The organism is Spirosoma jeollabukense (assembly GCF_054777855.1).
The window spans coordinates 57672-146574 of sequence record NZ_BAAHAD010000016.1 but is presented as its reverse complement, the minus strand read 5'-3'; the positions used below and the strand labels follow the sequence as shown (position 1 = coordinate 146574).

Annotated in this window: 81 protein-coding genes and 1 tRNA gene (1 of these 82 running past the window's edge); 43 read left to right on the top strand and 39 right to left on the bottom strand. The window is 49.7% G+C overall.

All coding sequences use genetic code 11. The annotated features are described in order from the left end of the window. Positions 1-261, top strand: a 261-nt coding sequence (locus tag ACYVEA_RS32400) for a hypothetical protein (RefSeq protein ID WP_461117523.1), incomplete at its 5' end; no start/stop codon positions are given. 122 nt (positions 262-383) lie between these two features. Here ACYVEA_RS32400 and ACYVEA_RS32395 read toward each other — a convergent pair. Then, positions 384-758, bottom strand: coding sequence for an alpha/beta hydrolase fold domain-containing protein (locus ACYVEA_RS32395; protein ID WP_461117524.1), 375 nt, complete (start codon positions 756-758; stop codon positions 384-386). A gap of 76 nt (positions 759-834) precedes the next feature. Further along, entirely contained in the window at positions 835-1554 is a 720-nt protein-coding gene (locus tag ACYVEA_RS32390; protein ID WP_461117522.1) for a hypothetical protein, read from the bottom strand. 95 nt (positions 1555-1649) lie between these two features. On the opposite strand from ACYVEA_RS32390, the gene ACYVEA_RS32385 reads away from it, so the two are divergent. From ACYVEA_RS32385 to ACYVEA_RS32330, 12 genes are all read left to right on the top strand, one after another. Beyond that, on the top strand, positions 1650-1799 hold the full coding sequence (locus tag ACYVEA_RS32385) for a hypothetical protein (protein WP_461117521.1): 150 nt from the start codon (positions 1650-1652) through the stop codon (positions 1797-1799). Positions 1800-1835: 36 nt separating this feature from the next. Continuing rightward, a complete protein-coding gene (locus ACYVEA_RS32380; protein WP_461117520.1) occupies positions 1836-2159 on the top strand; it encodes a hypothetical protein in 324 nt (107 codons plus the stop codon). 35 nt (positions 2160-2194) lie between these two features. Next, complete coding sequence (locus tag ACYVEA_RS32375) at positions 2195-2584, top strand: hypothetical protein (protein ID WP_461117519.1); 390 nt, start codon at positions 2195-2197, stop codon at positions 2582-2584. A 23-nt stretch (positions 2585-2607) separates the two neighbouring features. Beyond that, positions 2608-2973: a hypothetical protein gene (locus ACYVEA_RS32370; protein WP_461117518.1), complete on the top strand. Its 366-nt coding sequence runs from the start codon at positions 2608-2610 to the stop codon at positions 2971-2973. Continuing rightward, entirely contained in the window at positions 2970-3935 is a 966-nt protein-coding gene (locus tag ACYVEA_RS32365) for a cytochrome-c peroxidase (RefSeq protein WP_461117517.1), read from the top strand. The genes ACYVEA_RS32370 and ACYVEA_RS32365 overlap by 4 nt, the downstream gene beginning before the upstream one ends. Before the next feature lie 1289 nt (positions 3936-5224). Beyond that, a complete protein-coding gene (locus ACYVEA_RS32360) occupies positions 5225-6283 on the top strand; it encodes an SMP-30/gluconolactonase/LRE family protein (RefSeq protein WP_461117516.1) in 1059 nt (352 codons plus the stop codon). A 39-nt stretch (positions 6284-6322) separates the two neighbouring features. Then, a complete protein-coding gene (locus ACYVEA_RS32355) occupies positions 6323-7414 on the top strand; it encodes an SMP-30/gluconolactonase/LRE family protein (RefSeq protein WP_461117515.1) in 1092 nt (363 codons plus the stop codon). A gap of 23 nt (positions 7415-7437) precedes the next feature. Next, entirely contained in the window at positions 7438-8235 is a 798-nt protein-coding gene (locus tag ACYVEA_RS32350; RefSeq protein WP_461117514.1) for an SDR family NAD(P)-dependent oxidoreductase, read from the top strand. 371 nt (positions 8236-8606) lie between these two features. Next, the gene (locus ACYVEA_RS32345) at positions 8607-9275 is read left to right on the top strand and encodes a TetR/AcrR family transcriptional regulator (RefSeq protein WP_461117513.1); all 669 of its coding nucleotides are present in this window, start codon (positions 8607-8609) and stop codon (positions 9273-9275) included. 319 nt (positions 9276-9594) lie between these two features. Continuing rightward, positions 9595-10119: a hypothetical protein gene (locus ACYVEA_RS32340; protein WP_461117512.1), complete on the top strand. Its 525-nt coding sequence runs from the start codon at positions 9595-9597 to the stop codon at positions 10117-10119. Positions 10120-10263: 144 nt separating this feature from the next. After that, positions 10264-11160, top strand: coding sequence for an SDR family oxidoreductase (locus ACYVEA_RS32335; protein WP_461117511.1), 897 nt, complete (start codon positions 10264-10266; stop codon positions 11158-11160). Between the two features lie 100 nt (positions 11161-11260). Then, positions 11261-11494, top strand: coding sequence for a hypothetical protein (locus tag ACYVEA_RS32330; protein WP_461117510.1), 234 nt, complete (start codon positions 11261-11263; stop codon positions 11492-11494). A gap of 149 nt (positions 11495-11643) precedes the next feature. Here ACYVEA_RS32330 and ACYVEA_RS32325 read toward each other — a convergent pair whose 3' ends face one another. Then, the gene (locus ACYVEA_RS32325) at positions 11644-12417 is read right to left on the bottom strand and encodes an OBAP family protein (protein WP_461117509.1); all 774 of its coding nucleotides are present in this window, start codon (positions 12415-12417) and stop codon (positions 11644-11646) included. A gap of 246 nt (positions 12418-12663) precedes the next feature. Here ACYVEA_RS32325 and ACYVEA_RS32320 point away from each other — a divergent pair, with 246 nt between their 5' ends. Together ACYVEA_RS32320 and ACYVEA_RS32315 are read left to right on the top strand one after the other, a co-directional pair. Next, complete coding sequence (locus ACYVEA_RS32320) at positions 12664-12996, top strand: hypothetical protein (RefSeq protein WP_461117508.1); 333 nt, start codon at positions 12664-12666, stop codon at positions 12994-12996. Positions 12997-13181: 185 nt separating this feature from the next. After that, on the top strand, positions 13182-13637 hold the full coding sequence (locus ACYVEA_RS32315) for a response regulator (RefSeq protein WP_461117507.1): 456 nt from the start codon (positions 13182-13184) through the stop codon (positions 13635-13637). A 28-nt stretch (positions 13638-13665) separates the two neighbouring features. On the opposite strand, the gene ACYVEA_RS32310 is transcribed toward ACYVEA_RS32315, so the two are convergent. From ACYVEA_RS32310 to ACYVEA_RS32280, 7 genes are all read right to left on the bottom strand, one after another. After that, positions 13666-14478: a response regulator transcription factor gene (locus ACYVEA_RS32310; protein WP_461117506.1), complete on the bottom strand. Its 813-nt coding sequence runs from the start codon at positions 14476-14478 to the stop codon at positions 13666-13668. 80 nt (positions 14479-14558) lie between these two features. Further along, the gene (locus ACYVEA_RS32305) at positions 14559-15590 is read right to left on the bottom strand and encodes a glycosyltransferase family 9 protein (protein WP_461117505.1); all 1032 of its coding nucleotides are present in this window, start codon (positions 15588-15590) and stop codon (positions 14559-14561) included. A gap of 41 nt (positions 15591-15631) precedes the next feature. Further along, positions 15632-16609: a glycosyltransferase family 2 protein gene (locus ACYVEA_RS32300; RefSeq protein ID WP_461117504.1), complete on the bottom strand. Its 978-nt coding sequence runs from the start codon at positions 16607-16609 to the stop codon at positions 15632-15634. A 13-nt stretch (positions 16610-16622) separates the two neighbouring features. Further along, the gene (locus tag ACYVEA_RS32295) at positions 16623-18461 is read right to left on the bottom strand and encodes a carbamoyltransferase family protein (protein WP_461117503.1); all 1839 of its coding nucleotides are present in this window, start codon (positions 18459-18461) and stop codon (positions 16623-16625) included. After that, positions 18449-19567 (bottom strand): lipopolysaccharide heptosyltransferase II, encoded by a 1119-nt coding sequence (gene waaF / locus ACYVEA_RS32290; RefSeq protein ID WP_461117502.1) that lies wholly within the window; start codon positions 19565-19567, stop codon positions 18449-18451. The genes ACYVEA_RS32295 and waaF overlap by 13 nt, the downstream gene beginning before the upstream one ends. Next, a complete protein-coding gene (locus ACYVEA_RS32285) occupies positions 19564-20157 on the bottom strand; it encodes a D-glycero-alpha-D-manno-heptose-1,7-bisphosphate 7-phosphatase (protein ID WP_461117501.1) in 594 nt (197 codons plus the stop codon). Before ACYVEA_RS32285 ends, waaF begins: the two co-directional genes overlap by 4 nt. Further along, positions 20150-21463 carry a glycosyltransferase family 4 protein gene (locus tag ACYVEA_RS32280; RefSeq protein ID WP_461117500.1) on the bottom strand — a complete coding sequence of 438 codons (1314 nt, stop codon included), beginning with the start codon at positions 21461-21463 and terminating at the stop codon, positions 20150-20152. The genes ACYVEA_RS32285 and ACYVEA_RS32280 overlap by 8 nt, the downstream gene beginning before the upstream one ends. A gap of 244 nt (positions 21464-21707) precedes the next feature. Between ACYVEA_RS32280 and ACYVEA_RS32275 the strand changes: the two genes are divergently transcribed. Beyond that, the gene (locus ACYVEA_RS32275; protein ID WP_461117499.1) at positions 21708-22685 is read left to right on the top strand and encodes a glycosyltransferase family 4 protein; all 978 of its coding nucleotides are present in this window, start codon (positions 21708-21710) and stop codon (positions 22683-22685) included. 60 nt (positions 22686-22745) lie between these two features. Here the strand turns inward: ACYVEA_RS32275 and ACYVEA_RS32270 are convergent, their stop codons facing one another. Beyond that, entirely contained in the window at positions 22746-23132 is a 387-nt protein-coding gene (locus tag ACYVEA_RS32270) for a hypothetical protein (protein ID WP_461117498.1), read from the bottom strand. Positions 23133-23381: 249 nt separating this feature from the next. Between ACYVEA_RS32270 and ACYVEA_RS32265 the strand changes: the two genes are divergently transcribed. The 3 genes from ACYVEA_RS32265 to ACYVEA_RS32255 all read left to right on the top strand — a co-directional run bounded on the left by ACYVEA_RS32265 (position 23382) and on the right by ACYVEA_RS32255 (position 25216). Continuing rightward, the gene (locus tag ACYVEA_RS32265) at positions 23382-23630 is read left to right on the top strand and encodes a hypothetical protein (RefSeq protein WP_461117497.1); all 249 of its coding nucleotides are present in this window, start codon (positions 23382-23384) and stop codon (positions 23628-23630) included. A gap of 142 nt (positions 23631-23772) precedes the next feature. Continuing rightward, on the top strand, positions 23773-24354 hold the full coding sequence (locus ACYVEA_RS32260) for a Crp/Fnr family transcriptional regulator (protein ID WP_461117496.1): 582 nt from the start codon (positions 23773-23775) through the stop codon (positions 24352-24354). A gap of 175 nt (positions 24355-24529) precedes the next feature. After that, a complete protein-coding gene (locus ACYVEA_RS32255) occupies positions 24530-25216 on the top strand; it encodes a hypothetical protein (protein WP_461117495.1) in 687 nt (228 codons plus the stop codon). A gap of 45 nt (positions 25217-25261) precedes the next feature. Here the strand turns inward: ACYVEA_RS32255 and ACYVEA_RS32250 are convergent, their stop codons facing one another. Further along, positions 25262-25480 (bottom strand): hypothetical protein, encoded by a 219-nt coding sequence (locus ACYVEA_RS32250; protein ID WP_461117494.1) that lies wholly within the window; start codon positions 25478-25480, stop codon positions 25262-25264. A gap of 454 nt (positions 25481-25934) precedes the next feature. Here ACYVEA_RS32250 and ACYVEA_RS32245 point away from each other — a divergent pair, with 454 nt between their 5' ends. The 4 genes from ACYVEA_RS32245 to ACYVEA_RS32230 all read left to right on the top strand — a co-directional run bounded on the left by ACYVEA_RS32245 (position 25935) and on the right by ACYVEA_RS32230 (position 31468). Beyond that, positions 25935-26846, top strand: a complete 912-nt coding sequence (locus tag ACYVEA_RS32245) for a sugar phosphate isomerase/epimerase family protein (protein WP_461117493.1) — start codon at positions 25935-25937, stop codon at positions 26844-26846. A gap of 174 nt (positions 26847-27020) precedes the next feature. Beyond that, positions 27021-28610, top strand: a complete 1590-nt coding sequence (locus ACYVEA_RS32240; RefSeq protein WP_461117492.1) for a glycoside hydrolase — start codon at positions 27021-27023, stop codon at positions 28608-28610. A gap of 31 nt (positions 28611-28641) precedes the next feature. Beyond that, positions 28642-30288 carry a 2,6-beta-D-fructofuranosidase gene (locus ACYVEA_RS32235; RefSeq protein WP_461117491.1) on the top strand — a complete coding sequence of 549 codons (1647 nt, stop codon included), beginning with the start codon at positions 28642-28644 and terminating at the stop codon, positions 30286-30288. Between the two features lie 229 nt (positions 30289-30517). After that, the gene (locus ACYVEA_RS32230) at positions 30518-31468 is read left to right on the top strand and encodes an AraC family transcriptional regulator (RefSeq protein WP_461117490.1); all 951 of its coding nucleotides are present in this window, start codon (positions 30518-30520) and stop codon (positions 31466-31468) included. Positions 31469-31652: 184 nt separating this feature from the next. Here the strand turns inward: ACYVEA_RS32230 and ACYVEA_RS32225 are convergent, their stop codons facing one another. The 3 genes from ACYVEA_RS32225 to ACYVEA_RS32215 all read right to left on the bottom strand — a co-directional run bounded on the left by ACYVEA_RS32225 (position 31653) and on the right by ACYVEA_RS32215 (position 35365). Continuing rightward, positions 31653-32039, bottom strand: coding sequence for a hypothetical protein (locus ACYVEA_RS32225; RefSeq protein ID WP_461117489.1), 387 nt, complete (start codon positions 32037-32039; stop codon positions 31653-31655). 527 nt (positions 32040-32566) lie between these two features. After that, complete coding sequence (locus tag ACYVEA_RS32220) at positions 32567-32920, bottom strand: T9SS type A sorting domain-containing protein (RefSeq protein ID WP_461117488.1); 354 nt, start codon at positions 32918-32920, stop codon at positions 32567-32569. Positions 32921-33073: 153 nt separating this feature from the next. Next, the gene (locus ACYVEA_RS32215; protein WP_461117487.1) at positions 33074-35365 is read right to left on the bottom strand and encodes a tetratricopeptide repeat protein; all 2292 of its coding nucleotides are present in this window, start codon (positions 35363-35365) and stop codon (positions 33074-33076) included. Positions 35366-36073: 708 nt separating this feature from the next. On the opposite strand from ACYVEA_RS32215, the gene ACYVEA_RS32210 reads away from it, so the two are divergent. Continuing rightward, complete coding sequence (locus tag ACYVEA_RS32210) at positions 36074-36940, top strand: hypothetical protein (protein WP_461117486.1); 867 nt, start codon at positions 36074-36076, stop codon at positions 36938-36940. A 23-nt stretch (positions 36941-36963) separates the two neighbouring features. Here the strand turns inward: ACYVEA_RS32210 and ACYVEA_RS32205 are convergent, their stop codons facing one another. Next, positions 36964-37134, bottom strand: a complete 171-nt coding sequence (locus tag ACYVEA_RS32205; RefSeq protein ID WP_461117485.1) for a hypothetical protein — start codon at positions 37132-37134, stop codon at positions 36964-36966. 312 nt (positions 37135-37446) lie between these two features. Here ACYVEA_RS32205 and ACYVEA_RS32200 point away from each other — a divergent pair, with 312 nt between their 5' ends. Beyond that, entirely contained in the window at positions 37447-37848 is a 402-nt protein-coding gene (locus ACYVEA_RS32200) for a hypothetical protein (RefSeq protein WP_461117484.1), read from the top strand. 177 nt (positions 37849-38025) lie between these two features. Here ACYVEA_RS32200 and ACYVEA_RS32195 read toward each other — a convergent pair whose 3' ends face one another. Next, entirely contained in the window at positions 38026-39033 is a 1008-nt protein-coding gene (locus tag ACYVEA_RS32195; protein ID WP_461117483.1) for a chemotaxis protein CheB, read from the bottom strand. Between the two features lie 165 nt (positions 39034-39198). On the opposite strand from ACYVEA_RS32195, the gene ACYVEA_RS32190 reads away from it, so the two are divergent. Further along, positions 39199-44157, top strand: a complete 4959-nt coding sequence (locus ACYVEA_RS32190; RefSeq protein ID WP_461117482.1) for a chemotaxis protein CheB — start codon at positions 39199-39201, stop codon at positions 44155-44157. 104 nt (positions 44158-44261) lie between these two features. After that, a complete protein-coding gene (locus ACYVEA_RS32185; RefSeq protein WP_461117481.1) occupies positions 44262-44714 on the top strand; it encodes a response regulator in 453 nt (150 codons plus the stop codon). A 42-nt stretch (positions 44715-44756) separates the two neighbouring features. On the opposite strand, the gene ACYVEA_RS32180 is transcribed toward ACYVEA_RS32185, so the two are convergent. From ACYVEA_RS32180 to ACYVEA_RS32170, 3 genes are all read right to left on the bottom strand, one after another. Beyond that, positions 44757-45224 carry a response regulator gene (locus ACYVEA_RS32180; protein WP_461117480.1) on the bottom strand — a complete coding sequence of 156 codons (468 nt, stop codon included), beginning with the start codon at positions 45222-45224 and terminating at the stop codon, positions 44757-44759. Positions 45225-45353: 129 nt separating this feature from the next. Continuing rightward, positions 45354-46223 carry an N-acetylmuramoyl-L-alanine amidase-like domain-containing protein gene (locus tag ACYVEA_RS32175; RefSeq protein ID WP_461117479.1) on the bottom strand — a complete coding sequence of 290 codons (870 nt, stop codon included), beginning with the start codon at positions 46221-46223 and terminating at the stop codon, positions 45354-45356. A 63-nt stretch (positions 46224-46286) separates the two neighbouring features. After that, complete coding sequence (locus tag ACYVEA_RS32170; protein ID WP_461117478.1) at positions 46287-48044, bottom strand: alpha-amylase family glycosyl hydrolase; 1758 nt, start codon at positions 48042-48044, stop codon at positions 46287-46289. Between the two features lie 150 nt (positions 48045-48194). Between ACYVEA_RS32170 and ACYVEA_RS32165 the strand changes: the two genes are divergently transcribed. Both ACYVEA_RS32165 and pgmB read left to right on the top strand, forming a co-directional pair. After that, entirely contained in the window at positions 48195-50069 is a 1875-nt protein-coding gene (locus tag ACYVEA_RS32165; RefSeq protein ID WP_461117477.1) for a glycoside hydrolase family 13 protein, read from the top strand. Positions 50070-50283: 214 nt separating this feature from the next. Continuing rightward, positions 50284-50937, top strand: a complete 654-nt coding sequence (gene pgmB, locus ACYVEA_RS32160; RefSeq protein ID WP_461117476.1) for a beta-phosphoglucomutase — start codon at positions 50284-50286, stop codon at positions 50935-50937. A gap of 53 nt (positions 50938-50990) precedes the next feature. Here pgmB and ACYVEA_RS32155 read toward each other — a convergent pair whose 3' ends face one another. The 5 genes from ACYVEA_RS32155 to ACYVEA_RS32135 form a co-directional block, all read right to left on the bottom strand. Next, complete coding sequence (locus ACYVEA_RS32155; protein WP_461117475.1) at positions 50991-51359, bottom strand: hypothetical protein; 369 nt, start codon at positions 51357-51359, stop codon at positions 50991-50993. Between the two features lie 318 nt (positions 51360-51677). Continuing rightward, a complete protein-coding gene (locus tag ACYVEA_RS32150; protein WP_461117474.1) occupies positions 51678-52052 on the bottom strand; it encodes a DUF3244 domain-containing protein in 375 nt (124 codons plus the stop codon). A gap of 314 nt (positions 52053-52366) precedes the next feature. Then, the gene (locus tag ACYVEA_RS32145) at positions 52367-53311 is read right to left on the bottom strand and encodes a YihY/virulence factor BrkB family protein (protein WP_461117473.1); all 945 of its coding nucleotides are present in this window, start codon (positions 53309-53311) and stop codon (positions 52367-52369) included. Between the two features lie 324 nt (positions 53312-53635). Beyond that, complete coding sequence (locus ACYVEA_RS32140; protein ID WP_461117472.1) at positions 53636-53788, bottom strand: hypothetical protein; 153 nt, start codon at positions 53786-53788, stop codon at positions 53636-53638. Between the two features lie 33 nt (positions 53789-53821). Beyond that, entirely contained in the window at positions 53822-53980 is a 159-nt protein-coding gene (locus ACYVEA_RS32135) for an LPXTG cell wall anchor domain-containing protein (protein WP_461117471.1), read from the bottom strand. A gap of 310 nt (positions 53981-54290) precedes the next feature. On the opposite strand from ACYVEA_RS32135, the gene ACYVEA_RS32130 reads away from it, so the two are divergent. The 4 genes from ACYVEA_RS32130 (at position 54291) to ACYVEA_RS32115 (ending at position 57715) form a co-directional block, all read left to right on the top strand. Further along, positions 54291-54362 (top strand) — tRNA-Gln (locus ACYVEA_RS32130). Between the two features lie 253 nt (positions 54363-54615). Beyond that, positions 54616-55590: a gluconolaconase gene (locus tag ACYVEA_RS32125; RefSeq protein WP_461117470.1), complete on the top strand. Its 975-nt coding sequence runs from the start codon at positions 54616-54618 to the stop codon at positions 55588-55590. Positions 55591-55926: 336 nt separating this feature from the next. Further along, a complete protein-coding gene (locus tag ACYVEA_RS32120) occupies positions 55927-56505 on the top strand; it encodes an RNA polymerase sigma-70 factor (RefSeq protein ID WP_461117469.1) in 579 nt (192 codons plus the stop codon). Between the two features lie 175 nt (positions 56506-56680). Beyond that, positions 56681-57715 carry a FecR family protein gene (locus ACYVEA_RS32115; RefSeq protein WP_461117468.1) on the top strand — a complete coding sequence of 345 codons (1035 nt, stop codon included), beginning with the start codon at positions 56681-56683 and terminating at the stop codon, positions 57713-57715. Positions 57716-57764: 49 nt separating this feature from the next. Here the strand turns inward: ACYVEA_RS32115 and ACYVEA_RS32110 are convergent, their stop codons facing one another. Continuing rightward, positions 57765-57911, bottom strand: a complete 147-nt coding sequence (locus ACYVEA_RS32110) for a hypothetical protein (protein ID WP_461117467.1) — start codon at positions 57909-57911, stop codon at positions 57765-57767. 20 nt (positions 57912-57931) lie between these two features. Here ACYVEA_RS32110 and ACYVEA_RS32105 point away from each other — a divergent pair, with 20 nt between their 5' ends. From ACYVEA_RS32105 to ACYVEA_RS32070, 8 genes are all read left to right on the top strand, one after another. Further along, positions 57932-61249, top strand: a complete 3318-nt coding sequence (locus tag ACYVEA_RS32105; RefSeq protein ID WP_461117466.1) for a SusC/RagA family TonB-linked outer membrane protein — start codon at positions 57932-57934, stop codon at positions 61247-61249. 21 nt (positions 61250-61270) lie between these two features. After that, a complete protein-coding gene (locus ACYVEA_RS32100; protein ID WP_461117465.1) occupies positions 61271-62914 on the top strand; it encodes a RagB/SusD family nutrient uptake outer membrane protein in 1644 nt (547 codons plus the stop codon). A 106-nt stretch (positions 62915-63020) separates the two neighbouring features. Then, a complete protein-coding gene (locus ACYVEA_RS32095) occupies positions 63021-64676 on the top strand; it encodes a glycoside hydrolase family 28 protein (protein ID WP_461117464.1) in 1656 nt (551 codons plus the stop codon). A gap of 57 nt (positions 64677-64733) precedes the next feature. Continuing rightward, entirely contained in the window at positions 64734-65741 is a 1008-nt protein-coding gene (locus tag ACYVEA_RS32090) for a pectinesterase family protein (RefSeq protein WP_461117463.1), read from the top strand. Positions 65742-65745: 4 nt separating this feature from the next. Next, positions 65746-67419 carry a glycoside hydrolase family 43 protein gene (locus tag ACYVEA_RS32085; protein WP_461117462.1) on the top strand — a complete coding sequence of 558 codons (1674 nt, stop codon included), beginning with the start codon at positions 65746-65748 and terminating at the stop codon, positions 67417-67419. Between the two features lie 17 nt (positions 67420-67436). Then, positions 67437-68729, top strand: coding sequence for a nucleoside hydrolase-like domain-containing protein (locus ACYVEA_RS32080; protein WP_461117461.1), 1293 nt, complete (start codon positions 67437-67439; stop codon positions 68727-68729). 64 nt (positions 68730-68793) lie between these two features. Further along, positions 68794-69999: a glycoside hydrolase family 88/105 protein gene (locus ACYVEA_RS32075; RefSeq protein WP_461117460.1), complete on the top strand. Its 1206-nt coding sequence runs from the start codon at positions 68794-68796 to the stop codon at positions 69997-69999. 74 nt (positions 70000-70073) lie between these two features. Further along, a complete protein-coding gene (locus ACYVEA_RS32070; RefSeq protein WP_461117459.1) occupies positions 70074-71027 on the top strand; it encodes a hypothetical protein in 954 nt (317 codons plus the stop codon). Between the two features lie 43 nt (positions 71028-71070). Here the strand turns inward: ACYVEA_RS32070 and ACYVEA_RS32065 are convergent, their stop codons facing one another. Continuing rightward, on the bottom strand, positions 71071-72645 hold the full coding sequence (locus ACYVEA_RS32065; protein ID WP_461117458.1) for an FG-GAP repeat domain-containing protein: 1575 nt from the start codon (positions 72643-72645) through the stop codon (positions 71071-71073). Between the two features lie 356 nt (positions 72646-73001). Between ACYVEA_RS32065 and ACYVEA_RS32060 the strand changes: the two genes are divergently transcribed. Continuing rightward, entirely contained in the window at positions 73002-74816 is a 1815-nt protein-coding gene (locus ACYVEA_RS32060) for a tetratricopeptide repeat-containing sensor histidine kinase (RefSeq protein ID WP_461117457.1), read from the top strand. A 487-nt stretch (positions 74817-75303) separates the two neighbouring features. On the opposite strand, the gene ACYVEA_RS32055 is transcribed toward ACYVEA_RS32060, so the two are convergent. The 11 genes from ACYVEA_RS32055 to ACYVEA_RS32005 form a co-directional block, all read right to left on the bottom strand. Then, complete coding sequence (locus ACYVEA_RS32055; protein ID WP_461117456.1) at positions 75304-75699, bottom strand: hypothetical protein; 396 nt, start codon at positions 75697-75699, stop codon at positions 75304-75306. Between the two features lie 704 nt (positions 75700-76403). Further along, positions 76404-77606, bottom strand: a complete 1203-nt coding sequence (locus tag ACYVEA_RS32050) for an alpha/beta fold hydrolase (RefSeq protein WP_461117455.1) — start codon at positions 77604-77606, stop codon at positions 76404-76406. Between the two features lie 84 nt (positions 77607-77690). Then, positions 77691-79217, bottom strand: coding sequence for a RagB/SusD family nutrient uptake outer membrane protein (locus ACYVEA_RS32045; RefSeq protein WP_461117454.1), 1527 nt, complete (start codon positions 79215-79217; stop codon positions 77691-77693). Positions 79218-79237: 20 nt separating this feature from the next. Then, positions 79238-82693, bottom strand: a complete 3456-nt coding sequence (locus ACYVEA_RS32040) for a SusC/RagA family TonB-linked outer membrane protein (RefSeq protein ID WP_461117453.1) — start codon at positions 82691-82693, stop codon at positions 79238-79240. Between the two features lie 23 nt (positions 82694-82716). Then, positions 82717-83736, bottom strand: coding sequence for a FecR family protein (locus tag ACYVEA_RS32035; RefSeq protein ID WP_461117452.1), 1020 nt, complete (start codon positions 83734-83736; stop codon positions 82717-82719). 52 nt (positions 83737-83788) lie between these two features. Further along, positions 83789-84448 (bottom strand): RNA polymerase sigma-70 factor, encoded by a 660-nt coding sequence (locus ACYVEA_RS32030; protein ID WP_461117451.1) that lies wholly within the window; start codon positions 84446-84448, stop codon positions 83789-83791. Positions 84449-84583: 135 nt separating this feature from the next. Next, positions 84584-85141: a DinB family protein gene (locus ACYVEA_RS32025; RefSeq protein WP_461117450.1), complete on the bottom strand. Its 558-nt coding sequence runs from the start codon at positions 85139-85141 to the stop codon at positions 84584-84586. Continuing rightward, complete coding sequence (locus tag ACYVEA_RS32020) at positions 85128-85562, bottom strand: DUF4345 domain-containing protein (protein ID WP_461117449.1); 435 nt, start codon at positions 85560-85562, stop codon at positions 85128-85130. Before ACYVEA_RS32020 ends, ACYVEA_RS32025 begins: the two co-directional genes overlap by 14 nt. Before the next feature lie 71 nt (positions 85563-85633). Continuing rightward, a complete protein-coding gene (locus tag ACYVEA_RS32015) occupies positions 85634-86218 on the bottom strand; it encodes a Crp/Fnr family transcriptional regulator (RefSeq protein WP_461117448.1) in 585 nt (194 codons plus the stop codon). Positions 86219-86378: 160 nt separating this feature from the next. After that, positions 86379-87362, bottom strand: a complete 984-nt coding sequence (locus tag ACYVEA_RS32010) for an alpha/beta fold hydrolase (protein WP_461117447.1) — start codon at positions 87360-87362, stop codon at positions 86379-86381. Positions 87363-87432: 70 nt separating this feature from the next. Beyond that, entirely contained in the window at positions 87433-87696 is a 264-nt protein-coding gene (locus tag ACYVEA_RS32005; protein WP_461117446.1) for a hypothetical protein, read from the bottom strand. A 36-nt stretch (positions 87697-87732) separates the two neighbouring features. Here ACYVEA_RS32005 and ACYVEA_RS32000 point away from each other — a divergent pair, with 36 nt between their 5' ends. Continuing rightward, positions 87733-87972, top strand: coding sequence for a hypothetical protein (locus ACYVEA_RS32000; protein ID WP_461117445.1), 240 nt, complete (start codon positions 87733-87735; stop codon positions 87970-87972). A 31-nt stretch (positions 87973-88003) separates the two neighbouring features. Here the strand turns inward: ACYVEA_RS32000 and hemN are convergent, their stop codons facing one another. Further along, a protein-coding gene (gene hemN, locus ACYVEA_RS31995) for an oxygen-independent coproporphyrinogen III oxidase (RefSeq protein WP_461117444.1) crosses the window boundary here: on the bottom strand, positions 88004-88903 show its 3' portion. It continues 465 nt past the right edge of the window; 900 of the gene's 1365 nt are visible here — the last part of the coding sequence; the start codon falls outside the window, past its right edge; the stop codon is at positions 88004-88006.

Sequence of the window (88903 nt, the reverse complement as noted above, 5' to 3'; positions counted from 1 at the left end):
GGGTTATGTGGCCCAGGAGGGGTGGCAGCGGCTGGTGCTCAAGCAAAGCCACAAGCTACGGAAGCGGTGTTCTCGGCTGGTTCACCGGCTGATGGGGTCGGGCGGGTTGTGGGCCGGGGCAGGCCTGGGCCGATCCTGATCCCGCCGGTCGATCGGGTGATGGGTGTACAAGGGAATGGGGCAGGAATAGGGGAGGGGTGGCTCTTGCTCGACCCGCTCACCTGTACGCGTCTTCTTGTCAGTGATCCCAACCAGGCTTAGCATCGATACCGGCTGCGGCCGTTGCACTGACTGGAATATCCATCCCAGGAACGCCTGCTTTATTTAAGCAAGCGGTTAATTTTTTTTGGAAGATTAGCTGACTGACACATCAAGAACTTCATTTATAAAACAGGTATTATTTGTTCGTTCAGGTGCCAATTTGTCACCAGTCCGTAATAGTCAGCCCCAGCCGCTGATGGGCTCATGTCGATGCCTGGATTAACAAAAACCAGCGAAAGTGGTCGCCCGGGATGACCTTTTTGTTGCTGCTTAAGCTGTAGAGAACCAATGAATAGTCCGTCAGCACTGTCGCCAACTAGGCTGATTTTTTTGTTGTCTCCCTGAATACGTTCGGCGTTTTGATCGATCCAGTCCCAGACCGCATAACAATCGTTGGTAGAAGCCGGAAAGGAATGCTCAGGCGCTACGCGATAATCGACTGAAACGACCACCGATCCCGTGCGATTGCAAAAAACCGGGCTATATTCCCGTCTAATGCCCGCATAATGAAGGCAGCCCCAGGAACATTATAAATAATAGGCAGACCACGCTTATATCCCCTAGACATAAACCTCAATTTTTAAAATCGCCCACCAGCTGCATCGTTCGCCATGCTTCGGCCCGGTCCCGATAATGATTTATTTCCTTCGGCATTTTGGCGAACGTAACCGGATTCTCCACCTGAATCAGTTGAACGGGAGCGAAAAACGATGCCTCGTTGCCCGAACCGCCATAGATCAGTTGCAATGTGAACCCAATGCGTTTCGGGCGGATGAATGGGGCGGGCAGGTTGGGGCTTACTTCGATTGCTTTATTGATCGCCGTGGTTTCGCCGGGCGAGATGGGGTCCTTGCCTGTGGCCTTGCTTAGCGTATAGGTTTTAGTTTCGAATGAAGCTTTGTTGATACGGCTAAAATCGACTGATACGTAATACGTCAGCGATCCACCCTGGCTCGAAGCCGTGCTGGCGATGGCCTTACTCTTGGGTAGTTTGATAAGTTGGTCATTGGCGGTGCTTTTAGCCAATACTTCGTTGTTCTTCCCCATGAACCAGACCGTATGGATCTTGAATTCACAGGGAAATGGACGATCCTTCCCGTTCAACATCTTGCAGGAAACTGCATTCGGGCTTACCGTCAAGGGTACGTCTATCGGCCGCATGCCAACTAGCATAGTTAGCAGTAGAAAAAAGAGACTGGTTTTCATGATTATTGGATTATTGATTGTAGTAAACGAGTAGTGAATGGTAAATTGACTCAACAGATACAGCGTAATAATCAGGTTTGGTACCATCGTCTGAGTCGTTATTTGGTCTTAATCAGGTAACGTGCCTTGAGGAAACGGTCGTAGTACCTATATAAAATGACTGACGGTAAGTGCACGAAACAGTGAACTTACCGCTTGCTAATCTGATTGCCACTTACGGCCCTGCTAATCAGCAATTATACCTAGGGGCAGGCATGATGAATGAATTTGTTGAATACCGGAGCTATGCCGATCTGGGTCGCTACGTTTCTCCGGCCGACTTTGCCCGCTAGCACCAGGCCACCAGCCAAAACGTACTGCCGTTTCTGGTGTTGCCCATCCTGCTGGGTAACATTACCCTGCTCGCTTTATTTTTCAACCGACCACCGAGCGTACCAAAATGGACCCTTTGGGCTGTACTGGTCTGCGCCTTAACCGCCTGGGTATCGACTATCGTCATTCAGGTGCCGATCGAGCAGCAGTTTGATCAGGGTCGATACAGCCCGGCGCTAATGGCGCGCCTATGGCAAACCGACTGGATTCGTAAGATCGCCTTCTTCATAGAAATCGGGATTGTCATTTATATGGCTGTGTGTTTCTTTCCGACGAGAACAATACGACTAACAACACCAGAAGCAATGCTCAATCCATAAGTTCCTCCTATCGCCAACGAATCTCAATACCTACCATGAAAAGAATCTCCCTTGTCTCGCTGGTCCTCATCGCCCTGACCGCCGTATCATTCGTCAATCCACCCAACGCCCTGGTGGGGCGCTGGCAACAACTCTATAAAGGAGCTACCACGCTACTGGTGTTTCGTCCCAACAACACATTCGATGTTTTCATCAATGGAAAAGTGTTTACCAGCGGTAAATACACGGTGCGACAGGACACCTTTGCGCTGGTTGACCCTGGTTGCCATGTGGACTACTACGGTACCTACAAGTTTGCCTTTTTTGTGCCCGATTCCGTCCGGTTTACGGCTATTGCCGATACCTGCCAGGGGCGTCGTAATGACCTGCACCAGTTTACGGCCGGTCGGCAGGCCACCGATGCAGTTAAGACCATCAAACCCTGACGGAAATAGTAGCCACATCGATCATGAAAAAAGGATTTACTCTCCTGATAAGCTTCATTGGACTAGTAGCGCTGTCATCCTTGTCCAGTAATCCCCAAAACCCAATGGTTGGTCGCTGGCAGCAGCGAATAAACGGGGTAACGCTACTCGACGGCAACTACGACGGGTTTGTCAACAGAAAATCGTACGTAATGGGACGTTATTACGTCCATCAGGATACGATTGGGGTCACCGACGGCACGTGTAACCCGGCTTACTTCGGTACCTATAGAATACAATTTTTAGTCCCTGATTCAGTTCGATTCACCGCGATGCTGGATACCTGTCGGGAACGCCGGGAGACAGTTCCGACCCTAGCGCTTGGCCGGGTTACTACTGTTAAGCCATGAAAACCTACGTATGTTTTCTACTCGCTCTGGTCGGCTTTATTCTGGTAGGGGCCACGGGGGAGACCGAGGAACCCATGGACAGAATGACCTTAGGGAAACGCCTGTTTTTCGACCTTATTCTCTCGCGCAACCGCACCATCAGTTGCGCCAGCTGCCACCGGGAAGAATTTGCCTTTGCCGATACGTCGGCGCTGAGCCTGGGCGTGTTTGGCCGGAAAGGTAAACGCAATACCCCTTCGGCCATGAACGTGCGGCTGCAGGTCAACTTCTTCTGGGACGGGCGGGCCAAAACGCTCGAAGAACAAGCCCTGATTCCCATCGCCAATCCCGACGAAATGGATTTACCCATTGAGGTAGCCCTCAAACGACTGAATGCCAATCGGAAGTACCGCGCCTACTTCAAACAGGCCTTTGGAGAACTGCCTACCAAAATTACGCTGGCGAAGGCGCTGTCCGAGTTTGAGCAGACGCTGGAAACGGCTGAGTCACCTCTGGATGACTGGCGAATGAACGACAACGAAGCGGCCGTGAGTGAGTCGGCCAAGCGGGGCTTTGCTCTCTTTAATGGTAAAGCCAACTGCGTACAATGTCATTTTGGGGCAGATTTCAATAGTTCGGAATTTCGAAACATCGGCTTGTTCGATGGGAAAACCCTGGCCGACAGTGGCCGGGCCGCCATTACCAAGCGTGCCAGTGATCTGGGCAAATTCAAGATTGGCCCTTTACGCAACGTGGCCCTGACGGCTCCTTATATGCACAACGGCCTGTTCAAAACCTTGGCCGAGGTTATTGATCATTACAATGACCCCGACAAGCGGGTGCCGGGTGCCATTAACCGGGATCCGCTACTAGCTAAACCTTTAGGACTCACTCAACAGGAGAAACTGGACCTGGAAGAATTTCTGAGGTCGCTGACCGATAAGCGGTTCCTGGTGAAGGCAAAACCGGTTAGTAAAACCTAGTTGATAAGCATGATCGATCTCGTTCACTCTTAAGACCGATCGGTTGATACTGCATTTTGTGGAAAACGGCCTGGTCGACCTTAACGGCATATTGGCTAAATCGAATGTCCGGTGTTACCTGCCCGATGAGCGTATTGCGGACGATGTGTAGCGCCGGTCATTCCAATCGGTCAACTTGCTTAAGACAATACATCCCGAAAAGGACGTCCTTATGTACGATTATGGGGTAGAGGGCAAGCAGTTGAACGTGTGCCTGTTGTAGCAGATTTTTTATTTGGTCGGCTTCTAATGTAGCAACCCCTAATGGCGGGAAGCTCAAGCAGACCTCCACAGCCGCTGAGCCTCCCTTACTAGTACTAGCGTTCACCTAGACTGCATACATATTGGTTAGGTCACAAATTGCTGACCGAAATGTGGAAAATAAAAGCGCTACCCGGTTAGGGCTTGTCAATACGTACGAATACGCTTGTGATTCGGTAAAGCGGTTAACCCCAATTGTAAGCGTACGGTCAACGCAAGAATGATAAGCCACCTGCGCTACCGGGACATACCTTGGCAGTGGCACAAAAATGCCCGATTCAACATTGATCGGGCATTTTGATTCTATCCACACCATGTAAGCTCTGGGCTTACATGTCTGTATTACTTTCTTTTGATCCATTCAGGCTATTTCTATAAGGATAGTTTCAGCTAACTCATACAGCCCTGATTGGCTAAGCAAAAATTCAGCCAGCGGTATCCAATAAGCTGGAAAGGTATCCTGGGCAGAGTTCAGGTGAGATTGTAGTGTACTGATGAAATTACAAAAGCTCTAGCTATGGGCTAGAGCTTTTGAGGTGTGTGGATAGATTTGGGTAACAGTATAGAACCAGTATTTCTAACATAGACTCATCAGAACGACAAAAGTCACCTTTTTAATAAATAATTCGTCTTGCTATATACGATACTCAGACTATGGAATACTACACTTACCTTGGTGATCGTAGCGCTGATCGAACGCTGAAAGGTCAATCCTGCGCGGCTGTACTACAGGAAAACGACAAATGCACCATATAAAACAAAAGAAGTAGGTTGGTACAAGTCAAAGGAGCATCATCCACGCGTGGATATAGCTGTAAAGGTTGACGATAAGTGACAGGCACCAAGCTAAGGCTACAATCGGGCCATTGCCTTATTTGGTTTGTCCGCTAAAAACCATCCAACTACGTTATCGGTTGAAAAAGCCTGCGTTTATACACCACTGGGTCACCAGCCGGGTTTTATGACCGGTTTAAATGACTAACTCAACAATGAAAAAAATACTTTTATTCAGCCTGATTATCGGCATGCTGGTTGCCTGTGAGGACCACCGTCAGTTTCCCACCCAAAATCAGAACATTCAGCCCCGAATTGCTTATACCTTGCCCGAGGCCTATAATACGCCCGATGGCCTGGCGCTGGCTCCGGATAATACCATGCTCCTGTCGGTCAATAATGCGGGCAATCCGGCTTATCCGGCCGTCATTCTTCGACTCACCGACCAGGGTTATTCGGTATTTGCTACGCCAGCGCCCAGCCCGGCAACCGGTAAGGCGTCGCCTTTTGATATTGCCTATGGACCCGATGGTAATGTGTATTACTGCGACAACCAGTTTACCAACGATCCCTCATTCAAATCCCGGCTCATGCGCATTCGCATCGTCAATGGACAGCCAGCCGCCATTGAAGCTGTTGTGGAAGGGTTTCGACTCTCGAATGGCCTGGTCTGGAAAGGAAATACGCTGTACGTCACGGATAGCCAGTGGGATTTACCCGGTATTGACAATGGGAGCGCCATTTTCAGGTTCACCCTCGACGAACTGAACGTAGTGAACGGCAGTAACCCGATTAAGCTCATCCCCCTGTCGCTGGACCCTCACGTTCTGACTACGTTCGTAACGCAACTGGGTCCTGATGGCGATGATTTAGGGTGTGATGGCATCGATTACGACAGTCAGGGAAATCTCTTTACCGGGCTGTTCGGCAATGGCACGATGTATAAGATGACGCTTAACCCAGACGGCACGCTGGCGACGAAAACCGAGTTTGCCAAACTGCCCTGCGTCGATGGCTTAGTCATCAATCGGGAGACGGATAATGTATACGTTTGCGACGCCAAGAACAATGCCATTCGGATTGTTTCCCCCGCCGGGGTGATGCGGGTATTGGCTCAGAATGGCGATACGGACGGCGCAGATGGGCGGTTGGACGAACCCGCCGAAGTGTTGATCCGTAGCAACAAGCTCTACATTTCCAATTACGACGTCCCTCAAAAGGGAACCATCAATACCAAATCCGACGCACCCCATACCCTGTCTGTGCTGGACTAGTCGAACGGGTGTAGCCTGCTCAATTAAACCGAACATCCTGTGAAACGCTTTTCTCAATTGATGGCTGTCATTGTCCTGGCACTGACGACCAGTTGCAAAGACAAGGACGACACGGCGCTACCCGACGTCCCCGGTATAACCCTGACCTCTGTCGCTACGTCATCCGTGCAATGGACCGGCGTTACGGTGTCCCGGCAGGGGAAATTGTTCGCCTGTTTCCCCCGCATGGAGGTCGACACGATTCCGTATTCGGTGGCGGTGGTCAACGGGGCGCAAGGTACACCGTTTCCCAACCAGGACTGGAATACGTGGAACCGGTCGTTATCGCCCCAGGACCATTTCATCTGTATTCAAAGCGTGTACGTCGATGACCAGAATAACCTATGGGTGCTGGACCCGGCTTCACCCCAGATGCAGGGCGTCATAAAGGGCGGGGCCAAGTTGATGAAGTTCAATCCCGAGACAGGTGAGTTACTCCAACGTATCATTTTCGACGATGAAACGGTAGTGTATCCGACCAGTTACCTGAACGATATTCGGGTCGATACCCAGAGACAGATTGCCTACATTACGGATTCCGGGCAAGGAGCCATTGTGGTCGTGAACCTGGCAACGGGCAAAGCCCGGCGGTTACTGGGTCTGGATGCGTCGACTAAATCGGAGGGAGTGGTTATCGTGGCCGAAGGACGAACGTACCGGACCCAGTCGGGTAAAGTACCGTCTACCGATTCGGATGGCATTGCCCTGAATCCCCAGCGTACCCACCTCTACTGGCACGCGCTGACAGGACGGAGTCTGTACCGGATTCCTACCGATGCCCTGCTCAATGAGTCCCTGACGGTGGCACAAGTGGCTGCCCAGGTCGAAAAAGTAGCGGATACGGAACCAACGGACGGCATGATTTTCGATGCAGCGGGTAATCTATATCTCTCCGCTATTCAGCAGAACGCCGTCATTCGCATGAACCCCGCCAGGTATCAGGAGCGTATGGTACAATCGGAGTCGTTGAAATGGCCCGATACGTTTGCCCTGGGGCCCGATGGACAGTTCTACGTAACAAGTTCGCAGTTGCACATCCCCCGGAAGGAACGTACCAGGCCTTATGAGCTTTTTAAGTTTAATCCACAGTAAATCAGCTAACGAAAAAGAACGTTATGACAACTAACCAACGTCCGTATGCCCTCATTACGGGGGCAACCAGTGGCATAGGCTATGAGCTGGCCAAACTGTTTGCAAACGATCAGTATAATCTGGTAATCGTAGCCCGCGATCAAACCGAACTCGACAACACAGCGGCTGAATTGATGAAATCCAGCATCGACGTGCTGACGATTGCCAAAGATCTAAGTCAGCGGCAGGCGCCTTTCGATGTGTATCAGGACGTAAAAGCTAAAGGCATTTCTATCGACGTGCTTGTCAATGATGCCGGTCAGGGTCAGTATGGCCTGTTTGTCGATACCGACATTAATCGGGAACTGGATATAATTCAGCTTAATGTCGGGGCCTATGTAGTGCTGACCAAGTTATTTTTGCAGGATATGGTCGCCCGCAATGCCGGAAAGATTTTGAACGTAGCATCCATCGCCAGTCAGCTACCCGGCCCCTGGCAAGCTGTCTACCACGCCACGAAAGCCTTTGTGCTGTCCTTTACGGAAGCTGTTCGGGCGGAGGTAAGCGACTACAACATCACTATTACGGCCCTGCAGCCTGGCCCGACAGACACGGATTTCTTTCGCAAGGCGCAGATGGAAAATTCCAAGATGGTGCATGAAAATAGTCTGTCTGATCCGGCTGACGTGGCCAAAGATGGCTATGACGCACTCATGGCTGGTGACGACAAGGTAGTGTCGGGTTTAAAAAACAAACTTCAGGTGGCGATGAGTAACCTGATGCCCGATAGCATGGCAGCCGCCAGCCTGAAGAAACAACAGGAACCTGTCGATAAAAACTGATTCGTTGTCCGATCGGACATACAGAGCTACCTGGCCCGAGCCAGTCCGACCAGTTGGGTAGGGCCAGGTAGCTTTAAGTAGTTACGCGCCCTTTTACGTTTACTGGACAGCGAACCAGGAGCTATTCAGGGAATTATCAAGAAGGCGACGTCTACAGGTAGGGTATAAAACGGGTTAGTATCGTAGTATACTAGCCCGATTTGTATCGTAAAGGCCAGTTCGGGGGCCGTTACATCACTAATTGTTTTTGTTCAAGTTTACTTTTCCTAATTACTGGTTAGCTAGCGATAGGGTTGATCCGTGGGATTGTTACGTAGCCATGTGGTTGCTTAACGGCTTTGAAAAAACTCTGTGCTAACGTAGACATACATATGGAAACAATGCAACGCAACCGAGCCGCTACGACCCAACGTATCGTAGACGCTTTAGAACAAATACTCAGTACACACGGGATTGAAGGCGTTGGTGTCGGAACCATTGCGGAAAAGGCTAATGTAAGTAAAGTACTCATTTATCGCTACTTCGGTGGCATTGAAGGCCTGCTGGAATACTATGTGCGGATGGGACGGCTGGTGCCGCATCTCACGCCTGCCATGCTGGAGCAGATACAGCCCGTTCATCCACAGGATCTGGCCACCATTTGGTCAACTCAGGTGCTGAAACTCTTTCGTCAGTTTCGGGCGTCCCGCCCAGCTCGTCAGCTACTTAAAGCTACGGTGAAAGAGAATGATTCCAGAGCCGAGGCAATTAGTAAGAATCTGGATAGTGAACTTACCAGCCTGGTTAAGCAACTGGCGTTTGTGGAAGGGGGTGATCACCTGGCAGCTTCAGCGGTCATTCTGGGTGCTTTGTCGTACCTGACGATCCAGGCCCAAAACGACCGTCCCATGCTTGGGATCGACCTGCGTAGTGAAGAGGGCTGGCAACGGATTGAAGACGCTGTCAAGCTGATTTACACCGCGTTGAATAAAATGACTATGGAATCTTCCACGACCCGGATGGTCCTTAAACCAGCCAGCGTAGTAACTAACGCCTGGTAAACAGGTGGGCTGAATCGCTGGCCGCTGGATAGGTATTCCTCGTATGCCTGAAGCAGTGTGAACGTTTCCAGAATCCATGAGCCTCTGCTGGTTTTTACTTAAAAATGTGTTTTGTAAAACCGCCCCCGATACGGAGCTAACAGGCCTTCGAATGCGGTAGACGTTGTTTAGGCTTGCTGGCCTGAGTTTGTCATCCTCTCTTTTTTTAAACACTATCATCAGATAGAGCCGAACGCTCACTTTTCTAAAATTAGTATTGATCAACTTAAGGGGCATGGGTTATCCTATGAGCTGAGTTGATCACTTAGATGACGTCGAGATGATACTATTTGTCAATGGAATTAACGACGGGATTTTATGTACTGATGTTGGGTTCTGGATTAGCAATCATGAGTCGGCTTTCGAGCTATTGACCCAATTAGTAGCAGATGACTGGATCCTGCTGGAAGCTACCGTTGTCGATGGCGCAGACCGCCTGAGTGTGCCCGTTGAGGCCTTTGACGGCCAGCCAATTCAGGTGCATATTCAAGCTTTACAACAGCAGTGGCAACTGCTCCTGCCCAGCCAGCCGCTACCACCCAGCAGGCTTAGCGATCAACAACTCAAAAATTGGTATATACAATTGGATGCCTACTATGAGGACATGCTTACTCATCTTGGAAAAATGATCTCACTGCTGGAAATGAGAAAGACGTTACTGACAAGTCACTCCGATGAATTTATAAAAACTCGTTTGGACCGCCAGTACAAGGCCATGCTGGCCACGAACCGTCGAATGTTCAAACAGACAAAAGAAAGCCGTCAAAAAAACAAGCTTCGACTCAACCAGATCGAGGATGAATAAGGTTGCCAGTTACGTGCTGATACGTTCGTGGGGACAACAACCGGGCCATTGCCTAATTGCCATACCGCTTAATTAGCCTACTGTATGACGGACTCGGTTAAGCTGATTAGTTATCTTCCTTAGGACAAAACTAAATCAGTTAACATGGTATCGACAGACCTTAGCCAACTTCAGGACCCGCGCCAGCAATATCCGGCGCCCCCATACGATCAGCAGCAACCGATAGATCCTCCCGGTCAGGATGCGCAGATGAACCCAAAGCCCGATTACGGCGAACAGTCCTACAAGGGCAGTGGCAAGTTAACGGGCCGCAAAGCGCTGATTACGGGAGCTGACAGTGGTATTGGCCGGGCTATAGCCCTGGCGTTTGCCCGTGAAGGAGCCGACGTATTGATTGCCTACCTGAAAGAAGAAAAGGACGCGCAGGAAACGGTACGGCTGGTAGAAGAATCGGGTTGCCGGGCGCTGGCCATAAAAGGAGATATTCAGGAGGAAGCCCATTGTCAGCAACTGGTTCAACGCGCGATTGACGAGTGGGGCCAACTGGATATTCTGGTTAACAATGCTGCGTTCCAGATGACGCATCAGAAAATTACCGAGCTGCCTTCCGAGGAGTTTGAGCAGACGTTCCGTACCAACGTCTTTTCTATGTTTTATTTGTGCAAAGCGGCCATGCCACAGATGAAGCCCGGTAGCTCGATCATTAATACGACATCGATTCAGGCGTATCAACCCAAATCCCAGTTGCTGGCCTATGCCGCGACCAAAGCCGCGATCGCTAACTTCACTAAAGCGCTGGCCGAAGAAGCCATGGAAAGTGGGATTCGGATCAATGCGGTAGCACCCGGCCCGGTGTGGACACCCCTGATTCCGTCGACAATGCCTCCTGAACAGTTCAAGAAATTTGGGGACGAAAGCTACCTCAAACGGGCTGCTCAACCGATTGAGCTGGCCCCCGTTTATGTCTTACTAGCCTCACAGGAAGCGAGTTATATCACTGGAATGATTTATGGCGTAACAGGTGGTAAGCCCATGGTGTAGGGGTTTTCTGACTTTGCCTGCCGAATGACCTTGTAGCTAGTCAAGCCCGAACGTCAACACAGGCGTAGGATCTCGGTGCCGACGCAGATCGCACCCGCTGTTGGAACGTATCGACGATGTTCACTACGTATTGTTGGGTGAGGCTTCGCGTGGAACACCCGAGTATTACACCTGGCGGGCGCGCATCAGCAAACGACACAGCGAGACTATAAAGCCAGCCTCCCTGTGTCGTTTGGCTGTGGGATTCGGTGGCGATACTCCATCAGGTGTTGCCGCAACAGCCAACCATGACCCGGAGGCATCGCTGAATGCAGACGTGAATGCCTGGATGTAGTGCTACTACGAGAGCCTGTTATCGCCGGACGGGCAATCTTAGAACAGCCGTAACCAGCCTTTGGTCAGACCATTGTATCGGCTGATGATGCACGACGGTCCCGACGTCAACGGCAGGATGCCCGAAAGCTAATCATTCGGTAAGTTGGGCTACCGGATCGGGGAAGCATGAGCATGGCCGGTCTGAGCAGTTTTGTCGATTTTCAATTGCCGAATGTCGCCCTGCTGCCACGCATTGGCACCGGGTTGGATGGCCGGCGTTGGAATATCAGCCCGCTTTTTCTTTTTTTCCTGGCTGGAAACAGTGAATCGCTTATCACGGTCAGCTACCAGATTTGGTTTAATCATACCGTCTTTGGTAAAGCCCATCATCACCAGCGGATGGCCTAATGGCAGAACTAAATCCTGGTCGGTATGCCAGGTATGAAACGTTTTGCCGTAGGTAGAAACCAATTTTTCCATCAGTTCATGTTCCGCTACGTCGGGAATACCAGGGGCAATTAATTCCCCCGACTTCACTTCATAGACGTGACTGTGCCAAAGCTTCTTTTCCTCGGCTGGCAGCGTTTTGAATAGCTTTTCGGAGACGATGTACTCAACGCCCATGATTTTAGCTTTGTCGCTGTTGCCATCATAAATAATGCATTGTGTCAAATCCTCATTGATAGCGCTGCAGTAATGATGCGCTTCCATCTGCATGGCCGGATCGCCGTTGTAAAAATGAAACCCATCCAGATACATGTTCAGCTTTGTTAACGGCGTTTTTTGCTGAAGCACATCGGCTCCGGCTTCCAGCACCTCCGTCTTCGTTGTTTTGTCGGCACCCGGCGACTGGACATTCGACGAGGTATTGTTGCCACCACATCCCCAAAACAGCAGGACAGCCAGCAATGGCAGGATATATGGGCACGTAGCGTTTTTCATGAGTTTACCAGTCTTTATGCGCTTAACCTGATGCGCAGGAAGAACAGCGTTAAAATCCACGTTTAGTGAGAAAATGGACTTTTCGACCAACGGCCGAAGCAATAGCCTCCTGCTAATGACCACCAATTAATTCGCTGTGCGGGCCGCTTCCTTACTCTTTTGCTATTCTCTTATTAGAATTTATCAACCAGAAGTTGGGTAAATGCCTACGCAGGAAGATGACACATCTTAACCCAAAAGCGCCCTATGAAACTCACCTTAAAGCCTGTCGATATTCCGTTTATGGTTGGCGATATTGTATGGGTCAATCAACCTTGCGGACAAGTACACGTACAGCCATACTTTCAAGCCAAAATCATTCAGATTATTTTGAATGACGGCCTGCCCAATACTACTGTCATCCGGAAGCGTCAGGCTATTCATGAACTGGTTATTACCAGTGCTACGTATGATCTGAAGCCAATAGGTGATCATGAAGGGCAGGCGAGAATCATTGTGAAAGTCCATTTTCTTCCGATGGAAGCCTGCTTGTTTTCATCCAAGGAAGAATTACTTGATTATAATAACCAGGAAAATTGATGGCTTCTGCCCGCCTGATCAACCAACGAGCGGGTATTTTTATAAAGCGTTGGAGCGTGACGAAATTCAGGGTGTTTTTTAAAGTAAGCTACTTATTCAATAGATTATGTTATTTGACAGATTATGTTTAATTTAGCTTATTGTTACGGAGTAACTACAGGTTAACAGAAACTACATAGTAACAGATGCGGAATAAAATTAAACAAGTTAAAGTACTGTTTATTGAGGATAGCGCTGATCATAGAACACTCATGAAAAGTGCCCTTCAACAATGTATTCCGGAAGTGAATCCGGTTTTTGTCGATAAACCGGAGGAAGCCCTGGATCTGCTCAACGAATGGAACACACAGGAATGGGAACTGCCTAAGTTAATTTTTCAGGATCTGTACATGCCCAATCGGGAAGATGGCTGGCATTTGCTTCAGCAGATCAAAGCGTTGTCTTCGTCCTGCAATCGAATTCCGGTGGTTATGTTAAGCTCATCCAATAGTCACACTGATATTGTTGACGCGTACCAGCGGGGTGTTGCTTCTTATTTAGTAAAACCCACTGTTTTTAGGGAATGGCTGGACTACTTCAACGAGTTACGAACCTATTGGGTCGATACCGTTACACTGCCTCCAGTTCGGTTTACTATTTAGCAATACATTATTTCCACAGCTACTTTCGTTACTGCCCCATACTCGGCAGGGTGACGATGTGCAGCCAGAACTGGCATATGCGCTCAATCATCTGCTTAAAAAGCCTGTATTCTGCCGGCATCGAAATCACGGAATTGGCCTGATGCTGATAGCCTTCAATAATTAGCTGATCGGTTGGTGAAACCAGTAAAATAACCGGAATATGGCTCAGATGGCTATCGTCTTTCAGGTGCCGAAGCGTATATAACCGTTCCATCGTTTTTGTGCGGGCGTCCATCAGAATCAAGGTTGGATACTCGTACTCAGGCAGTGCCTTCAACAGATCAGGGAGATGCGCACTTTGCTGGTTCGTGTACACCTGGCAAGCGGGCCATTTTTCTCTGATGATTTCCTTTGTCATCAAAGCTTTCTCTTTTTCATCCGTAATGAAAAAGATGGAAAACGCCAGCAGATCAGGCGGTTGGATGGCCTGCGAAGAATCAGGTGTGTAAAGAGGATAATCCGTTTCCTCTCCAATCGTATTGGCTGTCAGACGGCTAAAGGATTTCATTACCTGGGGCCAGCGACGACGACTGACCGGAAATACCTCGCCACTATCCAGATGGACTTTACCCGCCATTTTATTACGGGGGGGATGATCCAGGCTCTTTACATAGGCTGGATTGAGTAGCACGGTTTTATGCACCCGAATAAAATCGGGCAGCTGGCTTTCCAGGTAACTGATTGGCTTGGCCAGGAGTTTTTTTTCGCCATCCCGAAAATGAACCCAGCAGTAATTATTGGCTCCCGCGAAGTAAGCAATTCGCTCTGGATGTTGAAGAGCCGGTTTAATAACGCTCATAACGTAGTAGGTTTCGGCGCATTCCTGACGGATGCACCATGCTATTCAATGATGCGTCAGCACTAGCTGACGCTATCGATTTAAGCTATATCGGCCAGCTTGGGCGTCAACAGATCAGTGGCTTCGGCTACTACCTGCTGGTAACAATCGCTGGCCTGTTCAAGCACAACCCGATGGCGACTCCGGTTTAAGGGCCCCCATTCGGCTGGATCGGCCGATGTAAACACCACAACGCTGGGTGTCTCGCAGGCAACCGCCAGATGCGCTACACCCGTGTCATTACTTATCAATAACGTTGTTTCCGACAATACGGCGGCTAACTGGCGAAGGGAGGTTTTCCCGGCAATCGATACCGACGGGTGTGTCATAGCCGCCTGAACAGCCCCGACAATAGGCTGCTCACCGGCCGTTCCCGTCAGTACAACCGTATAGCCCTGCGCTGCCAGCACATCGGCAACAGCGGCAAACTGATGCTCAGGCCAGCGTCGGCCCGAAATACCACCGACATGCAGGCAAATGAAGTGGTTTGGCTCGGCCCCAACCCGGTGAAGCAGCGTACGGGCTTCCTGTCGGTCGGCTTCGGTCAGCCTAAAGTCAAGTTCATACCCCTGCGGAGCAATTCCCAGAAAAGCCATCAGCCGAACATGCCGAAAGACCTCATGGGTATCTATGGGATAAGGCTGAAAAAGCCCGGTATTGGCTACCCATCGTTCGGCACGCTGCTCGGGCGGATAATAACCCGCCATAACCCGGGCGTTAAACAGGCTACACATCGCATTAACGAGGGTGCCGTCGCCCTGAAGCTGAAGTACTACGTCCCACTGGCGGCTTTGCATCTGTTGCAGGAATGCAACAGTCCGATCGGGTCTGAGCGGCTGTTCGGGTAAGCCCGGCCAGCCCGGAAACGAAACGAATTCGTCGAAATAGTGTGGATAGCAGCGGACAAACTCTTCCGCCCAGGCCAGGCTGATCAAGGCAATATGGGCATTCGGAAACGCCTGCCGCAAGGCTCGAAAAGCGGGTACAGCGCAGAGTAAATCCCCTACTTTGATAGCCCGAAAAACAGCTATCTTTTTGGGCGAGTACCCTAAGGTTTCGGTTAATTTATCCATATGCATTGCTGTAGACCAAGGAGGATTGGCCGGTTTATGAGTTACCAAAACCATGTTTTATACGTAAAAGCCCCGTAGAGTCGCCAATAAACTGATAGAAAAGGCGTCGCTAAACTGGTTAACGTGGCTTGTTTAAACGCCTGCCAGCTGCCGAAGTGGCCGCTTAGGCGTTCCCAGATAAGTTTGGCTGTCAGAAAACCCCAAAGGCCAAGGCACACAAGGGCCAGCTTGGTTTGCCCCCCGCCCATAGCCATCAAACCAATCAGCAAAGCAATCACCGACAGGTAGTAACGTAGTACTAACGGTTTATAGGCCGGAATGCGCTGCCGGAACAAAGTGGGATGGCGTTTGTAGAGCAGGGCGTCGTAGCGATTTTTACGTTCGTCGCGCAAACTGGCATACCAGGGGGCGGGGCGGATGGGATGCACAATCACGGCTTCCGGACACGTGCTAATGGGGATACCGGCTTCCAGAAATTTAAACTGCAAATCGCTGTCTTCGCGCCAGGCACTGTCAAACTGTTCATCAAACCCGCCCACCTGCTCCAGGGCCGACCGACGGCAAAACAAATTGGCCGTGACGAATTCGGCCGTTTCCAGCAGTGCGGTTGTCTGGTCATGATGCGTAGGTTGTTCCGGCAACGGCATGCGCACCTGGCCCGTCAGTACCTGTTCCCCACTCAACAACGCAGATAAACCCGCCGATAACCAGGTGGGCTGGGGCAGGCAATCATCATCGGTAAATGCAATAAATGGACTGTTAGCCGAGCGCCATCCCCGATTTCGGGCGGCAGCGGGTCCTCGACGTTCCTTCTGTTGAAGACATTTAATGACCAGGCCTGTCTGCTTGCTCATCCGATAGGTCAGGTCAAACGCCTCAAAATCAGTCCCATCCACCACCACGATAATTTCTACCTGAGCCCACGCCAGCACGTGCTGGCGGGCGAGGGCTTCCAGGCAGTTGCGCAATAAGGTAGGACGTTGATACGTAGGTATGACAACCGTAATTACTGGTTTCATCGCTATGGGTTAGTTAGGTCGTAACGGCTGTTTGCTCGCTTCGGTCAAGGGCCGACAGGTGAGGTTGGCCGGTGTTTTTCTCAAGGAAAAATGAGCCAATGACCAGTGCATCCAGCGGGGATGTCCAGAAGGATTCGATCGCGTCGCGGGGAGTGCAGACAATTGGTTCACCGCGCGTGTTGAACGAGGTGTTGATCAGCACGGGCACCCCTGTTTGTTCAGCAAACGCCCGAATGAGATCATAGTACGGTTTATTCTGACGTTCATTCACCGTCTGAATTCGGGCCGTTCCATCGGTATGCGTCACGGCCGGAATTGTACTGACCATGTCGGGACGTACCTCATTGACAAACAGCATAAACGGCGACTGCCGCGCATTCAGAAAATACGTATCAGCGGCTTCTTCCAGCACAGCAGGCGCCACGGGTCGAAACTCTTCCCGGTCTTTCAGGTCATTGAGTCGTGCCTGCATCTCGGCCGGAAACGGGGGCGCAATGATCGAGCGGGCACCTAGCGCCCGGGGGCCAAACTCCATGCCCTGCTGAAACCAGCCGATAATATTCCCGGCCGCCAGGTACGCAGCTACCTCATTCGCCGGATCGGTCAGTCGCCGGTAGGGCAATTTCGACCAGCGCAGAAACGCTTCTATTTCGTCATCGCTGAAGGAAGGCCCCAGATAAACCTGCTCCATAACGTAGCGCCGTTCACAACGGGCGGGGTAGGCGGCTACCAGTGAGGTCGACGCGGGCGCTTCCTGCGTCGTGCTACGTTGCTGGGCATCTATCCACATCGCGGCTCCCAGGGCTGTACCCGCATCACCCGCGGCAGGCTGCACCCAGATGTTCCGGAACGGTCCCTGATCGCGTAGCCGGGCGTTCATAACGCAGTTGAGTGCTACGCCACCCGCCAGACAAAGACTGTCGGCGTTGGTCTGTTGCCGCAACCAGTTGCAAAGTTTCAGTACGGTTTCTTCCAGAACGAGCTGAACGGAATGCGCCAGATCGAAATGATGCTGATTCAGCGGTCCCCCTTTTTCGCGAGCCGGGCCGAAAGTTTCGACCAGATTGAGCGGTGCAATCGTATACTGTCCCCGGGCGGTCAGTTGAATACATTGCCGGAAATAATCGGCGTAAACGGGTTTGCCATAGGAAGCCAGCGCCATCACCTTATACTCATCGGACGAATGCAGGAAGCCCAGATACGTAGTAAGTTGCTCATACATAAGTCCCAGCGAATGCGGCAGGCAAACCTCACCCAGTGAAACCAGGTGATTGTCCTCGCCCAGCCAGTAACTCGTGGTGGCCACTTCGCCCCGGCCATCGAGCACCAGCACGGCTGCGCGTTCGTACGGGCTGGGCAGAAAGGCGCTGGCCGCGTGCGCTACGTGATGATTGACAAAATGCCACTGATACGGTCCCTCGGCCGTGGCCCCCTTAAATCGACTGGCCAGATGCAGCGGTACACCATCGACCAGATGACCCGGCGCATTGAGAATACTGGATAGAAACAGGCCATCGTAAGGATTCAGCCAGCCCTCAGGCAGATCGGGGCCGGACAGGGCACCCGGCTTCAGTGGTAACTCAACTGTAGTTGCCTCCGGATACGTACCTGGTAATACGGTTGGATCGAACGAGTAGGCGGTATGATGAACGTCGGCAAGCGTGATACCTGCTTTTTTCAGACAGAAATCAATGGCATTGTAGGGTAGCTCATATGTCGAAAACGGAATGGGGCGTTTGCCGTGTTTGATGTGCGTAAACCGCTCTTCTTCGGCAGCGGCCAGAATAATTCCGTCTTTAACCAGCGCGGCAGCCGGGTCATGAAAAGCTGCATTGATACCTAATGTGTACATACTACGTTGTTTTTAGAAAATAAAGCTTGCTCAAGCTCATCAACCGCCTGCACAATGGCTTCGGGCGAAGCCGTCGACGGGATTGATTCGGGAAATTGCTGCAGCAGCACATTCCTGGAGCGCAGCGCTGCCGGTACGTCGAAGTACAGCACCCGGCTGGGTACTTGCCAGGGCGTATGTTGCGGATTGGTTTTGGCATACAGCACCACAACGGGCGTTCCGACGGCTGCGGCAATGTGTACAGGGCCTGTATTATTGGCAATCAGCAACGGCGCTTCGGCCAGTAAGCCGATGAGCTGGCCAATGGTTAATTGTCCAGCCAGATTAATGATTGGCTCCCCATCCGTATGTCGGCGGAGTTGCTGCTCAATCCGGGCGGTTAGGGGTTGCTCGGACTGGCTTCCTGTCAGCACAATCTGATACCCGGTTTTCTGCCGGAGCTGACTTAGCGCCTTCGCAAAATCGTCGGCAGGATACCGGCGTTTGGCCTCACTTACGCCCGGATGGAGTACAAGCCAGGGCCGGTCCAGATCGACCCCCTGAACAGTCAGCAGGTTACGGGCATACTGGCGGTCAGCGAGCGGGACCGTCAATGACAACGACTGCTCAGCAGGCTGGCAACCAACAGTCTGTACTAAATTGAGCTGTCGTTCTACTTCATGCCGTGTCGCCATCAGCACCTCCGGGTCAGGCACCCAATCGGTCATCAGCTGGTAGGGATTTTCCCGGCAGTACCCCAGCACCCGCGGAATATCGGCCAGGTAGCATACCAACGCCGTGGGTAACGGATTCTGACTCTGAACGGTGAAGATGATGGCCGCATCGAACGCGTAGGGTTTCAACCGGGCAACCATTGGCAGAAGTCTGCTACGTCCGTCGGCGTCGCCACTCACCCACGGCACATCAAATTGAATAACGTCGTCGATGTCAGGAATATAGCTGGCAATAGCGGCCCCGGCAGATGACGTTAATAAGGTGAGCTGACAGTGGGGCCAGGTTGTCTTCAGCGCCCGAAAAGCGGGGGTTGTCATCAGTACGTCGCCCAGGTTGTCCAGTCGGACGCACAGGATGCGCAGGCCATCTCGCCAAAAGTCCAGGTCTTTCATGCGTTGATTGGTTGATCTGGTAAGGCTGCTATCACTTCGTGGGCCAGCATGTAGCTGGTCGCTTCCTGTAGGCTTTTGGCCCGGGCAGTCGGGAGTCGGTGCGGGCTAAGTAGCCACTCTGTTTCGTTCCCGCGATCGATCAGGAGGGTACGGCATCCGGCCCGATTTCCGGCTTCTACATCATTCAGAATGTCGCCTACCATCCAGGACGTTCGCAGGTCCAGCTGATGCTCCCGTGCGGCCTGTAGCAGCAATCCAGGTTCCGGCTTTCGGCAGGGGCATGCCTGCGCGTAGGCTTTTACAGACCCTGCGGGATAATGTGGACAGTAGTAAAAGGCGTCGGGTGCAGCCCCAAAGGGACGTAACAACTCAGTCAGTCGATTCCATACACTGGCTAATGCCGTTTCCGGAAATCGCCCCTGGGCAACCCCCGCCTGATTGGATACGACAATCAGTTTAAAACCCGCAGCCCGCAGTCGGCGCAGGCTTTCACCCGCATCCGGATAAAGTGTTATTTGGGTTGGATCGACATTATACGGGATGTCAGGAATCAGCGTACCATCTTTATCCCAGAATACCGCCTTATTCATACGGATTTTTTGATTTATAGAGCGTTGGTGACTGGTACTGAGCGGCACCCAGCCAGATACCCGTCTGAATCCGGCCATTGGTAATCAGATCGTACAAATCGGCCGTTTGGCGCGCTACCTGCTGCCACGTATAGCCTGACCGTACATGCTGAATGGCAGCCCGGCTGTATTGGTCGCGCAGGCTTTTATGCGACAGTAGAACGGCCAGCCGGGCTGCTAAAGCAACCGGGTCATTGGGAGGCACCAAAAAGCCGGTTTTATTAGCCAGGATCGTATGTTTAATACCGCCCACCGCCGACCCAACAACGGGTGTTCCGCACGCCATCGCTTCCAGGGGGGTAATACCAAAAGGTTCGTAGGAAGGCGTTGTGACAAAGGCGTCGGCCGCACTGTAATAGTTGCGCAGTTCATGTCGCTCACGACTGCCCGTGAACGTAACGTGGTCCTCGACCCCCAACTCGGACGCTATGTGCTGTAGGCGGCCAATTTCGGGCGTCAATGTGGGGTCTGCATGCCGAGAGTCCCCACCAACGATCAACAACTGAGCGGGTATCGTATGTTTTTGATGGAGCAACGCCAGCGCCTGAATAACCGTAGCGATCCCTTTTCGGGGCACCAGACGACCAAGCTGCAACAGAAGAGGTATCTGCGGGGCAAGTCCCAATTGTTGCCGGGCGATTGCCTGCCCGACCGGGAAAAAATCATCAGGATTGTAGCCGTTGGGAATAATGCTCGTTTTACTGGGCGATGCGCCGTATAAGGTAATCAGGTCGACACTATCCTGCGGACAAAGGGCTATAATGCCATCGGCTTCCTGCACGATTCGTTTTTCAATGGCGATACGTTCGGCGGGAAATCCGTCATCAGCTCCCTGATGGATTCGCCGAACCAGGCCCAGAGCATGAAAGGTAATGACAAAGGGCAGCTTCAACTGCTGCCTGAGTGTAAGAGCGACCAACCCCGACATGAAAAAGTGAGCGTGCACCAGCCGGTAGACCATAGCGTTCTCCCGAATAAAGCGGCTCATGTTCTGGGCAAACTCGTCCATGTGAGGCAGTAACTTTTCCTTGGAGAGATACTCGCGGGGACCAGCGGCTATGTGAATGACCCGGATTCGGGGTTTCCAATGCACAATTTCAGCCTCTTGGGGTGATGTGCATCGGGTAAACACGTCTACAGTGTATCCTACTTGTGCCAGGCCGCAAGCCAGTTCAGCCACAGCGATATTCTGTCCACCCGCGTCAACGCCCCCGATAGAAGCCAGTGGAGACGCATGTTCGGAAATAAGGACTAGACTTTTCTCCATTACACTTGATTGAGCGGGCTGAGGTCTATCCCGTAAAATCAAGAAGGTAACTTACCCTTACAAACGAGGTTAGTCCAGCGGAGCTTTTTATGAGAAAACGGAACATTGTATAAGAAAACGGACCCGGCCCAGCCTAAATAGGTCAAATACCCGGCGCATTAAAACCGTTTGCTCCCCTTCGCCGTTGGGGTTCTTAATTTACCCAAACCAACAACTAAGCTCAGCGTCAAGTGAGAACAATTTTATGCGACCACTAAACATTTTAATCTGGCATATTCACGGAGCCTACCTAACCGCTATCACGCAAACTATTCACAACTGGTACGTACCAACCAAACCTGGCGGGCCGGAAGGCTACGTCGGTCGCGGAAAAGAGTCAACAATGCCCCCCTACGTGCGGGAGATTCCGGCAGAAGCGGTACGTAATCTTGATCTGGACGTAGTGATTTGCCAGACACCCCGTAATTATGAACGGGACCGCTTCGAGATTCTGTCAGCAGAACAACAACGATTACCAACAATTTACCTGGAGCATAATGCGCCTGAACCACACCCAACCGATTCGCGACACCCGGCCGCCGATGATCCAGCCGTTACATTGGTGCATGTGACGCAGTATAATCGGCTGATGTGGGATAATGGACAGACACCTACGCGGGTCATCGAGCACAGCGTTGCCATTGATCCGGCGCTTCGGTATGATGGTCAGCGTCGGGAGGGGATCATCATCGTCAATGAGCTACAACGCCGGGGCCGAATGGCCGGATTTGATTTGTTCGAGCAAATGCGCCAGCGTGTACCCCTGACGGTAGCGGGCATGAAATCAACCGAAATTGGCGGAATTGGTGAAATCCATTACACCCAGCTACATCGTCGCGTCGCCGAATACCGGTTTCTGTTCAGTCCCATGCGGTACAGTAGCCTTCCGCTGGCGGTGATTGAAGCCATGACCATCGGTATGCCCGTTATTGCACTGGCAACTACCGAATTGCCGACCGTCATCGAAAATGGGGTACATGGGTTTGTGTCAGCCGATCCGGATGAACTCATTGACCGGATGCAGTTTTTACTCGACAATCCGGATGAAGCCAAGCGTTTAGGCGACAACGCTCGCCATCTGGCGTTGAGTCGCTTTGGGTTGAGTCGTTTTGTGCAGGACTGGAACGCTGTTTTTATAGAGGTAACAGCCACCGTAGCTTATCACCAAAAACACGGGTATTAGGCTAATTACCCGAAGCTGGACCAGCTTTAGAGATCGATTAAACAGCCTGTCATCCAGGGCCTACAGGACCGTTATCGATCGGCTAACCGTTGTTGGTTTGGGCGTGGTAATGCTGATGCTACGTACCTCCATCTCAAGCCCGTTAGATATCTTAAGCGAATACTCGCCATCCGCTAAATCGGTTATATCCATACTAATCCGGGCTGTTGTCTCGGGTGGCTCAAGCGTTTTATTAAAATATAGATTACCCCGCTTGTCAACGAGTTGAATAAACACCAACCCGCCGAGTTGTTTGTCTATATTCACCCGCAGTTTGGTGCCATGAGCAGCCAGATATATGCCTGTCTGGTAATGAGCCAGTTCGGTAGGGCGATTTTTTTTGCGGGGTTGGGGGGTCGTAGGCCCCACCGTGATTGACAGGAGAATAAAGAGGACTAATGGGCTCATCAACGTAACTAGTTAAGGGTTTGAGGATGGTCAATCGGAACTCTTTAAAGACAGGTAAAAAAAAGGAGCGGAGGTATTTCTGGATAAAAGGTTGTTATTCTCCATAGCTGGTAGGGACCTGTATCGGTCAGCCTTGGTAGCGTGAAACATGACTAGCGGCTATTTTAGTCGGGTCAATACGTTCTCTGTTCTTGTTAATAGCTGATGAATAGGTTTATTTAGGCTTGATCTTCCAAAAAACGTACGACGATGAAAAACCTTGATCCAGTCAGCAAGCGTATCCTGGTAATTGCCCTGTCTATTTCCCTGCTACTGCTCTCACTCAGCGCCTTTCTGTTAACCATTAGCCGCGTTACCGCCAAACCCACGAATGGGGTATATGAGAACTACGTTGGACTGGGGGTCGATGACGAGTTCGTCTACTACGCCGACCTGGGCAAACTCAGGATTTATAAGGCACCCAAGAGTAAAGCCCAAACGGCCGCTAGCTGGAAGTGAGGTATTTGATAAGGATTATGGCTTGTTTTGATGCGAAAACACAACGGTCCTAAAGTAAATGGCAGCTGATACTGTCAAGCCTTAATCAGGCAACTGTTGCTATACAAAAATTAACGGTACATAGCTCATCAGCGAACCGAAAATGAATAAAGAACCGTTACGAAATTACATTCAGCATAATTCGCCTGCGTCCCCACAAATAGTCGAAACTATTACCGATTTTTTTGAACCCAAGGAATTTGCAAAAAATGATTTCTTTCTTAAAGAAGGTAAAATCAGTACTGATTATTTGTTCCTGACCGAAGGCTTAATGCGCGCCTTTAGTTTTGATACAGAGGGCAACGAAGTTACTACGTACTTCTACACTAAAAATAGAATGGTGTTCGAGGCAGCCTCTTTTTTTACGCATACCAATTCCGCAGAAAATATTCAGGCAGTCACCGGTTGTAAAGGCTTTACGATACCGTTTGAAAAATTAAATGGCCTCTTTCATTCCATTCCCGAATTTCGGGAGTTTGGCCGATTAATGTTAGTAAAGGGATTTGTTGAATTTAAGCAGCGAACACTGGCATTAATTACCAGGCGTGCCGAAGAACGGTATGCAGATTTAATGAATTCAAACCCGGAAATCGTTCAGTACGCGCAACTGAAGCATATTGCTTCTTACCTCGGAATCACGGATACCTCGTTAAGCAGGATACGAAAAGAGTTTTCGAAACGATAAGATCACGCTCATTTCTTGCCATTTGACAAGTGCTTTTAGTTGAGTTATTGGGTCCTTTACATTGAAAATTGAATTAATAAATATCAGGATTCATTTTCCAATCAAGACAAGTAGGAGCAACGCTTCGAGTCTCTTGATTATTGACGCAACCCAATAATGAGTAAACTAAAGTAGAATGGAAAATTTACCTGCATACGTCTATTTGACATTTGGCGCTACTGTTGTAGCTGCCGTTTGGTTATTCTATCGGGCCACCAATAATTCAAGGTTATTTTTAGTCTGGATCAGTATCTGGATATTACTTCAGTCGGTGCTCAGTAGTACGGGCTTTTACAATAATCCGGCATCAATGTCCTCGCGATTTCCGTTACTGATTTTGCCGCCGTTTCTCTTTTTGGTATCGCGCTTTTTTACTGAGCAGGGTAAACTATTTATTGATAGCCTGGACCTTAAAATATTGACTATTTTTCACGTCATCAGAATACCGGTTGAACTCGTGTTATTCTGGCTGTTTGTCCATAAGTCAATACCAGAAGCTATGACGTTTGAGGGTAGAAACGTTGATATACTATCCGGGCTGTCAGCGCCAATGATTTACTACGTTGGCTTTGTGAAAAATAAACGTAGCAATTCCGTACTAGTCACCTGGAATGTAGTCTGTCTTGCCTTGCTATTAAATGTGGTAATTACGGCTATTGTAGCTTTGCCGGTACGATTCCAGTACTTTGGTTTTGAACAGCCTAACGTAGCCATCGGCTACTTCCCGTTTGTGTTGTTACCCGCCTGTCTGGTGCCGTTAGCGATGTTTTCAAATTTAGCGGCCATTCGCCAGTTACTTAGGCCGAAGACCATCACTGTTTAAGGCAAATAGACAGGAAGCTGGCTGGTCATTCTGCCTGACTTTGCGTTAGGCCTCCTGGTATTCTTCTTTCGAAACCGACTCCGCCAGCGCGTCTGCCTCAGCGCGATTCAAGAGCCGATGGGCTGCCCAGACGGCCAGTTTGATGCCAGCCAGCGCAAACCATAGGACGAATGCATCGACTAGCAGGAACAGCAGTACGGTCACGGTAGTTGAAACCTGATAGCGACTAAGCAAATTCTGCTCAGCATAAAGGACTATGAGCAAGAGCGTTGTTATAGGGAGAATTAGTAGCGCCTTCATGTAAACGTTGAATTATACTTACCAATGTAATTAGAAGTGAACAAAAGAACAAACTATCATACGAAAGATTCGTCTACTCTACCTGTTGCTGTGAAGGAATATTAATGACCCTTTGGCGAAATATCGCCTTTATCCAGCATTCGTCTTCACTGCCAAAACCTCTGCAATCATATACGTCGACGGGCGTAGTGTGGATTGGCGTTTTCGCTAAACTCCAGGTAGCCGTTATCGAAGACCAAAATAATCCAGCCCTATCACGGGGTTTGCCACTATAGGAATAGACGCAGATTGGGCCTGCCTTCGGCGATTCAGTTGCTGGATCAGCCCGGCGTGGCCGAAAATGGGTATGCACAGCGGTAAGTTTAGCAGACTTATCCCTTTTGTTCTCATACAACCTCCTGTGCTTGATCGTAGCCCCATGAATTTATTCGAAAATCAATCGTCAAGAAGAGACTTTCTAAAGCATACCACCGGCATACTTGCCGGAGTGACCCTGGCAAATAGGCTTTCCAAAGCGGCTATTGTTGGCGCACCTGCTGCCGGATTAACCCTGCCACTGGGTGTTTGTACTACGTATGACAAAGCCGATTTATTAAAAAAACTGGGGTATTCATTTGTTGAGGAAAGTGTTGGTCGTTTTCTGATCCCGGATGCGGGCGGGGATGGGCAATACGAAAAAAATCAGTCGGCCCTGAAGACCGAAAACTTCCCGGTTCGATCGTATATCTATTTCTTTCCGGGCAAGCTAAAATCTGTAGGTCCTGATCTTCATCACGAGGCTATTTTACAGCGGGCCGACCTGGCGCTCAAGCGGGCGAAGGAGTGTGGCTCGAAGAATATCGTATTTGGCAGCGGTGGGTCGCGGGCCATTCCCGATGGCTTTGATCGGGCTACGGCCAAGGCACAGCATATCGCGCTCTGTCAGAAAATGGCTCCCTTAGCCGAAAAACACGGCGTTACGTTGGCAGTGGAACCGCTGAACCGGAGCGAAACGAATTTCATCAATAGCCTAGCCGAAGGCGTAGAAATCATTCGGGCAGTCAACAATCCCTGGTTTCGGTTGCAGTGCGACATCTACCACATGCTTAAGGATGACGAAAAACCCGAAGAGATCGTAAAGTATGGTGAACACATCGTGCATTGTCACATAGCGGAAAAACAAAGCCGGACCGCGCCGGGCGTAAAAGGGGATGATTTCAGGCCTTATTTCCGCGCACTGAAACAGATAAACTACAAGGGAGGCTTGTCGCTGGAGTGCAACTGGACGGATTTTGACGCTGAAATCACCCGCGGTATAGCGGTCGTCAAGCAACAGTTGTCGGAGGTTTGAGCGACTGTGCTTCGCCAAAAATTCAGTTTCTATAGTTTCCCGGGCCCGCCCGTGCGGCAGATTTTATTAGATTCCATTGTTGCTGAATATCAGAATATCAGTGGTGCGGAATCAGCCGCGCAGGCGGCCCCGAGAATACTTTAGCAAAGCCCTAATTACCTCACTCTTTTTTTGATGAAATCCCTGTCCATAACGGCCCTTCTCCATCTTAGTCTGCTGACGAGCACGAGCCATCACGCTACGTTCCCTGGACCCGTCGGGCCACTTATTCAGCCGGTGACGGTCAATCTACAGGAGGAGTTTCAGACCATCCATAGCTTTGGGGCATCGGACTGCTGGTCGGCGAAGTTTATTGGCAAGTGGCAGGACGAAACCAAAAAGAACCAGATCGCCGATCTGTTGTTTAGCCTGGATACGCTGGCCAATGGGCAACCCAGGGGCATCGGGTTATCGCTATGGCGCGTGAACATCGGCGCGGGTAGTTATGAACAGAAAGATAGCAGTGCCATTCGGGATGAATGGCGACGGGAAGAATGTTTTCTAACGCCCGACGGTCGCTATGACTGGAGTAAGCAGGCTGGAAATCAGTGGTTTTTGCAGGCGGCCCGCCAGCGGGGTGTTCGCTATACGCTGGGGTTCACCAACTCACCCCCTGTACAGATGACCCGCAACGGCAAAGCGTTTTCGCTAGGGGGCAAGACAATCAATCTAAAGCCGGGCGCGTTGGAGCCCTTCGCCGATTTTCTGGCGAACGTAGCGGATCACTTCAAATTCGATTACCTGAGTCCCATCAATGAACCACAGTGGGACTGGACGGCGGATAAAAAGGGGAAAGCCGGTCAGGAAGGTACCCCCGCCGAAAACGCCGATATTAGGGCGGTAACCAACGCCTTGTCGACCAAACTAGCTGCCAGCCAAGCCAAAACGACGGTAGTGACGGGGGAAGCGGGCCAACTGGATTTCCTGTATGGCAGAGCGGAAAGTGGGAGAGGGGAGCAACTGAATTACTTTTTTGCGCCAAAGCAAGCCACTTCTCTAGCCAAATTGCCCAACGTTGAGCCCGTCTGGGCGTACCATAGCTACTTTACAACCTGTCGGGATTCAACGCTGGTGGCAGTGCGCCAACAGGCGGCTCAACGGGCCAGGTCGGTGGGTAGTCCCCAACTCTGGCAAAGTGAGTTTGGCGTGTTGGGCGACATCTGCGGACAATACAACGGCAGCCCCCGCCATACCGACATGGCGTACGGGTTGTACGTGGCCAAAGTCATTCACAACGACCTGACGGTGGCCAACGTTACGTCCTGGCAGTGGTGGCTGGCGATCAATCCGTATAATTACAGTGATGGGCTTGTGTACATCAACGGACCCGATGGCGCCTATAAACAGCACGACAACGCCCGGCAGGATGGGCAGGTCGTTGACTCGAAACAACTCTGGGCGTTTGGCAATTATGCCCGTTTCATCCGGCCAGGAATGAAGCGGGTCGCTGTCCGCATCGGTGCCAGTAGCAACCCCGTAGCGGAAGCGGGTCAGTGCATGGTTTCAGCTTACAAAGATCCGGATCGTAAACAGATCGTGCTGGTTTGCATCAATATGACGCCCAGCGTTACCGACCTTCCCCTTAATGGACTAAAACTCAAGGATAATCGCTTCGCCAGCTACGTAACGGCCGAGGCCAAAACGCTGACAAAATCCATCGTTAGCCCAAACCGGATTCAACTGGAACCGAAATCGGTTACTACGTTGGTTGGGACGTATCAATAGCGTATCTATCAGGGCTAATCACGACAACAGGATGAAATCAGCTTTACAACACATAACCCTGATTGGGTTGATCAGCTGCGGCAGTTGCTCCCTTCAGGCACAAAACCTGTCGGTTACCATCACCAAACGATACCTTAACCTGCCTGTGTCGCAGGCCCAAAAGAGGGGAACGATGCAGTTTATGGTGAAGGATAAACCGGAGCGGGCCTTCAAAATAAGGCTGGCGGCTAAACCCGATTACTGGGTGTTCTGCGACATGGCGGCTCTCCAGGGAAAAACCATTACCATTCGGTATGATGGCAATCAGGAGGGGTTGGCGAAAATCTATCAGGCCGATAAAATTGCCGGTCAGGATTCGCTGTATCGGGAAAAAAACCGGCCGCAATACCATTTTTCAACCCGTCGGGGCTGGATCAACGATCCCAATGGTATGATCTATTATGCCGGTGAATATCATCTTTTTTACCAGCACAATCCTTATGAGCGGGAATGGGAAAACATGTCATGGGGCCATGCCGTAAGCCGCGATATGATCCATTGGGAAGAGCTGTCAACGGCCTTATCGCCCGATAGTCTGGGTACTATGTTTTCGGGGTCTACCGTGATTGACTACGCCAATACGGCCGGTTTTAATCGGGGAAACATACCGGCGATGGTGGCTTTTTACACGGTGGATAATCCGGAAAAACAGATTCAGTGCATGGCCTACAGTCTGGATAAAGGGCGTACCTGGACAAAATATGCTCAAAATCCACTGATCGATTCGAAAGCGAAATGGAACAGCAAGGACACCCGCGATCCACGAGTGTTTTGGTATGCTTCCGGTAATCATTGGGTAATGGTCCTGAACGAACGCGATGGACATTCGATCTACACCTCCAAGAATATGAAGGCATGGACGTTTGAAAGTCACGTTACCGGTTTCTGGGAATGCCCTGACTTATTCGAGTTACCCATCGACGGCGATTCCACTAAAACCAAATGGGTGATGTATGGCGCGTCCGCTACGTATATGATCGGTTCCTTCGATGGGAAAACATTCACGCCCGAATCGGGCAAACACTACTACGTTACCGGCACCCTCTATGCGGCACAAACCTTTGCCAATATGCCCCCAAACGATCCCCGCCGTATTCAGATTGGCTGGGGTCGGGTGCAACAGCCCGGCATGCCGTTTAACAATATGATGTTACTGCCGACTGAATTACGGCTTCGCACGACCAAAAATGGCCTGCGATTGAGTAGCGTGCCGGTCAAGGAAACGGACCAGTTGTTTGAGAAAGTACAGCAGGGGACGTCACTGAGCGCAACCGCTGCCAATGAAAAACTGAAATCATTTAACCAGTTAGACCGATTTCGGGTCAGGACCACGCTGAAATTGTCGCATGCTACCAGCGCGGGCTTATCGCTTTTCGGACAGCGATTGCTGGAGTATGATATGAATGGCAACCGGATCAATGGCGTGTTCTATTCGCCCGAAAATATGACCAGTATGGAGCTTGCCGCCGACATTTACGTTGACCGAACATCCATCGAAGTATTTATTGACGGAGGGGCTTATTCGTATTCGCTGGAAAGAAAGCCCATATTGGGCAACAACGAAGGCCTTCAGGTTTGGGGTACGGCCATTGAGGTGAAGGAGCTTGCCATGTACATGGTCAAATCAATATGGAAATAATGTCTGGTCGTGTACAACCCATACGCTTATTTAGGGTCTATATTACGTGAATCAGAAGCGAATTGGTACCAAGTTCTGGTGAGCCGTTCAACAGGCCTGTGCTGATAAATTACTATAATAACAATAAAAGTTAGGTGATTATGAATGGGTAAACAACCGGATTTGTTTACATTACATACAGTGCCTGATTAGTAATTAGTTGGGAATCAGTTCGATAAATTAACATTTCATGAAAAGTGTACAGATAGCTCCATTTGATATTTCCCGCCACCTGCACACCAGGCGTCTGGAACAGGAAGTCGAAAACCGGACAGCTTACACGATTGATACGGCTGAACTAACGATCTATGAAACGCATCAGGTTGCTGAAAAACTTGAAATCACCTTTGACAACCCCGTGTTAGCCAGCATGATTCGGGGTAAGAAAGTGATGAACTTACCCGGTACCGGTAAACCCTCGTTCGATTTTTTACCGGGCGAATCAATAATTGTTTCCAGTAATGAAACGATGCAAATTGATTTTCCGGAAGCCGAGCACCATAATCCAACCCAATGTCTGGGATTGGTTATTGCCCCGGATAAAATACTTCAGGTAACCGATCTGTTAAATGATCGGGCGCCACTGATCGACACGACACAGGGCTGGCAATTTGGACAGCACAATTTCTTCCTGACCAACGACGTACCAATCCAGCAACTCATTGCCCGCCTGATTTATATCTTCACCGAAAACAATGAAGCTAAAGACGTATTTGCTAATCTTGTTTTGCAGGAGTTGGTTGTCCGACTGATGCAAACGCAGGCGCGTACGCTGCTGCTAAGCCCGGAAACGGCTTTCGCAAATGTGAATCGGCTGGCGCACGTCGCTCAGTACATTAACAAACATATAAGCCGCAACATACAGGTTCGGGAACTGGCTGACGAAGCTTGCATGAGTGAACCAAACTTCTATCGCACGTTCAAACAGACCTTCGGCATGACACCAGTTGATTACATCAATCAGCAACGTATTGCCTTGGCTTCTCGATTATTACGAACCACCAATCGCGGCCTAACCGATATTAGCCTTGAGTGTGGATTCAATAACCTGACCTATTTCATGAAAATGTTTCGACGTGAAATGGGAGCTTCACCCTCCCAATACCGCAAGCAAGCGATGTCGGCAGTAAGTAATGCGTAAACTGATTGGAACATAAGCCGTGACATATACCTTCACCATGAACGTAGTGAATTGCTGATTTTCTGACATTTAGCTGAAAGATACTGTATAAAAATCGTCGGCTGATGATTTGTCCGGGAAGCCTGCTCCTAAACAAATCATCAGCCGACGGTTTTTATATAATTGGTCAGATTGTGCCGACTCGTTATTGTTTAACGCGTACGGCTGTCGACTCAAGCATACTCATCAGCATGCCTTTCAAATTATCATCATCCACTTTCTCCAGGGCAAGATCAATCTCTCCGGCCTGCTCCGTATTAAAGTGAATTGTTAGTTTTTTCCCTGCGTCTTCCTCGATTTTAGTAATTGGAGTGACGGGTCTTGTGCCTGTTGGATCTTTTAGTTCACCAGTTAGTTTTCCGTCTTTCCTAACCAGTTCGGCCGTCATTTTTGCGTCACCATCGGGCGTTCCCTTTATGGTAATATCCCATTTTCCGGCAAAAAAGTCGGTTGATGGCGTAGTGGTTTGGGAAAAGCCCCTGGCGCAAATGCCCAGGAGGAAAACGAACAGGAATAGATTTACTTTTTTCATTAATCGACTGGTTTAAACGTGAAATTGAACAGATAACTATTTTTGGAAAAGCACTCACTTGGCTACTATATACTTCTATGAATCTGTTTAGGGTTTATCTTCTACAGGTTCACTATCTCGTTTTGTCAGTCTGCTTTACCCCTAAATCCCCTAAAGGGGACTTTACTTAGGCACGTACCAAGTCCCCTTAAGGGGATTTAGGGGTAAAGCAGACTAGAAAGAATAATCCTAAACAGGTTCTATGTTTACTTACCGCTCTTAAACGTCATGCCCTGATCCTGAAGGGGCAATCACGTAACGGCTTGGCCGGTCATCAAATTTAATGAGCGAATCACTCGCCCCTTTCCATTCATCGGTTTCCGATCCTGACGCGAGTTCCCTTAATTGCCGCCTGCCTTCATGTACAGCTTGCCTTCTCTGGGTGTGATCGCGGACTATCGGCCCCCCAGGTCTCCTTAGTTAGATCAGTTTGAGAAGAAAACCTGTGCGGATGCGTTGAAGCAGAGAATCGTTCATACGTGGCAAGCTTACTGAACGATAAAGCTCGTATTTGGGTCGGCCTGTACAACAAACGTCCTGGTGAGTGTTTCGTTACCCGTTGTGAGTGTCAGTCGATACGTTCCCGTGCCTAAGTTAGAGAAGTCGAATTGCTGACTCAGTCCTTTTTGAAGGGCTACCTGTTGGGTGTAGACGGCCTGACCGTTGGTATTCCAGATGGCAAGCTGAGCTTTGGCTTGACGGGGTTGAACGTAGAGCCTGATTTTATGCTCGGGTGTCATCACCAGGTGGGGTTGTGCGGCCGCTGTTTGAGGAGTTGATGGATTGGCGAACGATGCGGTGCCAGCGGCTAGTCCCAGTATCAACATAAGTACTTTTTTCATGGCTTTTGTTTGTAAGTGGTTAGTTGTTTCGTTTGATGAAACAAAGTTGCCATCAGATCAGTAAGCCAGAAACTAAAAGGCGACGAGCACCGGAATGAAGCAGATGAGTGTGAATTTTTGAGGGATAAGTGAATGACAGATAGCTGGGATAAACTAGGCAATGGGTAAGGTAATAACAAACTCAGCAAACTCACCAGGCTGGGTAGTAGCTGTCAGGGTACCACCCAGCCCTTTTGTGATAATGTCATAACTTAATGATAAGCCCAGCCCCGTGCCCTGTCCCGTTGGTTTAGTCGTAAAGAAAGGCTGGAAGATCTTGGAAAGTACCGTTTGCGGAATGCCCGTGCCATTGTCGCGAACCCGAATCTCGATTTGCTTGCCTCGTTGCGCTGTGCTCAACGTAACCCTGGGTTGGTAGTCTGCCACACCAGCCTGTTGTTTTTGCCGGACCGCATAAAAGGCGTTGTTAAACAGATTCAGGAGTACCCGCCCTAACTCCTGAGGAATCACTTCATATTTACTCAGGGAAAGGTCAAAATCCGTGACAAGGTCACAGCTAAAGTCCGGGCTCTTGGCTTTCAACCCATGGAAGGCTAACCGAAAATACTCATCCGTAACGGCATTCAGGTCAACCAGTTGTTTCTCGCCTGTGCTGGTGCGGGAGTGTTCCAGCATGCTTTTGACAATACTGGCAGCCCGGCCCCCGTGGTGATTGATCTTGGCTAGATTACCCGATAAATCTCCCAGAATTTCTTCTTCCAGCTCTTCATCCCGTTCCTCTTTCTTTTTGCGTTCTTCCTTTATTTCATTGAGCAGGTCTGTCGATATCGCGGAGAAGTTATTGACGAAATTGAGTGGATTCTGAATCTCATGCGCGATGCCGGCCGTCAGTTCGCCCAGAGAGGCCATCTTCTCCGATTGGATGAGCTGGGTTTGCGTGGTCTGGAGTTTGGTCAGCGTATGCTGTAGCTCTTCTTTTTGCTGTTGAAGTTCTTCTTTTTGCCGCAGCAATTCTTCTTTCTGCAACTGGAGTACTTCTTTCTGCTCCTCAAGTAAGGCATTCGCTTTTTGCTTCGTGCGATACGCATAGAAGCTGACCGCGGCCAGCACCAGCATCAGGCCCATACCAGCCAGCAAAGCCAGTTGACGGGCCTGGGCTAACGCATTCTGCTTGAGCTGTTCGGCCTGAGCAGCCTGCTGTTGCTGATCGAATTTATAGGTCATCGTCAGTTCGGTCGCTTTTTGCACATTCTCCTTACCCCGCACTGAATCGGAAATAGCGGCTGACGTTTTGAACGTAGCTAGTGCCCGGCGATAGTTGCCTACCTGCTCGTAACAAGCCGACAAGTCCCGGTAGGAATCGCCAGTCTGGGCATTATAGAGATCGGCATCTTTCAGGACGGCAAAACTTTTCTCATAGAAGGGAATGGCTTCGGCGCATCGAGCCTGCTGCTTGAGAATGCTTCCCATAGCCGCATAGGCCTGATGAATATTGAGAGGCAGGTGAGATGCATCGGCAATAGTCATGGCTTGTTTGACCAGTGGTTCCGCCTGATCAAACTTTTTCTGTAGGGCGAGATTGGTGGCGGCCTGCGACAAAGCGGTGGCCTGAATGCCCGTATCGCCTATCTCTTTCGCCAGCGTAGCGGCTTTTATCGCCATTTCATACGCTTTTTGGGTGTCGTGCATCTTCGTATAAATACCCACCAGATTCGAATACCCGTATAGCTCGACATTGGTAAGGCTTTCCTGCTTAGCTAACCGAATACCTTTCTGGTAAGCCTGTTCAGCTCCTTTCATATCACCCATTTCGGTATAAATATTGGCGATGTTAACCAAGGCGTAGGCCTGCTGCTTGATGTTACGTACTGATTCTGCGATGGACAGGGATTTCTGCTGGTACTGGAGGGCCTGAGGACGGTTTGACTGCATGTCATAGGAAATCCCCAGATTCGAATAAACGATGATCAGTTGAGCTTTGTCGTTAAGTCGTTCGGCAATGGCTTTGCTTTTCTCCTGAAAAATGATCGAGCTGTCGTATTTGCTCTGTATGGCGTAGGTGGTACCAAAAGCGCCATATACTTTACTAAGTTGAGCCGAGTCCTTTGTCGAGAGACATATAGCTTCGGCTAGCTTTAGGGTCGCTTTAGCCGCAGCAAAGTCCCCTTTAACACTGTAGGTATAGGCCAGACGGATTCTGGTTCTGGCTTCTCCTTTTTTATACTGAATACGTTTGGCCTCTTCAATTGTTTTGAGGCCCAGGCTCATGGCTGAGTCAATATTTATTTGATTGAACAGGACAATTTTTTCGTTATTTATATTAATACGGCCCGTATCGGTAGTAGTCTGCCTGAGAAGCCGATTTAAACTGTCGAGTTTCGGGGTCTGGGCATGAGCCAGGCCAACACTCAGTAGAATAAAAATAAATGTGGACAGGAATTTCATGGTTGATTAAAGAGGAAAGATGTACCATACGGCACGTGTCAAGTAGAAAACGTCAATAGGCTATCCAGCGTATTGCTACCCGTATGGCCAATTGGTAAACCCGCTAAAACATCCACCAAATTTACTTAATTGAATGGGTTAAATATAACAATTCATATAGGAATGAGCTTGTCAGGCATAAAGGAAGCCAGTCAGATACATGCTCAAAAGCATGTATCTATCGATGAAGAGAAGCTTAAAAGGTTGGCTGGCGAAAGGCAGGCTACGCTACTGAAGAAAGTGTAGAAATGGACTTTATCAGGACATCGAATTGGTTTAGCTGTTGTCTTCTACTAATACATATTTGGCTTGTGTACTATTTTTTAAATTCACTAGTCTGTGTAATTGAACTACAAAGAGAAAAATTTGGGTCAATACGATAAGTTTGTTAATCAAATGTTTCTATATGCAGATTATAGCTGGTATATATACAATAATATGCGAAAATTAGCCCCTGGTTCTTCGTGAATTAGCAAAGCCCAGTTACTAATTGCATGAGTTATTTAAGCACTGGTAGCCTCAATTGAATAACAGATTCTGTTTCTAGTTCGACAGGTAATCTGCTCATGACGAGTCAACGATCATTGCTACGTTGGTAGAGGATAACGATCAATTGATCTTTACTGGCTCCAATGAAGAAACAACTACTCAACCAAACTTGCTACATCAATGAGGTACTATTTAATACTCCTTCCTCTGCTACTAACCATTCAGGTTTCAGCCCAATTAACCATTGGTAATGAAGGCATAACTATTATGGCGGGCAATTCCATAACTGTTGATGGACTTACTCTAACGCCATCGGCTAACCTGGTTGTGTCCAATAATAGTATTCAGGTGAGCAGTACGCCCCTGGCGGGAAGTCCTAACGGCAGCATTAATCGAGCGTATCAATTTGGGGCGTCCATTACCTTTTCTGGAACAGCCAGCATCAACTACCTGACTACTGAACTCAACGGGCATGATGAAACATCCCTACAACTAGCTTACTCATCTGCTGCAAACGCTCCCTATGTCGTTACTTCGGGTAATACCAACAATGCCACCAGTCACGTTGTGTCTAACTCATTTACAAATAAGAATCTATTTGCCATAACCGCCGTTGGCCTTCCTGATCTTATCCCCCTCCTCAGCACCTTACCTTCGACCCAATATGGGACGACTAACTTCACGGTCGTGGTAGATGTGTTTGAGTTGAATGCAACTGCTACCAGCGAGTTGCCCACGGTCTATATTACCAAAGATCCGCTTGTCACCTTGAGTTTTAATGCAAGTTCAACCTTTGTTGGAGGCAAGGTAGTGCAAAATGGGAACTGGACGTTTGATGGGACATCGAACGATGACTTCTATCTGGTAAGAACAACGCAAGTTCTTGGCCCTAATGCAAAGCGGTCGTTTGGCTTAACGGGTGTGCTAAAGCCTGGGAATACAAAGGGCGCCTTAACCATCAGTACGACTATTGCTGGACTTAGCGGGGGAGAAGTGAAGCTTACAAACAATACCGATTCAGATAAGATCGACTACTTTAATAAATAAGTGGCAGGCAATCAGCTCGCCAACTAGTCACTACGTTCGGTAAGCTCTGCCCGTACATCTCCGTCGTGGCTAAGAATAGGAGCCGCCTTGTTTGTTTTGACCGGTGTATGGGGGCTGGTTGAATCTTCCGGGAAACGAAGTCTCGCCAGGTAGCATCGTAGTTCGATCGTTGTGGGTTGCCTATCGTTTGGCATTTCCTGACCAGCGCTTGAATTGCACTCAGGTAATACCGCTAGGGTACAGAAGAGTCCGGTTAATATCAGTAGAGTTTTTTTGAGCTTCATTTCTTTAAGGTGGCTGTATCGTGAATAATTTGTCTGCCAATTGATCAGGACAAAATTCCCGGTATACCACGACTTAAATGCCCAGTTTTGGGACAAAAAATATCAATTTAGAGACGCAAAGACCTGGCGCTACGTACTAAATCTGATGTAGTGTTCCTGATTGGCTGTCGGTAGATTTTTACCTTATTTTAATCTCTTTGCGGCTGAGTTAGTTATAAGAGTATGAACGGACTACTTATACTGCTAGCCTTGCTGTTGATGGGAGCGTCAGCCGAGGCACAAACCAAGCCCGCAACGCTGACACCACCCGCTGTCGTTTCTGTAATTGAGGGCGTATCCGGCAAACGCTTCCTGCCCGATACGGCTATTGCTACGTTGTCGGAGGAGGACGAAACGCTGCTGGCAAAAGAGCCGATTGCCAACTGGGGCCTTTTGCAGGAATCAGGCAATATGACCTATTCCAATCTTGTTGTTGGCACCCGGTCCTACCAATTGCTCATTACTAAATTGCCCAAGGATGAGTTCCCAACGGCTATGTTATTGCGTTTTGTTACGCCTAAATCGAAGCCGGAGCCCATTGCGCGGGGAATGCTCAAGCCTAAAGTGGAGCCAGCCTCTAAATAAGTGTTACGTCAGTTGAGTGGGCAAAAAAAGAAACGCTGGTTCGATAAACGTGGATTGCCTTCTTTGGGTAGTAAGAAGTCAGAATCGGTGAGATAAAGCAACAGGACGAAGCTTTATCTCAGATTCCCTTTACAGATAGAGTTGAAACCAGCTGACAATGAGTAACCTAAAGTCGGGCTACTTATCCCCAATTTCCTCCTGTTTATAAATAAAATCGTGCGCTTGTCGAGCCCGTTCTCTGGTTTCCAGAGCCTTCCGGAAAAATTGTTCGGCGGCAATACTGTTGCCACCCTCCGCAAATTGTTTTCCCGACTGTTCGAGCAGAATAACCGTTTCTTCCAGGCTACGGATGCCTTTCCAGAACGACTCTTCAACACTTTTACCCACTTCTGCTAACAATGAACTGGCCGTAAAGGCATGACCGGTATGACACCGGTAACGTATCAGTTTGCCTTCTTTGAGACTGATGAGGGCACCATGACATTCCGGACAGGTTAAGGGAGTCAGTTCGCCCAGTTCCAGAACGCCCATTTCAAATGCATTGTCCTGAGCCGCAATGTTAACCTCAACTTCCATCCGCTTATCTTCCTCCGGGGCGAGTTGTGGTTTGTCGGGTACCGTTTCCTGAATTAATTTTTGTAATAGTTCGGCCATTTCCGAGACGGAAACAATGTAATCCACATCTACGTATTCCAGTACGTTGTCGGGCATGCTTGGGTACATGGCCTCCTTGGGTTCCTGAATAATGCCAAGGCCACCTAACCGCTTCACCGACCACATGCCCGACGTACCATCATTGAGCATGCCGGTTAGAACGATGCCGATAACGCGGGGGCCGTAGGTATAGGCAGCCGAACGAAACAACGCATCGATGGATGGACGAAACCGATTTTCTTTTGGCCCTTTTTTGACAATTACCTGATCATATTCCACCAGCATGTGATGATCGGGTGGCGCTACGTATATACGTCCCGTATGAATAGGCTCGCCGTCTTTGGGATGAGCTGCGAGAATCGGTCCGGAATGGTTTAAAATGTCGGGTAGGAAACTTGGTGAGTGAGGTGATACATGAAGAACAATGAAAATAGACGCCTGAAAGTCTTTGGGTAAGGAAGCTACCAGTTCTTTAAGAGCGTAAACTCCGCCTGCCGACGCGCCAATAACAACAATGTCTCGGTTTGCCATAATTTCGTGCATTACAATTTCATTAATTATACAATTCTCATAATGAGGTAAATAAGATGCTTATGAGTACACCTATTTCTATTTACCAGTAAAATTTGTTAATTTTTCGGGCTTTTTAAGCAATCGTTAGCCATTTAACGCACTGGCTAACGATTGGTTTATCGAGTGAGAATACCTTACGGCAATAAAGTGGCTAAAAAAGAAAGTAATACGAATCGCACTGCCAAAGCTAAGAACAAACCTGTTCCAATTGTAGCCATCGGCGCTTCTGCGGGTGGATTGGAAGCGGTTACTGACTTATTGAAACATCTGTCGGCTACTACGGGGCTGGCCTATGTGTATATTCAACATCTTGACCCAACTCATGAAAGTGCGCTTTCTGAAATACTAGGTCGTGCAACGAAAATGCCGGTTGTTCAGGCGGAGCATCTTCAGCCGGTCAAACCCAATCAGGTCTATGTTATTCCGCCCGACAAAGACATGGAGGTTATTGATGGCGTATTGACGCTTCTCAAGCGCCAACGGGCAGACCGATCGACGATCCATATGCCGATCGACGTTTTTTTTGCCTCACTGGCCGAGCGTCAGCGGGATGGTGCCATAGGCATTCTGCTCTCAGGGACAAATTCCGACGGAACCATTGGCCTGAAAGCCATCAAAGCCGCCGGTGGCATCACATTTGCCCAGGATGAAACCGCCATCTTTCAAAACATGCCCAAAGCCGCTATCAGCGAGGGTGTGGTGGATATGGTGCTTTCGCCAGCCGAAATTGCGGAAGAACTGGATCGGCTAAGTAAACAATCAGATATTTTTCAGCAAACAACCGTAGCCGAGTCGCTGGAAGAATCGCAAATGGTAGCAGACGAAGACCTTCGCACCATTATTGCGTTTCTACGCCGAATGGTTGGGGTCGACTTTAGTCATTATAAAGTAACCACCATCCAGCGCCGGATAATCCGGCGGATGTTGCTCTACAAGCTGGGAACACTTGGCGAATATGCCAAATACCTCAAGCAAAATCCTAATGAGGCCCATGTTTTATATAGCGACTTACTGATAAACGTCACCAACTTTTTTCGGGATGCCGACACCATGGACTACCTGGAAAAAGTTCTGTTTCCGCAAATTGTTAAGAGTAAACCGGCCCGCGAACCCATCCGGATCTGGGTACCTGCCTGCTCAACCGGCGAAGAAGCTTATTCATTAGCTATCCTGCTGCTGGAAGTGCTGGGCGACCGGGCCTCCAGCACGGCTATTCATATTTTTGCGACAGATTTGAGCGAGTCTGCCATTGCCAAGGCGCGAACGGGTACCTACAGTCGCAGCCAGATGCTGGACGTATCGCCCAAACGGCTGCATCGCTTTTTTACCAAGACGGAAGAACACTACCGCATAAATAAGTCCGTTCGGGATTTGTGTGTCTTTGCACCACATAATGTGTTCAAAGACCCTCCTTTCTCCCGACTTGATTTAGTGAGTTGCCGTAATATGTTGATTTATACCGACAACGTATTACAGCGAAAAGCCATTGCTACGTTCCACTACGCGCTGAATCCCAAAGGGTTCCTGGTGTTGGGGAAATCAGAAACCGTGGGGTCGTCGAGTGCTTTATTTTCGCAGGTGGAAAAGAATTACAAAATCTATGCCCGCAAGAATGATGTTATCAGCCGAGTCAATTTTGATATAAACCCCCGTCCTGTCATGGATCGGCTACTGGAGTCAGATCCGCAGGCAGGCAGGATGGTAGACTATGAACCACCTAAGGCTACCATGAAGGCAAGCAATCCACCCGGGAATGATTTAGACAAAATAGTCGACAATCTGTTGTTAAGTCAGTTCACGCCCGCTTCGGTCGTGGTTAATCAGGATTTGGAAATTATCCTGTTTCGGGGCGCAACCAGTTTGTTTCTGGAGCCTACGCCGGGTAAGGCCAGCCTTAACCTCCTCAAAATGGCGCGCCCGTCGCTGGCTTTCGATCTGCGCAGTACGGTCCATAAAGCCCAAAAATCAGGGCAGTCGGTACGTAAAACGGGCCTCGAAATACAAATAAAAGACAAAACGCATTACATTACCATTGAAGCCATTCCGCTCAAAACCGAATTGGAGGAGCGGCTGTTTCTGATTCTTTTCGAGGAGATCATCCCCGCCGTTGTTGTCGAGACACCATCGGTGCAATCCCGCAATCAGCGAATCAAACAGCTGGAAGATGAACTCAAAAATCTGCGGGAGGATATGCGCTCGATTATTGAGGAGCAGGAAGCCAGCAACGAAGAACTGCAATCTGCCAATGAAGAAATTGTCAGTAGTAATGAAGAGTTGCAGAGTATAAACGAAGAACTGGAAACCAGCAAAGAAGAGATTGAGTCTACCAATGAAGAACTGCTGACCATTAACCAGGAGTTGCAGATACGGAACGACCAGCTGTCTGAAGCGTATGGGTACTCTGAAGCAATTTTTGGTACCATTCGGGAGGCAACGCTTGTGCTCGACCGGGATTTACGGGTGAAGAGCGCCAACCGGGCCTTTTATAAAACCTTCCGGTTGCGGGAGGAGGATACGGAAGGCTACCTGATCTACGAACTGGATAACCGCCAGTGGGATTTTGCCCAGTTGCGAAACCTGCTGGAAAATGTGATCAACCAGGATATTTCCATTCAGGGCTTTGAGGTGACGCATCAGTTTCAAAACATTGGCGAAAAAGTACTACGTCTCAATGCGCGTAAGGTTGTGTACCAGCAACGTCAGGAAGCCATTCTGCTGGCTATCGAGGACATTACGGATCACAAACAGGCACAACTCCTGCTGGAAGAACGACAGGCCTGGTTCCGCAATATCGCCGATAACGCGCCCATGCTCATCTGGGTGGCTGGCCCCGACAAGCAGTATACGTTCCTGAATCGGGCGTGGTTAGCCTATACCGATCATCCGATAGATCAGGAAGTCGGCCCGGGATGGGTACAGAACATTCACCCCAGCGATCGTACCAGTTATTTAGACGCGTTTAATGCCCATTTTGCCAAACGGGAATCCTTCACGACGGAATACCGGCTTCGACGACACGACGGTGAATACCGCTGGATAGTCGAGCACGCGAACCCCACATTCGGGCCCGACAACATCTTCAGTGGGTATATCGGCAGTTGCACGGACATTCATCTGCAGAAAACACTGAACCAGGAACTCGATCGGCGGGTCTATGAACGTACCAACGAACTGCAGCAGGCGAACAGCAAGCTAACCCAGGCTAACAACCTGATGAGCAGTATTTTTGACAATGCTCCCGTGGCCATTACGTTGTTTGAAGCTGTGCGCGAACCGGGCCGTCAATCCGTCGATACACCTATTCCGCCGGGTACGGCCAAAATCATTGATTTCAACATGGTTCAGGTCAACAGCCGATCGGCCTCGTTCATGAACCGTTCTGTCGATGATCTGAGACGGCACAGTTACCGCACCTTGTTTGCCGGTAGTACCGAAGCCCGTCATTTTGATGTATACGTTCAGGTTGTTGAAACGGGTGTGCCTGTCGTTCAGGAAATTGCCTATGAACGGAACGGCCAGTATGACTGGCACTGGGTGTCCATTACCCGGTTTGGCGATGGCTTTCTGTCGGTTTCGTTAGACATCACCGACCGGAAACGGGCCGAAGAACAGTTGCGGACACTGGTCAACAACACGCCCGATATAATTACCCGCTGGGATCGGGAGCTGAAATTGCTGTTCGCAAATTCGGCTTTTGAAGATAAAGCGGGTTCTCCTCTGGCAGACTTATTAGGTAAAACCAATCTGGAAATGGGTCAGCCAGCGGACGTTGCGGGGCCTTATATGGAAAAATTAAGGCAAACGTTTCAGACGGGAGCGGAACAGGTTCATTATAATTCATTCCAGACCCCCCATGGCGAAGCTCGCTATTTCTCCCAGATGGTGCCGGAGTTTGCGCCCGATGGGTCGGTGCAGAGCGTATTGGCCATTGGCCGGAACATCACGGATCTGGAACAGGCACAGAAACAGAACCAGCAGTATGCCGAAAATTTGCAGGCAGTCCTGAACAGTTCACCAGCCGCCATTGGCTTTTTCAAGGGAGTTCGCAACGAAAACGATGAGCTGATCGATTTTAAATTATTGGTTTGCAATCGGCGATTTGCTCAATTAATTGATCCATTGGGTGGACAATCAATGGATCAATTAATTGGACTTTCGGTTACTGACTTATCCGGTAAATTATGGCAGGAGGGTACTTTCGAGAATTTTCGTCGGGTGCGGGAAACGGAAGAAACATTCTACGAAGAACGATATGACGAGGAGCAGGACCGCTGGACGAGTATCGCATTGAACCGGTATGATGATGGTGTCGTATTAACGGGTCTGGATATTAGTCTCATAAAACAAGCCGAACAACAGCAGGAGTACTGGTTGAATGAGCTGGAAAAATCGAACGATAATATCCAGACGCTGGCACAAATTCGACAGCAGTTACGATTGAGGGGGGAATTTCTACGAAGCACATCGCACGATTTACGGGGTAACTTTGGCATTATCCAGGGGGCTGCTACGTTGCTGGATATGGCCAATAACGAGGAAGAACGTAGCCAGATGCTGGATATGCTTCAACGGAATCTAAAGCAGGCGACCCAAATGCTGTCGGAACTGCTGGATTTTTCCCGGCTGGAGGCAGGGCAGGAGCAACGATTGATTTCGACGCTCGATGTGGCTACATTACTAAATGGACTCGTCGATAGTGTACGCCCCCTGGCCGAAGAGCGTGGCCTGGGGCTGGAGGGCGAAGGCGACAGCTCACTGATCGTTGACGGGGATTCGGTTAAGATTCACCGCATTGCTCAAAACCTGCTGCTTAATGCTTTGAAGTATACACTAACCGGAGAAGTACGTGTGCACTGGGGCGCTGCGCCAACTGCCGATAAATGGCAGCTTACTATTACAGATACTGGGCCTGGGCTTGAGTGGATAGGGGAGCCAGAAGGGCATACGTCCTCTGGAGAAGGGATTGGCCTTATGATTGTCAGGCAGCTTTGTGACTTACTGGATGTCCAGATGGACGTAGTGAGTGAAGCGGGCGTTGGTACTCGTTTTCAATTAATTTTCCCTCGGCAGTACCCAGTTTAAGGGTACTGCCGGGATAGGGTAAACAAAATAGTTACGAATGAAAGCATCTATTTTTAGTTTTTTGCGCGTTCTCAAAAAAAACAACTAAAGAGTCAGTTATGCCAATGCCAGCCGAATCCATGCTTTACGTTGTTGACGATGAGGCTGACTACAGGTTTTTAGTCAATCAAGTTTTTAACCGATTCCTGCCCCAATATACCGTTCGTTTCTTCGCCAGCGGATTTGAATTATACGAACATATTCTGACAGAATCAGGCCCCTCTGGATCGGCTGGAAGGGCGAATAGACAAGCCCGGCCGGGCCTGATTCTGCTGGATTTACGCATGCCTGATTTTAGTGGTTTGCAAACGCTGACTTATTTAAAACAGCACTTGTACTGGCGACGTATTCCGGCCGTAATCATGAGCAATAGCCTGTCCATCGAAGAAAAAGCCGCCTGTTATGATGCTGGAGCGAATTCGTTTCTGCATAAACCTACTGATCTGAACCAGCTCACCGAAACGATGCAATCTGTATGTACGTATTGGCTGGAGTTCAACCGAAGTCCTAAAATGTAGCTCTGCGCTGGATTGAGACGTAGTAGTAAGTCCTTAAATCGATCATTCCGTGAACTTTGGTAAGGTAACGGCATCCCACCAGTAATGACGGAAGTAGGTAAAGCATTCCAGCCATTTATCGTAGCCGGAAGGCTTAACAATGTAGGAATTACTGCGGTAGAAATACGACTCCTTAATATCTTCTATGTCGGCAGACTGGCTCAGAATAATGACGGGTAATTCCCGGTACAGATGATGCGTTTTAATGGACTGTAGCAGGCTCCATCCGATTTCGCGTTGGGGTAAATACAAATCCAGCAGGATTAGTCTGGGTAGTTCCCTCATATCCTGCGTACAGGCGTCAAGATAGAGCATGGTCTGATGGGCGTCTGACATCCAAATTGCCTCTACCTCTGGAAATCGTTGTTGCAGGGCCCACCGGATAATGAACCATTGATCCGCATTATCCTCAACAATTAGTATGGTTGTATTACGGGTTTTAGTCGCGTTGGCTGTAGCTGTATTGTCCATCTACTGCATAGGATAAGTTATATCCGTAAATATAATTAACCGAAATCTTTATATAATTTTTGCTAGATTATTTTTACTGGATCTAAATAGATGGGAAAAATTGCACCCCAACTCATAGTAGAATAGAGGTTAGTTCCCGTTCACGCTGGCAGTGGTCAAGGGCGGAACAGGCCGCAGCCGGGCCACGCGAATACCCGACATGTGCTTGTTCCAAAGGACGTAGTCACTGAGCGGATAGGGCGTAATAACCACCTCGCCCTGATCGGAGGAGGCATGCAGGAGGTGAATCCGGCCATTGGCTTGCCGTACGGCCAGCCCAACGTGCTTCATATCCAGCCCTGGCCGGGCAGCCATCAGCATAATAATGTCACCTTCCTGAAGCTGGGCCTCCGCCAGCCGGATATTTTTGGATGGAATAAACGAAAACGACTGCTGGCTAAGTGACGCTTCGGTCTGGGCAATCTGTTTAAAGACCGCGGGATTGTTCAGGTGTGGGTATTTATAGGTAGCCGTAGTCATGTAGGAGACTGGCTTGGCAACGGTTAAACTCCCTGGTAGTTCATGGGTTACATCGCTCAGAAGCCCTTTGTGTTCATTATCGCGAAGCCAGTCTGAAAAATAATGCAGGCGACTTGCATAGCCATCAATCCGGCCGTCCCGGTAGCGTAATTTGGTCAGATACTTATGAAACGCCTGATCAAAAAGAGTGCTGTCCTGCCTGTTGGCCAGGTCGTTGGCCGCCAGCGAAAGTGCCAGTACGGTTTCTACATACGTAGTACAATCAAATTCACGCAGATTGATGACTAACCGCTCGGCAGGATTGGTATCGAGTGTATGGGCTACGTAAGGTTTCCCCAGAAATTGTTTGCCAACATTAATCGTTGTTTCGGCCAGTGTTTGGCCGCCTGCAACAGTCAATGAACGCAGATCCGTGATCGCCTGTGCATGAGCAGTCAACGACAGTGATAGCAGGAAAAGTCCCGTAAACAGTTTCGTCATAGATTGGTGGGTGCTTTCAGGTATGGCTGTTCGACGGAGCCATACCTGAAAAGTACCACAAATTTACGACTTAATTTCCAGCACCCTGACGCTCCGGGGCGGTAATAACAGCGGCACGCCCGCCGAACCGACGGTATCAATGGTATCGTTGGTCAGGAAAATATCGCTGAACTGCTGAATTTTGCTGGCATCCAGGCCCATCACCTCAAAGGCAGGCGTAGGAATTCGGATCGTCGTATCGTAGGTAATCTGGTTGGAAAAGTTACAGACGATGAGCAGTTTCTGGCGATCGCTAAAGCGTAAATAGCTATACAGTTTATGCGCGTCGTAGCCTTCACTTTGTCCGTTGTCATTAACGTACTGCAGGTCATAAAAGTAGCCATTCTGAATAGCGTCGGAGCCACTCACCAGATAGTTCAACTGTTGGTAGAACGCCCGCAGGTTACGTTGGTCGTCGGTCAGTTCATGCCCATCGTAGCGGCCCTGATTCAAATAGCCCTGCCAGTCGGGCAAGCCCCAGTAATCGAAAATGGTGGTGCGGCCGTCGTCACCGCTGAAGCCTTCGACGCCCTCCGCCCGCACCCCAACTTCCTGGCCGAAATAGAGCAGAATTGGCCCGGTGTGCATAGTCGAAATAAGGGTCATGGCCGGAATGGCTGCCCAGGGATCATTCGTGAAAAAACGGGAGGCAATCCGTTGCTCGTCGTGCGTTTCCAGAAATCGAAGCATATGCTGCGGGAAATCGCCGGACTCCTGCTGCCATACATGCGTGAGGTCGTAGCACGACCCGTGGTCTTCCATCAGCCGCCGAACCGAGTCATACATGCCTACTTTATCATAGAGATAATCAAATCCTCCCCCAAAAATGAAGGTTCGGTATAAACCCGGATCATAAATCTCGGCAATAAAAATCAGGTGCGGATACCGTTGCTTCACCTGGCGAATAGCCCACTGCCAGAACTCAACGGGTACCAGATGGGCCATGTCGCACCGGAACCCATCAACGCCTTTGTCGGACCAGAACAGCAGAATGTCGAGCATCTGCTGCCAGGTTGCGGGGATCGGATCGAAGTGGTGAGTCCCATCGAAAATATTGATACCATAGTTGATTTTAATCGTTTCGTACCAGTCGTTAATGTCGGGCGTAGCTGTAATAGAGCCGCTACCCGTCACTTTGGCGGGGAACTCATGTAGCCTGCCCGATACTACGTTAGGGCCCGCCTTGTCAAACTCCGCCAACAAGGTACTGCCGGGTGCTTCCGGCGCTACAAACGTTTGTCCCGGCAGATAATAAAAATTGTTATTCGGCGAAAAAGCTACCGATGTATCGTCATTCTGGCCCAAATCAACAATGTAGTCTGGTTTAGCATCCGAGTGGTACTGGCGGGCAACGTGGTTCGGAACAAAATCAATAATAACCTTTAGTCCATACGCGTGCGTGCGCTGTACCAGGGCTTCGAACTCGGCCATGCGGTCGGGCACGCTAACGGCCAGATCGGGGTCAACGTCGTAATAATCTTTCACGGCGTAAGGCGATCCGGCTTTCCCTTTCACTACGTTCGGATCGTCGGGCCGAATGCCATAGTCCGAATAATCGGTCTGGGTAGCGTGTTCAATGATACCCGTAAACCAAATGTGCGATGCGCCAAACTGCCTGATCGACAGTAGGGCCGCATCATTAATGTCATTGAATTTGCCGACACCATTTTCGTCACGAGATCCATTGGGTAGATTCGTGATGGTCTGGTTACCAAACAAGCGGGTGAAGATCTGATAAATGATCAGTTTGTCCAGCACCGGGACAACAGACGGGGTATACATACGTACGAACGAATTCGGGTTACGGAAGTTCTCGGGAAGCCTGACGCAAAACTATGGCCTTTTTTTGCGAAAATCGTGGGTTAATTTTGCGTTCTTGTTGCATTATTTTTAGTTCAATTGCTAATCAACCTATTTGTTGTCAACCCTTATATGAAGAAGTTTACGTTTAGTCTGCTGATGATCCTGTTGTCAGTCATTCGGCCAGCTTTCCCGCAACAGTCCCAGGTCCAGCGCGTCAATCCTACAAACTGGTGGGTGGGAATGAAAAACCCGAACCTCCAACTGCTCCTGTACGGCCCCAATGCCGGGAAAATGACCTACACGGTTAGCTATCCGGGCGTAACGTTGGTGAAAGCGCATACCGTCGAAAATCCGAATTATGCGTTTCTGGACGTAGTGATTGCCGCCACGGCCAAGCCCGGTACGGTCAACATTGTGGGGAAAAGTGGCGGTCAATCGCTGAGGCAACCCTTCGAATTAAAAGCGCGTGATGGCGCACCGAAAGGGCAGGGGGTTACGTCCGCCGACTTTATTTACTTAGCCATGCCCGACCGGTTTGCCAACGGCGACCCCCGTAATGACAAATTTGCGGACATGGCCGACCCCAACGCCGATCGGACCAACCCATTCTACCGCCACGGGGGCGACCTGTTTGGGGCTAGCCAACGGATCAATTACCTGAAAGACTTAGGTGTTACGGCTATCTGGTTTACGCCTGTTCTCGAAAATGACCAGCCCCTCACGAACGAAGGCGGAGCCATGCGCTCGGCTTATCATGGCTACGGGTTTACGGATCACTACGCGGTAGATCGTCGGCTTGGGGGCAACGAAGCCTACAAAGCCTTCGCGAAACAAGCCCATGCGGCTGGCCTGAAAGTGGTGCAGGATGCGGTCTATAATCACGTGGGTATCAACCACTGGTTCATAAAAGATATGCCCAGCAAAGACTGGCTGCACCAGTGGCCAACCTATACCAATACGTCTTACAAATACCAGCCCATCACCGATCCACACGGCGCAGCCAGCGACCGCAAGGTTACTGTCGATGGCTGGTTTGTGCCATTCCTGCCCGATCTGAATCAGAGCAATCCCTACGTAGCGAATTTCCTGATCCAGCACGCCATCTGGTCGGTCGAAACGTTTGGCGTTGATGCCTGGCGAATTGATACGTATATGTATAACGATCAGCCGTTTATGAACCGCTGCAATCAGGCGTTGATAAATCAGTATCCGAAGATTCACATTTTTGGCGAATCGTGGGTGAACAACGTAGTGGATCAGGCCTATTACACGCGCAACAAAATTGATTTTCCTTTCAAGTCGAATCAGCCGGGTGGGCTGGATTTTGTACTATACGCGTCGATGCTTGATGCCCTGAAACAGAAATTTAGCTGGGACGATGGCGTCAATCGGTTCTATCAGGCATTAGCGCAGGATGCCGTTTACGTCGACCCGAACAAGCTGGTTACGTTCCTGGATAACCACGATACGGACCGTTATTTGTCGGTGATAGGGGCCGATTTCGAAAAGTACAAAATTGGCCTGACCTGGTTGCTGACAACGCGGGGCATTCCGTCGATGTACTACGGGACCGAGATTCTGATGAAGAATTTTAAAGATCCATCGGATGCCGAAGTGCGCCGTGATTTTCCGGGTGGTTTTCCCGGCGATAAGGAAAATAAGTTCGAGACGGCCGGACGTACCGACCGCGAAAATGAAGCGTATCAGTTCGTGCGTAAGCTAGCCACGTACCGGCGCGACAATCCGGTGATGCACACGGGCAAGCTCATGCAGTTTCTGCCGCAGGACGGCATCTATGTCTATTTTCGGTATGACGGTACGAAAACCGTGATGGTCGCCACGAATACCAACGAAAAAGAAATTTCGCTCGATACGGCCCGCTTTGCCGAGCGGATGAACGGCTTTCGTTCTGCCCGCAACGTATTGACCGATGAAACGATAAACGACTTGAAACGGGTAAAACTACCCGCTAAAACAGCGCTGGTGCTGGCATTGCAGCCGTAAGAAATGATACGCTTAAAAAACAGGGACGCCATTCGACGGACGTATTTCTCTGGACTGGGATAAGGGATGTGCCATATATGTCGTCTAACAAGACGGTGGCCTTCAAGAGAAAAAAGATGAGGTCGAATTACCGTACTCTTTAGACTACTTTTTTACGTTGCTATCAAGGTTCAATCGAATCGGCTACTTTTGCCGCTCTACAACTTGAATCACTATGCCTATTCGTGCCTTTCTTTTCGACCTCGACGGTGTTATCGTCGACACGGCCATTTACCATTACCAGGCCTGGAAACGGCTTGCCAATGAACTCGGGTTTGACATCTCGGAAGAATTTAATGAGCAACTCAAGGGCGTTAGTCGCATGGAATCGCTGGATCTGATTTTGGCGCATGGTGGCCTGACCCTCTCCGACGAGAAAAAAAATGAACTGGCTGCCCAGAAAAATCAATGGTATCTCGAACTCGTCAGCCGGATGACATCCGACGATATTCTGCCGGGTGTTGCTACGTTCTTCTCACAGGTGCGCAAAGCTGGATTGCAAACGGCGCTTGGCTCAGTCAGTAAAAACGCTCCGCTCATTCTGGAACGTATTGGTATGGCCGACGCTTTCGATGCGGTTATCGACGGCACAAAAATCACCAAAGGCAAACCCGATCCGGAAGTGTTCACCAAAGGAGCGGCTGAGCTAGAAGTTAGTCCGGCTGAATGCGTTGTTTTTGAAGATGCCGTGGCGGGCGTGGAAGCCGGTAAACGGGGTGGCATGTTTGTGGTCGGATTGGGCTCACCGGATGTATTGACCCAGGCCGATCTGGTTGCCCCCTCGCTGAATGCCTTGACCGTAGAGGAAGTGCTGACAAAGGCTCAATAACTTGTGACGAAAGTTTTTTGCCTTCGAGATAACAGCGTGGGTCGGCCTCCTGTTTATTTTGGCGGAAAGGCAAGGGTTTCCGAATCATCCGGTAGTTCTGTAATGGATACATGGATACCTGCTGATTGGGATGCGTGGGTTGATTCTCCTTCGGACAGAAAAGCAATCACTTGATCTTCGTCGGCGAACGTATACGTATCGTCAGTCGCCTGGTCCGTTGATTCGTCCGCTTCTGAGTCAGGTGAGGGTGTCTTTTTTATGGGTTCCACCAATAGGTTGACGCGTCTAAAGTCTTTTGTTCGGGCCATTATTTCGAGTGTTGACAGGCCCTCCGTATCTGTTTGGCGCTGGACGTTCAGGATTGTAAAGACGTTGGCTTCATTCCCTGTGTTGTGTAGCAGCCAGTTATAAATGGTTTCCATAGGTACGACGTTTGATCTGTAAACTCATCCGGGGATGGCTTGTTTAGCCCGGACGCCAACGGTAGCCGTATCATCCGGTAGTCCGTTACCTAATTGTTTTTAAAGGCCGACAACAAAGTGCCTGATTAACAGTAAAGTAAGTTCTTGCTGGTGCCGTATGTACTAGCAGTACGGTGGAGTATAGACAGTCGTCATCTATATCAGGTGGCGACTGTTTTCATAAGTGAGTCCGTCTAAATTCAATTGGGTATCAATACAGGCCACAGAAACAGCCCCGACAAGTGCCGGGGCTGTTTTCCTGATGTGGCCTGACTGTACTTACTGCATGGCAATCGTCCGGGTGATAGGCTGAAGGGGCTGATTAGCCAGGGTCAGCTGCTTGCGGATGCTGCCTTTCTCCGATTTGATCTCCAGCTCATACTGCCCATCGGCCAGTTCACTCACATCCAGTTTCACCGCATACCTGGCTTCCTTCTTGCTGATGTGCTGCCGATACAGCACTTCGTTGTTTTTGTTACGTAGCAGTACTACGACGGGTACCTCAGTGCTTTTCTGGACGGCCAGCCGGATCTGATTGTTGAGGGTAACATAGGCGCTGGCCTCGAAGGAAAGCGCCTTGGGATTGGTGGGATTGAAAAGGGTAGAGGCACTCAACAAAAGGGAGGTAGCGACTTTGCTCATTAGTGGTAACATGATCGTATAGTGTTTAATGGTTGGTTGTTTACTGCGTTGCTACACTTAGTCCAAAGCTCGTGCCAATTGCTAGTATTATTGGTTATCAATACGTTATGATCTGTGCCATTCGTTGGCTTTGTCCAGTTGCGGACAAAGTCTGTTCACTTGCGGACAATAGAAGACGGTTTACAATCGAAAGGAATTGAGGCCAGATGGTTGCCCGAACTATCACCAGCTCGTCATAAATGACAAAAGCAATCCTGATCGCGTCAGGATTGCTTTTGTGCTGGCATTAGTTAGAGACAGAAAATGCTTATGACTTCAGGTGGTTCTTAACTTGGTTTATCACTGGCTGTATCTGGCAGGTCGATTTCTGTGATCGTGTAGGCTGTCGAGCGGCTGTTTGGTTGAATCGCCACATGAGTCCACTCACTGTATTGTCGGGTGACGGCTGCTCCATAATAGAAAATCAGGGACGCGTAGAAAACAAATAGCAGGAGCAGAATGATAGCGCCCGATCGGCCATAGAGTGTTCCTACGGAACTATGAATCAGTAGGTTATTTAAGACGCCTTCGCCTACTTTGAAAAGAATACTTGTAAAAAAGGCACCCGGCCAGATCGCCTGCCAGGTGATTTTAACATCTGGCAGGAACTTGAACAATACGGCAAACCAGACCATGCGGATGAGCACTGAGGCTAAGAAATGTCCCAGATAAACCAGCATCTGATAATAGGCTAGTGAACTGAGAGAAAACTGGTTACTGAACTGCGCCATAAGTTGCTCCATCAGCAGGGAGGAACTAAACAACAAGCCTGAACCTAAAATAATCGCCAGGGCCACTAGTTTGTCGGTCAGTGCATGCAGCAAGTGACGGCCCGGTTTGGGTTTGATATTCCAGAGTTGGTTCAGCGAGTTTTTAATGATTGAAAATAACGTAGTGGAGGCCAATAGTAGCAGGAAAAAGCTCAGTACAGTTAACGGTAAATCAGGCTTGGGGAGTTGAAGGCGATGCGAAATATCTTCCAGTTGATTCGCGCTTTTGGGGCCAAACAGATCCGCTAATTCGTCAAATAGTTGACCACTGATGCGCTGATATCGGGTATTGAAAAGTTGACTAAGTACACTGCTAAGGATAATAACAATAGGTGGTAAGGCGAAAAACGCAAAGAAAGCGGTTGCACCGGCCATACGGATTGGGTCATTGGCCTGCAAGCTGGTGAACGCTTGTTTGAGGAACAGCAGGAGGGGAGCTACTTTTTTCAACAGGTAAACCATCTGGATGATGAAGTAACGCCTGATTTAACGTTAGAGTTTGCCGATACTTGAGCGTATCGTGTATTGCGTGGAAAGGGAGCCGAGAATGCCAGCCGGTTAGCGAAAATCTATAGTGGTAAAACGTAATGCTGTTTCAGGACCAGCCTGAGAAAAGAACAGTCGATAAGACACTATTTTCAACCTTTTGCCTGCCTTTGAGTTTAGCAACGTATCAACTCAACACGTACTCGTTATGAAAAAGATACTGCTATTGGGTGTCATCCTTGAGCCGGGCAAATGGTTCGCCATATCACTTCCAGAATTTTCTGTCAGGTAATCCTGCTCTTATTCTTTTATCCTGCTATCTACAATTCCCGTTTTTGTGTGCACCTTCTGCTTTTGCTTATAAACCAGATAGGAACTGGCCAGAATCGCTATAGCCAGACCAACACTCAGGGGATCAACCTTAGGCACCTTAACACTCAGTTTGAATTTCACAGACGGCATATATTTAATGTGGATCACTACGTATCAGTGCCGTTTGATTTGCTGATAAATCTGTTTCATCAGAAGGCCCAGGCCTATTAGTAGGCATAGCACGAAAAGAATCAATAAACTACTGTCCTGCTCGCTGCCGGTGTTTTCCGTAGCCTCCGGGTTCTGGGTCAATTGTAGATAGAACTTTTTCATGAACTGACGTTTTTAGTAATCTCCATTTGTTCACAACCTGGTCAATCGCGAGCCCTAGTAGAACAATGCCGGACTCTGGCCAAATATACCGTAGTAATCTGCTCGTTCTCATGTTAATAAAGATAGATTATTGAGGAAGCGGAATTAAATTTTGACGGGGAGATGGTTTATAGAGCAAGCAGTCCAACCTTGAACCTCATCCGAAACCGATTATAGACGGAGACAGGTCGCGCCTGAATCAGGGAACTCGACAACCTGATACTCCGTTAGCTCAGTGCGAAGCAGCATTTCAGGCGCTAAATACCCCAATTGCCGGATAGTATAGCGGTTATTACCCCCGACTCTGACTCGGGTGACCTTGGTTCGATTCCAGGTCCGGCAACTTTCTCCCCAGGTTACGAATAGCGAATCTTTTCCGGCTCTCCTGATTGATCACCAGCTGTTTCACTACGTTCACAAACAGCCCCTACACGTCGATTCGATAACAAACTCCCAAGCCCTGGCAGGTATCAGGGCTATTTGTTGCGTGCTGGCAACAGAGTTAAAAATCCATTAAAAAATCTCGAACAAAAGTAATCTACGGATGATTAGTAGAGGACACGTTTATCGACACGTGTTCACTCAGCCAATTTGTTATGAAAACAAAGTACGCGCTCTTTACTTTTCTGGGGGCTATTGGTGTAGCATTAACGGCCTGCGAAGACCACAAGCTCAGTCCAAATGCTTCGTTTCCTGAACGGATCAATTTTGTGGCTCCTCGTCAGTATCCTGAAGGCATTGCCTACTCGGCCCAGTTGGATCGGTTTATTGTTTCATCCATTACGCAGGGTAAACTGGGCACGGTCGATATTAACGGCAACTACGCCGATCTGATAACTCCGCCCGAATTGATTAGCAGTATGGGCGTCAGAGTAGCGGATGGCCACATACTGGTGTGCAACAGTGATCAGGGGGTTTCGATCAAAAGTACACCACAAACGGCTACCAAAACGGCCGAACTATTGGTGTTTAACCTTAACACGCTTCAACTGGAACGCCGGACAGACCTCGACGATTTGTACAACAGTCCCCGCCATCTGGCCAACGATCTGGCTATACAACCAGACGGGACGGTCTACGTAACGGATTCCTTTGCGCCCGTCATTTATAAAATAACATCGGCGGGTCAGGCTAGTGTGCTGGTTGAAAATCCTTTATTCTCAAGTGCTACGTTTGGCCTCAATGGTATTGTTTATCATCCTAATGGCTACCTGATTGTAGCCCAAACCGGTGCTGGCAAATTGTATAAGATTGACTTAAAGAACAACAATGCCATTTCGGAAGTGGGCAATTTGCCCAATTTGCCCGGAGACGGTCTGACCCTGCTTAACCAGGATTTGTATGTGGTAACAGGAAGTGGCAGCCGGGTAGCGCAGGTGCGGAGCGCGGACGATTGGAAAACCGCATTTATCGTGAAAACGGATGAAATCGGCTACAATCAGGCTACCACGAACGTTGCCGTAAATGGTAGTATTTATACCCTCAATGCCCGTATTGGGGAGATCGGTGCTGCTATGGGCAATGCATCGTTGTTACAGGCCAAAGAGTATAGCATACAGAAGTTTAAGTAAACATACGACTCCATCTTCTCCGTCTTGTGGTGATTGATGATGAGTCAATCCGGTAGGCTGTGAAGTATATAAATAATGCAATTTAGGCGTTTCTATATAGATAGTTAAAAAGCACGCTTTCAGCTCTATATCCCACAGTATCAAAGCGCATCACAACGTTTTGTGAGCGTTGGCAACGTTCCCGGTAACGATTGCATAGAAATAAGTAAACTTTTGCTTGGCATAATTAAGTAAACTATAGAAATTGATAGGGAGGTTATAAAAACCTGATTGCTCAGCTAATAGGCTATTTCCGGGAAAAGTTCAAATTAAGGCCAATCTGTCAGCTCCTTATCCATGCATCTCAAATCGCTATCCGACGAGATATTACTGATCCGCCTTCGTACTGGAGATGAAGTCGCTTTTCGGGAGATTTACCAGCGGTACTGGAAAAAGTTGTACAGCATTGCCCGGCATAAAATTGACTCGCGGGATGCGGTTGAAGAACTGGTACAGGACATTTTCCTGAAGATATGGGAACGACGTAGTACGTTACGCATTGACCGGCTGGATGCCTATCTGTTTACGGCCATCCGTTATGCCACGATCAATCATATAAAATCAAAACTGGTTCAGGAAAAGTACGCTGACCATGCCTATTTCCATGCTACAGATGTGGCTTATACAACGGATGAGGAAATAGATCTGAATGAATTGATACAGGCCGTTGAACAGCAATTGAATGAACTCCCCGAAAAGACCCGGCAGATATTTCGCCTGAATCGCATGGAATACCAATCGGTGAGAGAAATCTCAACCCGGTTAAACGTACCTGAACGAACCGTCGAATACCACCTTAGCCAGGCGATCAAATCCCTGCGTATTTACCTGCGCGATTACCTGCTGACAGGATTTATCGTATCTCTTTTTCTGTAATTCACCGTGCCATCTGGTGAACAGGTAAACATAAGCAAACCAATTAATTGACTATTAACAAGAATATCCAGGTTAATAAGCCCAATTCGTTGTAATTTTTCCAGAATAAATAAAACTGTTTGCGGTTGTGTACGCATCTCATTGACTTATGGTATAGAAACCATTGCTACAGGTCATGAGCCGACATAAATTCGGAGAACTCTTACAGAAGTATCTGCGGGGCGAATGTACACCGGAGGAAAAGACATTTATTGAACACTGGTATGGCCTGCTGGAAACCGAACCGGGTGAAATAGACAAGGAACTGAATAGTCCGGACGTAGAAGCCCGGCTGTGGACTCAAATCCAGCGCCAGATGGATACCCATGATCCTGCCAGTAAGGGGCGGATTATTCCACTGAAAACAGCCCGATATCGCTGGATAGGCATCGCTGCGTCACTGCTGTTACTGGGTGGATGGTTTTTGGTAAGAGAATCCATACCTGACGTAGTATCGACGCCTTCGCTGACTAACCGATCTGATGCCGATTGGATTGAACAGACAAATACCTCAGCAAAACCACTGGCCGTTCGGCTGGAAGATGGTAGTACGGTTGAGTTGGCCACCCGAAGCTCGCTTCGATTTCCCAAACACTTTGCCGCCGAAAAAAGAACGGTTTATCTGACGGGGGATGCGTTTTTTTCGATTCAGAAAATGCCGTCACGACCGTTCTATGTCCACACCGACGCGGTTGTGACAAAGGTGCTGGGGACAAGCTTCTTTGTTCGAACGAGGCTGGACACCAGACAAATACGGGTTGAGGTAGTCACGGGAAGGGTGACTGTGTATAAAGAGGAGCCGGGAAAGCAGCCCTCGCCCAGGGAGGTTGTGCTAAGTCCCAATCAGGCGACCACGTTTTTTAGTGACGAAGATCACTTCGTAACCGGGCTCGTGGACGTTCCCAAACTCATTCTCCCATCAGGCACGGACAGGAAGTCGCTGTCGCTTCAGTTTGATGATGCGCCACTGGCAGACGTTCTGGCAACGCTCGAACAAGCCTACGGGATCGATATTGCCCTTGAGAACGATCAGCAGAAAAACTGTCCGCTTACGGCCGATCTGACCAATCAACCGCTCTACACCCAATTGGATATTATCTGTGCCGCTCTAAAGTCCAGTTACGAAATTCAGGGTACCACCATCCTGATTAGTGGTAAGGGATGTATCTGATAAGCTACTTAGTATCAATAAACTATAATCAATTTTATATTCCTTTTGACTATGAGATGACCGGTTCCAATGCCCTTAAGTTCTGAAAAACGCTGGTCATGCGACCAACATGAACCAGCGTCAACTTGCTCCAACGATCATCGGACAGACTGCGAATCGTGCGCCGATAGACCGGATTATTTTGTCGATTATCCATCTAACAAAACCATTAAAGGTATGAAAAAAACAGTACCTGTGCGTACAGGCTACTCGCCTGGCCGACATGCTAACTTGTTCCGGCGGCTTATGAATCTATCGATTGCCCAACTCTTTCTCCTGATGGCCTGTACGAGTTTCTCGTTCGCCTTCGATGGTCATGCTCAGGAGCTAATGAACCGAACCGTTACACTCAAAGTCGACAACCAGCGGCTCCGTTCGGTACTGTCACAAATTGAACAGCAGACAGCGGCTCGATTTGTATACAGCTCGAAGTCGATCAATGTCAATCAGCCGGTAACGATTGCCGTTACGGATAAACGACTGGACGAAGCCCTGAACAATCTGCTTAAACCCCTGAAATTGACGTATCGGCTGGTGGGTGGACAAATTGTGCTGGAGGCCGACGTCGACGCGCATACCAGCATCAGCACAGGTAGCGAAGCGGCTGAGCGCGCGGTTTCGGGTACCGTCACCGACGAAAAAAATGCAGCCCTGCCCGGTGTTAGCGTTGTGGTGAAGGGCTCCAACCGCGGTTCGACAACGGACGCCAATGGCCAGTTCAAGCTAACGGTGCCGGATGGAAATGGGGTCGTGCTGACGTTTTCGTTTGTCGGCTACCAGAGTAAGGACGTAACGGTGGGCAGCCAAACGACCATCAACGTCTCGATGGCCCCCGACGTCTCCGCACTGGATGAAGTCGTCGTGATTGGGTACGGTGCCGTTCGTAAGAAAGACCTGACCGGCTCTGTTGTTCAACTCAAAGGCGAACAACTTAAAGAGATTCCGACGGCCAACGTACTGGAAGCGGCTCAGGGCAAAATTGCGGGTGCCGACATTACCCGAAGCAGCGGTCAGGCGGGTGCCAAGGTAAACATCTCGATTCGCGGCAATCGCTCGATTGGGGGTAACAACTCCCCGCTGATCATTGTGGACGGCATTCAGTACAGCAATCTGGAGGATATCAACTCCAACGATATAGAAACGATGGACGTACTGAAAGATGCTTCGTCCACCGCGATCTACGGTTCACGGGGATCGAACGGGGTTATTTTGATCACCACCAAAAAAGGTCGTTCGGGCAAACCAGACATATCCTTTAATGCTTATTCAGGGATTTCTCAGGCAACGATGTATCCAAAGGCAATGGATATTAACGCGTTTCGGGATTTCAAACGGGAAGCCTGGCGGGCGGGTGGTGTCTGGAAAAGTCCGGCCGATGACGCAGCTATTTTCACGAACGTAGCTGAATACGATGCCTTGCAAAAAGGGATTTGGACCGATTATCAGGATGCGCTGATTCATAATGGTCTGCAACAGGATTATCAGGTTGGGATTCGGGCAGGCACCGACCGGCTGAAATCGTATGTGTCGGTCGATTATTACAACGAAAAAGGCATTCTGAAACTGGATGAACTGAAACGCTATACAGGACGATTAAATGTCGATTTTACGATCAACGACTGGATGAAAATCGGTCTGCAAAGCCAACTGACCTATTATAACCAGAGCGTTCGGCGAGATCCGCTAAACCAGGCCAATAAAATCAGCCCGCTTGGATCACTGTACGACGCCAATGGCAATTTCAACTACATCATGCTGGATGGCCAAACGGCTAACCCACTCTCCGACGAACAGCCTAATGTGTTTAATAACACCGTGTTGACCACCCGCGTATTAACGAATGGCTACCTGGAGTTAACGCCCCTAAAAGGCCTGATGATCCGGAGTACGCTGGGTGTTAATCTGGCCTCTATTCGGGATGGAGCCTATTCATCGCCGAAATCCATCGACCGCTCGCTCACGGGTAAATCGCTGGCGACCTATAACACCAGCAGCAGCCGTAGCCTTAACTGGGAGAACGTAGTGACCTACCAGCGGACGCTGGGCCAGCATGCCGTTACCTTAACGGGAATTGCCAGTTATTTGAGCAATTCATCCGACAATGCATCGGCATCGGGTGTCAACCAACTGTTGCCATCGCAGTTGTTTTACTCCATTGGCAGCGCCACCGAGGAAATCAAGATCAATTCGGCTTACTCCCAAAACAACCTTGTCTCGTTTGCGGGTCGGTTAAATTATGCCTATCGGGATCGGTATCTACTTACGGTGACAGCTCGCGAAGACGGTTCGTCGAAACTGGCTGCGGGCAATAAATGGACGTTCTTCCCGTCGGCGGCCCTGGCGTGGCGGGTTATCGAAGAGAAGTTTATGCAGGGCGTCAAAGGGCTCAGTGATCTGAAACTGCGGGCTAGCTATGGTGTGGCCGGGAATGACCCATCGGGGCCGTATGCGACCCAGACAACGCTGAACCGGATCGCCTTTGGCTACGACGAAGCAGCCGCTCCTGCATATACATTTTCCCGGAATGTGGGCAACATGGCCCTGGGCTGGGAACTGTCGTATACGAAAAATATAGGGCTTGATTTTGGGTTGTTCAATGGTCGCATCAATGCATCCGTCGATTATTACGACACCCGCACGCAGGACCTGTTGCTGGACCGTGGTTTGCCGCCAACAACCGGGGTAACGACTGTAAAGCAAAACATTGGTAAAACCCGGAACCGGGGTGTCGAAGTCTCGTTGGGAAGTACCAACATCCGGACGGCGAACCTGAGCTGGACCAGTAACGTCACCTTTACCAAAAACAAGGAAGAGATTACGGAACTGGTGACGGGTAGCAACGACATTGGTAATGGCTGGTTTATCGGGTCGCCCATCAGTGTTTTTTACGATTATGAAAAATTAGGTATCTGGCAAACGTCCGAAGCAGATCAGGCCGCAAAACTCTCGCCAACTCAACTGCCCGGCGAAATCAAAGTCAGAGATCAGAACGGCGACGGTAAAATTGACGCCGTCAATGACCGGATTATTCTGGGAACACCCCGGCCTAAATGGAGTGGCGGTTTCGATAACACTGTCAAATTCAAAGGGTTTGATCTGAATGTGTTCCTGTACGCTCGTATTGGCCAGATGATCAACTCCGACCGTTCGGCCCGTTTCGACCAGCAGGGCGTTGGCAATAGTACGGCAGGGCTGGATTACTGGACGCCCGAAAATCCAACCAATGCCTATCCACGACCCAACAAAAATGGGGGCCTGAAATACCTGTCTACCCTGGGATATGTAGATGGCACTTACGCCCGGATTCGGAATATTACGCTGGCCTATAACGTACCGGTGAAAGTATTGCCAAAGGCCATTCGCGGGGTTCGGCTTTATGTGACGGGTAAGAACCTGGTCACGTTCACCAAGCTGAATTATGACCCGGAGCGGGGTGGTTCTGAAAACTTCCCCATGACCAAACTCTATGTATTTGGCCTGAACGTCACTCTCTAACCCAAAAACATCGAATCCACTATGAAAGCATTCCTAATAAAAACGGGGTTATTGACACTGTCGCTGCTTACCCTGTTCGCGTGTAAAGACGCGCTGGAAGAATATAACCCCAGTGGTCTGACCGCCGAAACCGTGTACACCACACCCGAAGGTTTTGAAACGCTGGTCAATGCGGCCTATTCGTATCAACGCTGGTGGTATGGAAAAGAAGAAGGCTACAACATTGCCGAAACGGGTACCGATATCTGGACCAGTGGTTCGGGAGAAGCCTACCGCGACCTAACTCAATACCTGAACCTGCAAGGGAGCAATGCGGCTTTGACCAGTGAATGGCGGGAGTTTTATGCGGCTATCAACTTGTGTAATGGCGGTATTAGCCGGATCGATAAAGCGGGTCTGTCCGCTACGTTACGACCCATTCGTGAAGGGGAACTTCGGTTTCTCCGGGCTTTTTATTACTGGCATATTGCCGAAACCTGGGGTGGTGTTCACTTTACGACCCAGGAAACGAACGGTATTATTTCCACCGCCAACCGGACGCCCGTAGAAACGTTTTACAATCAGATTTTCGAGGATTTAAAGATAGCCGTGACCAATCTGCCCGTTACACAACCGCAATACGGAAGGGTGACGAAAGGGGCCGCTCAGGCCTTTCTGGCTCGAATGTATCTGACGCGGGGTATGAATAAAGAAGCCCTGGAAATGGCGCAGGCTGTTCTGGCCAATACGAATTACAAGCTGGAAGCCAACTATGCCGATCTATGGAAAATGAGTAATCTGAAAACCAAAGAAGCCATTTATGTGGTGGATTACTCCGTGAACCTGGCGCTTAATGACCTGGTCAACACCACCTTCAACCCCTACGGACACAGTCGGGGCAGTAACAATGCCCACTTGCTGTTTCTGATGAAATACGATGATCGGCCCGGCATGACGCGTGACATTCAGAACGGTCGGCCATTCAATCGCTACATGCCAACGCGCTTCCTGCTCGATCTCTACGGCGATAATGACGCCCGCTACGAAGGTTCATTTACGGAGGTGTGGTTTGCCAATGCCACCACGCGCCCGGCGGGTATGAACCTGGGGGATACGGCCGTTTATTGCAGCCGAAAGGAAATCCCGGATGCCTTCGAAGCCACCCGTAAATACCAGACCTACGATCGGAGCAAGATTTATAACGCCAACGGGACGGCAAAAGACAATCTGCGCTATCCCAGCCTGTCGAAATTTATGGATCCTACCCGCGCTAGCCTGAATGAGGCCCAGAGCGCCCGCGATGTGTTTGTGATCCGGCTGGCCGAAGTATACCTGATTGCTGCCGAGGCCCAAATGAAACTGGGCAACCTACAGGCTGCGGCTGATTATATCAACGTACTGCGCACGCGGGCTGCAAAATCCGGGAAAACAGCCGCTATGCAAATTACGGCTGCTCAGGTAACCCTCGATTACATTCTGGATGAGCGCGCTCGCGAGCTGGCTGGCGAGCAACTGCGCTGGTTCGACCTGAAACGTACCGGTAAACTATTGGAACGCATTCGGGCCTACGCACCCGACAATGCGGTCAACCTGCAGGATTTTCAGGTGTTACGTCCGATACCGCAAACCCAACTGGATGCCATCACCAACAAAACGGAGTTTACGCAAAACCAGGGGTATCAATAGACGTTCGGGAAGATGTACGAGCAGCAGGTACTTCATTTAAACCAAATAAAAATTTTAAACACAGAGCCACAGCTGTGGCTCTGTGTTTAAAAAAACTTCTCTTGTTATGAATAAGACATCATTTAAAGTCGGCCTGGTCCTGTCGGTATTAACCCATTTCGCCCTGCAAGCCCAAACTCGTCCTACCTATAGCTGGACGAACCTGCCGAAGATTGCCCAACCTGGATTTCGGAAAGATACCATAAACATTCTGGCGTTTGGGGCTAAGCCTGACGGTGTTACGTTAAATACGAAGGCCATCAATGCGGCTATTACTGCTTGCAGCCAGAAAGGCGGGGGCGTGGTGCTGGTACCTAGTGGTTTGTGGATGACTGGTCCGATTGAACTCAAAAGCAATGTCAATTTACATCTGCGAAAGGCCGCTACGTTGCTGCTGACACCAGACAAGAGCCAGTATGCGCTGGTGGAAGGCGTCTATGAAGGCAAACGGGCCGCCCGGAATCAGTCGCCTATTTCGGGGACCAATCTGGAAAATGTGGCCATTACGGGGCAGGGAATTGTGGATGGGAATGGGGATGTGTGGCGGGCTGTGAACAAAGGGCAGCTTACCGAAAGCCAATGGAAAGAGAAGGTTGCTTCGGGCGGAGTACTGAAAGACGATGGCAACGTCTGGTACCCGAGTGATCAGTTTAAGAAGGCAAGTACAGAAAATCGGAGTATGCTGCTGTCGGCGGAAAAACCGCTTGAGAGCTTTGCCGATATGAAGGACATGCTACGGCCTAATCTGCTGGTATTGACCCGTTGCAAAAAGGTGTTGCTGGAAGGCGTTACGTTCCAGAATTCGGCCGCCTGGTGTATGCACCCCTTAATGTGTCAGGATCTGACCATTCGAAACGTGACGACCAAGAATCCCGAATACGCCCATAACGGCGATGGGATGGACATTGAATCCTGCAAGAATTTCCTGATTGAAGGCTGTACGCTCGATGTTGGCGACGACGCGATTTGCATTAAATCGGGTAAAGATGAAGAGGGACGTAAACGGGGCATGCCGACCGAAAATGGCATTATTCGAAACAATACAGTCTATAACGGCCACGGTGGTTTCGTAGTGGGTAGCGAGATGAGTGGTGGTGCCCGCTACATTTTCGTGTCTAACTGCACCTTCATGGGGACCGACAAAGGCCTGCGATTCAAGTCAGTACGGGGCCGGGGTGGGGTGGTCGAGCATATCTACGCCAAAGATATTTTCATGAAAGATATCGCTGGGGAAGCCATCTTCTTCGACCTGTATTACTTCGTCAAATTTGCGACAGACGGACAGCGCGACGAACGCCCGGTCGTTAATGAAGGAACGCCGGTTTTTCGGGACATGAAGTTTGAAAACATTGTCTGCAATGGTGCCAAGAAAGGCGTGTTTATTCGGGGACTTCCCGAAATGGCGGTCAAAAACATCGTCATGGAAAAGATGGTGCTGGAAGCCGACAAGGGCGTGGAATTAATTGATGCGAGTGGTATTCGATTCAACGATGTCCGGCTCATCACCAAAAGCACGAAGCCCGTTATTCTGGTCGATAACAGCAGCAATCTAACCTTCGACACCATACAATACGATCCGCAGGCCAGTCTGCTGTTTTCGATAAATGGCGAACGCAGTCAGGACATTCAGGTGAAGAATACGGATGTGGCTAAAGCCCAAACCAAAGCCGAGTTCAGTAAGGGTGCACTGGAAAAGAATCTGATTCTATCGTCGACTAAATAAAATTTTGTGCAAGCCCGCAAGGTTATAAAACCTGATGAATTTTCTATTTCATTACACATGAAACAACTGCTTCTCGTTAGCTGCTTAGTGATCTATGCCACCCAGGGGTGGAGCCAGACGACGCTATCCCCTACGTCCCCGGTGTCGTTTACGGTAGCTCAGGATGGGAGTGGCACCTTCAAAACCATCCAGGAAGCCGTCAATAGCTTCCGCGATCACATGCAGGTGCGGGTAACGCTGTATATCAAAAATGGTGTTTACGCCGAGAAACTCGTCATTCCTTCCTGGAAACCCAACATTCATGTCATCGGAGAAAGTAAAGAAGGAGTGATTATTACCGGCGATGACTACTCAGGGAAAACCTATCCGGGAGGCAAGGACTGGACCGGTAAAGACAAATACAGTACGTATAACTCCTACACGGTGCTGGTCGATGCGCCCGACATTATCCTGGAAAACCTGACCATTCGAAACACCGCCGGGCGGGTTGGGCAAGCCGTCGCCCTGCATGTGGAAGGCGACCGGTTTGTGTGTAAAAACTGTGTGCTGTTGGGCAACCAGGACACGCTCTACGCTGCCGCTGAAGGGAGTCGACAGTATTACGAAAACTGCTACATCGAAGGGACCACTGATTTTATTTTCGGAAAATCTATTTCTGTTTTTCAATCCTGCACGATCAAAAGCCTGTCGGATTCGTTCATTACGGCGGCTGCTACACCAGCGTATCAGCCGTACGGGTTTGTTTTCTTCGACTGTAAACTCACGGCCGATCCAGCCGCTCAAAAAGTCTACCTGGGGCGACCCTGGCGTCCTTATGCGAAAACGGTCTTCATCCGCACCGAGATGGGGAGCCACATTTTGCCGGTAGGTTGGGACAATTGGGGAAATAAAGCCAATGAACAAACGGTCCTGTATGCCGAATCCGGTAGCACCGGGCCAGGAGGAGATGCGTCGAAACGCGTCGCCTGGTCGAAGAAACTGACGGCCAAAGAAATACGTCCCTATACGGTCGCTGGCATCTTCTCGGAGAAATCGCCCTGGACACCCACCGTTGCCCATCCTTAATCGTATGAAGGCCCTATCAATCAGTAGTTTAGCTGCCCTGTTTTCGTTTTCGGCGGTTGCACAGACAGCTCCGGCATCAACACCTTACGTATCAAGCGTGTGGGTGTCTGATTTAGGCAATGGTACGTACAGAAACCCTGTCCTGCACGCCGATTACTCGGACCCCGATGCCTGCCGGGCGGGCGACGATTATTACCTGGTTTCGTCGAGTTTTGACGCGATTCCGGGCTTGCCGATTCTGCATTCCCGCGATTTGGTCAACTGGACCCTTATCGGTCACGCGTTGAAGCGCCAGCCGCCGTTCGAACATTTTGAGAAAACCCAGCATGGGAACGGCGTATGGGCACCGGCTATTCGCTACCAAAAGGGTGAATTTTACATTTACTATCCCGATCCCGATTTTGGTATCTACGTAACGAAAGCCAAAAATCCGGCTGGCCCCTGGTCGGAGCCGCTGTTGGTGGAAGGAGGCAAAGGCTTGATTGACCCCTGCCCGCTTTGGGACGATAATGGGCAGGTGTATCTGGTCCATGGCTGGGCAGGAAGTCGGGCCGGTATCAAAAGCATCATTACGGTTAAGAAATTAAATGCGGACGGGACAAAGGTGATTGATGAAGGCGTCATTGTGTACGACGGTCACGAAACCGACCCCACCATTGAAGGCCCAAAGATCTATAAACGGAACGGGTACTATTACATTTTCGCTCCGGCGGGTGGTGTACCAACGGGTTGGCAATTGGTGCTACGTTCGAAAAGCATTTACGGGCCTTACGAACGCAAAGTGGTCATGGATCAGGGCAAATCCCCCATCAACGGGCCGCATCAGGGCGCCTGGGTCGATACAAAGCCCCTGAATGGTAAGCCCGGTGAGGACTGGTTTCTGCATTTTCAGGATAAAGAAGCTTACGGGCGCGTGGTGCACCTGCAACCGATGAAGTGGGTAAATGACTGGCCGGTTATCGGCGTCGATACAGATGGGGATGGAAAAGGGGAGCCTGTACTGACCTACAAAAAACCAGCCGTTGCAGCCAAAAGCTACCCGATAGCTACACCGCCTGAATCGGATGAATTCAACAGCCCGGCACTGGGACTTCAGTGGCAGTGGCAGGCGAATCCGAAAGGAATCTGGCATACCGCCAGTCAACAGGGGTTCCTGCGTTTGTATACCTACAAGGCACCCGACGAACCCAAAAACGCCTGGGACGTCCCAAATTTGCTCCTGCAGAAGTTTCCGGCAGAAACCTTTACGGCCACCACGAAGCTTACCTTCAAGCCGAATCCCAAGCTGGAAAACGAGAAAGCCGGGCTGATCATTATGGGACTGAGCTACGCCAACCTGGCCTTGAAAAGTGGCCGGGATGGCCTGGCGTTGGTGTACGGCGTTTGTAAGAAAGCGTCGGAGGGAAAAGCCGAGGAGGATACGGTGCTGACACGTATCAGCGCCAATACCGCCGTTTACCTGCGCGTACAGGTGAGCAAAAACGCTATGTGTCAGTTTAGTTACAGTGTAGACGGTCAAAAGTTTACGAAGGCGGGCGAGGGATTCCAGGCCGAAGTGGGTCGCTGGATCGGGGCTAAAATGGGCATTTTCTGTACCCGTACCACCCAGACTAACGACTCCGGTTACGCCGATTTCGACTGGTTTCGGGTGGAACCTGTACCGGGCGTAACGCCATAACGTAATGAAACATGACTATGCGAAAAAATAAAGCTGTTTGCCTGATTTTACTGATCCCGGTATTCATCGATTTGGTGGCCGGATACCACCCTTTAAGACAGACGAATGCGAAGCCCCGAATAATTATTAGTACGGACATCGGCGGAACGGATGATGATGATTTTCAATCGATGATCCATTTTCTGATGTATTCCGACCGCTTCAACACCGAGGGGCTGATCTCGTCGCCCTCTTACGGCAAAGGCAAAAAGAAGGATATACTGGACATGATCGACCTCTATGCGAAAGACCTTCCCAAACTGAACGCACATGCCGACTTTCCCGCACCTGATTCGCTACGGGTCGTTTGCAAACAGGGGGCTTTTGGCGAGGCTCCCTACAAAGGTTGGCGCAGTGCGACCGAAGGATCAGAATGGATCATAAAATGTGCCAGAAAGAAGGCCAGCCAGCCGTTGTGGATACTGGTTTGGGGCGGGTTGGACGACGTAGCGCAGGCGCTTCATGATGCGCCCGACATCAAAAATAAGATCAGAGTTTATTGGATTGGCGGCCCTAATAAAAAGTGGAGCGTCAATAGCTATGCCTATATCGTCAAGAACTTCCCTGATCTGTGGTTCATTGAAAATAATGCGACCTACCGCGGGCTGTTTGCCAATACAAGCCCGGCAGACGAATCGAACGCCAATCAGTATTACGACCAGCATATTCACGGATTGGGGAGTATGGGTAAGCGGTTTAAAAATTATTATAAAGGAGTGATCAAAATGGGGGATACACCATCGCTGCTCTATGCCATGGATAGCGGGCTGGAAAATCCCGGAAAAGAAAGCTGGGGTGGAAGCTTTTCGAAGATTGGTCATAGCTCGCGTCGTATCGTTAACCGGAATACCACCAGCAACGATTCGGTGCCGGTTTATTCCATTATAGAGTGGCATTTTAAAGGGCCTGTTATCCAGCTACCCGTCGATTCTTCCTGTTTTACGCTGGAAGTTTTGGGGCAGCAATGGCCTGGCTACTACGTTGGGAAAGGCGATTATGTGGCCCGCTATTCGCCTAAAAAATCGGAGATGTGTACCTACAAAACCACCAGCAAAATTCCCGGCTTTGCGGTGCAGTCGGGTCAGTTTTTTGTCACGAATCAATGGCCTGGGAAACGATCACCGGATGATTACCCACTAGGGACTACCTGGTACAGCGACAGGCCGGAAGCCGATCTTTTCCTGGGCGATCAGCAAGGTGGTCGTACCATTTATAAATGGCGTCAGCAGTTTCAGGACGACTGGGCCAAGCGATGGGCGTGGCTGCAATAACTTGTTTAACAAGGTTTCGACTTATCTATTTCGCTACGTAGTTACTATAATCTGCTTCCATACAATGACAAAGTTGACGGTTTTCGTGAGCGCCCTCGCGCTGGGACTGGTTATGTGCTCACCCCCTGGTTTTGCTCAGCCCGTGGCTTCCGTTGATACGAATGCTACGTGGGCGGTTCGTATGGCGGATTCAGATATCATTCGTAATCCTAAAGGCTGGATGCTCGACTTTTCAAAACAACCCCGCTGGAATTATTGCCACGGGCTGGTGTGCAGTGCGCATGAAAAGTTGTGGAGACAGACGGGAAATGAGAAATACTATGCTTACATAAAAGAGTACGCCGACGATATGATCAACCCGGATGGCAGTATAAAAACATACAACCTTAGCCTGTACAATATCGATGCGGTTAATTCCGGGAAGTTTCTGTTTGCGCTCTATGAAAGGACCCGCGACCCAAAATACGGGAAGGCCATACAACTGCTACGTAGCCAGATGCTGACCCACCCGCGCACAAGTGAAAATGGATTCTGGCACAAAAAAAGCTATCCGTATCAGATGTGGCTCGATGGGCTGTATATGGCATCCCCATTTTTGGCGCAGTATGCAAAGGTTTTCAATGAACCGGCCTTATTTGCTGACGTAGCCAATCAAATTCAGCTTATCGACAAGCATAATAAAGAGGCAAAAACGGGTCTGTACTACCACGGTTGGGACGAAAGTAAGCAGCAACGCTGGGCGGACAAGGAAACGGGAAAGTCGCCACACGTGTGGGGTAGGGGGATGGGCTGGTATGCGATGACACTCGTCGACGTACTCGATTATTTCCCCGTCGATCATCCGCAGCGAAAAGCGATTCTGGACATCACGCGTCAACTGGCGCAAACATTGGCCCGCTATCAGGATACCGAAACCGGGTTATGGTATCAGGTTATGGATGTTGGCAAACACGAGGGAAATTACCTGGAATCGTCGGGGTCAACCATGTTTGTTTACTTTTTGAGTAAAGCGGTTCGGCAGGGGTATATTGACAAACGCTTTCTGGACGTAGCGAAAAAGGGGTATCAGGGAATTTTGACGCACTTTATCAAAACGCAGCCAACGGGCGTCGTCACGATTACTGATGCCTGCGCGGGTGCGGGGTTGGGCGGAAATCCATACCGGGATGGTTCCTACGAGTATTATTGCCAGGAAGCGAAACGGGACAATGACCCCAAATCGGTTGGGCCTTTTATCATGCTGGCGCTGGAGTTTGAGCAGATCAGGTAGAGACCAAACGTAGTAGCCTTTTCTGTAAGACAGTGTAGAATGCTTTAATCCGATAGATAACCCGCAGTTGCCGTATGAGAAATACCCTCCTTATCCAGTTGTTTTTAGGCTTTTTATTAGTGCTTTGCCGGGCTGGGGCTGCCCAGCCTTCCACCGAAACGTATGCATCCCGCCAACTGCTGTTACGTGACGAGGGCCTCTCCAACCTGAACTACATAGACCTGGCTCATCCCGAACGAAACTACTACGTATCCGTTCCGGCGGGTCGGGATATGCAACTGATTGGCCAGGGTCGGGTGATGATTGGCACCGGCAAAGGCTACGAAGAACGGGATATTAAAACGGGTGCCAAAGTCGCTGAACTGACTACCTTCGACGGAACCATTGCCGCCCGACGGTTGCGCAATGGACATACAATGCTCGTGGGCTTGAACTGGCAGGAGAAAAAAGGCATCGTGCTGCTTGAACTGGATCAAAACCAGGCGGTGCAACGCGTCATAAATTATCCGGACTTTAGCTACGTTCGGCTCATTCGGGAAACGGTAGACGGTACCTTCCTGATTACGTCCAATGATCGGGTCTTTGAAGGCAAACTGGATGGCACTATCGTCTGGCAGGCACAGCTTGCCAAACAGGCCAAAGCGCAGCACGCCTGGCAAGCGCAGCGATTGGGTAATGGCCATACGCTGGTGAGTGGTGGTTACTCCGCCAATTTCCAGCGATTCGATCAGAAAGGCGTTTTAGTGGACAGCATCAGTGGGCCGCCAGCCGTACATCCTGACTTCTATGCTGGTTTTCAAATCCTGACGAATGGCAACTGGGTAGTGGCGAACTGGCAGGGCCACGGTCCCGGACACGGCGCCAGTGGTACGCAGATACTCGAATACAGTCCGGCTGGCAAGCTGGTCTGGTCGTGGAAACAAGACCCTAACCGGCAGTCGTCCATACAGGGTGTACTGGTATTGGATGGGCTGGATATCAATCGTCTGCATGTGGAAGACGCGCAGGGGCGGCTGGTGCCAAATTAACAAGTCTACGGTGCGATATCGTCGGCATCGTTACCCGAAAATCCTACCGGATTGTATTTTCTAACACAACGACAGAAGGCCCTGTCGACAGCCATTTTTTACCCAGGCCGGTGGTATCTCCCTGGGGTAGGAAATAGACAAACGAACCCAGAACGAGATCAATATCGCCATCGGCATCCATGTCGCCAGCATCCATTACGGCCCATCTTCCCTTCGAGGATTCGGAAAATGAATACTCGTCAAATTTTAAATTTCCCTTATTTTTCAAATAGATAAAGCTTTCCTCCGGATAGCGAAGATAGTCCGGGAAAAATGAAATAGCGGCTATATCCAGGTCGCCATCCAGATCATAATCTCGAACCAACGCTTTATACGCGCCATTTAATTGGTAGAAGTACGCTTGCTTAAAGTTGGATTTCCCATCGTTGAGAAAAATATAAATACCGTGGTACTTCTTCAAGACGGGTGTTTTGTCCGCATTGTCTCCACAAACATATACGATGTCATCAAACCCGTCTTTGTTAAAGTCGGCCAGCTCCATATGCTGGGACCCATTGAGTGGCAGGAAGGACAGCAATCGTTTTTCCTGAAACTTACCCGATCCCTGATTTTCATAAAGAAAAATTCCCTCATCGCCCTGCGCCATGAGCACATAAATATCCATCAGTCCATCGTTATTGGCATCCTTAATAATGGCTGTGCTTGCCCCGGGTTTATCGCGTAAAATCCGTTTATTATATCCCCCTCGTCCATTGTTGGCATACCAGGCTAACTGACCGGTTTGGTTGCCAAATTCACAAGCCACTACGTCCTCAAGCCCATCTTTAGTCAAATCGCCGTAGGCCATAAAGACGGGCCGCCGTAAATTGGGAATAACTGTACTCCCTGCTGTGTAGCCTAGCTCCGACCCATTTTTCCTGAATCGGAGCAGGGCACCATTGGGTGCATCCGTTGGGAAAACGCCTTTCCCAACAGTGGTCAGGTATAACTCATTGGCTTTTTTATGAAAATGAATCGGCGTTGATTCCAGCCGCATACTATATTTTTCCTGGAAATCGGGCGTCAGCCATGTTAAAATGTTGCGTCTACTTTTTCCATCACTAAATAGGATACCTTGATTATCAGGCAGAATTTTGACTAGGGTGGTCAACGAGGGGCGATGCGAAAAAGACGGCTCTTTATAGGTGAAATGCGGTAGCCCTATCCGAATCTTAGTTTTGCGAAGGGGTGGTATAAGGGTGTCTGGCGCATTCTCAAGATAATAGTTCTCTATTTTGCGCCAATCCGCCAACGCCAGCATTGGCCTTTCCGGAAAGATATTGGCATCGCGCACCATGGAGCCGCTCAGGCCAGCGTCAAACAAACTGTCGGGTCTATTACCATTACTGTATATACCCATCCGATGCCCCATGGCCGGCAGCACATCTCTCCAATACGTTTTTGTTAATAAGTCGGGAGGTACAAACGCATGACACCGGCTACAGTGTGCAATCGACAGTTGTTGGCCGGATAGGGCCGAAACAGGTATATCATCAAATTGAGTTTTATCAGGCTGCCTTTTAGCCGTACAGGAAATAAGAAGATAAAGTAAAATGCAAAGTGGGATTAGTTGTCTCATATAGTGTCATTCGTTCTTCAAACGCCTGTCTCCATACGTTATGTTTAACACAACGTATCTGGTGAACCGATACAGTCTGTAAATTGGTAGCCTCGTTTGGTTTGGGATACGTAGCCGTGCGATAAGTTTACTGCTTGCCCCGTTTCACGCAGCTGATAAACCAGAAGTAGCTGGCAGTTACATTATTTTCACTAAGTTAGATGTTCTTTTTGTCGTCTGGCAAGAAAAGATTAGCTGACCAAATAGTACAGGGGTTCGACAACGGCAGCTCGCCCACAAAGCAATCTGTATGTCTTTGGTACTGTAGTAGCTTTTTAACTGGTAGTGGACATATGCTTCTACGTACGCTTTTTTTTATGCTCCTGATCACGGCTGGACTCCTGTATAAGACGGCTGCCCAGGTAAAGTTAACGGACAGTTTGCGGCACGAGTTGACAGGGGTAATGCAAGATACAGGCCGGGTGCTCCTGCTGTCGGAACTATGCCTGCAATATCGGTTATCGAACCCTGATTCGGCTATGGGCTTTGGACAGCAGGCGCTACAACTGGCCAGACAGATCGATTATATCAAAGGAGAGATCGATGCGCTGGGCAATATTGGGTTTGTCATGCGTGAGATCGGCAATTTGCCCAATGCCCTTAAACTGGAATTCAAAGCTTACCAACTGGCCCAGGCCAACGGTGATTTCTACGAAATGGGTCGTATCCGAAATATTATTGGCAACATCTACCTTGACCTGAAAGACTTTGATACCGCTCTCACGTATTACCAGCAGGCCAGGCAGCACCACACGCTGATTCATAACAAGATTGGGGTAGCCATCACTGAGTCAAACATTGGCAGTGCCTATGAGCAGATGAATCAGCTGGATTCTGCCTGGACGTATGAATACAGGGCGTATCAGAACGTATTGCGCTTAAACCTGATCAACAACCTGCCGTATGTATTGCGGATTCTGGGCAATATTCAGACCAAATGGGGTGACCTTGGGCTGGCCATGACGTATTACCAGAAGAGCAAACAGGTTGCCGTCAAAGAAAACAACTTACGCAATGTAGCCTTTGCCAATATGGCTATTGCCCGGTTATACTCCAGAAAGAACCAACTGGATTCGTGTCTATACTATGCCAAAATCAGCCTGGAGGAAAGCCAGCAAGGGTCGTATAAACGGGGTATCCTGATGGCCAGTACCCTACTGGCAGAAACCTATCAGCATGTTAACGACCGGGAAGCGCTTCGGTATTATAAATTGGCGGCCGAAACGAAAGATTACCTGTACGGCGAGGCAAATTTTCAGGCGCTCCGAAGCATAGCCTTTGATGAACAGGAACGCCAGCGTGATCTGGAGTCGGCTCAGTTGAAGTATCAGCATCAGGTCAGACAGTATACCCTGCTGATCAGTCTGGCCATCCTGCTGGTGATTGCCCTTATTCTTTGGCGCAACAATTTACAAAAACAGAAAGCCAATGCCCTGCTGTTCCAGCAAAAGGTGAAAATTAGCCAGCAGTCTGATCAACTGGCCTTACTCATGCAGGAGTTGCATCACCGGGTGAAAAACAACTTTGCCATTGTGGCTAGTCTTCTCAATCTACAGTCGCATGGGCTCAAGGACGAGAAGGCTATTCAGGCTATGCGGGCCGGGCAGCAACGTATTGAAGCGATGTCCTTAATTCATCAGCGACTCTATATGACGGATCAGCTCACGTCCGTCAACATGGAAGAGTATCTGACGGACCTGGCCACAGGGCTGACACAGGCTTATGGCTATCATTCAGGTAATTTCGAGCTGGTACTGACCATTGAGCAGAAACAACTCGACGTCGATGCCGCTATGCCGTTGGGTCTGATTGGAAACGAACTGATCACCAACTCGCTCAAACACGCTTACGGTAACGTATCGCGGCCCTGGCTAGGCATCAGTTTGTTTTGGGATAAAAATGACCTGGTGCTGGAAGTATATGACAACGGGTCTGATCTGGATTTGATCAATTGGGAAAAAAAAGGGAATCGTATCTCGTTTGGCAAGCAACTGATTGGTTCCCTGAGTAATCAGTTGGGAGCTCGAGTTGAGGTGCGCCAGCAGGGAGGAGCCCGCTTTCGGATTTATGTGCCCAGTACATCGTTGAAAAATGCACACATACATTTCCCTGATCAGGCCATTCTGGTATAAGCTGACTTGACCTTATAATTTTGGTCTGGCGTCGTGCTACGGTTCAAAACCGTAGCACGACGCCAGACCAAAATTATAAACCGTTTAAGCAAAAGCATAAGGCTGGACCGGCTCCATTTGACTGCAAGGCTTTTTGAGCAAAGCTACCGACTGGCTACGTCTGCCAACAATCAGAGTATGTTGACTCTAGTAGACGTACAGCCGGACACGATGACTCCAGTCCATATCCTATTTTGTTAAACCCATCACCAAGCCCGTTCACTTCGGCAATACGTGAATCATGTTGCCCGCGATCTCCACCTCGGCTTGATCCCTGTAATTGACAGCCGACAATAGTCACTATGGCAAAAAAGCAGGCTGCCAGCAATGATGCATACAAGGCCAAAATTGGTATATGTAGTTCTGTGAGAGCAGTAATGCCCTTTGCTTAGCGAGTCAATAGTAGCCAGAAAAATAGCTATTGGCTAAGCGCGCTACCTGACGATGATTATGACTTTTTGCTTCCCTGACGAGTTGTGTTTTTGGGCTTGCGGCTGCTGGGGGTGGTTGTTCCTGTAGAATTTGATAGAGCAGGGAGGGGAGCCGGAGTGCCACTCTGGCCACTGGCTCCATCATTGGTGGCGCTCCCATTAGAGCCATCAACGGTTGCGCTACTCGTTGTAGCCGTACGCTTCGTACGGCCTGCGGATGAACCCCGACCCGTTCGATCGTTACCGACGGTACCTGGATCAGGCGTAGTCGAAGATCCGATCGTTGAGGCATTCGTGGTATTACTGGCTGATGACCCAGGTTGGGCATTGGTAGCTTTTCCCGTGGTTTGTGCCTGCGTATGGAAGCTGGCCAGGATTATCAGCATCGCTCCAAGCAGATTTACGTTTTTCATGAGTTTACGTTGAGTCTATCATTTACTCAGCTAAACTACGATTTAAAGCGGTTTGATTAAAAAAGTATAGAAAAGGATATACTAGTCAGGCGGCTGGCTAAAGCGTATGCTGTACCTGGTATACCTAACAGCTGAATCAAGCTAATCGATAATCCAGGTGAGGTCGTGGGCTACTGGATTAGGCCTGTTATCTTCTGATAACTCCTATGGTCTATCCCGCCCAGTGGTCTCTTTCTTTTTCCTGAGGGAAGGATTTACAGATAATCGGTAGTAGCTGGAGCCGCCTTATTCAACTGATAAAAAGTAAATAGAAGGGAGTTATAGCAACTCCCAAATCCACAGACCAGCTAACAGGAGGAGTAAGGTGGCAAGTATAAACACGAGTGTCCAGAGACCTGAGTGGGGAAGGTATGATTTCGTATCCATACCCAATAGACTGCCTAAAACTTGAAAAGTCACAAAAGTCGCTATCGATGTTCCCAATAAAAACGATCAATAAATACACTTATCAGCGGTTAGTTACTTTCTAATAGGTATAAATAGGCTTTAAGGGCTGGATATGGACTTAGGAGACATAAAAATATGTTACTGATATTATATAATGTTACTTAAATTTTGCATTTTTCTTATTCCCGTGTGGGGCATTACGCCCGAGGAATACGTATGTAGTATGAGTTAGTGCGTGTTTCCAGCTAGCCAGTTTCTCACTTTTTTACATGAATGTTGGCAAACTTTATAAAATTGCTCCAATCGAATGCTGTCATGTTATGTTCTCCTTCCCGGTTATGGTAGCCCATCTGAGAAGTAATAACAGGTTGGTTTATAGCCGGTGGATTGGCGGGAAGATTTGATTTGATTCCATATAATGCATACACCTTCTCTGCCTGTTTCAATGATAAGAATGTTCCCGTTGGGTCGGCCCAAAGATCTTTGGACGCATTGGTTGCATACAATGGTCTTGGTGCGATAGTGGCAATCAGCATATGCTGATCCAGGGGTAAGGCACCTTCGTTATTATTAAACTTTTTGTAGTTTGTCGCAAACCAGTGAGGGAAAACGGTATTGATTCGGCCAATCGTTTCGCCAAACCGTCTGTGCGATAGGGCAGCCCCCGTATTCCCCGAACAGTTAGTAGCACACATGGCGAATCGCTGATCCTCGGCAGCCGCCCATAACGACGCTTTTCCTCCCCGGGAATGCCCCACAACGATTACCTTTTTGGGGTCAATAGCGGCATCTTTTTCAAAGTAATCCAGTACGCGGCTAGCGCCCCAGGCCCAGGCACCAATAGCCTTCATGCCGTCATTGGCCGTCAATTGCTCGGGATACAACTGGAGCACTCCATTGGCGTAGTTAGCCGTATCATCGGGAGCCAGATCGCTCACGTGAAAAGCCGCAATGGCATATCCGCTATCAACCACCATTTCAGCAGGCCAGAAGTCGCTTTTTTTCGCTCGGGTGGGGTCCGCATTATCTTTGCCCCGGTTGTTGATCAGCAGGAAAACAGGAGCCGGGCCTTTCTGCTTCTTCGGCACAAATAGAACCAGATTGATTTTGACCGGCTTATTGTTGTTGACAACCTCAATCTGGACTTCTTTCAGGGTGGCTTTACCCCCCATGGCGCTGGCATTTTCATTTTTTATCGAGTACGAAAGCCGGTCATAGGTTTTGGGCATTTGTCCATACACATTTTCTTCAAACAGCTTAATGATTTCCGGTCGTCGCACCTTTTCCCAGGTCGCCTTACTTTTAACCGCTACGTTCGTGGTTGTCTTCAAGACGTCGGGCAACGTATAAGGCGGCACTTTTGATTCGTCGTAATTGGCCTCAGCCGCGTTTTGGGCCTGTACGTTAGGTAGTACGACTAGAATGAAGAAGACGAAGGGAAAACATTTTAAATACTGCATGACAATGAAGTAAAGGTTAAACTATTGATCAATGACAAACCACTCCAGCGGTTTGTCATTGATTAACGCTCAGTAGCCACAGGCTTACTGAAAAGCGGGATAGCCGGGATTTTGCGTCAGTGATTTATTGACATCCCAGGCAGATTGCGGAATGGGCAACAAAATCACTTTCTGCTGAACCCAGGGCTTGGTAGCCACCTGTATCTTGTCATAATCAACTCGGTTTGCTTTGATAAAATCTAAAAACCGTCCTCTTCGATTGAGATCAGAAAAAGCGCCGGGCGACTCCCAGATAAACTCCATGCGTCGTTCGTAAAACACAGCGTCAAGTACGTTATCTTTTGGCAGATTTAGTGGTTTAGGGTCTAATTTTGCCCGGGCTCTGATCAGATTAACCTGCGTCATGGCATCCGCTGAACGGCCAACCTCGTTGAGCGCTTCGGCATAGTTCAATAAAACCTCCGCATAGCGTATGATCGGTGCGTTAATCCCGGAGGATACCAAAGCGGCTTCCTGCCAGTATTTGGTAACAATATAGCCTGTTTTCGTGTACGGATTCGGGAAGGTGAGCGGCATCACAAACCCCGGCATTTCAGGATGCGACTCACCAGGCCCAATGATTACCCCATAATACCGCTGGTCTTTAATTTTGCCGGTCGCATCCCGTTCAAGCGCATTGATCCAGCTCGTTTGCGGCACAAAATTACTATTGGCGCCCCGGCCAATGTAGGCGGCTGGCGCTCCCCGGGGTGCCGACCGGACATCGAGGCCACCGCCTTCGCTGCCGTCGTTAACGGACGAATACTGGGTTGAAAAGACAATCTCTTTGTTGTTTTCATTACTCTTCAGAAACACGCTCCTGAAATTGGGGAGAAGACCATAAATGCCCAGGTTAATGATGGCTTCGCTGGTGGTGACGGCCTCCTGATATTTCTGTTGCCATAGCTGGGCCTTTACCAGAAAACTGAGAGCCGCTCCCTTGGTTGCCCGCCCGAGGTCGCTGCCCGACCAGGTTGCTGGCAAAACCGCAGCCGCTTCGCTTAAATCAGTCTCGACCTGCTTCCAGACGTCGGCGGCCGAAGCGCGCGGAATATTCAGTTTAGATGATGCGTTCAATTCAGATGTGATTAACGAAACACCCCCAAAATAATTGACTAGCCGGTAGTAGAATATGCCCCGCAGGAATTTTGCCTGGGCCAAAATCGACTCCTTTACCTGCGGGCTGAGGTTATCCATTTTGCTGACCCGCTCAATAACAAAATTGGCCCGGCTGACCCCCTGAAACAGCCCTGAATACAGCTGGCCAATATAGAGATTATTCGCCGGTAAACTCAGCATCTCCAGCTCGACGCGGGGTGTGTTCTGGTCCTGCTCATACAAATCTCCGCTCATTGTCCAGTCCAGATTGGCGGCATCAATGAGATTGCCAAAGGTTGCCTCCGGTTGTAACTGACCATACGCCCCAATCAGCGCCGACTGCGCATCCGCTTCGGTTTTGAAGAAATTAGCGTCCGTAAGCACATCCGTCGGGATGACACTCAGGAATTTATCGCCACAGGCTGTCGTTAGAATCACTAAAATGATAACGATAAGGCTTGGTATTATTTTCATGTCGTCGTTTAGTGAATGAGTTAAAAAACAATATTGACTCCGCCCGTCAATGTTCTGGGCAGCGGATAGATGCCCGTATCAATGCCGGCATTCATGGGATTCGCACTGCCCACTTCCGGATCGAATCCGGTATACTTGGTGAAGGTGAACAGGTTTTGGGCGGTAACGTAGAGTCGTAAGCTCTTAAAGGCGTTATGCGTTACGGTACGAATAAAGGCTTGTGGCAGGTTATAGCCCAGCACGACGTTACGCACCCGCAGGTAATCGCCATTCTCCACGTAGAAAGAAGAGGCATTGGAATAATTTCCGTTGGCATCGGTGTATTTTAACCCTGGCTGGTCGTTAATTCCGCTACCCGGCGTCCAATGATTCAGAATGTCTTTCACGCCGTTAATGATCCCGTTCCCGTTATAATATTTCATCTGATAGTTCGTGATCTTGTTGGCGTGAAACAGTTGGGAGCCGGCGATCCCTTGAAGCAACAGGTTGAAGTCGAAACCTTTATACGATAAATCCATGTTCAGGCCGTACGTTAAATCGGGCCAGGGCTTGCCTAATTTAACTTTGTCGGCATCGGTTAAGGCACCGTCGCCGTTCACATCCCGATACTTGAAATCGCCGGCTACGGCGTTGGGCTGGAACGTCTTATTGATCTCCTGACTGGTCTGGTAAATGCCATCCACAACGTAGCCCCGGTAGTAGCCAATGGGTTCGCCGACTCGGGTATAGGTCATCGTCATGCTCGAACCGGCCAGTGCAGTGCCAGAGATGGGTTGGCCAACCCCCAGACTGATCACCTCATTTTTTAAGGTGGTGGCGTTTGCACTAACGTTAAATCGGAAGTCGCCCACTTTACTTCGATAGCCGACTAACAGCTCCATGCCGGTGTTGCGTACCTGGCCACCATTGACGCTCGGCGCATTCTGAAAACCGGCCTCCAGGGAAACCGGCAGGCTGATTAACATGCCGATGTTGTCTTTTTTGTAATAGTCGGCGGTCAGATACAGCTTATCCCCAAAAAAGGAAGCGTCGACGCCAATATCCAATTGCTGCGTGGTCTCCCACTTCAGATCGGCATTCCCCGGCCGCACCAGCGTTGAGCCGACCACAATGGCTTGATCCCCGGTTCCCAGCGCATAATTATCGGCCGAATTTCCGTTTCGAATGGTGCTCAGGTACCCGAACGCCGGAATCGCGTCATTACCAACCCGACCCCAGCTCGCGCGGATTTTCAAATCGTTGAGTACCGTATTTAAAGGGGCCATAAATGACTCCTGTGAGATCCGCCATCCACCCGATATAGCCGGGAAATAGCCCCATTTGTTATTAGGACCAAAGTTGGACGACCCATCCCGGCGCAGGCTGGCCGAGACCAGGTATTTATCCTTGAAGGTATAATCGATACGACCGAAATAGGAAGCTAGTGTGGCGTTACTACTGGTGCCGCTCGTGGTCCGTAAACTTACATCGCTGGCGTTGATCACCTGCAACTCTTCACTCAGGAACCCATTTCCCGTCGAGGCAATTAAGTTCAGCCGGTTCTTCTGCGCGCTTTGGCCTAACACGGCTGAAAACGAATGGTCGCCGATTTGTTTGGCGTAAGAAAGCGTATTTTCAATCAACCAGTTAAAGCGGTTGTCGAACCCCTCCGAGAGGGTGGCGCGTGGGTGCACATAAAACCCGCGTTGCACTTTGCCTTCCCAGGACCGCGATCGGTTAAAGTTGGCGTCGATCCCCACACTGGTTCTAAACTTCAAGCCCGTCGTAATGGCGTATTCCCCGAACGTACTGCCGTATATTCTGGAATTAAATAATTTATTGTCAATTGATCTGGCTTTTAGTAAAGGGTTATCTCCGTTACTGGTGTAGTAAACGCCATCTCCAAAAAACGGAGCATCCTGGGCTAAGGTCGGAAAGAACTGTTGGGCCAGGTTAAAAATCCCACCCTGCAAGGGATCGGTGTTCTGCCCTTTCGTTTCGGTGCTGGCAAACGCCAGCGAGCCACCGAAACTCAATTTCTCTCCCGCCTTCAAATCGGCCGTGGCTCTGGCCGTATACCGCTTGTAATACGTCTCGATCATGGTGCCTACCTGATCATTGTAGCCCAGCGACAAGCGGGCTTTCAGATTTTTTGTGCCGCCCGAAATACTGATATCATAATTCTGTACGGGCGCATTTCGAAAAATCAGCCCGATCATATCCGTTCCTTCGCCAAACGAATTTGGATTCGCCCACTCCGGATTTGGTTTTATGCCCGAGTTAGCCGCCAGTTCGTTGGCCATGGTGGCAAACTCCTGCGCATTCAGAAACGCGGGCTTGCGCCACAGTTGGGCGACGCCAGCAGAGGCATTGACCGCTACCTGGGCCGCACCTTCCTTGCCTCGTTTGGTGGTAACCAGAATAACCCCGTTCGCTCCCCGTGAGCCATAAATAGCGGCAGAAGCTGCATCTTTCAGCACCTCGATGGATTCGATATCATTGGGATTGAGAATCGACATGGCGTCAATGCCATTGGAACTACCTGGAACGGGCGTACTTTCTCCGGTCATTGGAACCCCATCTACTACGTATAAGGGCTGATTCGCGCCCGTTGTACCGACGCCCCTGATTCGCACGGAACTGGCGCTGCCGGGGGCTCCACTGGTTTGGGTCACATAAACGCCGGGCACCTTGCCTTCAATGGCAGACGTAAAGTTGCTGGTCGCGACTTTCTGAAGGTCGGTGGAACCGACGGATGAAATAGCACCGGTTAGGTCCCGTTTCCGTTTTGTTCCATAACCGACCACAACGACTTCATTAAGCACCTGATTGGAGGGAGTCAGTGATACGTTCAGCTCGGTCTGGGCGCCCGTCAGGATTTCGCGCGTTTCGAATCCAATGAAACTGAACACCAGCACCGCGTTGCCGTCGGGTACCTGAAGCCGGTAGCGACCCTCGGCATCGGTGGTGGTGCCCTGCTGGGTTCCTTTTAGCGTGATACTGACCCCTGGCAACGCCTGCCCATTGGTGCCGTCCTGGACAACCCCCTGAATCCCATTTTCTTTCGGCAAACCGATGGGAACGGGTAGTTGCCCGGTACGTACTTCCGCCAGTTTGGCCGGGAGGGCTGCTACCGGGGCTGGTGGGTGTGTAGTACCGGCCAGCACGAGGTAACCACCTGTTTTCATGCGTTTGAACGACAGCCCAAAAGGGCTCAGCAAATCAGTCAATGCGGTCTCAACGGATCCGTCAAACCGCAGCCGGCTTTCGGGGATGCTGAAGGGATCGAGTGTGCGGCCTTCGTAAAGGATATTGACTTTATACTGGTTCTTTACCGCGGTCAGGGCTTCGCGCAGGGATCGGTAAGCTACATGCCTGACCTGGCCAGCCGTCTGGGTGAATTGACTCGCGCGTGCCAGGGTTTGGGCCTGACAGACAGCACCCACGCACCCGGCCAATAGACAACTAAACAGGAATAGACGTACTCGTTTCTTCATGAGATTAGGGTGTCAAGGAACAGTTATTTATTCAGTTGAGAGAAGATGATTCGATCCCGCTGGCGGGTTATTCGGATGGATAGAAGTTCTTCCAATGCACTCAGAAGTTCGTCCACATGCGTTACGTTGTAGGTGCCCGAAACCTGCCGTTCGGCCAGCGACGGCTCTTTGATGATGACCTTAAGCCCGAAATCGTCCTGAATCATCTGACCGATTTCGGTTAAGGGCGTATCATGGAAAACATACTGCCGATTCTTCCAGGCGCTGAAGTCGTTGGGGCGGGATGAATTGGTTAGCTCCAGCGCCTGTTTGCGGTTATTGAGCGTTACCTTTTGTCCAGGGCGCATGGTTAACGTTTTTTCGGACTGCTGGCCCGGCTGATAATGCAGCTTCACTTTTCCGCGTATGAGCACGACCCGGGTCGCCCGCTGGCGGGCCAGCACGACAAACTCAGTGCCCAGCACTTCGATATCGAGCTGCCGGTTGGTATGCACAACAAACCGGCGATGATCTGTCAGGTGTCTTACAGTGAACTCAGCCTCACCCGTTAAAAAAACATCCCGTTGCGAGTTGTCACTCAGCCATCCGAATCGGGACAGCCGAAGTGCCGAGTTGGCATTCAGAACAACCCGGCTGCCATCGGGCAAAACGAGCTTTTGAAGCTGCCCGCTGTGGGTCGTATAGGTTTTATACAAAATGGACGTGCGAAACAGCCAACCGCCCAGCAGTAGCATGGACACGCAGGCAGCGGCCAGCCAGCTTGCCCGAAAGCGGGAGAAGAGTGGTTTAACCGATACGTCCTCGTCGGGAATGAGGGTTGTTGCTGTCGGCTGCGAGCCTGTCAACCGACGCCGGAAGCGATCCAGGCCAGTCGTTACATCGGCTACGTATTGCGGATGGGTGGATTCCCACTCAATCAGGGTTTCGTAATAAGTGGATCGGTTACGGGCATCTTGTAACCAATCTTCGATGAGCTTACGTTGCAGCGCCGTTACCCTACCGGCGTGATAATCAAGCAAAAGCGCTTTCGTGACTTGATTCATCTCAAAGTGGATTTACGTCTTTTTTGCATGGTGAGATACTTGTATGATAAGGTCAGAAACGTACCAGGCTGGCAAGTACTACCCATATCCACATGGGCCGAAGTGCCTGACGAAGCAGCGACAGGGCCTTGCTCATGTGCGATTCTACGGTTTTTACACTGATGGCGAGTTCACCAGCGATCTCCTGGTACTTGCGTCCCTCAAATCGGCTCAGCAGAAATACCCGTTTGGTTTGCGAGGGCAGTTGATCAATAGCGAGTTCAATGCTCCGGTACAGCTCATCGTACTGGACAATCTCCGAAGGTGACGGGTCACGGTCAACAATAGTTGCCCAGTCGAGGTCCGTTCCGCGTCGGGATTTGCTGAGTTCCCAGCGGATGTAATCGTAAGCCCGGTAGCGGACAGCCTGCATGAGATAAGCTTTGTATGAGCTTTTGACGTTCTTATACAGTTCTTCCTTATAAAACAGGTAAAAGACTTCCGAGACAATATCTTCAGCAACTTCTTTTGAATAGACAAACCGGCTGGCGTGGCTGCATAAAGCCACGTAGTATTTGCGAAACAGAACTTCACAAGCTTCCTGTGGATTGGTCGCCCATACCTGTTGAAGTTGCCAGTCCGGATCATTCTCCATACGTGTAGAAACAGTAGGTCTGAGTGGATGGATAAGGCTGGCAGGCTCATCCAAGGGCTGAAACAGAGGCTGGTGCATCGGCAAATAGCTGATTCAGGGTTACAGGTATACGCCTAAGTCGAGTTTGCGGAGAAATACCCTTAGTGAGTATGTACTTTTTTTATGTAAAGTTGCGAGCTACGGGCCAGTATGGTAACCCAGACTGCGTATTACTCATACCGATGCCAGGTTTCGGTTTGCCTGTAGCATATGCCGTTCGGTATGAACGACCATAAAGTGCAGAATATCACCTACTGGCAAGTGAAGCCAGGGGGCAATCGACAACGGTATCTGAACACCGTTGATATTCACTTTCTCCGCCTGTCTCAGCACCTCCAGCAGTTGTTCCTGCTGGTCAATAAATTCAGCGACTACCTGGTGAGCAGGCCAAGCCTCGGTGGGCTGATGCCGTTTGATGGCCCTGAACTTCTGTTTGCCCGTTTTGGGGTCCATCAACCGGGTTAAAAAGTTACCCAGCCAGGAACTATCAACTGAATCGGTAACCGGCTTATCCAGTTGCGTAATCAACCCTTGTTTTAGGCGGGGTAAATAGTAGTGTCCGTAGCTGTTTAAATGGTCTAAACATTGAGCGATACTCCACCCACCGCTTTGGGACGGTTGGCTGAGGGTGGTTTCGTCCATATTCTGAAAACGCTCCACAGCCTGCTGAATATGCCCTTCCACCTGTTGTTCAAGGGCAGCTAGCCAGGCTGCTTTGTTAATGGACTTCATGGGGACGATTGACCGACGAAGCCGTCGCTTTTCGGGTTACACTCAGGAGCGCTAGGGCAATGAAAAAGAAAAGGGTCTCAATGACCAGCCATTGTTGACCAAACGCGCCCAGAGGCCCTTCAACAACTACCGTAATGGTCCGCGAAAGCGCATAAAAACCCCATAGTAAACTTAGAAAAATCAGCCCTTTCTGTATCTCTCGGACCATCAGGTAGAGTAGGCTGATAAATAAAGTAAGGCCCACGCCCCCGTAAACACCCCGAATTGAGCTGAACGCGTCGGTATTGGTGAGCTTCACCTGCACCAGATTCATTACCGATTGTGGATTGGAAAAGGCCATAAGGCTAACGGACAGCAGCGCTAGAGCGGATAGGAGAATGAAGCCCTGGGCGGCCCGTTTAAAGATGATGTGTGTTTGCATGTTTCTGATCATTAGTTACAGCACAAAAGTGGGCCTCATCTTCTGATCAATTATTGGTATTTACCAAGATTTCAGGGCTTGATGGTGTTCATGAGCTTACTAAAATTAGTCGGGTCAACGCCAATGTAATTGGCTAAATATTTATGGGGGACTAGCTGCAGGATGTGCGGACTGCGCCGGAGCAGTTGGGTAAACTTATCGGTGGAGGAATAGCATTGTAGTTCCACTACCCGTTCCAGCACGCCCGACAAGGCCCCGGTAATGCCCAGCCGAACCACGGTTTCTACCGTAGGGTTACGTCTCATAACCGCTTCCAGGTCCCGGAAGGAAGCCCGTAGAAAACGGGAAGGCGTTAACGTTTCGTAATAATACCGGGAAGGCTGCTGTAGCATGAACGAATCGAGGACACCCCCAAAAGAAGGCCCGTAGGAAAAGACCAGGGTCGCTTCCCGATTTTGCTCATCGAAATAATAAACGTGTTGTACGCCCTCCAGAACAAAGTACAGATAGCTTTCCTGTTCGCCTGCTGCCGTCAGGATTTCCTTTCGCTTTGCCGAAAACGGTCGCCAAATGCTGGAGAATTCGGCCCACCCCGGCTCCGGAAGTGAATGGATTGCCTCAACAAGCTGCCTTAAGCCAAGCAACGAATCATTCATAAGTACTACCACTATAAAAGGTCTTGCAAAGTTACTTCACAAGCTGGTCAATCATATGGATGGGTTAGTTGCCCGTGTTGATGAGTTCATGCGTGAAAATAACGGACCGGAAATAGACACGATTTATGTTAGCCGTAGGCTTATCGGCATGTTTCGCTATTTATTTTGTGAGGAATACCCGGTTCAGAAAATTAGTTATGTATGTCAGGGTTGGGGTAAACCAGGGGTTGAAAAACATGAACGTATGAGGTGCATCGGGAAAGGTATGCACATCTGAATAGATCCCCAGATTGTTCAGTTTTTTTATCAGATCGTCGCGCCCGCCATGCATACGATCTACGGAACTGTTCAGAAATAAAATCGGGGGTGTATGTTTATCGATGTGGTTAAGGGCTGAGGCTTCCTGCCATAAATCGGGCCGTTGCGTCTTGGAGTAGCCAAACCAATACGTAGCGGCTGACGTCGACTTTGAATCATCGCCCTCCCCCGATTCCGGATGAATAAAGGCCAGCACGCCATCAATATCAACAATGGCCTGAACGGCGCTCGAATGCCGTGCGTTGTCTCCTGTTCCTTCAAAAGTTGACTGTCCGTTCGTGGTGCCTACCAACGCGGCCAACTGTCCACCCGCCGAAAAACCCAGTACCGCAATTTGGGTTGGGTCAACAGCATATTTCCCTGCATTCGCCCGAACCCAGCGAATAGCTGCTTTGACGTCATGCACGGCGGCTGGATACAAAGCCTCCGTCGATAACCGGTATTCGACCGGAATGGCCACAAATCCGTTGGCCGCCAGTTGAGCCGCCAGCGTGTTGTTGTGCGACCGATCGCCCGACCGCCAGCCGCCACCGTGAATCATGACAATTGCCGGACGAGTTTTTCCGGAAGCGGCTGGTCGAGCGTAGACATCCAACTGGAGGTTTCTTCCTGAGTTGGGTATACTGTACGTAATCGCTTTATCAATACGTACGCCGACTGGCAATGTTGAATCGGCCAATGTGATGTCGGGATGGTATTTCTTCTCGCGCAGGTATGATCCCTGAACTGTAAACGACGTGTCCCGGCCGCCAGTTGGTTTTAGTTGACCATAAGTTGCGGGTATCCTTAAACCGAGAATAAGCAGTAAAGCAATACGTTGATTCATAGAGTTTTAGTCAATTAATGAAGTGGGTTGTTCCTGCATTCTATCTGGCATCGAGAAGCCGCGTCATTTTTCATAGCCAGGTTTCGCATACGATTGTCCATTGTTGCGTTGATCCCGGATTATTTCGCCGGGCATAGCCACCTTGTGGAAATATAGGGAGACTGGCCGGAATTTTCTTGTCAATCAACGCCTGATAAAATAGCAAACTATTTCGCTGATCGACAACTGTGTCATGAGGCATTGATGCTGGCAAACGAATACGTATACCGGGCGCAGTAAATAAGTGGATGGCGATAATGACGGCCCCGGTAGCTACTTCGGTTTCGAGCTGCACTATGGCTAAATGGTATCGCAGCCAACCAGCACTATAATGCTGTATCGCCAACAGCCGTTTTTAGCTGGCATGGTGGACCATCCGGATTATCAATCTGTAGCGGAGAAAGACGGTATCGAAGCTATTGTTGGTCAGAATGAAAAAGAATACCTGTTGGCCATCGACAATTTCAGCCAGGATGAGCTGATTGCGCCTAAAGACCTGCTGCTTATTAAGGGCAACCGGCATGACAACCGACAGCTCATCAGGGGGCCGCTCATGCAGGTTATCTACTAATAAAAGAGGAACAGGAGGGGTGTTGAGCGCATCAGACGGTTTGTGAAAACAGTCGTTCGGTACGTTGGCTACGGGCCAAATGTCGATCAAAGGCCATGCAGATATTCCGTAGGAACGGACGCCCTTCGGGCCGAACCCACAGGCTCGTTTCGTCGTAATCCAGCAGACCATCCAGGCGGAACTCGTCGAGCTTCTGGCTCAATACGTCCCATTCAGCATCGCTCCAGTCGTCCACCTTCCAACTGGTTTTGAATTGACACATTATGTCCAGGATTATCCTGCGGATTCCCCTGTCTTCTTCGCTTAATAAATGGCCTTTCTGGATGGGAAGTTCACCCAGCAAGATGCGCTGTTGATACGTATCAACGTCTTTTTCGTTCTGCATAAAGGCTGTTCCTACGTCGCTGATCGCTGACACACCAAGGCCCAGTAATACGCCGGTCTGGGTAGTTGTGTACCCCATAAAGTTACGGTGCAACCGGCCCGACTGCATGGCCTTGTAGAGCGGATCGTGCGGCAGGGCAAAATGATCCATACCGATCTCTGTATAGCCACCCGCCTGTAGCAAATCACGACCCAGTTCGTAGAGTTCGCGTTTAACTTCGCCAGTTGGCAGGTCTTCATCCCGGAAGCCGCGCTGGCCATTTCCCTTCATCCAGGGGACATGCGCGTAAGAGTAAAACGAAATCCGGTCGGGACGAAGCGTCAGGGTTTTGGCTATGGTCTTTCGAATGGATTCGGGTCGCTGAAACGGCAACCCAAATACCAGATCGTGGCTGATAGAGGTATACCCGATTGCCCGCGCCTGTTCGGTAACGCGCTTTACGTTGGTAAAGGGCTGGTGGCGATGAATGGCAAGCTGAACGGCGGGGTCGTAATCCTGCACCCCGAAGCTAACCCGGCGAAAGCCAAAGTCGTACAACGTTTGCAG

Bases quoted from the DNA above. Each gene is read 5' to 3' on its own strand.
- waaF (WP_461117502.1), bottom strand. From the start codon at position 19,567: ATGAAAGACCTGGACTTTTGGCGAGATGGCCTGCGCATCCTGTGCGTC.
- ACYVEA_RS32205 (WP_461117485.1), bottom strand. From the start codon at position 37,134: ATGCCAAACGATAGGCAACCCACAACGATCGAACTACGATGCTACCTG.
- ACYVEA_RS32335 (WP_461117511.1), top strand. From the start codon at position 10,264: ATGGTATCGACAGACCTTAGCCAACTTCAGGACCCGCGCCAGCAATAT.
- ACYVEA_RS32055 (WP_461117456.1), bottom strand. From the start codon at position 75,699: ATGAAAAACGTAAATCTGCTTGGAGCGATGCTGATAATCCTGGCCAGC.
- ACYVEA_RS32235 (WP_461117491.1), top strand. From the start codon at position 28,642: ATGAAATCAGCTTTACAACACATAACCCTGATTGGGTTGATCAGCTGC.
- ACYVEA_RS32025 (WP_461117450.1), bottom strand. From the start codon at position 85,141: ATGAAGTCCATTAACAAAGCAGCCTGGCTAGCTGCCCTTGAACAACAG.
- ACYVEA_RS32065 (WP_461117458.1), bottom strand. From the start codon at position 72,645: ATGAGACAACTAATCCCACTTTGCATTTTACTTTATCTTCTTATTTCC.
- ACYVEA_RS32175 (WP_461117479.1), bottom strand. From the start codon at position 46,223: ATGACGAAACTGTTTACGGGACTTTTCCTGCTATCACTGTCGTTGACT.
- ACYVEA_RS32145 (WP_461117473.1), bottom strand. From the start codon at position 53,311: ATGGTTTACCTGTTGAAAAAAGTAGCTCCCCTCCTGCTGTTCCTCAAA.
- ACYVEA_RS32035 (WP_461117452.1), bottom strand. From the start codon at position 83,736: ATGAATCAAGTCACGAAAGCGCTTTTGCTTGATTATCACGCCGGTAGG.
- ACYVEA_RS32110 (WP_461117467.1), bottom strand. From the start codon at position 57,911: ATGGATAATCGACAAAATAATCCGGTCTATCGGCGCACGATTCGCAGT.
- ACYVEA_RS32220 (WP_461117488.1), bottom strand. From the start codon at position 32,920: ATGAAAAAAGTACTTATGTTGATACTGGGACTAGCCGCTGGCACCGCA.
- ACYVEA_RS32195 (WP_461117483.1), bottom strand. From the start codon at position 39,033: ATGGCAAACCGAGACATTGTTGTTATTGGCGCGTCGGCAGGCGGAGTT.
- ACYVEA_RS32095 (WP_461117464.1), top strand. From the start codon at position 63,021: ATGAATAAGACATCATTTAAAGTCGGCCTGGTCCTGTCGGTATTAACC.
- ACYVEA_RS32050 (WP_461117455.1), bottom strand. From the start codon at position 77,606: ATGCAGTATTTAAAATGTTTTCCCTTCGTCTTCTTCATTCTAGTCGTA.
- ACYVEA_RS32365 (WP_461117517.1), top strand. From the start codon at position 2,970: ATGAAAACCTACGTATGTTTTCTACTCGCTCTGGTCGGCTTTATTCTG.
- ACYVEA_RS32340 (WP_461117512.1), top strand. From the start codon at position 9,595: ATGATACTATTTGTCAATGGAATTAACGACGGGATTTTATGTACTGAT.
- ACYVEA_RS32030 (WP_461117451.1), bottom strand. From the start codon at position 84,448: ATGCACCAGCCTCTGTTTCAGCCCTTGGATGAGCCTGCCAGCCTTATC.
- ACYVEA_RS32285 (WP_461117501.1), bottom strand. From the start codon at position 20,157: ATGAATAAGGCGGTATTCTGGGATAAAGATGGTACGCTGATTCCTGAC.
- ACYVEA_RS32315 (WP_461117507.1), top strand. From the start codon at position 13,182: ATGCGGAATAAAATTAAACAAGTTAAAGTACTGTTTATTGAGGATAGC.
- ACYVEA_RS32060 (WP_461117457.1), top strand. From the start codon at position 73,002: ATGCTCCTGATCACGGCTGGACTCCTGTATAAGACGGCTGCCCAGGTA.
- ACYVEA_RS32370 (WP_461117518.1), top strand. From the start codon at position 2,608: ATGAAAAAAGGATTTACTCTCCTGATAAGCTTCATTGGACTAGTAGCG.
- ACYVEA_RS32070 (WP_461117459.1), top strand. From the start codon at position 70,074: ATGAGAAATACCCTCCTTATCCAGTTGTTTTTAGGCTTTTTATTAGTG.
- ACYVEA_RS32230 (WP_461117490.1), top strand. From the start codon at position 30,518: ATGAAAAGTGTACAGATAGCTCCATTTGATATTTCCCGCCACCTGCAC.
- ACYVEA_RS32090 (WP_461117463.1), top strand. From the start codon at position 64,734: ATGAAACAACTGCTTCTCGTTAGCTGCTTAGTGATCTATGCCACCCAG.
- ACYVEA_RS32020 (WP_461117449.1), bottom strand. From the start codon at position 85,562: ATGCAAACACACATCATCTTTAAACGGGCCGCCCAGGGCTTCATTCTC.
- ACYVEA_RS32240 (WP_461117492.1), top strand. From the start codon at position 27,021: ATGAAATCCCTGTCCATAACGGCCCTTCTCCATCTTAGTCTGCTGACG.
- ACYVEA_RS32080 (WP_461117461.1), top strand. From the start codon at position 67,437: ATGCGAAAAAATAAAGCTGTTTGCCTGATTTTACTGATCCCGGTATTC.
- ACYVEA_RS32040 (WP_461117453.1), bottom strand. From the start codon at position 82,693: ATGAAGAAACGAGTACGTCTATTCCTGTTTAGTTGTCTATTGGCCGGG.
- ACYVEA_RS32215 (WP_461117487.1), bottom strand. From the start codon at position 35,365: ATGAAATTCCTGTCCACATTTATTTTTATTCTACTGAGTGTTGGCCTG.
- ACYVEA_RS32265 (WP_461117497.1), top strand. From the start codon at position 23,382: ATGAAAAACCTTGATCCAGTCAGCAAGCGTATCCTGGTAATTGCCCTG.
- ACYVEA_RS32155 (WP_461117475.1), bottom strand. From the start codon at position 51,359: ATGGAAACCATTTATAACTGGCTGCTACACAACACAGGGAATGAAGCC.
- ACYVEA_RS32305 (WP_461117505.1), bottom strand. From the start codon at position 15,590: ATGGATAAATTAACCGAAACCTTAGGGTACTCGCCCAAAAAGATAGCT.
- ACYVEA_RS32295 (WP_461117503.1), bottom strand. From the start codon at position 18,461: ATGTACACATTAGGTATCAATGCAGCTTTTCATGACCCGGCTGCCGCG.
- ACYVEA_RS32210 (WP_461117486.1), top strand. From the start codon at position 36,074: ATGAGGTACTATTTAATACTCCTTCCTCTGCTACTAACCATTCAGGTT.
- ACYVEA_RS32255 (WP_461117495.1), top strand. From the start codon at position 24,530: ATGGAAAATTTACCTGCATACGTCTATTTGACATTTGGCGCTACTGTT.
- ACYVEA_RS32000 (WP_461117445.1), top strand. From the start codon at position 87,733: ATGCTGTATCGCCAACAGCCGTTTTTAGCTGGCATGGTGGACCATCCG.
- ACYVEA_RS32270 (WP_461117498.1), bottom strand. From the start codon at position 23,132: ATGAGCCCATTAGTCCTCTTTATTCTCCTGTCAATCACGGTGGGGCCT.
- ACYVEA_RS32085 (WP_461117462.1), top strand. From the start codon at position 65,746: ATGAAGGCCCTATCAATCAGTAGTTTAGCTGCCCTGTTTTCGTTTTCG.
- ACYVEA_RS32135 (WP_461117471.1), bottom strand. From the start codon at position 53,980: ATGAAAAAGTTCTATCTACAATTGACCCAGAACCCGGAGGCTACGGAA.
- ACYVEA_RS32075 (WP_461117460.1), top strand. From the start codon at position 68,794: ATGACAAAGTTGACGGTTTTCGTGAGCGCCCTCGCGCTGGGACTGGTT.
- ACYVEA_RS32225 (WP_461117489.1), bottom strand. From the start codon at position 32,039: ATGAAAAAAGTAAATCTATTCCTGTTCGTTTTCCTCCTGGGCATTTGC.
- ACYVEA_RS32280 (WP_461117500.1), bottom strand. From the start codon at position 21,463: ATGGAGAAAAGTCTAGTCCTTATTTCCGAACATGCGTCTCCACTGGCT.
- ACYVEA_RS32275 (WP_461117499.1), top strand. From the start codon at position 21,708: ATGCGACCACTAAACATTTTAATCTGGCATATTCACGGAGCCTACCTA.
- ACYVEA_RS32350 (WP_461117514.1), top strand. From the start codon at position 7,438: ATGACAACTAACCAACGTCCGTATGCCCTCATTACGGGGGCAACCAGT.
- ACYVEA_RS32015 (WP_461117448.1), bottom strand. From the start codon at position 86,218: ATGAATGATTCGTTGCTTGGCTTAAGGCAGCTTGTTGAGGCAATCCAT.
- ACYVEA_RS32320 (WP_461117508.1), top strand. From the start codon at position 12,664: ATGAAACTCACCTTAAAGCCTGTCGATATTCCGTTTATGGTTGGCGAT.
- ACYVEA_RS32200 (WP_461117484.1), top strand. From the start codon at position 37,447: ATGAACGGACTACTTATACTGCTAGCCTTGCTGTTGATGGGAGCGTCA.
- ACYVEA_RS32185 (WP_461117481.1), top strand. From the start codon at position 44,262: ATGCCAGCCGAATCCATGCTTTACGTTGTTGACGATGAGGCTGACTAC.
- ACYVEA_RS32165 (WP_461117477.1), top strand. From the start codon at position 48,195: ATGAAGAAGTTTACGTTTAGTCTGCTGATGATCCTGTTGTCAGTCATT.
- ACYVEA_RS32260 (WP_461117496.1), top strand. From the start codon at position 23,773: ATGAATAAAGAACCGTTACGAAATTACATTCAGCATAATTCGCCTGCG.
- ACYVEA_RS32310 (WP_461117506.1), bottom strand. From the start codon at position 14,478: ATGAGCGTTATTAAACCGGCTCTTCAACATCCAGAGCGAATTGCTTAC.
- ACYVEA_RS32170 (WP_461117478.1), bottom strand. From the start codon at position 48,044: ATGTATACCCCGTCTGTTGTCCCGGTGCTGGACAAACTGATCATTTAT.
- ACYVEA_RS32325 (WP_461117509.1), bottom strand. From the start codon at position 12,417: ATGAAAAACGCTACGTGCCCATATATCCTGCCATTGCTGGCTGTCCTG.
- ACYVEA_RS32100 (WP_461117465.1), top strand. From the start codon at position 61,271: ATGAAAGCATTCCTAATAAAAACGGGGTTATTGACACTGTCGCTGCTT.
- ACYVEA_RS32105 (WP_461117466.1), top strand. From the start codon at position 57,932: ATGAAAAAAACAGTACCTGTGCGTACAGGCTACTCGCCTGGCCGACAT.
- ACYVEA_RS32345 (WP_461117513.1), top strand. From the start codon at position 8,607: ATGGAAACAATGCAACGCAACCGAGCCGCTACGACCCAACGTATCGTA.
- ACYVEA_RS32150 (WP_461117474.1), bottom strand. From the start codon at position 52,052: ATGTTACCACTAATGAGCAAAGTCGCTACCTCCCTTTTGTTGAGTGCC.
- ACYVEA_RS32115 (WP_461117468.1), top strand. From the start codon at position 56,681: ATGAGCCGACATAAATTCGGAGAACTCTTACAGAAGTATCTGCGGGGC.
- pgmB (WP_461117476.1), top strand. From the start codon at position 50,284: ATGCCTATTCGTGCCTTTCTTTTCGACCTCGACGGTGTTATCGTCGAC.
- ACYVEA_RS32360 (WP_461117516.1), top strand. From the start codon at position 5,225: ATGAAAAAAATACTTTTATTCAGCCTGATTATCGGCATGCTGGTTGCC.
- ACYVEA_RS32245 (WP_461117493.1), top strand. From the start codon at position 25,935: ATGAATTTATTCGAAAATCAATCGTCAAGAAGAGACTTTCTAAAGCAT.
- ACYVEA_RS32120 (WP_461117469.1), top strand. From the start codon at position 55,927: ATGCATCTCAAATCGCTATCCGACGAGATATTACTGATCCGCCTTCGT.
- ACYVEA_RS32390 (WP_461117522.1), bottom strand. From the start codon at position 1,554: ATGGTACCAAACCTGATTATTACGCTGTATCTGTTGAGTCAATTTACC.
- ACYVEA_RS32010 (WP_461117447.1), bottom strand. From the start codon at position 87,362: ATGAATCAACGTATTGCTTTACTGCTTATTCTCGGTTTAAGGATACCC.
- ACYVEA_RS32180 (WP_461117480.1), bottom strand. From the start codon at position 45,224: ATGGACAATACAGCTACAGCCAACGCGACTAAAACCCGTAATACAACC.
- ACYVEA_RS32375 (WP_461117519.1), top strand. From the start codon at position 2,195: ATGAAAAGAATCTCCCTTGTCTCGCTGGTCCTCATCGCCCTGACCGCC.
- ACYVEA_RS32125 (WP_461117470.1), top strand. From the start codon at position 54,616: ATGAAAACAAAGTACGCGCTCTTTACTTTTCTGGGGGCTATTGGTGTA.
- ACYVEA_RS32045 (WP_461117454.1), bottom strand. From the start codon at position 79,217: ATGAAAATAATACCAAGCCTTATCGTTATCATTTTAGTGATTCTAACG.
- ACYVEA_RS32300 (WP_461117504.1), bottom strand. From the start codon at position 16,609: ATGAAACCAGTAATTACGGTTGTCATACCTACGTATCAACGTCCTACC.